Origin of the sequence: Kluyvera sp. STS39-E, from assembly GCF_040932435.1 — a bacterium.
Taxonomy (GTDB): Bacteria; Pseudomonadota; Gammaproteobacteria; order Enterobacterales; family Enterobacteriaceae; genus Kluyvera.
The window spans coordinates 1-113,613 of the sequence record NZ_JBFQGA010000008.1 but is presented as its reverse complement, the minus strand read 5'-3'; the positions used below and the strand labels follow the sequence as shown (position 1 = coordinate 113,613).

Below are 113,613 nucleotides of genomic sequence, written 5' to 3'. Positions count from 1 at the left end.
GTCGTTACCCGGTGCGCGTGTTCGAGCTTGATGCGCCTGACGTTGACGCCGGACACGCACTGTTCCGCCGGGATATTAATACCTATCACCAGTGTCGCCAGTCCGATGAATGGGGCGGCATTGAAACAATTAAACGCCCTGAGTGGGCACGCAAACAGGATATGTACGTATGAGCAACGAAATTACAACCATGAATGCACCAGTAGATACATCTATCGCTGGAACCGCTGCCACCATTTTTAGCCCTGAAGGGTTAAACCAGTTGATGAAGTTTGCCGAGGTCATGGCTCAAAGCCGCGTTACCGTACCGGCTCACCTCGCCGGAAAACCAGCAGATTGTATGGCCGTTGCAATGCAGGCTGCTCAGTGGGGTATGAACCCATTCGCCGTCGCGCAGAAAACTCATGTCGTCAGCGGCACTCTCGGTTATGAGGCCCAGTTGGTAAATGCTGTTATCACCACGATGTCGCCAACGAAAGACCGCATCAACTATGAGTGGTTCGGACCGTGGGAAAATGTGATCGGCAAGTTTGTAGAGAAAACATCTCAGAAGGGAAATACCTACATTGCACCAGCATGGACACTGAAGGATGAAGCGGGATGCGGCGTACGTGTATGGGCGACGATGAAGGGTGAAGGTGAACCACGCATTCTGGAATTGCTCCTGTCTCAAGCCCAAGTACGCAACTCAACTCTTTGGGCGAGCGATCCTAAACAACAGCTTGCTTACCTGGCAACCAAGCGCTGGTCACGCCTGCACTGTCCTGACGTAATCATGGGCGTCTATACCCCTGACGAATTGCAGGAGATGGAGCCACGCGTAGAGCGTGACATCACACCTCAAAGCAGCACCGCAGCTGGGATGAATAACCTGATTAATGCAAAGCCAGAGCAGACGCAGGCGGAAAGACATCAGAAGGTTGATGACCGTGACCCTGAAGAAATTCTGACGGCATTCTCTGGCGCAGCGATGAACTACAACACCGTCGCTGATCTGGATAACGCATACAAATACGTGGCCAAAAAGCTATCAGCTGATGATGACCGTCTTTCTCGCGCCACCGACGTATACACCATCCGCCGCGAAGAACTGAACGAAGTACCCATGTAAACAACACCATCGCGGCGTTACGGCGCCGCACCACTAAGAGAGGTAACTATGAAAGGTGCATTAGGAAGGAAAAAGCTTTTAGCGGTGGTGCCGTTATCAATGAGCACTATCGATCGCATGGAGAAAAATGGGGATTTCCCCAAACGTTGGTACATCACTGATAAACGCTGTGTATGGACTCAGGAAGAAGTTGAAAAGTGGCTTGATGAACGCAGGGCTGCCAGCCCTGACGAGTTCGGCGGAAAAAAGCCACCGGTTGATCAACGCCAGTACCGACCAATGAACACAGCAGCATGACAGCGCTGAAACGATACTGGGAACAGTGGTCAGGATGGGTAGTTTACCTGGCCGCCATATCCGCCTGGCTAATGCTGCTGGCGATTATATTTCGGGAGGGTTGGATACGATGAACCGACTTTCAAAACTGCAGAAGTATCACGAAGACTATGTACCCCAGCGCAGGATTTCAAAAGTTGTTGCCGTTACGCCCGCGGCTCTGGAAATCGAGAAGCAAGCCATTAACCGCGAATTGAAAGGCCAATATAGACTCGCTACCCATCTCTGGCTTCAGTGTATGGATGTCGCGAAAGGTGAAATCGAACGCGCTCGCATAGCTGTTCGCCGTGGGCAATGCATTGATCGTAGCAAAGGGCTACGGTCTGGTGACTACGCTGGTATCTGCTGCCGTGGGGTGGTTTATGACTAACCCACACAGCGACATAACAGTTGGGTTAATCACACTTCGGTATTCAGAGAAACACGGTGGTTGGTTAACACCGGCCAAATTGATTATCAAAAATCCGATTGCCGCACAGAGAGTCGCTGAAAAGCTGAATGATAAAGGGAGTAAATAATGGCCGAGAAGTACACACTTATTTATGCAGACCCCCCTTGGTCATATAGGGATAAGGCAGCTGATGGTGATCGCGGAGCTGGATTTAAGTACCCAGTAATGAGCGTTCTTGATATCTGTCGCCTCCCTGTTTGGGAGCTAGCTGCAGAGGATTGCTTGCTGGCCATGTGGTGGGTGCCTACTCAGCCAGTTGAAGCCCTTAAAGTTGTCGAAGCGTGGGGTTTCCGGCTAATGACCATGAAGGGATTCACCTGGCACAAGACCAACAAGCACAAAGGAAACAGTGCGATTGGCATGGGCCACATGACCAGAGCGAACAGCGAAGACTGCCTGTTTGCGGTGCGCGGAAAACTGCCGGCACGAATGGACGCCTCGATCTGCCAGCATGTCACTGCATCGCGCCTAGAGAACTCACGCAAACCTGACGTAATCCGGGAAAAGCTAGTGCAGTTACTTGGAGACATACCGCGCATCGAGTTATTCGCCCGCCAGTCATCGCATGGCTTCGACGTCTGGGGTAACCAGTGCGAAGGGCCGGCGGTTCAGTTGCTTCCTGGCTTCGTAGTCCCGGCGGTAAGAACGGAGGCTGCGTGAAGCGCGAAGATGCAGAGCAGTACGAAAGAGAGAGCATTGTGCGTGCTGGCACATACCCATCACTAATAGAAATGCTATCTGCAACGATGCGAAACGCACCGCTTGCACCAACTGACAATCAGGGTAAGAAAAAGAATGAGCCTGAAACACAAACTGCCTGAACTACAGAAACGAATTGGTGACGCAGAGCTGGCTGTGTCTGCCGACGAGTATGCTGATCTGCTGATTACACTTTGCCTCTGCATGAAAATGGCTGGCCCGACTCGCTCTAATATACGGGCCTGCTCATTAGCATTGAAGCAACGCCTTGTGACATGTCACAGCCAGAACGCTTTGGATTCAATCCTTAGTAGTTGGGATCCGGTTGGGCAATTTCTTAGCCTTCGCCGGGAGGCTAACCAGGCCGCTGCCGCCCACGGCGATCCGGCTGACGTATTCATTTAACCACAAAGAAACGACATCAACCTTTTTGCATCCATATTTCAAACTTCGACGGGGAGAACGGCACCAGGTCTGTATGCTCCCCGTTAATCCAGGCATCAACCATATCAGCCCACTGCTGCAACATGTATTCACGCTGACGGGCGTACTCAGCTTTGTTATATACCGCACGAACCCCCTTCTGTTCGTGAGCAATAGCCTTCTCTATCCAGTCAGACGGATAACCCGCTTCATGCAGGAGCGTGCTGCCAGTGCGGCGCATGTCATGTACAGTGAAAGGCTGTATTTTTTCTCCGTCCTTGTTGATCGCTTCGACAGTCCTATCGATGAGAGAGTTAAGTGCGGCGTTTGATAATGGTTTTCTGAAGTTATATCGACCAGGTACAAGATATTCACTACCACCTGCACACATCTGCAAGCCAACTAAAAGATCCTGCGCCTGCTTAGACAGGTAAATAACATGCGCACGGCCAGCCTTCATTCTGTCGGCCGGTATAGTCCAGGTCAATTTTTTGAAATCCACCTCATCCCATGTCGCATTGGTGAATTCGCCTTTTCGTACCAGGGTAAGCATAACCAGCTTGAGCGCCATTTTCATAGTGCCCATGGCCCCGACATCATCCAGCGAACGGAAGAACAAGCTGATCTCTTCTGCTCCCAGTGTCCGTTCTCTTGGCTTGAATGTGGCGATCGACGATGGCTTGATGTCAGCAGCCGGATTAAACAGCCCGTGGCCACGGTCATTTGCATACCGGTATACACTGCTAATTATTTCGCGAGCCTGCACCGCAGTAGCGCGCCCACCACGATCAACTATTCTGTCGCACAGGTCACGAACCATCCCCGTGGTTATCTCAGCCATCATCTTGTTGCCAAGTACCGGCATGATGTCGCGTTCAATAACAGCCTGTTTCATTGACCTGGTGCTTTCAGCAAGAACGACGTGTTTCATATAACTGTCGGTATGTACCGCAAATGTCTCAGCGCCACGGATCTTTTTGATACCGTCACGTTTTGCTGCAGCTGGCGACTGGCATGACTTGAGCAGCTTTTTAGCTGCATTGAGTTCTTCACGTGCTTCTGCCAGAGTGATACCGTCACGCCCATACTGACCAATAACCAGGGTCTCGCGGCGTCCGTTGATACGGTAGTCATAGCGGAATGAAACAGATCCTGACGTGAGGACAGCAACGTATAGCCCGTCACGGTCAGAAACCTTATAGAGTTTTTCCTGCGGCTTGAGATTTTTTAGTTTTGTATCGGTAAGCACTTTTCACCCGTATGACATCCATGGTTCGACGGTATGAGAGTATACCTTACAGGTAATACCGTCACATATACCGGCGTAAAAAGTGAGATAGAGTGAATAGATTTGATGTGATATAAAGAAAAACCCTCTGTATTTACAGAGGGTTATGTACTAAATTGAGTAGATATGATGAGCTATGAGGTAGCTGTATATCATTCCCACTCAATCGTCGCCGGTGGCTTACCGCTGATGTCATACACCACGCGGGAAATACCGTTCACTTCGTTGATGATACGGTTGGAGACACGGCCTAAGAAATCATACGGCAGGTGTGCCCAGTGCGCGGTCATAAAGTCGATGGTTTCTACAGCACGCAGGGAAACAACCCAGTCGTACTTGCGGCCATCGCCCATTACGCCCACGGAACGAACCGGCAGGAACACGGTGAATGCCTGGCTTACTTTGTTGTACAGGTCAGCTTTGTGCAGCTCTTCGATGAAGATAGCGTCCGCACGACGCAGCAGGTCGCAGTACTCTTTCTTCACTTCACCCAGCACACGCACGCCCAGACCTGGACCTGGGAACGGGTGACGATAGAGCATGTCGTACGGCAGACCCAGTTCCAGACCGATTTTACGCACTTCGTCTTTGAACAGTTCGCGCAGCGGTTCAACCAGACCCATCTTCATCTCTTTCGGCAGGCCGCCCACGTTGTGGTGAGATTTGATGACGTGTGCTTTACCGGTTGCAGAAGCCGCAGATTCGATAACGTCAGGGTAGATGGTACCCTGCGCCAGCCATTTCACATCTTCCAGCTTCAGCGCTTCTTCGTCGAATACTTCAACGAACACGCGACCGATGATTTTACGTTTCGCTTCCGGATCGTTCTCGCCTTTCAGCGCATCAAGGAAACGCTTCTCGCCTTCGACGTGAACGATGTTCAGGCCAAAGTGGTCACCGAACATGTCCATCACCTGCTCTGCCTCATTCAGGCGCAGCAGGCCGTTGTCGACAAAGACGCAGGTCAGGTTTTTACCAATCGCGCGGTGCAGCAGCATCGCGGTGACGGAAGAGTCAACGCCGCCGGACAGACCAAGGATAACTTTGTCATCGCCAACCTGTTCGCGGATACGCACGATAGCGTCTTCGATGATTTTATCCGCAGTCCACAGCGCTTCGCACTGGCAGATATCGCGGACAAAACGTTCCAGCATACGCAGACCCTGACGAGTGTGGGTCACTTCCGGGTGGAACTGCACGCCGTAGAAGCGTTTTTCTTCGTTCGCCATAATCGCAAACGGGCAGGTTTCAGTGCTGGCAACGGTCACGAAGTCAGACGGGATCGCCGTGACTTTATCGCCGTGGCTCATCCACACGTCCAGCAGCGGTTTGCCGTCGGCGGTCAGAGAATCTTCAATACCGCGGATCAGAGCACTATCGGTTTTCACTTCAACCTGAGCGTAACCAAACTCGCGCTCGCTGGAGCTTTCAACGTGGCCACCCAGCTGCATCGCCATGGTCTGCATGCCATAACAAACGCCGAATACCGGTACGCCTGCTTCAAACACGTATTGCGGTGCGCGCGGGCTGTTGGCTTCGGTGGTGCTTTCCGGGCCGCCGGAGAGAATGATGCCGCTCGGATTGAACTCACGGATTTGTGCTTCAGTAACATCCCAAGCCCACAGCTCACAGTAGACGCCCAGTTCACGTACGCGACGTGCCACCAGCTGCGTGTACTGCGATCCGAAATCAAGGATGAGAATGCGATGTTTATGAATATTATCAGTCATTTGACGTTAATTCCGAGGCAAGTGAAACAATAACAAAACGCCCGGTGAAAACCGGGCGCGGAAACTTATCAGGAGCCCATGCGGTAGTTCGGGGACTCTTTGGTGATGGTCACATCGTGGACGTGGCTTTCCTGGATACCCGCACCGCTGATGCGTACAAATTCAGCCTTCGTACGCAGCTCGTCAATAGTACCACAGCCGGTCAGACCCATACAGGAGCGCAGGCCGCCCATCTGCTGGTGAATGATCTCTTTCAGACGACCTTTGTAAGCCACGCGACCTTCGATACCTTCCGGTACCAGTTTGTCAGCGGCGTTATCGCTCTGGAAGTAACGGTCAGAAGAACCTTTGGACATCGCGCCCAGAGAACCCATCCCACGGTAGGATTTGTAAGAACGGCCCTGGAACAGTTCGATTTCGCCCGGAGATTCTTCGGTACCTGCCAGCATGGAGCCAACCATAACAACAGCGGCGCCCGCGGCGATAGCCTTAGCGATGTCGCCGGAGAAGCGGATACCGCCATCGGCGATAACCGGAATACCGGTACCTTCCAGCGCTTCAACCGCATCGGAGACGGCAGTAATCTGCGGTACACCTACGCCGGTGACGATACGGGTAGTACAGATGGAGCCAGGGCCGATACCGACTTTGACCGCGCTGCAACCTGCTTCAGCCAGTGCGCGAGCACCTGCACCGGTCGCCACGTTGCCACCGATGATTTGCAGATCAGGATATTTAGCGCGGGTTTCGCGAATACGCTGCAGAACGCCTTCAGAGTGACCGTGAGAGGAGTCAATCAGCAGCACGTCAACGCCTGCGGCAACCAGCGCATCAACACGCTCTTCGTTACCAGCGCCCGCGCCAACCGCTGCACCAACGCGCAGACGCCCCTGCTCATCTTTACAAGCGTTAGGTTTACGCTCGGCTTTTTTGAAGTCTTTAACGGTGATCATGCCCAGCAGGTGGAAACTTGGATCAACCACCAGCGCTTTTTCCACGCGGCGTTCGTGCATCTTCGCAAAGACCACGTCACGCGCTTCACCTTCGCGTACGGTTACCAGGCGATCTTTCGGGGTCATGTAAACGCTAACCGGTTGGTTCAGGTCGGTCACGAAACGAACGTCACGACCGGTAATGATACCGACCAGTTCGTTATCTTCGGTCACTACCGGATAACCCGCGAAGCCGTTACGCTCGGTCAGCGCTTTGACTTCGTGCAGTGTAGTGGTTGGCAGAACGGTCTGCGGGTCGGTCACGACGCCGGATTCGTGTTTCTTCACGCGGCGAACTTCTTCCGCCTGGCGCTCAATGGACATGTTTTTGTGGATAAAACCGATGCCGCCTTCCTGTGCCAGTGCAATTGCAAGGCGCGCTTCAGTCACGGTATCCATTGCCGCAGAGAGCATAGGAATGTTCAGGCGAATCGTTTTGGTCAGCTGAGTGCCAAGATCGGCTGTGTTCGGCAGAACGGTAGAATGAGCGGGAACGAGGAGGACGTCGTCAAACGTCAGGGCTTCTTTTGCGATACGTAGCATGGGCAATATCTCACCTGGGAGGTTAATAAATATTGCCGCGGCATTATACAGAGCGTAAGCGATTGCATCTACACTTTTTTGCAAAAAATGCTTGCGATCGTATGCGGGCAGGTTACTATCGACTGAATAACCTGCTGATTTAGAATTTGATCTCGCTCACATGTTACCCTCAAAAAGCCCCTCAATTTTTACCGTTAGCCGCCTGAATCAGACGGTACGTCTGCTGCTCGAGCAAGAGATGGGGCAAGTGTGGATAAGCGGCGAGATTTCCAACTTTACCCAGCCCTCCTCCGGCCATTGGTATTTCACCTTAAAAGACGATAACGCCCAGGTGCGCTGCGCGATGTTCCGCAACAGCAACCGCCGCGTCACGTTCCGGCCGCAGCATGGGCAGCAAGTGCTGGTACGCGCCAACATTACGCTGTATGAGCCGCGCGGCGACTACCAGATTATTGTCGAGAGCATGCAGCCGGCGGGCGAAGGCCTGCTACAGCAAAAATATGAACTGCTAAAAGCTAAGCTGCAGGCTGAAGGGCTTTTCGATCAACAGTTTAAACAACCGCTTCCTTCCCCAGCCCACTGCATTGGGATCATCACCTCGAAAACCGGGGCCGCGCTGCACGATATTCTCCACGTACTCAAACGCCGCGATCCTTCTTTGCCGGTAGTGATTTACCCTACCGCTGTTCAGGGCGATGATGCGCCGGGCCAGATCGTTCGCGCCATTGAATTGGCAAACGCCCGCAATGAATGTGATGTGCTGATAGTCGGGCGCGGCGGCGGTTCACTAGAAGATCTTTGGAGCTTCAACGACGAACGCGTGGCGCGAGCCATTTTTGCCAGCCGCATTCCCGTCGTCAGCGCCGTCGGTCATGAAACCGACGTGACTATTGCTGATTTTGTTGGCGACCTACGCGCACCGACGCCGTCTGCCGCCGCAGAAATTGTCAGCCGTAACCAGCAAGAACTGTTGCGCCAGATCCAATCCGTACAGCAACGCTTGGGTATGGCGATGGATTACTATCTCGCCAACCGCAGCCGCCGTTTCACGCAAATGTTCCACCGTCTCCAACAACAGCATCCTCAGCTACGTCTGGCGCGCCAGCAAACGACGCTAGAGCGCTTACGTCAACGCATGAGCTTTGCGCTGGAAAACCAAATCAAGCAGGCCAACCAGCGCCAGCAGCGTGTGCTACAGCGGCTGAATCAACAAAATCCACAGCCGCGTATTCATCGTGGGCAGTCGCGCATTCAGCAGTTGGAATATCGTCTGACGGAAAATATCCGCACCCGCCTTAGTGAACAGCGCGAACGTTTCGGTATGGCCGTTACGCATCTGGAGGCCGTCAGTCCATTGGCGACATTGGCGCGCGGCTACAGCGTCACCACCGCCAGCGATGGCAAAGTGCTGAAACAGACGAAACAGGTGAAAGCGGGTGAGCTATTAACAACCCGCCTAGCGGATGGCTGGGTGGAGAGTGAAATCAAAACCATAACGGCTGAAAAGAAAACCCGCGCGCGGAAAAAAACGGCCTAATTTTGCAATAAAAAACCAAGCCGTTACTTCCGGTCGTGATTATTCACCGACCGGCACCCATTCCACCCGTTTTTTCGACACCAGCCCGTGTCCGTTTTGGCACAGATAATCTACCGCGCCACAGGCCTTTAATACTTCCAGCGGTTTGTGGCACTCCGGACAGCGCGCTTCAAGAGTGAATTCTTTCTCGCAGCTCTCACAACGAGCGTGATTTCCCTGCACTTCCAGCGACGCCTGACAAGTTGGGCAGATGAATTCCATAGCGACTCCTTACCTTCAGTTTTGGTGCCGATATTTTACCACGCCTCACACCTCAGTGTGCGCCGCGCAGCTGTTGTTGAAGCTGTAATAGCAGCTCAACTTCTGCCATTCGCCGCTGGGTCAGTTTCGCCACCTCGTCCGGCGCACGGGCAAAAAGGCTCTGCGCACCAAAGATATGTTCACCGAGACAATGGGCGTAAATCGCGCCCTCTCGCGTCCAACTGACGGTGCTATCACCGGTGAGCAACTCAACCCGTTCGCCGCCGGAGAAGCGACTCTGGCTTATGATCCGTCCATCACGCAGAAAGATGCGTATCCCCTTGCGCTCGACGCCCGGCCCGGCATATTTATTGAGCCACAGATTAACCGGCAGCCCAGCAAGCGTTCCCTGTAGGTGCGCCTCACCTTCTGCCGTTTGCACATCGCCGGTGACGATAGACCTTCCCAAGCGATCTTTTGCCTGCCGCACGCAAAGGCTAAGCTCATCGCTACCGCCAAGATAACGCACCGTTTCACGCATCATCGCCAATACATGGGTGCCGACATCAAGGATCACGCCGTCCGGATGACGTAGCTGCCGGGTATCGGGTTCACCGGTAGCAAAATTGAGGGCCATCGGTTCACCCGCGGCGTTAAATCCGCTCGGTTCTAACAAGAAGCCATCAATGCCGACAATATCGTCAAAACTCGCGACCGGCGGTGTAGCCAGTTGCACCTGATTTTCTGCCCGCCAGCGAGCATCCATGTTGCCCTGTGCAAGGCATCGTGCGCCATCTCGCGCCATCCAGTGGTCCAGCGCCAGCACGCGTCGCGCATTTTCAGGCAGCGAGAGAAGTTCACGCAGGCGGCTAATTTGGGCTGTTGTGGCAACGATAGGTTTTTCCACGACGATACGCGGTATTGAGGAAGCCAGCACAGCTTCCAACACCGACAAATGCTGAAGAGATGCCGTGGTAATACATAGCGTATCGATGGGCTGCGCCAGCAGCGCGGCGAGTGATTCACAGCGGGTCACCCCGGGCAGCATACGATCCCGATTCAGGTCATAGCCCCATAGGCCGGATACCGGTAAGGACAGCCGCTGTAGCGCGGGAAGCCAAGCCGTTTCAACCACGGCGCCCAGCCCAACAAAACCAATATTCATAATCTCTGACTCACAATTAAAAAGTGGTATCACAGATTATTATGCGTTACGCGCCATCGCGCCGTCTTGCGCACGATGGCCTATTGCATCACAACAGCGAACGCAGTCGGTCAAATCCCTGAGCCAGGTCAGCTTTCAGATCATCTAAATCTTCCAGACCGATTTGCACACGCAGCGTTAGTCCACCAGGCTGCCAGTTCGTTGCCGTGCGGTAGTCGGCGCAGTTAAACGGGATAATCAGGCTTTCGAAGCCGCCCCATGAATACCCCATGCCAAAGATGCCCATATTATCAAGCATCTTCGCGACCCCCGCTTTGGTGAACTCCGGCTTAAGCACAAACGAGAACAGCCCAGAAGAACCGCTAAAATCACGCTTCCAAATCTCATGCCCTGGACACTCCGGCAGCGCGGGATGCAGAACTTTCAGCACCTCCGGGCGCGACTTCAGCCAGTGAGCTATTTCTAGACCGCGTTTTTCTGCCTCTTTGAGTCTGATATGCAGGGTTCGCAGACCGCGCAGCGCGAGAAAGCAGTCTTCAGCCCCCGGTAGCATCGCCATGAGATCATAGGTTTTTCGTAGCGCGGGCCACCACGCTTCATTGGCCGATACCAGCCCCATGAGCAGATCAGAATGACCGCCAAGATATTTAGTGCCAGCTTCAAGCGAAAGATCGCAGCCGTGTTCATGGGCGCGGAAGAAAATAGGGGTCGCCCAAGTGTTATCAATAATCGTGGTCACCGCATGTGCTTTAGCCACCCGGGTCATCGCTGGGACATCCTGAATCTCAAAGCTTTGCGAACCCGGAGACTCAAGAAACAGCGTGGTGGTATTGGGCCGGAATAGTGACTCAATTCCCGCGCCAATACGCGGATCGTAGTAGGTGGTCTCAATCCCCATTTTCGCCAGCATACCAGCACAAAAATTACGCGTTGGCCGGTAGACGCTATCCGGCATCAGCAGGTGATCGCCGGATTTAAGCGTCGTCAGCAGCGAAAGTGCTATCGCCCCGAGCCCGGATGGTGAAAGCACCGTTCCTGCGGCCCCTGCTAAGGCGCTCCAAGCATTTTCTAGGCTGGCAATGGTCGGCGTGCCCATGGTGCCGTAATTAAATTCGGCGCGATTGTGCTCGAGATCGTCAACCGTTGGGAAAATGACCGTCGAACCACGATAAACCGGGGCGTTCACAAACCCCGACTGCTTTGATACATCCCGGCCTAGCTGGGTGATTTGCGTGCTGATGTTAAAATCGGAGGTGGAGCGGTGACCCATAAATTACCTCTTAAATTTCAGCGAGATTTTATAGTCGTCCCCGTCATCTGGGGCACTTCGCGGCAAAAGGATAACTATCCTGCGTTAGGTGTAGCGAAGTCAACGTGCGTTTGCATTGGCGATGGTGCTATCGGGATAACGCGGCTGTGGTAGGCAGATAAGAAGCCCGGCGACGTACAAAAGGCCGCAGGGGCTTTTGGGTAAAAACGCGAGGGATAACGTTATTCGTTGCCCCATTGATTTAGGAAGTTCGCAATCTCATCGATACGCTGTTCTTCGATGCCCGCTTCACGGGCCATCTCTTGCTGCGCTTCTTCACTGATTTCTTCGTTGTTCATTAAACGGGTCAGCAGCAGTTCGAAATAGTGCGCTAACGCATCGCGTTCTGAATCGTTCACCGGTTTCGCGCATTCCGTCGCGTACTCGTCGGCGATATCATAATATTTGATAGGTGCTACATGACTCATAAATTTCTCCCCTGATTCATATCTACGTCAATTGCCGACAACGGTGCCACCATCAACAAAAGAGCCGGCACCGGATCGGTCCGAATGATTTCAGACCTTCAGCATTTTTATCGTGGCATCAATATCGATTTCATCTTCCGTGAAGATTAACGTTGCGCCTTGGAAGGTGGTAATCGCCAACTTTTTCAGCGAGCGCATTTCGCCCGGCTTTGCCGCCGATTTTGGTCGGATGCTGCTCATCAGCGCCCCAACGGACAGCACTGCGTTTTCTTTATCGATTCGGGTATCCGCAGGGACTTCTTCGCTGTAAACCAGATACGATTTAATCGCCGTGAGTTTAAGACGCTCGCCCGCGATATAGATATATTTGCTTTCCGGTATCACTTTCACCGCATATGCCGACAGACCTTTATTGTTGGTCGTCGGTTCGAAAGTGACCAGTGCATCTTTTTTAATCAATTCAGGGTTGGCAACCTTAATCACATGAAAATAGCGGTTATCACCGTTTTCATCTTTGATAAATCCAAAACCTTTATCTTCAAACCAGGTTGTGATCGTTCCGTTCATCGCCGTTACCGCCTACTTAATCGTTAATCTACTCAGTTTTTGCAGCGCGCAGTGTAAAGCACAATGCCCGTACAGACCATGTCTTTGGTATAAGTCTGGACGATAAATTTCAGCTATGCGAGAGGCCGCGTTATGCAGCGTGGAAAAATGCCTGACCACGTTACGCATTCTGATAGAGATCCCAGCGGTTACCGTAGAGATCCTCAAAAACGACAACGGTGCCATATTCCTCCTCACGCGGTTCTTCGCAGAAATGGACGCCTTTTGATTTCATCTCGCCGTAATCGCGCCAGAAGTCATCGGTTTGCAGGAATAAAAACACCCTACCGCCGCACTGGTTACCAATAAAATCCGTTTGTCGGTCATTTGACGCGCGGGCCAGCAAAAGACGGCAGTCGCTATCCGGATTTGGCGTTACCACCACCCAGCGCTTCCCCGGCTGCGGCGTATCTTCCACGAGGGTAAAGCCTAGTTTGTCGGTGTAATACGCAATGGCGCGGTCGTAATCATCAACCACAATGGCGATATGCCCCAAGCATCGTTTCTGCGTTCTCATGTTCTGCTCCGTTAGGATTTAGATTGCTGATTATGCCCCATTTGCCAATAAAAAAGCCCGCATAGCGGGCTTCTTGTTCAGCGCTAGACCTACGGCCTATTACTTGCTCTTCTTGATGTGTTTCATCAAGCGCTGGCGCTTACGCATCTGAGTTGGCGTCAACGTATTGCGTTTGTTCGCATACGGGTTCTCCCCTTCCTTGAACTGGATACGGATAGGCGTGCCCATGACGTCCAGAGACTTACGGAAGTAGTTCATCAGATAGCGCTTGTAGGAATCCGGCAGGTCTTTCACCTGGTTGCCATGGATAACCACAATTGGTGGATTATAACCACCGGCGTGGGCATATTTCAGTTTCACGCGACGACCACGAACCAGAGGCGGCTGGTGATCTTCTGACGCCATCGTCATGATACGAGTCAGCATCGCCGTGCCTACGCGACGGGTCGAGCTGTCATATGCTTCACGAATAGATTCGAACAGGTTACCTACGCCGCTACCGTGCAGAGCAGAGATAAAGTGCACGCGCGCAAAGTCGATAAAGCCCAGACGGTAATCCAGGGTCTCTTTCACCTGCTCTTTCACTTCCATGCTCAGGCCGTCCCACTTGTTGACGACAATAACAAGTGAGCGCCCACTATTGAGGATAAAGCCCAACAGTGACAGGTCTTGGTCGGAGATACCTTCACGGGCATCAATAACCAGCAGGCAGACGTTAGCATCTTCAATGGCTTGCAGCGTTTTGATAACCGAGAATTTTTCGACTGTTTCCGTAATTTTGCCGCGTTTACGTACACCCGCGGTGTCGATAAGAACGTATTCACGCTCATCGCGTTCCATCGGGATGTAGATACTGTCACGGGTCGTACCCGGCATATCGTAAACCACCACACGGTCTTCGCCGAGGATACGGTTAGTCAGCGTTGACTTACCGACATTAGGGCGACCTACGATAGCGATTTTGATCGGCAGATCCTGCGGGTTGAAGTCATCTTCTGGCTCTTCAACTTCACCGCCGTTCTGCTCGGCTTCAAATTTCGCCCAGTACTCGGCGTCTTCGTCCACTTCTTCCGGTGGGTTGACATCGTCAACGAACGGCAGCAGAACGGTCTCCAGCAGCGTGGTCACGCCGCGCCCGTGAGAGGCCGCAATGGCGTGGATCTCACCGAGGCCCAGTGACCAGAAGTCAGCCACTGCCTGATCAGGGTCAATCCCGTCCGTTTTGTTCGCCACCAGGAAGGTTGGCTTTTCACGCGAACGCAGATGCTTGGCGATACCTTCGTCCGCCGGCATCAGCCCCGCACGTGCATCAACCATAAACAGTACGACGTCAGCTTCTTCAATCGCCAGCAGCGACTGTTCCGCCATGCGCGTTTCCACGCCTTCTTCCGTACCATCGATACCGCCGGTATCGATACAGATAAACTCACGCCCTTCAACTTCAGCACGACCGTATTTACGGTCACGAGTCAGACCCGGGAAATCCGCAACCAGCGCGTCACGAGTGCGCGTCAGGCGGTTAAAGAGCGTGGATTTTCCGACATTAGGGCGCCCGACAAGCGCGACCACAGGAACCATGTTAAAGCCTCATATACTCAAAATTTGTGACAATTTGCTTTGCCGGGTGGCACTTCATTTATCCCAGCCTACAGAGATATTGTAGGTCCGATAAACGCCGCCAGCGGGCAAAAAATTGGTGCTAATACAAATAGCAAACGGCCCCTGACTAAACAGGAGCCGTCCATCGCTGAAAAACTACAGACGTTAACGCGTAATCGCGTAAACCGTACCGTCTTTCGCCTGAATCAGCAGTTTACCATCAGCAACAACCGGTTCCGTCAGGAAGCCAGAGCTGTCAACTTTCTGCTGAGCAACAAAGCGCCCATCTTCTGGATTGATCCAGTGCATGTAGCCTTCGCTATCGCCCACCACAAGGCTACCGTTATACAGCGCCGGGGCCGTCAGCAGACGGTGCAGCAGATCGCTTTGCGTCCACAGCGTTACGCCACCGTCGGTGGTCAACGCCAGAATGCGGTCGTTCTGATCAGCAATGTAGATACGGTTGCCGTCAACGATGAAATCATTCACCGAACCCAGCTCGCGTTTCCACAGAATCTGACCGCTGCGTAGATCCAACGCGGTCAGGTTACCATTGTAGGCTAATGCGTAAACAACGCCATTCACGATAACCGGCGTGGTATCAACATCACTCAGACGGTCAATTTCGGTGGTGCCGGTCGCCTGGGAAATACGCTGCTGCCAGATAAGCTGGCCCTGCTGCATCAATACCGCGCTAACACGACCGTTATCGCCGCCCACAATGGCTGCGCCAAAGGCAACGGCAGGTGCAGATTCACCGCGCAAGGAAAGCGCAGGCATATCCAAGTTCACCGTCCATTTCACGACGCCGCTGTTTTCATCCAATGCCTGCAGCTGGCCGTTGCTGGTATGTACCAGAACCAGACCATCGCTTGCGGTTGGACGAGACAGCACTTCGCCAGCAGCAGTTGTCTGCCAGACGATAGAACCGTCACCGGCATCCAGCGCATAAACCTGTGCTTTTTCACTGCCGACATAAACGTGACCGCCCGCGACGGTCAGGCCGCCTGACAGCAGTGCCGGTTTACGGCTGAACCAACCGTCTTTTTCCGCCAGGTTCACGGACCATACTTCTTTGCCATCGTCAGCGTTGACCGCTTTCACGGTGCCTTTACGATCGGCTGCATAGACGACGCTGTCGGCATAAGCAGGATGCAGGTTCGAGTAGAAGTCACCGATACCGCCACCGACGGAAACATTCCACGCGGTAGAAGGCGTGAACTGATTTTCTACGGTTGGCAGAGGAGACATTTTAACCACATCTTCTTCGCCACTGAATAACGAACAACCACTCAACAGAGTGACAGAAAGCAGTCCTGGCAAAAGTAATTTACGCAATTGCATCGGGTCCCTCTCAAACGGACAAATTATTAATTTTCATGCGCATCATTTCGCTCAGCGCTGGCGAAACATCGCTCTTAGCGCCAGCTTCCCACGCCGTACGAGCACCCTGTTTGTCACCTTTACTAAGCAGGATTTCTCCGCGTAAATCAGCAACAATCGCCGTCCAACCTTCACCTTTTACGCCTTCCAGCGTTTTCAGCGCCACGTCAGCCTGCTTCATCTGCAGTTGAACACGTGCCAGGCGTAGATTAATGACGGACTTCAGGTTCTCATCAGATGCAGCGGCTAGCCCCTGCTGCAGCTGTTTTTCCGCCTGAGCCAGATCGTTTTTATCAACAAAAGCCTGCGCCAGTTCCAGAGAAGCAAATGCACCGTAGGTGTTTTTAGTCTCAGCGGCAAACTTCTGCGCGGAGGCCAATGCTTCTGGTTTCCCTGAGGCCAGAGAAGAAACGGCATTTTCATAAGCCATGGATGATTCCCTGGCCGAGTCTACCTGATGAGAATTCCAGTAGCGCCAGCCAACCAGCGCCCCGATCCCCAAAATCACCCCAACGACCAGCGCTTTGCCATTTTCAGCAAAGAAGCGTTTGATCGCATCAACCTGGTCATTTTCGTTATTGTAAATTTCCACGCAGCCCTTCTCCTGATAATGATGTTCTGGAGATCAACCCAGAATAGTGCGCAAATGCGCGGCAACGCCTTCCTGCGTTACGGTTGTCTGCTCACCGGAGCGCAAATCTTTCACGACCACGGTGGCTTGCTCAACCTCAGATTCACCCAACACCAGAGCGACGCGAGCGCCCCATTTATCAGCACGTGCAAACTGTTTCTTAAAGTTGCCGCCGCCGTGGTTGGTCATCAGCTTCACGTCTGGTAACGCATCACGAACCTGCTCGGCCAGACGCATTGCAGCTGACTGAGTATCGGTGCCTGAAGCGACCAGGTATATATCGACAACAGGTGCGGCAATAAATTCCGGATTAACTGCCTGAACTAACAAAACAAGACGTTCCAGCCCCATGGCAAAGCCGACCGCCGGAGTCGCACGACCGCCGAGCTGTTCAACCAAACCATCATAACGACCGCCCGCACAAACGGTACCCTGCGAGCCGAGGCTGTTAGTCACCCATTCGAAAACGGTACGGTTGTAGTAATCGAGGCCGCGAACCAGACGCTGGTTAACGGTATAGGCGATGCCTGCGGCATCCAGCTGCGCGCACAGGCCAGCAAAGTGCTCGCGGGACTCTTCGTCCAAGTATTCACCCAGTTTAGGTGCGTCGTTCAACAACGCCTGAACGTCTTGGTTTTTGGAATCCAGTACGCGCAATGGGTTGCTATACATGCGACGCTTGCAGTCTTCGTCCAGCACTTCAACGTGCTGTTCGAGGAACGCCACCAGCGCATCGCGGTAGTTAGCACGGGCTTCCAGAGAACCGATGGAGTTCAACTCCAGACTTACGTGTTCAGAAATACCCAGCGCACGCCACCAACGGGCGGACAACATAATCAGCTCGGCGTCGATATCCGGCCCCTGCAGGCCAAACACTTCGCAACCCAACTGATGGAACTGGCGGTAGCGTCCTTTCTGCGGACGTTCGTGGCGGAACATCGGCCCGATGTACCACAGACGCTGCTCCTGATTGTACAGAAGACCATGCTCGATGCCGGCGCGTACACAGCCCGCAGTACCTTCCGGACGCAGCGTCAGGCTATCGCCGTTGCGGTCTTCAAAGGTATACATCTCTTTTTCAACCACGTCGGTGACTTCACCGATAGCGCGTTTGAATAACGGGGTCTGCTCTACAATCGGCAAACGGATTTCGCTATAACCGTAGCTGCCGAGCACCTGCTTGAGTGTGCCTTCAATGCGCTGCCAGATGGCGGTGTCGCCAGGCAGATAATCGTTCATGCCGCGAATGGCTTGAATGTTTTTTGCCACGTTAATTCTCTTTATATATAAAAATGAACCCTCGACACCACGGTGCCAGCGGGTTCAATCATACACGGGAAGCAGGCCGCTTCCCATCTCGTTATTTTTCAATCTGCTGAACATCAATACGATTAGCTTCATCCAGAATGGTCGCTTTCGCACGAATGCGCGCTTCAAGCTGGCTAATCATATCGTTATTGTCCAAGCGGTCTTTACGCACGCCGTCTTCATACAGGCCGCTTTTCTTATTGCCGCCGGTGACACCGAGCGTCGATACCAGCGCTTCGCCAGGACCGTTCACCACGCAGCCGATGATGGAAACATCCATCGGGGTGATAATGTCTTCCAGACGCTGCTCCAGCGCATTGACCGTACCGATGACATCAAATTCCTGACGCGAACAGGTTGGGCAAGCGATGAAGTTGATGCCACGTGAGCGAATGCGTAGCGATTTCAGAATGTCGAAACCGACTTTAATTTCTTCAACCGGATCGGCCGCCAGCGAAATACGCAGCGTGTCACCAATCCCTTCGGAAAGCAGCAATCCAAGACCGATGGCTGATTTTACCGAACCAGCACGTGCGCCGCCCGCCTCGGTGATCCCGAGATGCAGTGGTTGATCGATTTGGCGCGCCAAAAGACGATACGATTCTACCGCGAGGAAAACATCGGACGCCTTAACGCTGACTTTAAACTGATCGAAGTTCAGACGCTCGAGGTGATCCACGTGACGCATTGCTGATTCCAGCAGCGCCTGCGGTGTAGGTTCACCGTACTTTTCCTGAAGATCTTTTTCCAGCGACCCGGCATTAACGCCGATACGGATAGGAATGTTTTTGTCGCGCGCGCAGTCAACCACCATGCGAATACGCTCTTCGCTACCGATGTTGCCTGGGTTGATACGCAGACAATCGACACCGTACTCCGCCACTTTCAGCGCGATACGATAGTCAAAATGGATATCTGCGACCAGCGGGACATTCACCTGCTGTTTGATAAGTTTGAACGCTTCTGCAGCATCCATTGTTGGAACGGATACACGTACGATATCCGCACCAACGCGCTCTAACGCTTTGATCTGATTGACCGTCGCTTCGACATCCGTCGTACGCGTATTGGTCATCGACTGGACGGCGATAGGAGCCCCATCGCCGATCGGCACGTTACCAACGTAAATGCGTGTGGATTTTCTACGTTGAATAGGAGCCTGATTGTGCATGAAAAATCTCCCGCATTACGCGTCTGTTATTGTGCCGGTGATTGTTCAGCATTCACCGTCAGGCGCGCAACCTGGTTAGTTCTGATAAAACGACTCAGATCGACAGGTTTACCCTGGAATTCGATCTGTACTGCAGCCGGTGCACCAATTTTCAATTTATATGGCGCTTGGCCTGCGAGATTCAGATTACCACCTTTACGCTGCAGGCCGCTGAACAGTTTTTTACCGGTCGCATCGGTCACTTCCAGCCAGCAGTCGGCGGAGAAGTTCATCACCAACGCGTTAGCGTCGGCGACGGGAGCCGCGGCCTGTGCAGGGTCGGTAGGCAGCGCTGTTGCCGGTGCAGTGGTCGCTGGTGCGGCCGTTGCGTCAACGTTCGCCTGAGACGGCGCCACTATGGCATTATTCTGCGCGGTGTCCGTTGGTGCAGCGGTAGCCACCGGTGCGGTTTCCACCGGCGTTGTCGCGTTGGAGTCGGTGGTTGCAGTCGTATCAGTCATCGCCGGAGTAGAGGCAGCGTCTGTATTCAGCGGAATATTCTGTGAGTCGCTGCCGCTGGCCTTCAGCTCAACGGAGGATTGATCGGCCATGGTGGTGATCTCTTCCTGCTGGGCTTTATGGTTTTGCCACCACCAGGCAACGGTTAAACCGATAACCACGAACAGCACGAGCCAAGTAAAGCTCATCAGCCAGCCATCGCGTTTTTTACGGCGTTTGCCTAAAGAGAAGGTCTGCATCGGCGCGACTTTCGCCGCCCTGATCGGTGCCTGCTTTTCCATCATCGGCAGCAGTTCTTCTTCAGGAATATGCACGAGGCGAGCATAGGAACGGATATAACCACGCAAGAATGTTGAAGCAAGTTCAGCCGGTGCCTTATCTTCTTCAATATCACGAACGGTGGAAACCTTCAGGCACAAGCGTTCTGCAACGGCTTGCTGACTGAGTCCGAGTTGTTCACGGGCATTACGCAAACGGACACCCGTAGTTTGTGCTTCTGTTTGATCGTGGTTGGTTTCAGTATTCATTCGCTACAGCTGCTGATTCGTGAATTTAAGATTCTGGTGCAAACTGCGTTCACACCGCGAGATAACCGGTCGTATCATGATAAGGCAGACAGACCGTCAGCGCTTACCCGATGGCAAAACAGCGTCAAAGGCCCTATTTCCGCTGTGAATGCAAGGCTACATACTGCCTCAATACTTGAGGAAACGCACCGTAATTATTAACCAGATCAGTACGTTTCGCCTAATCCTTAAGCACTTAGCTTTGTGTGCGCCAATCCTGACGCACACGATACCGCATTACAGCTCTTTGACCGAGATAGATTCGCCCTGCATACGCTTACGCATTGTACGCTTGGTGCGGTCAATCACATCCCCAGCCAACTGGCCGCAGGCGGCATCAATATCGTCACCGCGCGTTTTACGAACGATGGTGGTGAAACCATAGCCCATCAACACTTTGCTGAAGCGATCGATACGACTGTTGGAACTACGGCCATACGGCGCGCCCGGGAACGGGTTCCATGGGATCAGGTTGATCTTGCACGGCGTATCTTTCAGCAGTTCGGCCAATTCATGCGCATGCTCGGTGCCGTCGTTGACGTGATCCAGCATGACGTATTCGATAGTGACGCGACCTTGGTTGGCATTAGACTTCGAAATGTAGCCACGCACCGACTCTAGGAAGGTCTCGATATTGTATTTCTTGTTAATCGGTACGATTTCGTCACGAATGGTGTCGTTTGGCGCGTGCAGAGAGATTGCCAGCGCAACGTCAATCATATCGCCCAGCTTATCCAGTGCAGGAACCACGCCGGAAGTCGACAGGGTTACACGACGTTTGGACAGGCCAAAACCAAAGTCATCCAGCATGATTTCCATCGCTGGAACCACATTGGTGAGGTTCAGCAAAGGTTCACCCATGCCCATCATCACCACGTTGGTGATAGGACGTACGCCCGTCGCTTTCACTGCGCCGACAATTTTTGCCGCACGCCATACCTGACCGATGATTTCAGAAACGCGCAGGTTACGGTTAAAGCCCTGCTGTGCCGTAGAACAGAATTTACACTCTAACGCACAACCGACCTGTGAAGAGACGCACAGGGTGGCGCGATCGTCTTCCGGAATATAAACGGTTTCAACGCGCTGATCGCCTACGGCAATCGCCCATTTGATGGTGCCATCGGAGGAACGCTGCTCTTCCACTACTTCTGGAGCGCGGATTTCGGCAACTTGTTTAAGCTTATTGCGCAGCACTTTGTTGATGTCAGTCATGTCATCAAAGTCGTTGCTGCAATAGTGGTACATCCATTTCATAACCTGGTCGGCACGAAACGGTTTCTCACCCATATCTTTGAAGAACTCGCGCATTTGCTGACGGTTCAGATCCAGCAGGTTGATTTTTCCATTTTTATTTGGAACCGCAGGAATGACGACTTCGGAGGTATTCACTAATTCAGACATAATTTTTTCCGGCCTCGTTGTTACACGTTATGGCCCGTGGAGGGTTGAAAAGAAACGCCCCGGAAAGCGGTCCGCTCATCCGGGGCGTTGCATTGTACAAAGTCTGGCGCAGGGATGCCACGTTTGCACGTGGCATTTACGAAATTATTAGCGCGTACGGGCGCACACTTCGCCTTCAGCGAAGAAGAACGCGATTTCACGGGCAGCAGACTCAACGGAGTCAGAACCGTGGGTACCGTTCTCGGTGAAGCTGTCGGCGTAATCAGCGCGCAGGGTGCCTGCCAGCGCGTTGTCTGGGTTAGTTGCACCCAGCAGATCGCGATGACGCTGAACGGCGTTTTCGCCTTCCAGTACGGAAACCACGATTGGGCCAGAGGTCATGAACTCAACCAAACCGTCGAAGAATGGACGGCCGTCGTGCTCTGCGTAGAAACCGCGAGCCTGTTCAACGGTCAGGTGCAGCATTTTGGTGCCGACGATTTTGAACCCTGCTGCTTCAAAGCGAGCAAAGATGCTACCAATAACGTTTTTTGCCACCGCGTTTGGCTTGATGATGGAAAAAGTACGTTCAATTGCCATGATTACCTCTAATAATAAAATTTGTTCTGTTGTCGTGCATACAGGTAGAACGGATGTATGACCTGGCGCGGATTATAATGACCCGTTGCGCTGTTGCCTATGGATGAAGGTAACATTTTTTTAAAATAAAATACTTTTAAGCAACACATGTGCTAACAAATTCGATTCAGCTATGGCGCCCGCATTTTTGCCGGGTACCGCTTAGCTTGCCCGGCCTACGGGTCGCGTTACGTGTAGGCCCGATAAGCGCAGCGCCATCGGGCGGCACGGGGCTACTGCAGCGTAAAGTTTACCACCGCGTTCTGCCCCATATCATCCATCACCACCAGCTGATACGCTCCGCTGTTATGCAACATTAGCGTCAAACTATCCCCCGCGCCGTCCTGCGGCTCACCGTTCAAGAACCACCAGCGATGCCCTTCACCGCCGCTGGCCTGTAGGACCATCTTCACGCCAGCCTCGCCTGGCAAGCGCCGCACCACCGCCCCTTCGCGCACGCCGATGAGCATCAGCGGTGCCGCGTTATGCATAAGGCGAGGCGGGCAAACCGCCGAAGCCACCGGTAGCCGCGCGCTTCGGCGCTCACTGGCCGGAAGCCACGGCTCCAGTGGCAATGGCCAGACGTTAATTGTTGCTTCCCGAGCATTCGGGCAATCTGCCGCAACCCGTTTTCCGCTTTCATCAAGCCAAATTGGAAAACGGATTCCCCGTATTCCCTCCTGTTCCGGGAGAAGTAGCGTGGGCGGCAGAGTATCATCCAGCACCCAGGTCGACAGGCGACGGCGACAGTTGCTGTCGCCGTCGGCTAAAGGCTGGCCGCCGGGCCAGCAAATCTCTGCCCGGCTGACCGACGCGGGGCGAGGATCGGTCTCCTCCTGGCGCCGAGAGGCCCCAGAAAGCAGCACGTTATTGACCTGATTGAGCAGCGGTATCGCGCTGGCAAAACCAAACTGACCGGCCACCGGCGTACCGTCTGGCCGCCCGGTCCAAATGCCGATGCTAAAACGGGCGTTAACGCCAATTGCCCACGCATCGCGATAGCCGTAACTGGTGCCGGTTTTCCATGCTAGCGGCACCACCAGAGGTAAAGAATCATCCGGCAGCGGCTGTGCCTCACCGGCCAAAATTCGGCGGATGATCCAAGCGGAACCGGGAGAAAGTAGCGGACGTTCAACCAACGGATCGCTTGCTAGCATCCTGAGTTTGCCCACTTTACCGTGGCGGGCAAGCGCGCTATATGCGGCGGTAATATCCGCCAGACGTGCGCCTGAACCGCCAAGAATCAACGATAAATTCGGCTCCGCCCCAGCGGGCAAAATCAGCGGCAGCCCAGCGTTACGCAGACGAGCGGCAAACTGTTTTGGCCCGTAGGCATCTAAAACCTGCACCGCCGGAAGATTGAGCGATCGCACCAGTGCTTCGCTCATGCTCACCGGACCGTGGAATCCGCTATCAAAGTTGCCAGGGCGATAATCACCGACCCGACGCGGCACATCCTGCAGCAGTGATGCTGGGTGTATCAGCGCGCTATCGAGCGCCATGCCATATAAAAATGGTTTCAACACCGAACCGGGCGAACGGACTGCGGTGACCATGTCCACATGACCAAATCGGCTATCGTCAGTGATATCTGCCGAGCCCACCCAGCCGCGAACACTCATATCACGATTATCAACCACCACGATGGCCAACGAACTGCGCGGTGGCAGGCGCGATTTCCAATTCATCGCCAGCTCTTCCAACTGACGCTGAAGTCCAGCATTGAGCGTGGTAGTGACTTTTTCATCCCCGCTGCGTGCCAGCATCTGTCGAGAAAACAACGGTGCCAGCTGCGGCATCTGACGGGGGAACAGCCACACCGCCTCTTCTTTCGCTTCTCTAACCACGTTTGCCGGCCACACCTGCTGAGTCAGCATACGGTCGAGCACCTTGTTGCGCGCTACCTGCGCGCGTTGCGGCCAGCGATCCGGACGCAGTCGGCTTGGCGCCTGTGGCAGCACCGCTAATAGCGCAGCGTCGGCGTAACTCAGCTGAGCCGGCGGTTTACCCAGATAGGCCCAGCTTGCTGCGCCAATGCCCTGCAGGGTGCCGCCAAACGGCGCACGGTTGAGATAGAGGGTGAGAATATCGCGTTTAGAGAGATGCCATTCCAACTGAGAAGCGCGCCAAAGCTGGCGCACTTTGCCGCCGAAAGTGCGGGGATGGGGATCAAGAAGCCGCGCCACCTGCATGGTCAGTGTACTGCCGCCCGACACCACGCGCCCCGCGGTCAAATCCTGCCAGCCGGCGCGGACGATAGAAAACGGATTCACGCCGGGATGATCCCAAAACCAGCGATCTTCATACTGGATCAAGGCTTCAAGATAGCGCGGAGAGACCTCTTCAATAGTGACCGGATAACGCCAAACGCCCTCGGCATCCGCAAAGCGCCATAAAGGCGTGCCATCTTGCGCCACCACCACCCGGGCAGGCGTGACATCTTTTAGCGGCAACGGCCAAAGCCTATCCGCTAGCACAATACCGGCGCAAACAATGACTATCGCGGCAGCCAGCCAGCGCCAGCCGCGATAGTTGATCCCACTAAAACGCATCCTATGGTACGACGATCAACATATCATCAGCCGCACCCGTTGCACGCCAGCTAGGGACATACATCGACTCAACCTGCGACGGCGGCACATGATAAGTGCCTGGCGTTACCGCGCGCGCCAGATATACCAGCGTCACCGGCTGGTTGGCATTCACCGCCACCGCAGCGACGAAACGGTCATCGCGGAATTCCATATGCTGAATATCTGCCTGCTGCATTTGGTTAAGCCATTCCTGTACCGCAGTGCCGTTTTCCTGCAAATTGGCGCTGCTATTAGCGAGGTTTTGATTCTCCAGCTCCAGACCGGCTGGCAGCATATCGACCACCAGCGCGTCCGGCACATTCTGACTGGCTTTTACATCCAACTTCACCAGCACCAGATCGCCGCTATGCAGGAAAGCCAGTGATTTGCTTTGCCCATCGGTGCCAAAGAACTGACGTTCAATCTGCAGGACTTGGCTTGTTGCCGCCGGCGCACTGTTCGGATAACCGGTGCTGTCGAGACGCAGCCATAGCGACTGTTCACCGGTATTGGTCACCTGCAGCGTTGAAAGTTGCTCACCGTCAAGATTGCGCGTCAGCGCTTTGTCGCCCTGCAACGGCTGGCCTTCAAGCGTCGTCTGCGCCTGCCAATTGCCCGGCAGGCTCGCCAACCCTTTAGCCGCGAGGAACAGTGCATTATTTTCCTGCGTTGACAGCCAGCGTTCGCCAAACGCCTCTTCAGACAGCGTTTGCAGCAGCGTGTTTTGCGCATCCGGCAGCAGTGAGTTTTCCTCCAGCAGGGAGAGCATCAGCGCATTATCACGCAGGTTACTACCGTAGTCTGCCAGCCAGCGTGACGAATCGATGCGTTTGGCGGCCAGCGCCAGCTGTATCGCCTGCTGACTGCGCGGCGCATCCCCCATCGCTTTAAAGGCAATCCCCAATTGCATCAGTGGCAGGCCAGAACGCGCCTGCTCGCGACGTTCCCACAGCTCGCGCAGCGCGCCAAGCGGCGCCTTTTGCTGACGTGCTAATACAAGGCCTGCGTATGACTGAATCGCAAAACGGCTGGCCGCGGTGTCATCGGTGTAGCGCACACTCATCAGCCCCGGCTCCTGCAAATAGCGCAGCATCCGGTTGTTGCCGTTATTGATCGCCGCAGCCGGAACGCTGTAGCCCTGCTCGCTCGCCCGTACCAGGAAGTCCATGACGTAGGCGGTCAACCAGTATTCTTCCGGGCCGTCTTTATCCCATAGGCCAAAACCGCCGTTATCTTTCTGCATTTGCAGCAAACGCGAAATGCCGACATCAATCGCTGCCCGGCGTTTGTCATCGGTATCACCGGCAATGCCCAGCGTTTTAAGCTGTGCGGCATTGGTATAAAGCTGTGGGAAGAGTCCACTGGCGGTCTGTTCCAGACAGCCGTAGGGATAGGCCTTCAGCTCGCGGATATAGCGCGCCAAATTCAGCGGTGGCTTGCCGCTCAGAAGCAGTTGCCCCTGCAGCGTCGCCGGCGAGAAGGCGGCATTCTGATTTGGCGGAACGCTCCAGCTCTCACCCGGTTTCAGCACCGCGCCGTTATTCACCGTTTGCGCAGGGAACGCAGGACGCACGCCAATTTTCCACTGCTTGTGCAAATCAGCCAGCGTTTCACCCGGCAGGTTCACGCCGGAAACGGTGACGTTAATCTCGCCATCGCCAAAGCCTTCACCCGCGCTCACCGGCACAAATAGCGTGCTGCGCATGCCGGGTTCCAGTTTTAGTGGTTCCGGCTGCGCGCTTTTCAGCTGCAGCAGGCCGCTGGATGCAATCTGCACGTTCAGGGTTTGCGGCTGATCGGTGAGGTTTGTAACATCCAGCGTCAGACGGGCGCTGTCGCCACCGGCCATAAAGCGTGGCATGTTCAGTTCCGCCACCACCGGCGCGGCGACCACCACTTTGTCTTCACTGCTGCCGAAATCTTCCGTCGTCCACGCCTGCGCCATTACCCGCAGTTCACCGTTGAAATCGCCGATAGGCATTGTGATTGTCCCTTCGCCGTTATCATCCAACTGCACCGGCTGTGCCTGCTGGGCGATAATGGTGACGTGATTGACCGGCGGCTTGCCGCCGCGATTAAGCTCATCGCCATCACCGCCAAAACGTAGGCTGGCAAGACGTCCCTGCCCTTCAATCACTTGGCCATAAATATCGTAAATATCGGCACCGTAGCGTTTCTGGCCGAAGAAGGCTTCCCATGGATCTGGCGTCGTATAATCGGTGATATTGAGCACCCCGCTATCCACCGCCGACAGCAGAACGTTAACCTGTTTTGGTGCCGCCCCTTCTTTGCGATTGACCTTCACTTTGACGGTCAGGGGCTGATTCGGACGCATTTTTTGCGGCGCATCCAGCGCGACGTTCAGTCGGCGCTGTTCATCGCCCAGCGGCAGATGGAGCACCCCCACCGCCCGTTTTGGTGTAGCCGAGCGCGATTTATCGCCCGGGCGAACCACCAGCGTACTCAGGTAGAGATCGTGTCGATTCCAGCTTTTATCCACCGGGATAGAGAGATCCAGCCCCTGCGCCGGAACATCAATTTCCTGCCACCACAGCGGCCCGTCACTTGACTCAACCATCGCATAGCCTTTGCCCGCCGCCGGTGCGGCAACGTGCAACTTAATGGTGTCGCCAGGCTGATAGTTCGGTTTATCCAGCTTCAGGGTGACGCGGTCCGGCCGTGCGGCACCGCTACCATCGCTATTATCCTGCCAACTGTAACCGGCCCAGAAACGTACGCTGCTGACCGCATCGTTCGGCGCTTTGACCTCCAGACGGTACGCGCCCCATTCCACCGGGAAGCTCACTTTGCCGGTTTCATCCACCTTGAGATCCAGCGACTCTTCGCCTTCCACCAGATCTTTTTGATCAAATCGGGACTGCCAGCCATCGCTTTCCGACCAGTTCCAGTAGTAGTCGCGACGTTCGCGAATCAATCGGACCTGTAGGCCGGAAACCGCTTTTTTGTCACCCAGAACGTTGCTGTAAACAATGTCGAACGCAGCCTGAGAATTTTCCTCAACGATCGGCTGGTTAACGGTGGTGTCGGTGCGATAGTCGTACACCGCCTTGCTGGCGAACTGCGGACGGATCCCCGGCAGCTCAGCAGCAGGCCAAATAGCCTGGGTGGCGCGGCGGGTAACCGGACGACCGCCTGATTCGAGCAGGCTGGCCTGAAGAATGACCTGTAACGGCGAATGTGTTTCCTGCCATTGGCTGGCAGTCGTCACCTCTCCACGTCCTTTATCATCGAGCGTCAGGTTCATTTCATCGAGACTGCGGGCGGTATTTTCCTCGGCGATATCACCAAACTGGAAGCCCGGCAGCGAGGCGACGGCGTCGCGCAACGGGCGTAAGAACAGCTTGCCCTGCAGACTGTTTCCGTTAGCCGGTGCGCCGTAGAGATAGTAGCCGGTAACGCCAAATTTCACGTCATCAGCCGGCGCCAGCGGCGTCGTCTGCGGCGTCAGATTCAGCGCCATGCGCTCTGGCATAAAATCTTCAACATGGAAATCCCATTCCTGGGACTGGTTATCGCCGGTGTTGGCGCGAACGTGCCACATGCCTGTCTCGGCACCGCTATCCAGCGCCCAGGTCAGTTGATACAGACCGTTTACGGCCTGGCTGACCACGCTTCGGATGACCGTGCCATCCGGTTTCACAATCTCAAGTTTAACCGGCTGGTCTGGCAGCGGTTTACCATCGCCGTCGCGCAGCAGGCCGTTTAGGATAACCGTTTCGCCGGGACGATAGAGATCGCGCGGGCCAAACATAAAGAACTGTTTGCGGTAACCCGGCGCGCCTGCGATATCGAATTCCGCCAAATCCAACGCCGGCTGTTTCAGATCGAGAAGCGTAGTTTGCCCCTCTTTACGCGCTAACAACAGCGCCGCTTCTTTGTCGGTTTTCAGGCTGGCATGACCCTTCGCATCGGTGGTCGCCTGCACCAGGGTTTGTCCTTTATCGTTCAATAGGGTTAGCTCAACCGCCGACTGGGCCGCGCCGTTTTCTAGGCTCTGGGTGAACACATCCATCTGGTCGTGATAACGATGAAGCGAGACGCCAACATCGCTGAGGGTAAACAGCGTAGCCGCATTGCTATAGCTGTACTGCCCCGCCGGGTTCATCACCGCAATATAAACGCCAGACTGTTGCAAAGGCGCAATATCCTTAAGCGGCAGCAGCAGTTTTTCTCGGGTATTGCGGGCTGGGTTGAGATCGAAGCGTCCGGTATAAACCAGGTCCGCCATTTTTAGCAATTCATCAGATTCCCAGTTGCTCAGCGAACTGCGGTATTCCCACTGGCTGACCAACGCCGCCAGTGCTTCAGGTTTGACGCGGAAAAAGTTCACGTCGACATGCGGCACGTTCAGTGCCATCACCGGGAGCCCTTCGATCACTTTGCCCGGCAGCAGCGAGCCCCGACTAGCAAAACCTACGCTCGGCGCAATATCGCGAGTGGTCAGCGTTTTTTCAACGCTGGTGCCAAAGGTGGCTTTATTCAGCGCAGCAAGCTGCGGATCGACCGTCACAATAAGGTCACGCTTTGGTTCAAGATGACGCAGACGCAGCTCTTTCAGATTTGGCGACAACTCCCAGGCACCATCAACCTTGCCGCTCTTTTTATCCACCACATGCACACTTTTGCTGAAATCCTGTTCGGGATTAAGCGGAATAGAGAAAGTCAGCACCAGCGTCGCGGCACCGTCCAACTGGACTTCAGAAGCATCGAGCAATGAGAGTGTTTTACCGAGACTTTGCTGGGCGAGCTTTTCTAACTCGGCGGCATCGCGCTGCGGCGTGGAGCCGTCTTTTTGGGTCGATGTTGCAGATACAGCGGGCTTATCGTCACTGCTATTGTCGCATCCCGCCAACGTAAACGTCATTGTCAGCGCGAGGGCTAGCGTGGCCAAACGAAAGGGTTTCATCCTGTAACCTCTGACTGGTGAAGTCTGATTGTGTCGTCAACACAGTATTATGCCCAAGATTGCAAATCGCCAGTAGCGTACGGACTCTCAAAAAAGCTTTTATCCTCAGCCCCACTCTACATGTTACGGCGATCACAACGCGCAACGTCACATGTAACGTTATGCGTACTTTGTTTTTAAAACAACAAGATAGCTAGATTACTTCACCATACTGCTGTTACCTTCTGCGGGTCGTTTTACCTTATCTACGCGGTTCAAAAATTGGAGATCAGAATGAAAAGAGCCGTCAACGCCCTACAAAATTTTGGTAAATCCCTCTATGGCCCGGTGCTGATTCTGCCCATCGTGGGTTTGTTTATCGCTTTCGGTAACGTGCTGGGTAACGGCAGCCTAGCCGAATACATTCATATATTGGGCTATCCCGCAGTACAAAACCTGGGCCAGCTAATTGCTAAATCGGCGGTATCGCTGCTGGTCAACCTCGCGATGATTTTCGCCGTCGGTATTCCCATCGGCCTTGCCGCGCGCGACAAAGGCTATGCCGCACTTCTGGGGCTGGTGACCTTTATCGTGTTTATCAACGCCATGAACGTCACTCTCCAGTTGCAGGGCGAACTGGCTCCAGCCGACCAAATGCGCACCGCAGGGCAAAGTATGGTGCTGGGGGTACAGGTGCTGGAGATGGGCGTTTTCGCGGGGATCTTAACCGGCGCGCTCACCGGCTATCTGTACAACCGCTATTCCGGGGTGCAGTTTTCGGGGGCAATGGCGATTTACTCCGGTCACTGTTTTGTCACCATTATCATTCTGCCGGTAGCCATTACGCTCGGCGTGGTGATGAGTGAACTGTGGCCGTGGGCACAGCGCGGTATCAGTACATTGGCGCTAGTGATTAAAGACTCAGGCTCGTTTGGCGTCGCCATTTACGGTTTTCTGGAACGCATTCTCGTGCCAACTGGGCTGCATCATTTGGTCTATACCCCGTTCTTATACACCGAACTTGGCGGTTCGCAGGAAGTGTGCGGCACGCTGTATCAAGGCGCCCGCAATATCTATTTCGCCGAAATGGCCTGCCACAATGTCACGCAGCTAAGCAGCACCGTGGTATGGGACGCGCGCGGTATCAGCAAAATGTTCGGCCTTCCGGCTGCCGCACTGGCCATGTACATGACGGCGAAACCGGAGCGTAAAGCCGCAGCGAAAGCCATTTTGATTCCAGCGGCGCTGACGTCCATGCTGGTTGGCGTCACCGAACCTATCGAGTTCTCATTCCTGTTTGTCGCTCCACTGCTATTTGTCGTGCACGCGGTGCTGACCGGCATCGGCATGATGCTGTTTTCTATATTCGACGTCCACGCCATCGGCGCGAACGGCATCATCGACTTCATTCTCTACAACCTGCCGTTGGGCACCGCCAAATCCAACTGGCCGATGTACATCGTGGTCGGACTCATCATGTTCGCGCTGTACTTCGTTATCTTCCGCTTCTTGATCCTGCGCTTTGACATGAAAACGCCGGGGCGTGAAGACGATGATCAGCAGACCAAGCTCTTTAGCAAGCAGGAGTATCAAGCAAAGGGCAATAACGATGGGCTGGGAGCCAGCATTATTGAAGGGCTGGGCGGACGCAGCAACATTGAGGTGGTGGACAACTGCTACACCCGTCTGCGCGTCACCGTGAAGGACGTGGCGCAGATTAACGAACCACAGCTTAAAGCGACCGGTGCCAAAGGCATCATCAAGCAGGGTAATAACGTTCAGGTGGTCTACGGGCTGCATGTCAAAAAAATGCGAGAAGCCGTGGAAGCGGTTCTCTAAAAGGAGATGATAACATGTTGAAATCCCCATTCATTCTGGCTATCGCTGGCGGCGGAAGCACCTATACGCCGGGTATCGTCAAGAGCCTGATGGTGCGCCTTGCCGACTTCCCGCTGGCGGAAATTCGCCTCTATGACATTGATGAAGCGCGGCAAAATACCATTGCGCCAGTGGTGGAAAAGGTGATTCGCGACCATAGCCAGAGCATCAAATTTACCGTCACCACCTGCCCGGAGACCGCGTTTAGCGGCGCACACTTCGTATTTGCCCAAATGCGCGTCGGCCAGTACAAAATGCGCGAGCAGGATGAAAAGATCCCGCTGCGCCACGGTGTTGTCGGCCAGGAAACCTGCGGCCCCGGCGGTCTGGCCTATGGCCTGCGCACCATTTTACCTATGGCTGAACTTATCGATTTTGTCGAACGTTATGCCGATCCGAAAGCGTGGATCGTCAACTACTCAAATCCGGCAGCTATCGTCGCCGAAGGGATCCGCCGTCTGCGCCCAAACGCACGAGTGCTGAATATCTGCGATATGCCGGTGGCGGCGATGCGCAATATGGGTGCCATCCTCGGTGTGGATAGGCACAAGCTGGACGTTGACTACTTTGGCCTCAATCACTTTGGCTGGTTTACCCAAGTGCGCGTTGACGGCGAAGACAAAATGCCTGAGCTGCGTCGCCACGTGGCGAAGTTTGGGCTGCTGACCGAAGATGCTGCGCAAACCGACCCACAGCACGCCGATCCTTCATGGGTGAAAACCTGGCGTAATATTCAGCCGATGATGGACTGCTTCCCGGAATATCTGCCTAATCCCTATTTGCAGTACTACCTGATGCCAAACCAGATAGTTGAGCATCAAAATCCGAACTATACCCGCGCCAATGAAGTCATGGACGGACGCGAGAAAAAACTCTTTGCGGCGGCAGTTGAATACCAGAACACCGGTATTCTGCCCGATGCGTTTCACGTCGGCGTTCACGGAGCCTTTATTGTCGACGTCGCCTGCTCACTGGCCTTTGATTTACGCCAGCGCCATCTGGTGATAGTGGAAAATCAAGGCGCCATCGCCAACCTACCGGATGATGCGATGGTCGAGGTTCCTGCTTATATCACTGCTAACGGCCCGGAGCCGGTGCGCATGGGCAAGGTGCCGCTGTTTTACCAAACTCTGCTGATGCAGCAATTGGCTTCAGAGCAGTTATTGGTTGAAGCCACGTTGGAAGGCAGCTATGAAAAAGCGTTGCAGGCTTTCACGCTTAATCGCACGGTACCGACGATGGCGCATGCCAAAGCCATCCTTGATGAGATGATTGCCGCCAATCAGGAATACTGGCCGCATTTGCAGCGCGCTTGGCAAAATGGTGAAGCAATGCGCTAATAAACCGTTGGTCGCTTGTCGGTGTGACGAAAAACACCGACAATCCCTTTATGATTGATTGATGGAGGGTAATATGACCACTTCGTTTTTTGTTGCCGCCGACTGGCTAGCTGAGCACGTTGATGACCCGGAAGTACAAATCATCGACGCCCGTATGGCGCCACCGGGGCAAGAACACCGCGACCTGAATGCTGAATACCGCGCCGGACATCTGCCGGGCGCGGTATTTTTTGATATTGAAGCCCTTTCTGACCATACCTCTCCCTTGCCGCATATGATGCCGCGCCCGGAGGCCTTTGCCGTCGCCATGCGCGAGCTCGGCGTGAGCCGCGATAAGCATCTGGTTATCTACGACGAAGGTAATCTGTTCTCCGCACCGCGTGCATGGTGGATGTTGCGCACCTTTGGCGCGCTACGCGTGTCGATTCTGGCAGGTGGGTTAGCCGGCTGGCAGCGTGACGATCTGCTACTTGAACAGGGTGAATCCCAAGCAAGTGACGGAGAGTTTGATGCGACATTCGCCCCCGAAGCCGTTAAGCGTCTGACCGAAGTCCTGTTGGCAAGCCATGAAGGCACGGCGCAAATCGTCGATGCCCGTCCTGCCCCGCGTTTTAACGCACTCGTTGATGAACCTCGTCCGGGTTTGCGCCGCGGTCATATCCCAGGTGCGCGAAACGTGCCTTGGGGAGATCTGGTCATCGACGGTGAACTACGAACCACCGATGAACTGGCGGCGATTTTTGCAAAACAGGACGTTGATTTGTCTCAGCCGATTATCGTCAGCTGTGGTTCAGGTGTGACGGCGGCGGTAGTTGCGCTGGCGCTGGCTACCCTTGAAGCCCCTGACGTCACCCTGTATGACGGTTCCTGGAGTGAATGGGGCGCGCGTGCCGACCTGCCGATTGAGCCCACTGCGTAATGGACAATCGCCTGACGCCGCTGCTTGCGCGAGGAGAAACATTAACCCGCGCGGAGTACCGGGTATTAGCCCATCTGACGGAGCATCCGTTACTGGTGGGCAATATCACCGTTCGCCGGTTGGCTCAGGCAACCTTTGTCTCTACCGCAACTATCATGCGACTTTGCCAGAAGCTGGGCTTTAGCGGCTACAGTGAGTTTATCTGGCACTGCAAAAATCTGCTGGCAGAAACCCCACACATTGCCGTGCAGTACAGTGGCGAAAGTGGCGAAAACTCAGTCTTATTTAACCACTTCCTGGCCAATTACCAGCGCAGCTTCCAATGGGCAACGGAGGAGAAACGCAAGCAATTCACCGACCTGCTGCGCGAACAGGAGCGTTTTTTTCTCTATGGCGCCGGTTTTTCTTATCTGTTCGCCGAGTATCTGACCAAAAAGCTGCAGGTGCTGGGGAAGACCGCGTTCATTTCCGGTCCGGGCGATAGCCGTAATATTTTTCTCAGCAATGCCGCACGTTATCAGGTGTTTATTGCGGTATCCCGCAGCGGTGAGACCGAACAGGTACTCGACAAAGCGCGCATCGCCCGCAACGTCGGCATGACGGTCGTCGCCTTCACCCGAGCATCCGCGAATACACTAGCGGGTCTAGCCGACCTGCATTTTGCACTCTATGACGAAGCCGTGCACTTTGCCGCCGAAGCCGCGGGGGTGACGTCGTTCGAGTCTAATCTGGTGCTATTAATGGATTTATTGCTGCTGGAAGCGACGGGATAAAACGGGCTGCCGTTAAACACACTCTGATTTTCATGCCTGCGCCCTGCGGGTTATTAGGCGAATTGGCAATGTTGATTCCTTAGTTTTTGCCCACAAAAAAACCGCCTATCACAGCGGTTTTTTTGTGCTGGTCCGGTTCGCGGCCTTTCCAGCTAACTTCGTTGCCAAAGCAACGCAAGCGTGTCTCAACGGACCAATACTCCTTTTTGCGGGAGTTAAAGTCAAGTTAATAACTAAAGAAACTATTCAATCTTTATCGTATTATTGTTAACGGCCCTTTCCGCCGTCTCGCAAACGGGCGCTGGTTTCGGGAAAGGATGTCCCATGGCCGTAAATGCAAGCGTGTCTCAGCACTTGCTATCGCGGCATTATCGCCAGCGGTGCTGTCGTGATGCGGTCTTCGCATGGACCGCGCAATGAAGAGACGATACTTCTGTATCGTGCTAATTGTTTCTGCTGCATGGGTGCTTCACGCAGACAGCGACCGGAATGACGCCGGTAACGCCGTTATCGTGACACTTAACGCTCAGGGCAAGTAAGCCTGGATGCCGCCCTTCGGGGCGGCTTTCCTTTTATCAGATAATCCGGTTCTGTTTGAAATCACGCAGGAAGCTGCCCCAGCGTTTTTCATAGAATGGCGTGATATGGGCCAGCATAAAATGGCTGATCCCCTTCTCACCTTCTACAACCTGGCAAATATCAATCGGTTCGTCACCCGGCAGCGTGTCAGTAGCCACACTGCCAGCGGCGTGAATTATCTCTTCGATATCCCCTTCCGCTTCGATACCAATTAATAGATTTGGCTGCTCATCCGCATGCTCTTTGATAGAGCACAAGAACGCACGCCTCACCGTTTTCAGAGTTTTAAACAGCGTAGTCAGCGATTCCACCATTTGTGCCGGTGGTTCAGCCACTTCGGAAAGCAGCAGCGCGCTGCCGCCTTCCAACACTTCCTGAGTGCTCAGCGGGTTGCCCTCTTCACCAACCAAATGGCTGATTTCACGAGGCGTAAACTCTTTACCGGTCGGCAGTTTGGCGTTGAGGAACAGTGTCTCGCCCAGCGTCATTTCAAACAGCGTACGCACCGGCATGACCACAAACGCCTGCTCGGTGCTTACCGCCTGTTGCAGCGCTTCAAGCGAGGTGAAGAACGGGACAACTGAGGTGCCGTCGTCTTTTTCCCAGTGCTGCAAATCCAATGCGCTATCATCAACAACCTGCTTATCATCCGCAGCGGTACCGGGAACCCAGACGGTGGATTCTAGTAAAGTGCGGAAAAATGCCGGACGATGAGCAGGCTCGATAGCGGCTTGTTCCAGCAGGGTTTCTAGTTCGTTTTTGGTTTCAGACATAAGACCACAAATTCAACGGTTACTGTAGGGCGGGCAAGCGAAGCGCCCCCGCCAGTATTTTGCCGGATGGCGCTACGCTTATCCGGCCTACGCGGTCAACAGATTAGCGATTGTCCGCACGCCCAGCCCGGTTGCGCCCGCGGCCCACTGCTCAACGCCAGATTTACGGTAGGTTGCCGAACAGTCGATATGCAGCCAGCCCTGATGATAATTTTTCACAAAGTGGGACAGGAAGCCCGCCGCCGTGCTTGCGCCTGCCGGATAGGCAGCGCTGCCGGTGTTGTTCAGTTCGGCAAAGTTAGACGGCAATTGATGACGGTGGAATTCAGCCAGCGGCAGACGCCAGAAGGCTTCATTTTCCGCTTGTGCACTTGCCAGCAAACGATTCGCCAACTGGTCATCAAAGCTGAACAACGCGTGATAATCGTTGCCCAGCGCCGTTTTCGCAGCCCCGGTCAGCGTCGCCGCGTCAATAATCAGCTCAGGATTCTGCGCGCTAGCATCAATCAGGCCATCGGCCAGCACCAAACGCCCTTCCGCATCGGTGTTCATCACTTCCACGTTTTTACCATTACGGTAGTGGATGATGTCGCCCAGCTTGAAGGCGTTACCACTGATCAGGTTGTCCGCGCAGCACAGATACAGCTTCACGCGTTTGTTCAGACCACGGGTAATCGCCAGTGCCAGTGCGCCTGTCACGGTAGCCGCGCCGCCCATATCAGACTTCATCGAGTCCATGAACGCGCTCTGTTTAATGCTGTAGCCACCGGAATCGAAAGTGATTCCTTTACCAACCAAACAGGCGTAAACCGGCGCGCTTTTGTCACCGGTAGGATTATAGTCCAGCGCCAACAATACCGGTGGACGCTCAGAACCGCGGCCCACAGTGTGCAGCCCCATGTAATTCTGCTCACGCAGATCTTCGCCCTTGGTGATGCGATAAGAGACGTTGTCGCACGCCACCCCGCACAGCAGATCAACGGCGCGCTGCGCCAGCTGTTCAGGGCCCAACTCTTCCGCCGGGGCGTTGATGGTGTCGCGAACCCAATCGATATAGGTCAGACGATTGTCCAGCTCTTGGCGATTTGCATCGTCCAGTTCAGGCCATTCAACCTGACGGGTGCCTTTCGGCCCTTTATAACCGGCCCAGAAAGCCCAAGCGCGTTCTACATCCCAGCCTTCGCCGCTTAATGCAACATGCTTAATGCCCATGCCGTCAATTTTACGCGCCGCGCGCTGAATCAGCGCCAGGTCATCGCGATCGGTCAGATGCAGGACAATGCCTTCATCATTCATACTGTGAGTGGCTTTATCACCCCAACGCGCATCGGCTGGCTGGGTTGAAAGGGTAATGTTCATGGCTTGTGTCATTTTTTTATCCTTATTAGCAAACGGGCCGCCGATTGGCAGCCCGTTATGTGACTTACTCTGCTTCATCCAACCAGACTAGCAGAATTGCCTCAAGGATTTTTTCATTTGATGCCTGAGGGTCATCATCAAAATCTTCAAGGTCGCAAATCCATTGGTGCAGATCGGTGAAGCGTACGGTCTTCGGATCGGTATCCGGGAAGGTGTCGTACAGCGCTTCGCCGATTTCACGGCTATCAGTCCACTTCAGTCCCATACTATCCCCTGTTAGTGCTCGCGCGCGTGGTTAATAGTGTAACGCGGAATTTCGACCACTAGGTCTTCATCCGCCACGCGAGCCTGACAGCTCAGGCGACTATCCGGCTCCAGACCCCATGCTTTATCCAGCATGTCGTCTTCGTCTTCAGTGCTTTCCGCGAGCGAGTCAAAACCCTCGCGTACGATGCAGTGGCAGGTGGTGCATGCACAGGATTTTTCACAGGCATGTTCAATCTCGATGCCGCTACGCAGAGCAACGTCGAGAATAGTTTCACCGCTTTTTGCTTCCAGAACCGCGCCATCCGGACACAGGTCCTGATGAGGCAAAATTACAATCTTTGGCATATTAAACCTCGTCCACGGATTGGCCTTTCAGCGCCTGACGGACAGATTGGTCCATACGGCGAGCGGCAAATTCCTGGGTTTGTTTGTCAACGTTTTTAATGGCTTGTTCTATGGCGTCAGCATCATCGCCCACAGCTGCTGCGCTCAATTGCGCGGCGGCGGCGTCGATGTCCTGACGCTCTGCGGCGCTTAACAGCGCGGCATCTGCGGCAAGCGCGCCGTGCAGGCTTTCCAGCACGCGCGCCGCTTCCACTTTCTGCTCTGCCAGCATACGTGCTTTCACGTCTTGCTCGGCGTAGCTCATGGAATCTTTAATCATGGTGGCGATTTCGCCATCGGTCAGCCCGTAGGACGGTTTCACCTGAATTGAGGATTCAACGCCAGTGGATTTTTCCATCGCCGTAACGCTCAGCAGACCATCAGCATCCACCTGGAAAGTGACGCGAATATGCGCGCCGCCCGCCGGTAATGCCGGAATACCGCGCAGCGCAAAGCGCGCCAGCGAGCGACAGTCCTGAACCAGCTCGCGTTCACCCTGCATGACGTGGATAGACATTGCCGTTTGGCCGTCTTTAAAGGTGGTGAACTCCTGTGCACGCGCCACTGGAATGGTGGTATTACGCGGGATCACCTTCTCCACGAGGCCGCCCATGGTTTCAAGCCCCAGGGACAGCGGGATAACGTCAAGCAGCAGCATTTCGCTATCCGGTTTATTACCGACCAGAATATCGGCCTGCACCGCCGCGCCAATGGCGACAACTTTATCCGGATCGATGGAGGTCAGTGGCGTACGACCAAAGAACTCGCCCACGCGCTCACGCACCAGCGGCACACGGGTTGAACCGCCGACCATCACCACTTCCAGCACCTCTTCGGCTTCTACACCCGCGTCTTTCAACGCGCGGCGGCAGGCCAGCAGAGTCCGCTTCACCAGCGCGGAGATGAGATCGTTAAACTGTTCGCGGGTCACTTCGCCTTTCCAGCCAGCAACCTCAACGGTGACGCTGTCAGCATTGCTCAGGGCGATTTTGGCGGCGATGGCGGCGTCCAGCAGTTCGCGCTGTACACGGTTATCACTGCGATCGGCAATGCCCGCTTGTTCGCGGATATGGTCTGCCAACAGGTGGTCAAAGTCGTCACCGCCCAGCGCAGAATCGCCGCCGGTAGCCAGCACTTCAAACACGCCGCGACTCAGACGCAAAATGGAGATATCAAAGGTGCCGCCGCCCAGATCGTAAACGGCAATCACGCCTTCCTGACCAGAGTCGAGGCCGTAGGCAATTGCCGCCGCGGTCGGTTCATTGAGCAGACGCAGCACGTGCAGACCCGCAAGACGCGCGGCGTCTTTGGTGCCCTGGCGCTGAGCGTCGTCAAAATAGGCCGGAACGGTGATAACAACGCCGTCGAGTTCACCCGCAAGGGATTGCGTTGCCCGCACGGCAAGCGCTTTGAGGATATCGGCGGAGACACGAATAGGGTTCAACACACCCGCCTCAGTGACCAGCATTGGCAGGCCATTTTCGCTCGCCTGGAACTGGTAAGGCAGGTGCGGATAACGCGTTTGAATGTCCGCCAGCGAGCGGCCCACCATGCGCTTCACCGAACTGATGGTGTTGGCAGGATCCTGCGCGGCGTTGGCTCGCGCGTCGTAGCCGACGGTGTGACCCTGTGCTTGATAATGAACGACGGACGGCAGCAGGTGACGGCCCTGATCATCGGGCAGCGTCTCAGCTTGGCCGCTTCGCACGGTCGCAACCAGAGAGTTGGTGGTACCTAAGTCAATGCCCACCGCCAGACGGCGCTGGTGCGGTGCAGCACTCAGCCCCGGCTCACTAATTTGTAATAAGGCCATGTTAAGCTTCCAAAATCAGAAATCGAGCAGCTTTTCTTCGAGTAATTCAGCGCTGCTTTGGAGTTTATCGAGAAAACGCAGTTTGCGTACGGTATCCGCCGCCACGTCCCACGTCTTAGCGTCTAATTCCGCCACCATCTGTTGTTGGCGTTGGGTGTACATTGTTTTAATGCGTTTGAGCAGGTTTTCAAGACGGTCGGTGTCTTTCGCCTGTTCAATCTCGTCCAGCTCTTCGCGAAGCTCCAGTTGTTCCATCAGGAACGCGGTATCACGGACGGTGTGCTGTTCGCTGGAAAGATCAAAACCGTGCAGAGAGAGCAGGTATTCCGCGCGAGTCAGCGGATGACGCAGGGTTTGCCACGCCTGATTGATGTTTGCTGAGCGCTGAACTGCAACAAGCTGTTCGGCGTCGCTGGCGTTGGCAAATTTGTCGGGGTGATTTTGACGCTGCAGATCCTGAAAACGTGCCGCGAGGGCCTGAGTGTCTACGTGATAACCGACTGGTAATCCAAAGAGAGTGAAGTAATCCATGACGATCTCAGGGTTAACTATTTAAAACAAACCCCACGCACAGCTGTCGCTGCGGTGGGGTTAGTAGGACTAAAAACTAAACGTGGAAACTTTCGCCGCAGCCACACTCATCTTTCACGTTAGGGTTGGTAAACTTAAACCCTTCGTTCAGACCTTCTTTTACGAAGTCCAACTGCGTACCATCAAGAAATTGCAGGCTCTTACCGTCGATGACAACCTTCACGCCTTTGTCTTCGAATACGGTGTCTTCTGCCGCCGGCTCGTCAACAAATTCCAGTACATAAGCCATACCCGAACAACCAGACGTTCTGACGCCCAGACGCAGGCCAAACCCTTTACCACGGTTTGACAAGAAGGTATTGACTCGCTCTGCTGCACTGTCGCTTAAAGAAATCGACATAATGACCTCAACTCTTTATTTATTTTGCTTCACGTTTGCTTTTGTAATCCGCAATCGCGGCTTTAATCGCGTCTTCTGCCAGAATAGAACAGTGAATTTTCACCGGTGGCAGTTCAAGTTCATCGGCGATATCGGTGTTTTTAATCGCCTGTGCTTCGTCCAGAGATTTCCCTTTCACCCATTCGGTGACCAGAGAGCTGGAGGCGATGGCGGAACCGCAGCCGTAGGTCTTGAAACGCGCGTCTTCAATGATACCTTCATTGTTGACTTTAATCTGCAACTTCATCACGTCGCCGCAGGCCGGTGCACCGACCATGCCGCTGCCGACGCTCTCGTCGCTGTTGTCGAAAGAACCGACGTTACGTGGGTTCTCGTAGTGATCAATTACTTTTTCGCTGTAAGCCATGATGAATTCTCCTTATCTACCGATTAATGATGTGACCATTCAATGCTGTTCAGATCCACGCCCTGCTTGAACATTTCCCACAGTGGAGAAAGGTCGCGCAGACGGCCAATGGAGTTGCGAACCAGATTGATGGCGTAGTCAATCTCTTCTTCGGTAGTAAAGCGACCTAAAGAGAAACGAATAGAGCTATGCGCCAGCTCGTCGGTCATGCCCAGTGCACGAAGCACGTAGGATGGCTCAAGGCTTGCGGACGTACAGGCAGAACCGGAGGAAACCGCCAGGTCTTTCAGCGCCATAATCAACGACTCACCTTCAACAAAGTTGAAGCTGACGTTTAAGATGTTTGGTGCGCCCTGCTCGAGGTCACCATTGAGGTATACCTCTTCCATATCTTTCACGCCGTTCCACAGACGGTTACGCAGACCGCGCAGACGCGCCATCTCGGTTTCCATCTCTTCTTTCGCGATACGGTAAGCTTCACCCATACCGACGATCTGGTGGACAGGCAGAGTGCCAGAACGCATGCCGCGCTCGTGACCGCCACCGTGCATTTGCGCTTCGATACGGATACGTGGTTTACGACGAACATACAGCGCGCCGATACCTTTTGGACCGTAGATTTTGTGACCGGAGAAGGACATCAGGTCAACTTTCAGCTGGCTCAGGTCGATAGGCAATTTGCCCACGCTCTGCGTCGCATCAACGTGATAGATGATGCCGCGCGCACGGCACAGTTCGCCGATAGTCGCGATATCCTGAACCACGCCGATTTCATTGTTCACGTGCATGATAGAAACGAGGATGGTGTCATCACGCATCGCCGCTTCAAGTTCTTTCAGGTCGATAATACCGTTGCGCTGAGGCGCCAGATAGGTGATTTCAAAACCTTCACGCTCGAGCTGACGACAGGTATCCAGCACAGCTTTGTGTTCGGTTTTGCTGGTGATGATGTGCTTGCCTTTTTTCTGATAAAAGTTAGCAGCACCTTTAATCGCCAGGTTGTCGGATTCAGTCGCACCGGAAGTAAATACGATTTCGCGCGGGTCAGCACCCACCAGCTCGGCAATTTGGTTACGGGCGATATCAACCGCCTCTTCAGCATGCCAGCCGAAACGGTGTGAACGGGAAGCGGGGTTACCAAAGTTTCCGTCCAGGGTCAGACACTGCATCATTTTCTCGGCAACACGCGGGTCCACCGGCGTGGTTGCGGAGTAGTCGAGATAGATCGGTAATTTCATTGCTCTTTAACTCCGTACATCACTCAATGCAAGGAATCAGGCAACCGGCTGGATGTACGACCGTGTTGACGGGACCTAAGTCCCGGCCTGACTCTGAAATCTTTTTTTTATAACCTGTCCTGCCTGATGTACCTAAACGGCACACCGCAGGACCGGTGGATTATGCACGTAACTTAACGTCGATTGCGTCTTGTACGCGATTATTGCGGGAGGTGTCATGCGTATGCTGGCGGTCAGACACGTCCAGAACTTCCTGGTTGTTTACCAGTTCACCTAAGGTGATGTTGTTCAGGAAACCGGTCAGACGGTCGCTCAGGTCGCGCCACAGTGCGTGGGTTAAACATTTATCGCCGCCCTGGCAGCCACCTTTCCCTTGACAGCGGGTTGCGTCAACGGATTCGTCGACTGCGCTGATCACTTCACCCACAGCGATGTGGATGGCTTCTTTCCCCAGCAAATAACCGCCGCCTGGTCCGCGTACGCTGGACACTAAACCATTTTTACGCAGACGGGAAAACAGCTGCTCCAGATAGGAGAGTGAAATTCCCTGACGTTCAGAAATATCGGCCAACGGTACCGGGCCCGATTCGGAGTTGAGTGCAACGTCCAGCATCGCGGTCACGGCGTAACGCCCTTTAGATGTCAGTCTCATGTCTTACTTAACCTCAAACTCGCCCCTGCCCGGGCTTTTTAATATAATAATGTGGGTATTGCATAGCAGGGCCAAGTCTGACATTCCCGACTAAAACAGTCAACTATTTACTTGAGTAATTTAGTCAGGTATTTGGCGTTCCGTGCTGTCTTGGTTTGCCGGATGGCGCTTCGCTTATCCGGCCTACAGGCCACGCGATGTGTAGGCCGGATAAACCGGCATCAACGCGACGACTTACCTTTATTCTGCTGCTCAATAGAAGCAAGGATCCCACGCAGAATGTTCAGCTCCTGGCTTTCCGGACGAGCGCGAGTGAACATGCGGCGCAGCTTGCTCATCACCTGCCCTGGATGGTTTTCACGAATAAAGCCGGTAGACAACAGGGTCTGTTCCAGGTGTCCGTAAAAACGTTCTAGGTCATCAACCAGCGGATACGGTGTTTCATCTGCTTCAACAACCGGCGCATCGCTTTCTTGCGTCGCTAGCCAAGCCATACGCACTTCGTACGCAATAACCTGTACTGCCATCGCCAGATTCAGCGAGCTGTACTCTGGGTTCGCGGCAATCGCGACGTGATAATGACATTTCTGCAGTTCGTCGTTGGTCAGGCCAACACGCTCACGGCCAAACACCAGCGCCACTGGCGCATGTGTGCCTTCAGCAACACTTTTCAGTCCGCATTCACGCGGGTCTAGCATTGGCCACGGCAGCGTACGGGAGCGCGCGCTGGTGCCAACAACCAGACTACATCCTGCAAGCGCTTCGTCGAGGGTGTCGACGATCTGGGCATTACCGATAACGTCACTGGCGCCTGCCGCAAGGGCGATAGCCTGCGAGTCCGGTTTGACCAGCGGATTAACCAGCCACAGATTCGTTAAACCCATGGTTTTCATAGCGCGGGCCACGGAGCCCATGTTGCCGGTGTGAGAAGTTTCAACCAGCACGATTCGGATATTTTGCAGCATTGTCATTCTTCGTCTAAAGATTATTCGGCCATATTATCATAAAACGAAGACATGTTCTGTTCTCGCTGCTATACTCTGCGCCGTTTTCCCGTTCTTTAACATCCAGTGAGAGAGACCGATGCATCCGATGCTGACCATCGCCGTGCGCGCAGCGCGCAAGGCGGGTAATGTAATTGCCAAACACTATGAAACGCCTGACTCTGTTGAAACGAGCCAGAAAGGCAGTAACGATTTCGTGACTAACGTCGATAAAGCCGCAGAAGCGATTATTATCGAAACAATCCGCAAATCTTACCCGCAACACACCATTATCACCGAAGAAAGCGGTGAACATGTTGGCGAAGATCAGGATGTTCAATGGGTTATCGATCCACTGGATGGCACCACCAACTTTATCAAACGTCTGCCGCACTTCGCGGTATCTATCGCAGTACGCATCAAAGGCCGTACTGAAGTCGCCGTAGTTTACGATCCAATGCGTAACGAACTGTTCACCGCGACTCGCGGTCAGGGCGCACAGCTTAACGGCTACCGTCTGCGCGGCAGCATTGCTCGCGATCTCGATGGCACCATTATCGCTACCGGCTTCCCATTCAAAGCTAAGCAACACGCTCCAGCTTATATGAAGATCCTCGGCAAAATGTTTACCGAATGTGCAGACTTCCGTCGCTCCGGTTCCGCTGCGCTGGATCTGGCCTACGTTGCCGCAGCACGCGTTGACGGCTACTTTGAGATTGGCCTGAAGCCGTGGGATTTCGCTGCAGGTGAGCTGATTGCTCGTGAAGCAGGCGCACTGGTATGCGACTTCACCGGCGGTCACAACTACATGATGACCGGCAACATCGTTGCAGGTAATCCACGCGTCGTGAAATCCATGTTGGCTAACATGCGTGACGAACTGAGCGAAGCGCTGAAGCGCTAAGTCCAGACGTTGCGTCAATTAAGAAGCCCCTTAGCGGGCTTCTTTTTTTTACCCCCACCCTGCCCGCAGAATTATCTCTCTTCCCGTTACCGTCAAATCCGTCGTCTATACTTAGCCTTTTGGTAGCCAAAAGGAGAACGAGAATGACAATTCACAAGCACGGTTCGGCCCACTGGTCTGGCGACATTAAACGCGGGAAAGGCACGGTTTCTACCGAAAGCGGTGTGCTTAACCAGCAACCTTACGGCTTTAATACCCGTTTTGAAGGCGCAAAAGGCACCAATCCGGAAGAACTGATTGCCGCCGCTCACGCCGCGTGTTTTTCGATGGCGTTATCATTAATGCTTGGCGAAGCAGGTTATACCGCAGATTCAATTGATACCTCGGCGGACGTGTCGCTTGATAAAACCGATGGTGGCTTTGCCATTACCCGAATTGCGCTGCAAAGTAAGGTGGTGGTGCCCGGTATCGAACAACAGCAGTTTGATGGCATCATCCAGAAAGCTAAGGCTGGCTGTCCGGTATCACAGCTAGTGAAGGCAGAAATCACGCTAGATTATACGTTGAACTAACGCTAAAGCTGACGCCTCGGCTAAGGGGCGTCGATAAGCCCCACCATCTTCGGACTTGGCAAAGCTAGAACGGCCTTAGCCCTCGGCCTACCGGCACCGCGCTCACCCACATGACCACCGCCGCCGCCAACAGAATCACACCTCCGGCTAACGCCAGCGTCGTCCAGCCCACCTGTCGCCACAGCACCGGAGTTTTATTACCGCTCAGCTTTACCGCCAGCGTCCGGAAACCATGCACCAACAGCGCGAGCGAAGAGATGGTTAATGACGTTCCCGCCGCCATCGCCAGCGCCGACGCCACGCCCCAGGCAAACACGCCTATCACTTTACTAAACAGCAGCACCATAATGGCACCGGAGCAGGGACGCATTCCCATTGAGAGAATAATCATCAGTCGGGCGCGCCAGTCGTCGCCCTGGGAAAGTTGATCGGGATTGGGCAAATGTTGATGCCCGCAGCCGCAGCCCTCATGGTGAACATGATGCGGCGTAAACGCGGTGAAGGTTGGTTTGCGCAGTAGCGCACGCAGTTTTTTCAACGCCCGCCAGCACAGCAGGAGCCCAAGCACGCCCACCAGCGCGTAGCTAGCTTTTTCCAGCCAGAAGCTGCTCAGATGAAGTTGCCGCGCGGGTAACTGCAAAATCGTCAGCACAATTACCACGAGGCCGATGGCCACCAGCCCCTGTAATAAAGAAGCAGCCAGCGTCAGGCCAATGCTCGATTTCAGTTTTGATGGATGGGTCGCAAGCCAGGTCGTAATTACGATTTTGCCGTGCCCCGGCCCTAGCGCATGCAGCACACCATAAACAAAACTAAACAGCAGCAACGTCATTCCTGCCTGCCCCGGATTGGCGGCAACCGCTTTTAGCAAACCGCTCATTTGCTGGTTAACATCACGCTGCCAGATAACGCTTTTTAGCATCACCTGCGGCCAGAACTGCCATAACCACAGCAGTCCAACAACAGCTACAACCGCAAATAGCAACAGCGGCCACAGCTGTAACCAGCGGCTTGAAGGCTGACGGCGCGTGGAAATCACTGACATTTGATGGTGACCTTCTGCGCAAACTGTTTACCTAGCTCCATGTCTTCCGCCGGTGCGTCTTCTTTGTCGAGAGACTGAGCGTACATGAGCATATCTTCATTGGGTTTTGGCGTGTGCACATTCACTTTGCATGCGCCTTTAAAGTCGGGAGCAAAAGCGACATCGGCCTCGTGTTCGTAGCTCATATCGACATAGTAAGTTGGGTCAAAGGTTGAAAAGGTATAGGTTTGCCCCGCCAAAGGCTGCGGCTTCGCCAGCGGCAAAGTAAATGTCAGTATCGCCTGATGCCCTTCACGTGCCAGGCCATAGGCCGTAGGAAGATTTTCAAACTTCACTTTCTTGCCGCCATGCCAGAATTCGGTGAAATAATGTTGCCCCAGCACATTTGCCATCACTTCTGCGGCCAGTTTTTTCCATACTTCATCACCCGGTTTGGCGTTACCGGCGTCATATAACAGATCGGCGGAAGTCAGCTCATCCATCGTCCAGCGCATTTTCATCCCCGTCAGTTGGCCGTCACTGACCACCAATTGATTGGTGATGGTGATAAAACTGTGCGGGTGCGCGCGGGCGGATAACGATAAAACCGCAAGAAACACCAGAACCACGCATTGTTTCACTCTCTTCATCCGTTCCTCAGTGAAAAATTCTGTGACCGCCGCCAGCATTCCTTAGCGAAAGCCCGTTAACTACCGTTATCTTTTGTCTACGCTTATTCCTACTACCTGCAGCTGGATGCCAACAGATGATGACCGTACCCGAACCGCCATCTGTGCTTTCCAGTCCGCAGCGCCGCTGCCAGGCGCTGCTGATGCTCTATCTCCCAGGACACGTCATTACGCCAGAAGACATTGGCAAAGTGAATAATGTCGATGTTTCAACAAGCCGGCAAGATATCGTTGAGGCTGGACTGGAGATCGCGCGTTACCATCGTCTGGCTATCGCCACTCTGGCGGATGGCAGCTATCGGATTGAAGGCACAAATCTCGACCAGCGCCTGTGCTTACTGCACTGGCTGCGCCGCGCATTGCGCCTATGTCCGCATTTTGTTATTCACCATTTTACACCGGCGCTCAAAACGCGGCTTAAACAGCTAAAGATCGCCCGTAATCTCTATGATGAAACGAATCTGCAGGCGCTCGTCAACCGCTGTGGACGCAGCCTGCAACGGCAGTTTGAGTCCCGCGACGGGCATTTTTTGCGCCTCTATTTGCAGTACTGTTTATTACAGCATCATCAAGGCGAAAGCCCGCAGTTTAGCCCGCTGCAAAATACGTGGACCCGAGCAACCGTCGAATTCCAGACCGCGGCGGAGATCGTGCGTCATTGGCAGCGCCGCGTACAGCGAACGCCTAACCACAACGAACAGCAGTTTCTGGCGCTGTTATTTATGCTGCTCAAAGTCCCTGACCCGCAAAATGACGCATGTGAGCAAGACCAGCAGCTGCAGCTTGCCGTGACGCAATTGGTTGATCATTTTCAACGCATCGCCAACTGCCGATTCACCGACGAGGGCGGCGTCATCAATCACCTTTATATCCATCTGGCGCAGGCGCTCAACCGCTGCGTCTTTGACATCGGTATCGACAATCATTTATCCGAAGAGATTAATCGCCTCTACCCGCGACTCATCCGCACAACGCGGACGGCGCTGCTAGAGTTTGAAGCGCGGTACGCCCTGTGCTTCAGTGATGATGAAGCGGCACTGATTGCGGTCATCTTTGGCGCAGGATTAATGCAGGAAAGCGAATTGCACGAGAAACAAGTTGTGTTGTTAACGGGCGATAATCCTTCGCTTGAACAGGAGATTGAGCAGCAGCTGCGGGAATTAACCTTACTGCCGCTCAATGTGAAATATCTGGCGGTGCCAATCTTCCAGAAAGAAGGGGCACCGAAAGACAGCACGCTGGTGATTTCGCCCTACGCCATCGTCCTGCCGCTGTTCTCACCGCCGCTGATTCACGCAGAACAACCTCTCAGCGAGCATCAGCAGCAGCACATCTGCAAAATGCTCGAGACCTAGGGCGTTACCGCTTTAGGTCGTAGCACCAGTGCCGGTAGCACTACCAGCGCCATCACCCAGAACAACCCCTGGTGCAAATGCTGATAAAGGAAGCCAGCAAACATGGTCATTACGGCGATGCTGCCGCCCATGGCAACAGCGGAATAAACCGCTTGTAGACGAATAACCTCACCGCCCTGCCGCGCCGCAATGTAGCGCATCGCCGCCAAATGGCAGACCGTGAAGGTGCCGCAGTGCAGGATCTGAATCAAAATCAACCATGGCAGGCTGGTCGTCCAGCCCATCAGCCCCCAACGGATGACGCCGCAAATGGCTGAAAGCAGCAGCAGATCGCGCGCGCTAAAGCGACGGAACAGTTTTTTACTCAGCGCGAAGATCACCACTTCAGCGACCACGCCCAACGACCATAAATAGCCAATCGCCGAGGCCGAATAACCGGCGCCCTCCCAGTAGATCGCACTGAAGCCATAGTAAGCGGCATGTGCCCCTTGTAGCATGCTGACGCAGGCTAGGAAGCGCCAGTTTTGCACGACCAGTGCACGCCAAGTCGACCAGCCGACATGTTCCTGATGGCGTGACTCCCCAAGCGGCATAACCGAAGGTTTCAGCAGCATCCCGAGCAGCATAGAAGCGGCCCCAAGACTGAGCATCAATAAGATCACCTGGTAGCCATACAGACTCACCAGCTTGCCGGTCAGTGCAGAACCAATAACAAACGCAATAGACCCCCACAGGCGTACTCGCCCATAGTCCATGGTTATTTGTTTTTGCCAAGTATTCGCCAGCGCGTCGGTTAACGGCACCAGCGGCGAGAAGAACAGGTTAAAGCCAACCATCACCACCATCAGCCAGGCGACGTGGGTTCCCGCCCAGAACATCAGCACAAACAGCAGCGTTATCAAGCTCAGAATGCGCATGACGCGGATCAATCGCGACGGATCGTTAACACGTGGAGCGATCAGCAAGCTTCCCAAAAAACGAGCGACTAGGCCCGCGCCCAGCAAGAGACCGATAGTTTCAGGCGACAGCCCGGCCCCTTTGAGCCAGACGCTCCAGAAAGGAAGAAAAATACCGTAACTAAAAAAGTAGGTGAAATAACTGAGCGCTAACCAGCGTGTGGAGTGCAAGACCATGGTTCCTCCCGTTTGGAGGCGATAGTCTAATGACTTACCACACAAACAAGAGAGTACTAACGCTCATGCTTACGAGATAATTGTGACAAAGATCACCTTCTGTTTTTTTCCTTTTTGCTGTCTGTACAATTAATTATGACCCGCATGAAAAACGCCGCCTTAGCGTTCCACCATCATCAGCGGCCGCTGTGCCAGCTCAATAAAATCCCTTAAGGCAGGCTTTTGCTCGCCCTTTTTCCACGCCATAAGCAGAGCCAGCGTTGGCGCTTCGCCATCAATTGGCCGAAAAACCACCTGGCCGGTATTAAAATTATTCATATAACCGGGTATCAAAGTCACGCCCAGCCCCATGCCGACCAGGTTCATGGTCACCAGAATATTGGTTGCCACCTGCACAATATTTGGCTGACTGCGCTCTTTCTCAAACCACGCTTTCACCACCGCTGAAAGCTCGCCGGAATAGTCGGGATCGGTGGTGACAAAGTTCACGCCGTGCAGTTGCTGCGCGGAGATACGCGCTTCCTTTGCCAGCGGATGATTCACCGGCAGCACGACCACCAGCGGCTCATGAAACAGTTCGATGGCCTCAATATCCTGACCATGAATGGGGTAGCGCATCAGGCCGACATCCAGCTCGCCGCTGCGCAGCTTCTCCTCTTGCTGCGTGGTGATTAGGCTCGCCAGCTCAATGTGCGTGTCCGGCTGACGCATGCGGAGCATAGGTAGCACTTTTGGCAGCAGGTTCACCTCAGCGGAAGGAACAAAACCGATGGCCAGATGATCGTTATTTAACGCAGCCTTTCGGGCGCGCAGTTTAGCCTGTTCTGCATTGTCCAGAATGGCCTGCGCATCCTGAAAAAAACACACGCCCGCCGCCGTTAGCGTGACCTTACGTTTATCGCGCTCCAGCAAAGGCGTGCCCACGCACTGCTCCAGATCGCGAATTTGACTACTCAGGGACGGCTGTGAGGTATGCAGTTTCTCCGCGGCGCGCGTGAAGTTCAACTCCCGCGCCACCGCGACAAAATAGCGTAAGTGCCTCAATTCCATTCCCTTCTCCTTGTTATCGATAAAACGTATCAAGTAGTAGAAATTATCTATTTCACATACCGATAACCCACAAGCAACATAAGGATGACACAAAAAAGAAAAGGTCAATACCTCTTACCCCGCAGGATTAAAAAAATATGACCACAAAAGCGAAAACTGACATCTACCATCTGGTGGATACCCAAAACGGTCGGGTTACTCCGCGAATTTACACCGACCCCGATATCTATCAGCTCGAGCTGGAGCGGATCTTTGGTCGCTGCTGGCTATTTCTGGCCCATGAAAGCCAGATCCCGAAAGCGGGCGACTTCTTTAACACCTACATGGGCGAAGATGCCGTGGTTGTAGTGCGCCAGAAAGATGGCAGCATTAAGGCATTTTTAAACCAGTGTCGTCACCGCGCCATGCGCGTGAGCTACGCTGATTGCGGAAACACCCGCGCCTTTACCTGCCCATATCACGGCTGGTCTTACGGCATCAACGGCGAGCTGATTGATGTGCCGCTGGAGCCGCGTGCCTATCCGCAAGGGCTGTGTAAATCACACTGGGGTCTTAACGAAGTGCCGTGCGTGGAAAGCTACAAGGGGCTGATTTTCGGCAACTGGGACACCAGCGCCCCTAATCTTCTCGATTACCTCGGCGATATGGCTTGGTATCTCGACGGTGTGCTGGACAGACGCGAAGGCGGCACCGAGATCGTCGGCGGCGTCCAGAAATGGGTTATCGACTGTAACTGGAAATTCCCCGCCGAGCAGTTCGCCAGCGACCAGTATCACGCGCTGTTCAGCCACGCTTCCGCCGTGCAGGTGCTGGGCGCGAAAGATGACGACAGTTCCAAACGCCTCGGCGATGGTCAGACTGCGCGCCCGGTCTGGGAAACGGCGAAAGACGCATTACAGTTTGGTCAGGATGGACACGGCAGCGGCTTCTTCTTCACCGAAAAACCCGATGCTAACGTCTGGGTTGATGGTGCAGTTTCCAGCTACTACCGCGAAACCTATGAGGAAGCCGAGCAGCGGTTGGGCAAAGTACGTGCTCTGCGTCTGGCCGGTCACAACAACATATTTCCGACCCTTTCGTGGCTCAACGGCACCGCCACATTGCGTATCTGGCACCCGCGCGGACCGGATCAGGTGGAGGTTTGGGCGTTCTGCATTACCGACAAAGCCGCCTCTGACGAAGTGAAAGCGGCGTTTGAAAACAGCGCCACCCGCGCCTTCGGCCCTGCCGGTTTCCTCGAGCAGGACGATTCAGAAAACTGGTGTGAGATTCAAAAGCTGCTGAAAGGACACCGGGCGCGGAACACCAATCTGTGTCTGGAAATGGGCTTAGGCCAGGAAAAACGTCGTGACGACGGCATTCCGGGGATCACCAACTACATCTTCTCGGAAACCGCCGCCCGCGGCATGTACCAGCGCTGGGCCGACCTGCTCAGCAGCGAAAGCTGGCAGGAAGTGCAGGAAAAAACCGCCGCTTACCAGCAGGAGGTGATGAAATGAGCGCATTAGTCTCTCTGGAACTGCATCACCGCATCGGCCAGTTTCTTTATGAGGAGGCACGGTTGCTCGACGACTGGCAGTTCCGCGACTGGCTGGCGCAGTTGGACGAAGAGATTCGTTACACCATGCGAACCACCGTCAACGCCCAGACCCGCGACCGTCGTAAAGGTATACAGCCGCCAACCACCTGGATTTTCAACGACAACAAAGACCAGCTTGAACGCCGCATCGCGCGGCTGGAAACCGGCATGGCGTGGGCGGAAGAGCCGCCTTCGCGCACCCGCCATATGATAAGCAACCTGCAGGTAAGTGAAACCGACCAGCCGGACGTCTTCGCCGTCCGCCTCAACTACCTGCTGTACCGTGCCCAAAAGGAACGTGACGAAACGTTTTATGTGGGCACCCGCGTGGATAAAGTCCGTCGGCTGTCCGACGGTACGTGGCGTCTGCTGGCACGTGAGATCGTGCTCGATCAGGCGGTGATCACCTCCCACAACCTGAGTATCCTTTTCTGATGAATCGCGTATTTGCCTGCGCCACCGAGGCGCTGCCGGAGGGAGAAGCCCTCCGCTTGGAAACCTCACCCGTTATCGCCCTGTTCCACGTCGGCGGTGAATTTTTTGCCATTAACGATCGCTGTAGCCACGGTAACGCGTCGATGTCCGAAGGCTATCTGGAAGACGATGCCACCGTCGAATGCCCGCTACACGCCGCCAGCTTCTGCCTGAAAACCGGCAAGGCGCTGTGCCTACCCGCAACCGACCCGCTCACCACCTACGCCGTTCATGTGGAAGGTGGCGAGGTATTTATCGATATTCCTGAGGAGGCCTGATGAGCGATTTACACGACAACGTGGTGTTTATCACCGGCGGCGGCTCCGGGCTCGGGCTGGCGCTGGTCGAACGCTTTATCGAAGAAGGCGCGAAGGTCGCCACCCTAGAACTGTCGGCGGCGAAGGTCGCCAGCCTGCGTCAGCGTTTTGGCGAACACGTGCTGGCCGTCGAAGGCAATGTGACCTGCTACGCCGACTACCAGCGCGCGGTCGATCAGATCCTCACCGTCTTCGGCAAGCTGGACTGCTTTATCGGCAATGCTGGCATCTGGGATCACAACGCTTCACTGGTGAATACTCCGGCGGATGCGTTGGAAAGCGGTTTTCATGAGCTGTTCAACGTTAACGTGCTGGGCTACCTACTGGGCGCAAAAGCCTGCGCTCCGGCGCTGATTGCCAGCGAAGGCAGCATCATTTTCACCCTTTCTAATGCGGCTTGGTATCCAGGTGGTGGCGGCCCGCTGTACACCGCCAGCAAACACGCAGCTACCGGGCTGATTCGTCAGTTGGCCTACGAGCTGGCGCCGAAAGTCCGCGTTAACGGCGTCGGCCCCTGCGGCATGGCGACCGACCTGCGCGGCCCGCAGGCGCTGGGGCAAAATAACACCTCAATCATGCAGTCGCTGACGCCGGAGAAAATTGCCGCCATTCTGCCCCTGCAATTCTTCCCCGATCCGGCTGACTTTACCGGGCCGTACGTGATGCTGGCCTCGCGCCGCAACAACCGCACGCTGAGCGGCGTGATGATCAACGCCGATGCCGGCCTGGGGATCCGTGGGATCCGCCACGTCGCGGCGGGTCTGGATCTTTAAGGAGCGCTATGAACGAACAGATTATTGCTATTATTGGCGGCGGCCAGGCGGGGGCAATGGCCGCCGCCGCCCTTCGCCAGCAAGGGTTTAGCGGGCAACTGCATCTTTTTTCTGACGAAACGCATCCCCCTTACGAGCGCCCGCCGCTGTCAAAGGCGATGTTGCTGGACGACAACCCGCAATTGCAGCCGGTGCTCCCCGCCAAGTGGTGGCAGGAAAACAATGTCCAGCTCCATCTGGGCGTGACGATTCGCCAGCTTGACCGGTCGTCGCATACCCTGACGCTGGCAGACGGCCAAACCTACCGCTGGACGCAGCTTCTGTTGGCGACCGGCGCGGCAGCACGTCCGCTACCGCTGATTGACGCTCTTGGCTCGCGGAGCTTCACCCTGCGCCACGCCGGTGACGCCGCGCGGCTGCGCGACATCCTGCAGCCGGGAAAATCGGTGGTGATTGTTGGCGCAGGCACCATCGGGCTTGAGCTCGCGGCCAGCGCAACCCAGCGCGGCTGCCGGGTCACGGTCGTGGAACAGGCGTCGACGGTGATGGGCCGCAACGCCCCACAGCCGGTGCGCGACTACCTGCTGGCGCGTCATCAGTTGGCGGGCGTGCGCATGCTGCTCAACAGCGCCATTGAACACGTGGAAAACGGCGAGTTTGTGACCCTGACGCTGCAAAACGGCGACACGTTAACAGCCGACGCGGTGGTGTACGGTATCGGCATTATCGCTAACGACGCCCTGGCTCGCGACGCCGGGCTTGAAACGGCCAATGGGATAATCGTTGATGCCACCTGCGTCACCGCCGATCCGGCCATTTTTGCCGCCGGAGACGTCACGTTAACGCGCCATCCCGACGGTTCGCTGTCGCGGATAGAGAGCTGGGAAAACGCCAACGTGCAGGCGCAAACCGCCGCCGCCGCGATGCTGAATCAGCCACTGCCAGCCACGGCACCGGGCTGGTTCTGGACCGATCAGTACAGCGATAACCTGCAGTTTGTCGGTGAAATGCGGGGCGAAAGCTGGCTGTGCCGTGGAGACCCGAAGAGCGGCAAGGCTATCTGGCTGAAGCTGCGAGGCGGTGCTTTGCTGGGGGCGGTAACGCTGAATAACGGGCGAGAAGTGCGGGTACTGCGTAAACTGATACAGTCAGGGCGCGTGGTCAGTGAGACACAGCTGTGCGATGAAAGTGTGCCGCTGAAGTCGCTTTAAATGTCCTTCCCTGCCTTCGCGCGAGCATAGCGACGGCAGGGAACGCGCTAGCCAAAATACTGATTTTACTCCCCTGTGTGGCAGGTCACAGAATTGTGTATTACGTTTAAATCATACGTACTGACACAAGGAACGGCCATGAACTCGCTTCGCTATCTCGATTTTGGCGCATCGCGCGATCTGCTACTGCTGATTGCTCGTATCGCCGTGGTACTGCTGTTTATTCTCTTCGGCTATCCCAAAATGCTCCACTTCGACGGCACGGTACAATATATGGCGTCATCCGGCGCACCGATGCCTTCGCTGGCCGCCATTATCGCGATTGTGATGGAAGTACCGGCGGCGATTCTAATTATCCTCGGCTTCTTTACCCGTCCACTGGCGGTGCTCTTTATTTTCTATACGCTGGGTACAGCGGTAATTGGTCACCACTACTGGGATATGACCGGCGATGCGGTGATGCCGAATATGATTAACTTCTATAAGAACATCAGTATTGCGGGAGCATTCCTGCTGCTGGCGATTGTCGGGCCGGGGAAAATTTCGTTAGATAGGCGTTGATGGTTTGCCTGATGGCGGCTTCGCCTTATCAGGCCTACGAAAGCGTTGTAGGCCCGATAAGCGTAGCGCCATCGGGCATTAAAAAAGGCCGCATGCGCGGCCTTTTTTTGCATCTTACGATTAGCGCTTACGCGTAAACCGGGAAGCGTGCACAGATTTCCAAGACTTTACCTTTGATGCGCTCGATAACGGCTTCATCATTGATGTTGTCCAGAACGTCACACATCCAGCCAGCCAGCTCTTTCACTTCGGCTTCTTTGAAGCCACGGCGAGTAACAGCCGGAGAACCGATGCGGATACCGGAGGTCACAAACGGGCTCTTCGGATCGTTTGGTACGCTGTTTTTGTTCACGGTGATGTTCGCACGGCCCAGTGCTGCATCCGCTTCTTTACCGGTCAGGTTTTTATCAACCAGATCCAGCAGGAACAGGTGGTTTTCAGTCCCGCCGGAAACCACTTTGTAACCACGGTTCAGGAATACTTCCACCATCGCTTTGGCGTTTTTCGCAACTTGCTGCTGATAAACTTTGAACTCAGGTTCCATCGCTTCTTTCAGCGCAACCGCTTTACCTGCGATAACGTGCATCAGAGGGCCACCCTGCGCGCTTGGGAACACGGCGGAGTTCAGTTTCTTGTACAGATCTTCGTCGCCGCCCTTCGCAAGGATCAGGCCACCGCGTGGACCCGCCAGAGTTTTATGGGTGGTCGTGGTAACAACGTGCGCGTGTGGAACCGGGTTCGGGTAAACGCCAGCTGCAATCAGACCCGCAACGTGCGCCATATCAACGAACAGGTATGCGCCAATGCTGTCAGCGATTTCACGCATTTTTGCCCAGTCAACGATACCGGAGTAAGCAGAGAAACCACCGATGATCATTTTCGGTTTGTGTTCCTGCGCCTGCTTCGCCATGTCTTCGTAGTCAATTTTACCGGACTCATCAATACCGTAAGGGATGATGTTGTACAGTTTACCGGAGAAGTTTACCGGGGAACCGTGAGTCAGGTGACCACCTTGAGCCAAGTTCATGCCTAGTACGGTGTCGCCTGGCTGCAGCAGCGCGGTGTAGACCGCGAAGTTAGCCTGAGAACCGGAGTGCGGTTGCACGTTAGCGTAGTCGGCGCCGAACAGCTCTTTTGCACGGTCGATAGCCAGTTGCTCAACGATATCAACGTATTCACAGCCACCGTAGTAACGCTTGCCCGGATAACCTTCAGCATATTTGTTGGTCAGCTGAGATCCCTGTGCCTGCATGACGCGCGGGCTGGTATAGTTTTCGGAGGCGATCAGTTCAATGTGCTCTTCCTGACGTACTTTTTCTTGCTCCATAGCCTGCCACAGTTCGGCATCATAATCGGCAATGTTCATTTCACGCTTTAACATCCGCATCTCCTGACTCAGCTAACAATAGAATTTTGCCCTGAAAAAGGCAGTCCTGTTGGACAACGGGCAACAGTATAACTGAATCGTTCTGTGATAACAGGTCTTGACAAACGAAATTACGCAAACGTTTACCTTCAGGCTACACAAGGGGTTGAGGAATAAAGGCCTTACGTTAGAAAGTGGATTTCTTTTCAGGTTTGTGATGCGAATAATTCATCTTGTAACCGAGATTATGCAATCTCACAAAGAACCATTTACAAAGCAGGGGTATTTTTATAAGATGCATTTAATATGCAACATTAAGTGATAATCATAGGAAAACCTGCCATGCTTGATGCACAAACCATCGCCACCGTTAAAGCCACTATCCCTCTGCTGGTTGAAACCGGCCCTAAGCTCACGGCCCATTTTTACGACCGGATGTTTGCCCATAACCCGGAACTGAAAGAGATTTTCAATATGAGCAATCAGCGTAACGGCGACCAGCGTGAAGCGCTGTTCAACGCAATTGCCGCCTACGCCAGCAATATTGAAAACCTGGCAGCGCTGCTGCCTGCGGTTGAGAAAATTGCCCAGAAGCACACCAGCTTTCAGATTAAACCAGAGCAGTATGACATCGTAGGCGGCCATCTTCTGGCGACGCTGGATGAAATGTTCAGCCCAGGTCAAGAAGTACTGGATGCTTGGGGCAAAGCCTACGGTGTGCTAGCTGGAGTGTTTATTAACCGAGAAGCCGAGATCTACCAAGAGAGCGCCAGTAAAAACGGCGGCTGGGAAGGCACTCGTCCGTTCCGTCTCGTCGGCAAAACGCCGCGCAGCGCACTCATTACCAGCTTTGAATTTGCCCCGGTCGATGGCGGAACCGTCGCGGATTACCTGCCGGGCCAGTATCTGGCCGTGTGGTTGAAACCGGAAGATTTCGAATTTCAGGAAATCCGCCAGTACTCCCTGACGCGTAAAGCAGACGGTAAAGGCTACCGTATTGCGGTGAAACGTGAAGACGGCGGGCAGGTTTCAAGCTGGTTGCACAACCATGCAAGCGTCGGTGACGTCGTGCATCTGGCAGCACCTGCCGGTGATTTCTTTATGTCGGTGGAAAAGACAACGCCCGTCACCCTGCTTTCCGCAGGCGTCGGTCAAACGCCGATGCTGGCAATGCTCGACACGCTGGCCAAATCTCAGCATAACGCCCAGGTTAACTGGTTCCATGCGGCAGAAAACGGCGAAGTGCACGCGTTTGCCGATGAAGTGAAAGCACTGGGTGCCAGCTTGCCACACTTTAGCGCACACACTTGGTACCGCCAGCCGACGGATAGCGACCGCAGCGCCGTGCGCTTTGACAGCGAAGGCGCGATGGATTTAAGCCCGATGGCAGACGCGATCGGCTCTCCGGCGATGCAGTTCTATCTGTGTGGCCCGGTAGGATTTATGCAGTTCGCGGCGAAACAGTTGGTTGAGCTGGGCGTATCACAAGAAAACATTCACTACGAATGTTTTGGCCCGCATAAGGTCTTGTAAAACAGTTGGCGCGTAGGCCGGATAAGGCGACAGCCGCCATCCGGCATTTATGCCTGATGGCGCTATGCTTATCAGGCCTACGAAGATAAGAGTGGGATTAGATTGCGGCGTCGTCTTCTTCGCCAGTACGAATACGCACCACGCGCGCGACGTCAAAGACGAAAATTTTACCGTCGCCGATTTTACCGGTCTGGGCGGTACGAATAATGGTATCCACGCAGGTATCGACGATATCGTCGGTGACAACGATTTCAATTTTAACCTTCGGCAGAAAGTCCACCATGTACTCCGCGCCACGATACAGCTCGGTGTGGCCCTTCTGACGACCAAAGCCTTTCACTTCTGTAACCGTCATCCCGGTGATGCCCACTTCCGCCAGCGCTTCACGTACGTCATCGAGTTTGAAGGGTTTAATAATCGCATCAATTTTTTTCATGGTGTTCCTGTCGTTTTTATCGCGTAACCGGTTGCTCACCGTATCATAAATCAGACGTATGTCCGGTGCTACTCTTTAAAATCGTTGGCATCGAGTTCATGACGGGAGAGCAATTTATAGAATTCGGTGCGGTTTCGCCCTGCCATTCTGGCGGCATGGGTGACGTTACCTTTGGTGATTTGCAGCAGCTTACGCAGGTAGTTCAGTTCAAACTGATTACGCGCCTCAACGAAGGTTGGCAGCGCGGTATTTTCCCCTTCCAGCGCCTGCTCCACCAGCGCATCGCTTATCACCGGCGAAGAAGTTAATGCCACACACTGTTCGATAACGTTGACCAATTGGCGCACATTGCCCGGCCAGTTTGCCGCCATCAGCCGCTTCATCGCATCGGTCGAAAAGGCACGTACAAAGGGTTTATGGCGATCGGCGGCCTGGCGCAGCAGGTAGTTCGCAAGCAGCGGAATATCCTCGGTACGCTCGGCTAGCATAGGGATCTTCAGATTGACGACGTTCAGGCGGTAGAAAAGATCCTCACGGAACTCGCCGCGCGCCATCGCTTTGGGCAGATCCCGGTGAGTTGCCGAGACAATACGGACGTTGATATCCAGATCGCGGTTGCTGCCCAGCGGACGGACTTTACGCTCCTGCAGCACGCGCAGTAACTTGACCTGCAACGGTGCTGGCATATCGCCAATTTCATCCAGAAACAACGTACCGCCTTCTGCGGCCTGAAATAGCCCTTCCCGATTGCTCACCGCACCGGTAAACGCGCCGCGCGCATGACCAAACAGCTCGGACTCGAGCAACTGTTCCGGCAGCGCGCCGCAGTTGATCGCCACAAAAGGCTTCGCGTGACGCGGGCTGGCGTTGTGGATAGCCTGCGCCAAAATCTCTTTGCCGGTACCGCTTTGACCGTTTATCAGCACGCTGACATCAGACTGCGCCACCATTTGCGCCTGCTCTAATAGCCGGAGCATCAGCGGGCTGCGGGTGACAATCGCTTCCCGCCACCGTTCATCCATGGCAGGCGACGAGCGTTCCAACGCTTCATCAATCGCCTTGTACAGCGCGTCTTTATCGACCGGCTTGGTCAAGAAGCTAAAGACCCCCTTCTGGGTGGCGGCGACCGCATCAGGGATAGAGCCGTGCGCGGTGAGGATGATCACCGGCATACTCGGCTGCACTTTCTGAATTTCGCTAAACAACTGTAAGCCGTCCATCTCGTCCATTCGCAAGTCGCTAATGACCAGATCGATGCGTTCCTTAGCCAGCACCCGTAGCCCCTGTTGGCCGCTTTCAGCGGTCACGACACGATACCCTTCGCTGGTCAAACGCATTCCCAGCAGTTTTAGCAGGCCGGGGTCGTCATCCACCAGTAGCAGGTGTGCGGGTTTACGGTTACTCATGTTTATCCTCATCAGATGCGCCGTGGGTCATATCGGCCCCCGGCTTGCGGCTGGAGAGCTGGCGTTCAATATCCGTCAGGTTTTGCAGCTTACGGGTGGTTAAATCCAGCTCCGCCTGCAGCTGCTGTTGTTGCAAACGCAGCGCATCCAGCTGAGCATCGCTGGTTTCCTGCAGTTTGCCATAGCGCTGGCGTTCTTCGGCAAGCGTTAGCTGCAACGACTGGTTTTCTCGCCAGACCTGATAAAGCGGGCGAATGCGTGAGGGAATAGCCGAGCTAAGGGCATCAATATCGGCAACCACCTGCCGACGCTCAGCTGGCGTGATTTTAGCATTCGCGAGCAAGATTCCCCGCTTGAAAGCGCCCTGCCAGTTGCCTACCGGCTGCGCATTGGCATCGGCTCGCGCACGTGCCGCCGCAAGCCGGTCGGCGCAGTCCATGCCGCGCAGCCAATAAAGAGGGTTGTTTTCCGCGGCATCGCCGCCGAGCGTCCAGATATCATCACAGTCGGTCGACAGGTAATCGGCGACCTGCTGGCGTGGCTCATTAGCATCGGTGCTGGAGTCGCCATTATGCGGCGTCAGCGAAGTATTACACCCGGACAACGCCAAGCAAGCGAGGCCAAATAACCCGCCACGCCACGACGGCTGTCGCCGAATCATACGCGTTAAAAATTGGGGCATAGTCACTCGATATCGATTCATGTGATTGTTTTTTCGAGCCCAGGGAGTGGAAGTTCAATCCGAAAACAGACGTTGCCGTCTTCGGTATCTACAAGATGTAGCTCGCCGTGCATTTTGCGCACTGAGTCACGCGCCAGACTTAAGCCAAGACCACTGCCTTTCACCGCGCCTTTGCGTTGGTGGCTGCCCTGATAAAAAGGCTCAAAAATCATAATTTTTTCAGCATCCGGGATAGGCGTTCCTGCGTTGATGACATCAATGATGACTCTGGTTCCTTCCCGACGGCTTTGCAGATAAATGTTACCGGATTCAGTGCCATAGTGCACCGCATTCGAGTAGAGATTATCCAGCGCATTCATCAGTAGCGTCGGTTCTGCCAAACAGGACGGTGTCTGTAGGTCAATCTGCGTGTGCATCATTTTAGCCCGTGCTGGCAAGCTGTGCGCGGCAATCACCATATCGACCAACGGCGCCAGAACTACCGGCTCCATGCGGATTGCGGTTTCGTTAAGCTTGCGATTATAGTCCAGCAACTGCTCTATCAGCGTTTGCAGGTTACGGCTGCTGCTGTCGAGAATAGCGACCACCTCTTTTTGCTCCGCGTTAAGCGGCCCAACAACCTGATCGGCCAGCAATTCGGTGCCCTCGCGCATGCTGGCGAGCGGTGTTTTTAATTCGTGGGAGAGATGGCGCAAAAACTGATGGCGCTGGGACTCCAGCCAAGATAAGCGTTCGCTCAACCAAACAATGCGCTGCCCGACGGAACGCAGTTCACGCGGCCCACGGAACATCACTTCGCCATCCAGCGACTGCCCTTCCCCCAGTTGGTTGATCATACTTTCAATCCCCTTCACCGGGCCGATGATCATACGGGTAAACAGCAGCACCATCGCTAGGCTGACCAAAAATAGCACCAGAGCCTGCCAGCCGAAGAACTGACCTCGTTCGGCAATCGCCTGCTGTAGCTGCTGCCCTCGTGAGAAAACCACAGTACGCGTCGCCTGTACCAATTCACCGTTGGCGCTGGAAAACGCCGCAAGATGATCTGCTGCTTGCTTTTGCGGCCCGCTGTTGGTGCATTGTAGCTGCGCCAAATCTTGCAGGTTCTGGCGCAGTTGCTGGTAAAGGGCGATATCAGGCAGCACGCCGGCATGTGCCTCCAGCATCTCGCCATAGCGCTTACGCTGATTTTGGTACACCTTTGCAAGCGTTGGGTCATCCAATACGCAGTACTGACGGTAGCTACGCTCCATATCCAGCGCGATATTGGCCATCGCTTCACTGCGTCGCGAATCGATAAGCGTGGTGCGGTTGGTCTGTTCGGCCTGTGCACTAAGCATATTCAGACTCTGCCAAGCCTGCCAAGCCAGCACTAACAGCGGCAGAAGGATCAGCAAGAAGGACAGCGTCACCAATTGACGCAGCGAGCGTGGAGAAAGAGAGAGGCGTTTCAAAAGCGGTGTCTCAATAAAGCAACATACAGGAATGCTAACTGAGGTTACCGGAGAGGGAAAGGCCAGAAACAACAAAGCCGGGCATAAGCCCGGCTTTGTTTTGGAATAAGGCGGTGCCTAACTCAACGTTTCGCCCGATGTTTGATAAAGCAGCGCTATTATCAGTTGCTGGACGGCAGGCACCTTGTTGTGCGTCATTCGAAGTTTATGTAGCACGTCCCGAAGGGGCTGACATAAGAAGGTGAATGAGCCACTGGTTAATATTATGCACGATACGTGCCACATTTCAAAACAATTAATTAACATGATGATAGTTATAGAGAATATAGCTTAACGAGGCGTGTGTGGGCTTGACCGTTTTTTGCTCACAGTGTCGCCGATTGACGACAACGCTATCATTAAAACTGAAAGGCCATACAAATCAATTAATTAAGTGTCACCTTTTGGCGACATTGCGATGCCGCTAATGTCGGGCTTTGCCGACATCTGAGACGCCTCGGCGACCTTCGCTAATGCCGTTGGCCTGATAAGCGCAGCGCCATCAGGCATTGAAGCTCGGTGTCATGCCGGATGGCGACGCTGACGCGCTTTATCCGGCCTACGGTTGGTGCAGATATGTAGGCCTGATAAGCGTAGCGCCATCAGGCACCGAGGCTCGGAGTCACGCCGGATGGCGACGCTGACGCGCCTTATCCAGCCTACGGTTGGTGCGGATAGGTAGGCCTGATAAGCGCAGCGCCATCAGGCATTGAAGCTCAGTGTCATGCCGGATGGCGACGCTGACGCGCTTTATCCGGCCTACGGGAGTACGTTGCCATAAAAAAGCCCCTCACGAAGAGGGGCTTGATGTGTTATGCGGCAGTCTTAACCGAGTTGCTTACGCGCATTGCGGAAAATTCGCATCCACGGGCTGTCCTCGCCCCAGTTCTCCGGGTGCCAAGAGTTGGCGACCGTACGGAACACACGCTCAGGGTGCGGCATCATGATAGTGACTCGCCCGCTTTCGCTGGTGACCGCGGTGATCCCGTTCGGTGAACCATTTGGGTTAGCCGGATAGGTTTCCGTTACTTTGCCAAAGTTGTCGACAAAGCGCAGCGCCACCAACCCTTTGCTTTCCAGCGCAGCCAGATGCGCGCCGTCACGAACTTCTACATGACCTTCACCGTGAGAAACCGCGATTGGCATGCGTGAACCTTCCATACCCGCTAACAGCAACGAAGGGCTGCTGGCAACTTCCACCAAGCTGAAGCGTGCTTCAAAGCGGTCGGAGTGGTTACGCACAAAACGTGGCCACAGGTCGCTGCCTGGGATCAGCTCGCGCAGGTTAGACATCATCTGGCAACCGTTGCACACGCCCAGCGCCAGCGTTTGCGGACGATGGAAGAAGGTCGCAAATTCATCGCGAACGCGGTTGTTGAACAGGATGGATTTCGCCCAACCCTCGCCCGCGCCTAATACGTCACCGTAAGAGAAGCCGCCGCAGGCGACCAGTGCATCAAAGGCGTCAAGGCCAAGACGACCTGCCAGCAAATCGCTCATGTGCACGTCGATAGCATCAAAGCCCGCACGGTGGAAGGCGGCAGCCATCTCAACGTGGGAGTTCACGCCCTGCTCACGCAGCACAGCGACTTTCGGGCGCGCGCCGGTGGCAATGTACGGTGCAGCCACATCGGCGTTGATATCGAAGGAGAGCTTCACGTTGAGGCCCGGATCGTTATCGTTGGCTTTCGCGTTATGTTCCTGGTCAGCGCTTTCTGGGTTATCGCGCAGACGCTGCATCTGCCAAGTGGTCTCAGCCCACCACATACGCAGCGTAGTACGGCTTTCGCTAAATACCGGCTGACCGTTGGCGGTCAGGGTGAAACGGTCACCCGCTACAGCTTGGCCGAGATAATGTACGCAGTCTGCAAGACCGTGAGCGGCCAGAATCGCCTCTACCGCTTCACGGTCAGCGGCGCGTACCTGAATCACCACACCGAGTTCTTCGGTAAACAGCGCAGCCAGACGATCGTCACCCAGCGTAGCAATATCCGCTTCCACGCCGCAGTGACCGGCAAATGCCATTTCTGCCAGCGTAACCAACAGACCACCGTCAGAACGGTCGTGATAGGCCAGCAGCTTACGCTGAGCCACCAGCGCCTGAATGGCATCGTAGAAGCCTTTGAGCTGCGCGACATCACGCACGTCCGCAGGTTTATCACCAAGTTGGCGGTAGACCTGTGCCAACGCGGTGGCGCCCAGCGTATTGTGGCCTTTACCCAGGTCAATCAGCAGCAGGGCGTTATCTTCCGTAACCAGCTGCGGAGTGATGGTATGACGCACATCTTCCACACGGGCAAAGGCGGTGATAACCAGCGACAGCGGTGAAGTCATCTCGCGCTGCTCGTTGCCTTCCTGCCAGCGGGTTTTCATCGACATGGAGTCTTTGCCCACCGGAATAGTCAGACCCAGCTCAGGACACAGTTCTTCACCGATGGCTTTAACCGCCTCATAAAGACCGGCATCTTCGCCCGGGTGACCGGCGGCAGACATCCAGTTCGCCGAGAGTTTGATTTGTTTGATGTCGCCAATGTGCGTGGCGGCAATATTGGTCAGCGCTTCACCCACCGCCAAACGCGCGGAGGCAGCAAAGTCCAACAGCGCCACTGGCGCACGTTCGCCAATCGCCATGGCTTCACCGTAGTAGCTGTCGAGGCTAGCGGTGGTTACAGCGCAGTTGGCAACCGGGATCTGCCACGGCCCTACCATCTGGTCACGTGCTACCATACCGGTCACCGTACGGTCACCGATGGTAACAAGGAAGGTTTTCTCCGCCACGGTTGGCAGGTGCAGTACGCGATTCACCGCATCGGCCAAGGAAATGCTTTCACGCGCCAACTGCTCGCCTTTGGCTTTCAGCGTTTGGACGTCACGGGTCATTTTCGGTGTTTTACCGAGCAGCACGTCTAACGGCAGGTCGATGGGTTGATTGTCGAAATGACGGTCATTCATCGAAAGATGCAGCTCTTCGGTCGCTTCACCAATCACCGCGTAAGGCGCACGTTCGCGTTTGCACAGCTCTTCAAACAGCGGCAGTTGGTCTGCGGAAACCGCCAGCACGTAGCGCTCTTGGGATTCGTTACACCAAATTTCCAGCGGGCTCATGCCGGGTTCATCACTGAGAATGTCGCGCAACTCGAATTTACCGCCGCGCCCACCGTCGCTTACCAGCTCCGGCATGGCGTTAGATAAGCCACCTGCGCCAACGTCGTGAATAAACAGAATCGGGTTCGCATCGCCCAGTTGCCAGCAGCGGTCAATGACTTCCTGGCAACGACGTTCCATTTCTGGGTTATCGCGCTGCACGGAGGCAAAGTCGAGGTCAGCATCAGACTGGCCGGACGCCATTGACGATGCCGCGCCGCCGCCCAGACCGATATTCATAGCCGGACCACCGAGCACGATCAATTTCGCGCCTACGTTGATCTCGCCTTTCTGCACGTGATCGGCGCGAATGTTGCCGATCCCGCCTGCCAGCATGACCGGCTTGTGATAACCGCGCAGCTCTTCGCCGTTGTGGCTATTCACTTTTTCTTCATAGGTACGGAAGTAACCAGTCAGCGCCGGGCGACCAAATTCGTTGTTAAACGCCGCGCCGCCCAACGGGCCGTCGGTCATGATGTCGAGAGCGGTAACAATACGATCCGGTTTGCCAAAATCTTCTTCCCACGGCTGTTCAAAACCAGGGATACGCAGGTTAGAGACGGAGAAGCCCACCAGCCCAGCTTTTGGCTTCGCGCCACGTCCGGTTGCGCCTTCATCACGGATTTCGCCGCCAGAACCGGTTGCTGCGCCCGGCCACGGGGAGATGGCGGTTGGGTGGTTATGAGTTTCCACTTTCATCAGGATATGTGCAGGTTCCTGATGGAAATCGTAGCGGCCGGTTGCGTAGTCGGCAAAGTAGCGCCCCACTTCAGAACCTTCCATCACTGCGGCGTTATCTTTGTAAGCCGACAGCACATGTTCCGGCGTGGTTTCGAAGGTGTTTTTTATCATTTTGAACAGCGACTTAGGCTGTTTTTGACCATCGATAATCCAGTCGGCGTTGAAGATTTTGTGGCGGCAATGTTCGGAGTTTGCCTGCGCGAACATGTACAGCTCGATGTCGTTCGGGTTACGTCCCAGCTTTTTAAATGCATCCTGCAGGTAGTCGATTTCATCCTCGGCCAGCGCAAGGCCAAGACGGATGTTAGCGTCAATCAGCGCCTGACGCCCCTGCCCCAGCAGATCGACACTCGCAACGGGTGCCGGCTGGTGATGAGCAAACAGTTTTTCCGCGTCCTGCAGCGAGGCAAATACGCTCTCCATCATGCGGTCGTGCAGTTCAGCGGCGACGGCATCAACCTGTTCAGCGGTCAGACTAGCGGCATCAATATAGTACGCCACACCACGTTCCAGACGCAGTACCTGCTGCAGGCCGCAGTTGTGGGCGATGTCGGTAGCTTTCGAAGACCAAGGGGAGATAGTGCCAGGGCGAGGAGTGACGAGCAGCAGCTTACCAGTCGGTGTATGGCTATTGAGGCTTGGGCCATACTGTAACAGTCGTTCAAGTCGGGCCCGCTCTTCGTCAGTCAGCGGCGCGTCCAAATTGGCAAAATGGACATACTCGGCGTATAGATTGCTTACCGGGATGTTGGCTGCCTGAAAACGCGTCAGCAGTTTGTTAATACGAAATGCAGACAGTGCAGGCGAACCACGCAGAATTTCCATTATAAGTCTCTCGTCTTTGAAGCGTTAAGTGTGCGCAATGGGGGAGAACGGGCGCTATTATAGTGAATCCTGCGCGCTGACGAAACCGTTTGCGTCGAAATAAAATCATTGCCGCACTTTACCAATAGATGTGACACACCTCGCGAATCAGTTGCCAACTGGCGCAATCTTAAGCAAAATGCCGCTCAATCTGTAGCTAACTAGAATATCGTCAGGGATTTCAACTTACATCTCAGCGAATTAACTATTTGAAAAAACTAAAGATTAATTATCTGCTCATCGGCGTTGTAACGCTGTTGCTGGCAGCGGCCCTGTGGCCATCTATTCCCTGGTTTGGCAAACCAGAAAACCGAATCGCCGCGATCAAAGAGCGGGGGGAGCTGCGCGTCAGTACCGTGCTCTCGCCGCTGACCTATAGCAACTTTAATAATAAAGAGATTGGGCTCGACTCCGAGCTCGCCCAGCAGTTTGCGGATTACCTCGGGGTGAAGTTGAAAATTACCGTTCGGCAGAACATCAGCCAGCTTTTCGACGATCTCGACCACGGCAACGCCGATATGCTGGCTGCCGGGCTGGTCTATAACAGCGAACGCAGTAAAAACTATCAGCCCGGCCCGACCTACTACTCCGTTTCGCAGCAGATGGTCTATCGCGTGGGCAATACGCGCCCGCGCAATCTGAGCAACATCACCGCCGATAAGCTCACCGTTGCACCGGGGCAAGTGGTGATTAGCGATCTGCAAAGCTTAAAAGAGACCAAGTACCCTAACCTTTCGTGGACCGTTGATGAAAAACGCGGCTCGGTCGATCTCATGCAGGCGGTTATCGACGGCAAACTGGACTACACCATTGCCGACTCGGTCGCCATTGGTCTGTTCCAACGCGTTCACCCGGAACTTGCCGTGGCACTGGATATTACCGACGAGCAGCCGGTGACCTGGTTTAGCCTGCAGGATGACGACAACACGCTGTCTGCGGCAATGCTCGACTTCTTCAATAATATTAATGAAGACGGCACCCTCGCGCGTTTGGAAGAAAAATACCTCGGCCATGGTGATGACTTCGACTACGTCGATACCCGAGCTTTCCTGCGTGCGGTGGATAGCGTGCTGCCCGATCTGCAGCCACTGTTTGAAAAATACGCCAGCGAAATAGACTGGAAGCTGCTGGCCGCCATTTCTTATCAGGAGTCCCATTGGGACCCGCTGGCCACTTCCCCCACCGGGGTACGTGGTTTGATGATGCTGACCAGAAATACCGCCCAGAGTCTGGGGCTGACCGACCGTACCGATGCCGAGCAAAGCATTAGCGGCGGCATGCGTTATATCGAAGATATGATGACGAAAGTGCCGGAAAGCGTGCCACAGGAAGAGCGGATTTGGTTTGCGCTGGCAGCCTATAACATGGGCTACGCCCATATGCTCGATGCTCGGGCACTCACCGCCAAGCAAAAAGGCAATCCGGATAGTTGGGCCGACGTCAAACAGCGCCTGCCGCTTCTGAGTCAAAAGCCGTGGTACAGCAAGCTGACCTACGGCTATGCGCGTGGGCATGAAGCCTATGCCTATGTTGAAAACATCCGTAAGTATCAGATTAGCTTGGTTGGCTATTTGCAGGAAAAACAGAAGAAGGCAACGGATGAGATGGCGATAGCGCAAGCTTATCCGGCGGTATCATCGGATGAGCTGAATCAGAATCACTATGGCCTATTCTCATTTATGCCGTCGCCGAATCAAAACGATGCAGTTTCGTTTTTGATGTCACGGCGTAAATAAGCTACTTGTTGGCCGCGGGAGGCGTTGCTTTTGCGGCTAACTTCAGCGTCTTTTGCTGCTGACGACGATGGCGGAAGAAATCGCTCAGCATGCCGGAGCATTCATCCGCCAAAACCCCTTCGGTAAACTCGACCCGGTGGTTCATGCCCGGATGATGCAGCACATCGATTAACGATCCCGCCGCGCCGGTTTTGGCATCGCGCGCACCAAACACCAGATGACCAATGCGACTATGCACCATCGCGCCAGCACACATTACGCAGGGTTCTAGGGTGACATAAAGAGTGGTGTCAATCAGGCGGTAGTTTTGCAGTACCAGACCACCCTGCCGCAGAGCCATGATTTCCGCATGCGCCGTGGGATCGTGGCGACCAATAGGACGGTTCCAGCCTTCACCAATCACTTGGTTGTTATGCACCAATACCGCACCGACGGGCACTTCGCCCTCATCCCAAGCGCGTTTCGCAAGCATTAGCGCATGGCGCATCCAGTATTCATGGTTCAGTTCAGTATCGGACAACGTGAAAACTCCAGATGAGAAAACGCCGCGCATTATACACAAAATCTGTTAAAGCGCAGCGCCCGCTTATTCCAGTTGCTCAAGCTCGCCGCGCGGCGTAACCCGCCAGCGATGCTCACAGAAAAAGAGTAGCGGATTATCCTGCTTGCTGTCGCTATAGCCGCTGTATAAACGTAAAGGCGCGCCAAGACGTTGTTCGAGTTGCACTACTTTCTCATGCCCCAAACAGCGTACTGATAACACGCGACCACCAAAGCCACGGTGCATTTGGCTGCCGATCAAATTCACCTGCGACATCCACGGCGCATCGGCGTAAGCACGCGCCACCAGCGTCTGCGGCGAACCAGTAATCAACCAGACATCGGCATCTTGGCGACTAAGATAACTATCCAAACGCTCCTGCACCACGGGAAACGGTGTCACCGTGGCGCGGAACCAGACGATGAAACTCACCTCCAGCGCATTTAATGTGGCTTCTCGGCGGCCAAAGGTGCAGCCCCAAAGCAGCACACTCATCGGCCAGCGCGCCGCGCGTCCTTTTATCAACATGACCGCGCCGATAATGGGCAACAGCGGCAGAACCAGCAGCGTGTTAAGCGGAAGTTGGCGTAGTAGATAGCGAATGAATGCACCAAACAAATCCTGCTGATGCAGCGTGCCATCGAGATCAAAAAACACCACGCGACGGGAATAGCTGGTCAAATGAAACTCCTGTAATCCGATATCAGGTCAATCAATAGATTAACAGATAGTGTGCCGGCTTTGGTCGAACGAACCCTCAACAAAGCACCGCGTGAAAAGAGTTGTTTTTTGCCGACGTATGGAATATTTAATTCGACAGATCTGGTTATAATAGAATACATAATTCTTTAAAACGAGCAGAATGGTATCCGGTACATTGTGGTCATTGTGCCCGTGAGGTTCTTATGAATTGTTTAATCAGTATTCGTCAGCGTTATCTTCAACTGGCCCAAAGTGATAGAAAGCTGGCGGATTTTATCCTCGCGCAGCCGGATCAGGCACGCCATCTGAGCTCCCAAGAACTGGCAAGCCAGGCCGGTGTGAGCCAGTCTAGCGTGGTAAAATTTGCTCAAAAGCTCGGATTTAAAGGTTTTCCCGCCTTGAAACTGGCGCTCAGTGAAGCCTTGGCCAGCAGCGTTAATCCGCATTCGGTGCCGGTGCATAATCAGATTTGTGGTGATGATCCGCTGCGTCTGGTCGGTGAAAAGCTGATTAAGGATAATGTCGCGGCCATGCACGCATCTCTCGACGTGAACAGCGAAGATAAGCTGCTGGAAACGGTGGCGCTGCTGCGTAACGCGCGGCGTATCATTCTGACGGGGATCGGCGCATCGGGGTTGGTGGCACGTAACTTTAGCTGGAAGCTGATGAAGATCGGCGTCAACGCCGTTTCAGAACTGGATATGCACGCCCTGTTGGCGACAGTACAGGCCATGACCAAAGATGATTTGTTGCTGGCTATCTCCTATTCTGGCGCGCGTCGGGAAATAAACCTAGCCGCAGATGAAACCCTGCGCGTCGGCGGTAAAGTTCTCGCTATCACGGGGTTCTCACCCAATGCGCTCCAACAGCGCGCGTCGCACTGCCTTTATACCATTGCCGAAGAACAGGCCACGCGCAGCGCGGCGATTTCATCGACCAGCGCACAGATGATGCTGACGGATTTACTGTTTATGGGGCTGGTGCAGCAGGATTTGGAGAACGCGCCGGAGCGTATTCGCCACAGCGAAGCGCTGGTGAAAAAACTGGTTTGATCGACGGTGCTATTACCACAGAAAAGGTATGGCCTGTGCGGGAAATGAGCGTATAATGCGCGCCCTGTTTATTGAGTTTTCCGAGAATTTCCTGATGGCGCTGTTAATCACCAAAAAATGTATCAATTGCGATATGTGCGAGCCGGAATGTCCAAACGAGGCCATTTCGATGGGTGATAGCATCTATGAGATCAATAGCGATCGCTGTACCGAATGCATCGGCCATTACGAAACGCCGACCTGTCAGAAAGTGTGCCCGATCCCGAATACGATTTTAAAGGACCCGGCACATTTAGAAAACGAAGAACAGCTGTGGGACAAGTTTGTTCAAATGCACCACGCCGACAAAATCTAACTTTCGATAATCACCGTCGCGCAGGCGTAGTGGCGCTCATCAGCGAGCGTCACGTGCATGTGGTTCACGCCCATTCGCTCCGCCAGCAGTTTCGCCTCACCCCATAACCGCAGCTTGGGCTTGCCCATCTCGTCGTTGTAAACCTCAAACTGATTGAACGCCAGACCGTTGCGAATGCCGGTGCCTAAAGCCTTTGATGCTGCCTCTTTGACCGCAAAACGCTTCGCCAGAAAACGCACCGGCTGCTGATGCGTTTCCCAAATAGCCCATTCGTTATCACTGAGAACGCGACGGGCAAGGCGATCGCCACTACGGGCGATCACCCCTTCAATACGGGCGATTTCGACGATGTCGGTACCTAACCCTAAAATCGCCATTAGCCACGCGCTTCCAGCATCAGGCGCTTCATCTCGGCGACCGCGTCTTTCAGACCCGTCATTACCGCACGACCAATAATAGCGTGGCCGATATTCAGCTCATGCATTTCTGGCAGCGCAGCAATGGCTTTGACGTTGTGGTAGGTCAGACCATGCCCGGCATTGACCTTCAGGCCGAGACTCGCCGCATAGGTGGCGGCTTTCGCAATGCGTTCTAGCTCTTTGGCTTGCTCAGCGTCCGTGGAGGCATCCGCGTAGCAGCCGGTGTGAATTTCGATATACGGCGCACCAACGTCAGCGGCTGCTTTGATCTGCGCGTTATCGGCGTCGATAAACAGCGATACCAAGATGCCCGCATCTGCCAAGCGTTTGCATGCGTCACGCATTTTATCAAGCTGGCCCGCAACATCGAGACCGCCTTCGGTGGTGACTTCCTGACGCTTTTCCGGCACCAAGCAGCAGAAATGCGGACGCGTTTCACAGGCGATAGCCAGCATCTCTTCGGTCACCGCCATTTCCAGATTCATGCGGGTATCTAGCGTCTGACGCAGAATACGCACGTCACGATCGGTGATGTGGCGACGATCTTCACGTAAGTGCACGGTGATGCCATCGGCACCGGCCTGTTCGGCAATAAACGCCGCCTGCACCGGGTCCGGGTATGCGGTGCCGCGTGCGTTACGCAGGGTGGCAATGTGGTCAATATTGACGCCTAACAGTAATTCAGCCATGACAATCCTCGTGATTTTATTTTTAACTTTCTTTCATCTCGCCCAGGCTTTCTCCCGAGCAGGCAGGAAGAAAAATGGGGTGAGCAAAATGTTGTTTATCGTTTTGGAACAAACTGGCGAAACAATTCGCGGCTCTTCAACGGTTTGCCACCAAGATACGGCTTTAAGGCCATACGGGTAAAGCGTTTCGCAGCGCGCAGTACGTCGGCATCGGGAAATTCCCGGCTAGCTAATGCTCGCAGATGACGGCCGGTAAAGGTGTAGTTATCAATCACCACGCTGGCGATGAAACCCTTCTCCTCGCGATAGCGATAGGTCATCGTATCGTCGACCTCATCGCCGCTGCCAGCGCAGTGCAGGAAATCAACGCCGTACCCCAAATGCCCCAACAGCGCCAGTTCAAAACGGCGCAGCGCCGGTTCCGGCGTACCAGTGGCACCAGCCAGCGCTTGGATACAGTACAAATAATCGAAGAAGAGTTCGGAGAAGCGGGTTTCATGCTCAAGCACGCGGGAGATAAGTTCGTTGACGTACAGGCCGCTGTAGAGCGTGATGCCGCTTAACGGTAATGCCAATGAGACAGCTTCCGCGCTGCGCAGCGTTTTGACTTCACCACGCCCGCCAAAGCGAACTAAAAGAGGAGTAAAGGGCTGAAGAGCACCTTTAAGGTTGGAACGTTTGGAACGTGCGCCTTTAGCCACAAGGCGCACGCGACCCGATTCTTCCGTGAAGACGTCCAGCATGAGGCTGGTTTCGCTCCAGGGACGACTATGCAGGACAAAAGCGCGCTGCCAGCCCTCCATCGGGGTTATTCTCAGAGATCGTCAGTGTAACCGAGACTGCGCAGCGCGCGTTCGTCATCGGCCCAGCCTGATTTCACTTTCACCCACAGTTCAAGGTGAACAGGCGCTTCGAACATATCCTGCATATCTTTACGCGCTTCGATACCGATGGTTTTGATTTTGGAACCCTTGTTCCCAATAACCATCTTCTTCTGCCCTTCTCGCTCAACCAAGATCAGGCCGTTGACGTCATAACCGCCGCGTTCGTTTGTCACGAAGCGTTCGATTTCAACGGTTACCGAATACGGCAGCTCTGCGCCAAGGAAACGCATCAGTTTTTCACGGATGATTTCAGAGGCCATAAAGCGCTGTGAACGGTCGGTGATGTAGTCTTCCGGGAAGTGGTGGATAGCTTCCGGCAGATGCTTACGCACAATCCCGGCAACGGTATCCACGTTGAACCCGCTCTCAGCAGAGATAGGGACGATATCGAGGAAATCCATTTGGCTGCCGAGGAACTGCAGGTGCGGCAACAGATCCGCTTTTTCCTGAACGTTATCGACTTTATTCACCGCCAGAATCACCGGCGCTTTACCGCCGCGCAGCTTATTCAGCACCATTTCATCGTCAGGCGTCCAGCGAGTGCCTTCGACCACGAAAATGATCAGCTCAACATCACCGATAGAGCTGCTTGCCGCCTTATTCATCAGGCGGTTGATGGCGCGTTTTTCTTCCATATGCAGACCCGGGGTATCGACATAAATCGCCTGATAAGCCCCTTCGGTATGGATACCGACGATACGGTGACGCGTGGTCTGCGCTTTACGGGAAGTAATCGAAATTTTCTGCCCGAGCAGGTTGTTCAATAGGGTTGATTTGCCAACGTTCGGTCGACCGACGATGGCAATAAATCCGCAGTACGTTTTTTCTTCGCTCATTCCAGCTCCAGCTTTTTCAGCGCCTCTTCGGCGGCAGCCTGTTCCGCCTTGCGACGGCTAGAACCTGTGCCGACCACCGGTTCACTCAGGCCGCTAACCTGGCAGTGGATAGTAAATTCTTGATCGTGTGCTTCACCACGCACCTGCACGACGATATACGACGGCAGCGGCAGATGGCGGCCTTGCAGATATTCCTGCAGGCGTGTTTTTGGATCTTTTTGTTTATCGCCCGGACTGATTTCGTCCAGACGCGTCTGATACCAAGAGAGGATCAGTCGCTCAACGTTTTGAATATCGCTGTCGAGGAACACCCCGCCGATCAGGGCTTCAACGGTGTCCGCCAGAATTGATTCACGACGGAAACCGCCGCTTTTCAATTCTCCTGGCCCTAAGCGTAGGCATTCGCCCAGCTCGAATTCACGGGCAATTTCCGCCAACGTGTTTCCGCGAACCAGCGTCGCACGCATCCGGCTCATATCGCCTTCATCCACGCGAGGGAAGCGGTGATAGAGCGCGTTGGCGATCACGTAGCTTAAAATTGAATCACCCAGAAACTCTAAACGCTCGTTGTGTTTGCTGCTAGCGCTACGATGCGTTAACGCTTGTTGCAACAGCTCCTGATGAATAAAAGTGTAGCCCAGCTTCCGTTGAAGCCGATTAATTACGATGGGGTTCATGCGATACCAAATAAATGAATGCGTCAACAATGCAGCACACGAAACAGACCTGAAAAAGACCAATGCGGTTTCGTGTGCCGTGTCTCCCGGTCAGAGACATTCGAAACTTCGGGGGGATATTCTATACGCAACGACAATCGATGTCGTTAGTTTGAATAGATTTAAATATTAAATAATTCACGCGGCCGCAATTTAGCAGCCGCGTGAAGTCAAACGGAGAATTAATGGATCCCACCGATACGGCTTAAACGCACGCCGGTTGGCCATTGACCCTCTTGTTTTTCGAAGCTCATCCAGATGGCGGTGGCTTTGCCCACTAGGTTTGCTTCCGGTACAAAGCCCCAGTAACGGCTATCCGCGCTGTTGTCGCGATTATCGCCCATCATGAAGTAATGTCCCGGCGGCACAATCCAAGTCGCCAGAGGCAGCCCAGACTGGTGGTAATACATGCCGGCCTGATCCTGTGCAATTGGCACGGTCAGAATACGGTGGTTGACTTCACCCAGCGTCTCCTGACGCTGTGCCAGACGCACGCCGTTCTCTTTGCTTTCGCCCTGAGGCACTTCAAAGAAGCCGCTGGTCGCCTCGCCGCCGTTACTGCGGGAGAAGGTCTGCACGAAATCGCTCGGCTCAACGTTGGAATAGGTAACCGGCAACGCGTTGCCACACGCCTGACCGGAACTGCATCCTGGCTGAATCGTGACCTGTTTGCTGATTGGATCGTAGGTCACTTTGTCACCCGGCAGACCCACAGTACGCTTGATGTAATCAAGACGTGGGTCTTCGGGATATTTGAATACCACGATATCGCCACGCTTAGGATGACCCGTTTCAATAATCGTTTTCTGATAGATAGGATCTTTAATCCCGTAGGCGAATTTCTCCACCAGGATAAAGTCACCAATCAGCAGAGTTGGCATCATCGAACCAGATGGGATCTGGAACGGCTCATAAATAAATGAGCGCACGATTAGCACGATAGCCAGCACCGGGAAAACCGATGCCCCTGTTTCCAGCCAGCCCGGTTTCGGGCCAACATTTTTCAATGTTTTTTTATCCAGCGAGCCATCGGTTGCCGCTTGCGCAGCAGCCTGACGTTCCCGTCGTTTTGGCGCGAAGATAAACTTATCGACGCACCACAACAAGCCCGTGACCAGTGTGGCAATCACCAGAATCAGGGCAAACATGTTCGCCATGCCAACTCCTTAAGATTATTTGCTGTCTTTACCAACATGCAGAATGGCGAGGAAAGCTTCCTGCGGCAGTTCGACGTTACCGATCTGCTTCATACGCTTCTTACCATCTTTCTGTTTTTGCAGCAGCTTTTTCTTACGGCTGATATCACCACCGTAGCATTTTGCCAGAACGTTTTTACGCAACTGTTTCACCGTTGAACGCGCAATGATGTGCGTACCAATGGCTGCCTGAATCGCGATATCAAACTGCTGACGTGGGATGAGTTCTTTCATCTTCTCAACCAAATCGCGACCACGGCTCTGTGAGTTGTCACGGTGGGTGATCAGCGCCAGCGCATCGACGCGGTCGTTGTTGATAAGCACATCAACACGAACCATGTCAGACGTCTGGAAGCGTTTGAAGTTGTAGTCCAGCGACGCGTAGCCACGAGAAGTCGACTTCAGGCGGTCGAAGAAGTCGAGCACCACTTCTGCCATCGGGATTTCATAGGTCAGCGCAACCTGGTTACCGTGGTAAACCATGTTGGTCTGCACGCCACGTTTCTCGATACACAGCGTGATGACGTTGCCCAGATACGCCTGCGGCAGCAGCATGTGACACTCAGCAATCGGCTCGCGCAGTTCGTAGATATTATTCAGCGGCGGCAGCTTAGATGGGCTATCCACGTAGATAGTCTCTTTGCTGGTTGTTTCCACTTCATACACTACGGTTGGCGCGGTGGTGATCAGATCCAGATCGTATTCACGTTCCAGACGTTCCTGAATGATCTCCATATGCAGCAGACCGAGGAAGCCACAGCGGAAACCGAAGCCCAGCGCGGTGGAGCTTTCTGGCTCATAGAACAGCGAGGCATCGTTCAGGCTCAGTTTACCCAGCGCATCACGGAAACCTTCGTAGTCATCAGAGCTTACCGGGAACAAACCCGCGTAAACCTGTGGTTTCACTTTCTTAAAGCCAGGCAGCGCTTTATCTGCCGGGTTACGTGCCTGCGTCAGCGTATCGCCAACCGGCGCGCCCAGGATGTCTTTAATGGCACAAACCAGCCAGCCTACTTCGCCGCAATTCAGCTCGGTACGGTCAACCTGTTTTGGCGTGAAGATACCCAGACGGTCTGCGTTGTAGACCTGACCGGTACTCATCACTTTAATTTTGTCGCCCTTGCGCATGGTGCCGTTTTTAATACGCACCAAGGAAACCACGCCAAGATAGTTATCGAACCAAGAGTCGATAATCAGCGCCTGCAGAGGGCCTTCCGGATCGCCTTCCGGCGGCGGAATATCGCGCACGAGGCGTTCCAGTACATCGGTCACGCCGACGCCGGTTTTCGCCGAGCAGCGCACCGCATCGGTGGCATCGATGCCAACGATATCTTCAATTTCTTCCGCCACGCGCTCAGGATCGGCGGCCGGCAGGTCGATTTTGTTCAGAACCGGCACCACTTCCAGATCCATTTCCAGTGCGGTATAGCAGTTCGCCAGCGTCTGCGCTTCTACGCCCTGCCCGGCGTCTACAACCAGCAGTGCGCCTTCACAGGCAGCCAGAGAACGCGATACTTCGTAGGAGAAGTCAACGTGGCCTGGGGTGTCGATAAAGTTCAGCTGATAGGTTTCCCCATCGGACGCTTTAAAGTCCAGCGTCACGCTTTGTGCTTTGATGGTGATGCCACGTTCACGTTCCAGATCCATTGAATCCAGAACCTGCGCTTCCATTTCACGATCGGAAAGGCCACCGCAAATCTGAATAATACGGTCAGACAGCGTTGATTTACCGTGGTCGATATGTGCAATGATTGAAAAGTTACGTATGTTCTTCATAAATAAGGATTTTTTAACCCTGTTGCGTCTCGTTTTTTATTTAATGGACACATCGGTGGACACATTGGAAAACCTACCTGTCCGTGCATTGGCGTGCATCTTACACTGTAGCGCGTCAATCGTCAGCATGCGATCCGATGATTAACAGATGCCGTTACACCTATTACCTTCGTTTACATTGGAGGGGATTTTAAAGCGGATATTCTCAGGCTGTTTGCTGAAATGGATATTTACCCTATACACTCTTTCCAGTGCCATGGCATGAACACCTGGCCCGCAGCAACCTGCGCTTGCATACCACAGGTTGCTGCAACTTACCCCCGAGCACATTTGCTGGTCACTACCACATCCGTTACGCCTTTTGCTGCTACTTTCAACGCCCGGTTGAACGCAATAACGGTTACAGGCTTACCCTGAAACTTGACCCTGTTAGAGTGGCTCTAAAAAATATAAATATCATCGGGATATTTTTCTCTGCGTCTCTGTATGAGCTCGCAAATCAGAGGGGGAGCCTCTACCTGAACACTCTTAAATCTCGCCCCCTTTTCGAGATTCAGATATTTTCCGTCAAAGTTTCTATGCTTGAGATTGATAACCTGGCCAACACTAAGTGGCACCAGGCAAAGAAAAACCCATAAATCTGACCATGTATCACTGATATCTTTTAGCTTATGGGATATTAGCGCTATTTCTTTGATGGTGAATTGGCTCATTTTCCAGGCTGCTACTTTTTTGTTCTAAATCCGCAATGACTTATAACATATATTACATCGATTAGTTACATTTCACCCCTATGTCAAATGGTGGGTCGCTTTCAGATATACGTTCCACCATTGCCTCAAAAATTACTTTTCGACTATGACCGATTCAGCATATTGGCGTTTATCAACTCGCGGTGGATATCACCTGGTTTCCCTCAGTGCGAAAGCATGGGTAAAGCCATTATGATGGCGGTTCGGCAGAGTAAAGCGCTGTGGCGTTAATTTTCCGGACGCGGCGGCCACTCAATTTCCGGTGCCGCGTCCAGAACAAGGGCATCCAGCGCTTTCACATACAACCGCCAGGCAATTAGCTTTTGTTTGTCCTCATCGCTAATCAAACCAAGCGTCAGATCCAGAACCCAGCCAGACATGATGCTGTTCGCTTCCTGGATAAGCTGGTCACGTTTAATCGTGGCATCATGAACGTCGTCAGCATGGGTGCGCACATAAACCGGATCGGGAACCCACTCCCCGGTAAGGCAGTTGTAAGTCATCGCGCCCCCCATAAATTCCTTTGGAACAACGACGGGATATGTCTCTCCATCGAACGCATCCGGGGATGTACTCCAACTGCGATTATCTTTCTGGCTTACATAAATGGTTTTCATGCTATCACCTTGGTGATTAGAACTCTTACTGGACATGCAGAGGTAACAGAAGCAATAACCGTCGTTGGATCGGGTAGTAGCCCTGCGACCTGGTTTGTATCGAAAATTCGCTGCTGCCCTGCGCGGATTATGATCCCCTCACCCTCTGAGTAAAATGCTCTACCACCATAAATATTTGTGGTTGAGACCGACATCCACTCTACGGATATCCATTTCAGCAATACCGGATGATATGCCTGGAACTCACACGATACAGGGGTGCTATTACCGAATGGATTATCCAATAATTTCCCTGTATTTATTGCCATTGTTCCAGCGTCAAGCATTGCAAAATCAATACGAGCATTGGTCGCAATAATCTTAGTCAGTAATTCTGCATCACCAGCGGCGATAGCCGACGCCAATGCCAGCGCATCAATACTTCCACCGTTAGTGGCCTTAGCTGCAAAACGAACGGTCCAGCAACCCTGCATGCGGTTTACGCGAACTTCGGTAACGCCGTCTTTGTAAATGTCGTTATATCGAGATGCGTCTATATCCACCAAATCCATAACTACAGTGCCAGAGCCAACGGATGTTGGACTAATACCTGGAAGGCTAGATCCTCTGTTTGTTACCTCAACGCCAAGACCATCACCAGCATAAACGGTACCATTACCTCCTGCTGTAGAGAGAGTTCGCGTATTCATCTGAAATTTAAGGTTAGGCAAAGCCGACGCACCCATCCTGCCGTTAACCGAAGAATCGCCACCGTCGCCTACATGCACCGGAATTTTTAGCGAGCCAAGCTGCACGCCGTTGTCGTCCGGCAGGCGCATTTTCCCCGGTGAGGACTCCAGCACATAACAGCCGCGGTTTAGTGGGTCGGCCTGCCATTCTGCTTCGGTACAGGTTGGCAGCTTACCGGCCAGCGCTTTCGCGTACAGGTCGGCAAAGATGCCTGTCTGGTCGACTTCCTGCCCGTCGCGTGGCGCCGTTCCTGGCTCCAGCGCGGTACGCATTTCCTGCCAGTCAATCTGGCCCAGAAAACCCGGCAGCATGTCGGCAATTTCTTCCTTCGAGAACACGTCCAGATTATGACGCGCTGCCGGCTTGTTGGTCAGGTCGTCGAGGTTGTTGGCGTTCTGCAGCAGGTTTTCAGGTTGTACCGTGGCGGCGGCCTGTTCTGCTGCGGCTTTCGCCGTCTGCGCATCTTCGGCGGCGTTCCTGGACTCGGTCGCTTTATCGGTCGCAGTACCGGCGGCTGTTTCAGCATCCGCCTTGGCCGTCTGCGCGCTGCTGTTAGCCGACTCTGCTGCGCTGCGGTCGGTGCTGGCAGATTCAGCTGCGGATTGTGCCGCCTGCTTATCGGTTTCCACCTGCAGCGCATCTGCGCGTACCTGATTCGCCAGCTGCTGAACGGCATCAATATCGATGTTGTTCAGAATGTCGATAAGGCTCTTCCAGCTCGGACCGGTAAACGTCGAGCCATCCGGCAGCATAACCGTGATATCACCACTGGCACTGAATACCGCCTGCCAGTTCTGTTTGTCGTAGTTGAGCCCACGTAAAGCTGAGGTTGTCTGCGTGACCAGCTCTGCGGTGACCATATTCTGGGACTCGCGTGGAATAGCTCGCCATGCAGCTCCTGCCTGCGTCGGCCCCGAATATTTACTGATTAAGGTAACCTGTGTGTCACTGCCGACACTTTTCACCGGCAGCGTGTAGGTGATGCCCCCGACAGAGACAACGATAAAATCACCGGCAACCAGTTCAGACGTGAACGTCGTGCCAGCACCTGTTACAGCATCGGAATTATTCGTCAGGGTTAATGTGCCTGCTGACATAGTGGCTCCTGAATTTTGACAATAAAAAACCCCGCCGAAGCGAGGTTTGTGATTTGAGTGGGCAACAAATTTATGTGCAGGTGGTTCGGATAAAATTATTCTTACCAACCCATTGCCAGTTAAACGGATATCCCGCTTTATACTGTGTCTGACCTGCAACCTTTCGGACATTATAAATATTTACAGCAGACTCCTGCCCACCAATAAGAGCGTTCCCTGTGCATACTGGCTGCTCTTTTTTGAATGAACCTGAACAAGCTGAAATTAAAATAATAGAAAGAAGCAATGCCACATATTTCATATTAATCACCTGTGATGGTTAATTAACGTAAAAATAGCAATGAACAATGCAAATAGATAATTGATTTAATAGATCGTTTTAACGTAATTGATCGTTTAAAACGATCGTTTAATCGTACATATCGACTTGAGTTACCACTACATTACCATGACCATTGGTAAAGCTTACGTTAGACACGCCTGTAGAAGACCCCGCATCACTGTACGCTATAATGCGGGTGCCAGTCCCTTCCCTGCGAGCAATGACACGAATGTTGGATTGCCATGGCCGGGGATACGGGTCATTGATGACGCCGACTGCAATCCCAAGGTATTCCGGTATGCAGCCCCATTTACCGGCTTTAAGAGTGTTTGTATTAATACCATTATCAGAAGCGGTGCCACTTCCCCCCACTTTGACTAAATCCGCTAATGTTTTAGTCTCGTTGGTTAAAATGCATACCTCGTTAGCATCCCAGATAGCCAGGCCATATTCTGGTAATGGCTGAGGAAATATTGAGAAGAAATAGACATCCATCCGTGTGCCAGCGACTGCATGAGTTAAAGAAACAGTGCATACCCCATTCGAGATATTCGCCCACAGCGCCCCTTCGGCAGTTGTGTAAACAAAGGGGATTATTGGCTGGTTAACATCATAACTTTGTGTCACTGAGGTAACGGCTGATGGGTTAGAAATAGTGACGCTCTTTTTCGCAAGCAGAGCTAAAGGAATACTTTCCGGACTAACCCAGACCTCACCTGATGAAGTCGCTAATAATATCCCGTAAGACATATCACCCCTTTTCGATGGTTATCACCAGGAAAGCACGAGCAGCCTGATATGTATTCGCGGCATACTCAGTGTCTCCTGCCGAACTCACCGTTATTGTGTTACCTGATACCGTCACTCGTCGCCGACCAGAACCAAGACCACCGGAGCTTGTCTCGGAAGCGTTCGCGACATGGTAATAATTCAGCTTCAACCCTTCTGGTACAGGAATTGTCCATGAGCCCGATTTCTGACCATTAGCTAATAGTTGTGTACCATATACGGAAACTGGCTTTATTCCGTAGTTATTCGGGTTTCCATTTTCGTCCCACGTCTGCACCCCCCATGTCATCAGAAAATCCCCGTTATTTTTCCAATCTGCACGCGAAGAATACCGTTTTCATCTTTCACGCTTTGAGTGGCATTGGTTATTTTCATCGCTCCTTCACCTTCTGCCCCACCGTTAATTTCGAACGTGCCATCGGCCTTCATGATTGTGCCAGTTTTACCCTCAACATAATTTGACGAACGAAGCTCGCCAATTTTAGCCAGTGTAATTTCTCCGTACTGAATAAACCCTTCACTGACAAACATTTGCCCATTAATTACGGCAAATGGAGAATGCTGTTGATCGTCTTCACCGCTCAACAGAACAAGCTGGTTCGCGGTGAACCCTATACGCGTCACCACCGGCTGCCCAGCGTCTGCAACCACCGCAATAGACATCCCTGCGCCGTAGTACACGCCGTTGATCCGAACGCCTGCCTTCAGGGTATGAATCGCCGAAGCTCCATCAGCGTCAACCACGGCCGTCAGCTTGTCTTCCAGCGAGGCAGTAATATCGCCAACTTCAGCCTGTACCTGTGTTTTCAGCTCGGCCATTGCCTTATTGACTTCAACGACCGTTGATTTAACGATCATGATATTGGCGCGAACTTCACCGTATTGCGCCCACTGATGCTCAACAGTCGCATTCTGCGCCAGCGCCAGTTGCATCTGTCCTTCCAGGTTCTGGTCAATCTGGCCGGTCAACGCATCACCGTCTTTCGAGGTCATGAAATCGCCGGTAATGTCGCCCAGATAATCATCGGCGTTATCGTTCGCCATTCCCCTGATCCAACTCGTCCAGTCGCTTTGATTGCCAATGCGGTCAACTAATCGCGCCCGGAACCAGAATTCTTGTCCTGCTTTCAGCCCTAACTGGGTATATGTGTGTTGAGGGTAAGGAACACCTGCAAGCAGCAGCGGGTTATCGCCATTGCTATTCACTGAATACTGCAGTTCAGTTTGAAGAGTATCGCCACTATCTGCGGGGAAAGACCAGTCAAGCTGAATGCCCCAATTGATAGCGGTGGTACGCAGCCCAACAGGGATCGGTACATCACCAGTTCGCCCATTAAGGTGCGTTAATGCTGAAGTTGCCCATAGGCTGGATGCACCCCCTGAGTTAATGGCCCGAACACGTACGAGATAATCACCTTCAAAAACATCTGGCACTTCAATATTTCTAAGGCCAGTATCGGGAAGGTTAATCCACTCATTATCTCCGCGACGCCACTGCACACGATATGAAACAACATCAGGCTGAGGTTTACCGTTTTCATCAAGGGGGGCATCCCATGTCGCAACCAGAGTAGCGGCGCGCTGCCCTTGACGCACTGAATCGTAACTCGACACACCAACATTACCTGGTTGACCAACAACACCAGTCGGTATCAGGCTGATAGGCGGCGTGTCCAGACGCGCATTGTTATCGACGGCATCATATTTCGAAGAGTTGTACTCTGCGCCGGTGATGCTGAAGGTGTTTTCCTCGTCGTTGAACGCCAGATTGGTCACACGGAAATACTGCAAACGCAACTGCCCCGCATCGATAACGAACACGGCGTTAGGCTGGGGTTGTGCAGTGAATGGCATACTCACTACAAGTTGTGCGCCGTTGACTGTCTGGATAACTCGGCTTTCAACGATGCCACCCAGAGTGCGGATCATTAGCGTATCCCCAGCCACCGCACTGGTACCGCGGTCAGTCGTTACCGACCTCAGCGCAGCATCGTAGGCAACAACGCGTCCACCGTAAACTCTGCCAGACAGGCGCTCATCAGCAAAGGCAAACACAGTGCCAGGTACGTATATGTACCCGTCCAGGCCGGTCTGAAGCGTGATTATTCTGTCTAGAGAGTTCGAATATACCGCCCATCCACCACGCCGCTGAGCTTCGCTCTCTCGAGTGCAGCCGATAGCTGTCAACTGCGTCTGTTTAAACTTGAACTGCTTCACCAGTTCAGGGAACATGACCGCCGTTGTTCGATCCTGGTAGTGGTTATCCGGGTCGCTGAAATTAATCAGTGCGCTTGAATAGCGGTTTTTCTCGCTGCCGCTGGAATACGTAGGTTTCCCAACAACAGAGGCGCGAGTAAGGATTTGCAACTTTGACGTATCTGCTGGCATATCTGATATGACGTTGAACATGTTGCTGCCCCAAAACGTCATACCATTAAATCCTGCCGCTATATCCTTGATCACCTGCCAGGCGTCAGCCTGGGCCTGGATATAAACGTCGAACATAAAGCGAGGCTCTGTACCATCGCCGCCTTTGCCGTCCGGTATTTTCTGATCGCAGCGCTGGGCGATACGGTAAAGCTCCCATTTATCCAGCATATCAATGGTTACACGACGCCCCAGCCCAAACCGCGGCTCAGTGAGAACATCAAACCAAATCCATGCAGGATTATTCGTCCATCCCCATTTGAATGTGCCATCCCAGGTCCCGGCATATGTGCGCGCGACCGGATCGTAGTTCTGCGGTATTCGAATGATTCGCCCTTTGGGCTTGCACGAAATTTTGGGGATATTGCTGAATGATTTGGCGTTAAACGACACATACAGCAGCGCAGTATGCGGATAACGCAGGCGGGCATCGATGACCTCGGTGATAGCCTGCACCTGGGTTTTGTTCTGCAGCATCGCGCTAGTGCTGTCGGCTGTGTCGCGAACAACGCGAATCTGCCAGCCGGTTGTGGCTTTAGGTAAATTGATACGGTGCGTTAGCTCATAAAGCGAACTCAGCTTCTCCGTGACCGTTTTGGTCATTACGGTGCTGTACGCACCACCATCAACGGCTAGGTCGATATGGTACCTGACTGTCGTCCCAACAATATCGCCGTCATTCTCCTGCTGCTGCAGCCCGGTAATACCGACACGCACCAGTACTGCATCAATCTGCGTGTTGCTGATTGCTCGCGTCCATGGTGCAGCATTCGTCAACGGAACCCCAATGCTGGTTTCATTTTCGACAGCTGGAAAGCCAGGGATTGGCTCCTGGACCTGAGTACCAGGGCGGAAATCCCATGACACACTCTCAAAATTCATAGAACCATCAGCATTGCCCAATGGTGTGCCGTCCAGGAAGATGCGAGTGGCATCCAGTCCGCCAGCAAACTCCCCCTCACCCAGCGCCAGAAGCATGCGACAGCGCGCCATAGACTGCGCTGAGTCTGGCTGTTCTACGGGCGTGTGTTGCTTCTGGCTGCCGCCCTTTGCACCAGTAATCGTTGCCATATTGCATCCATAAAAAAAGCACCCGAATGGGTGCTAAGTGATGAGTGGGAAACTGTTAAATATCCTCTGCCACGATCCCTGCGCTGATAATGGCGCCGCCGATTTCTCTTTCTCCGTAAAGAATGGCGACGGGGTTGCCCATTGCCAGGGTATTTACCGAACCGCCAAACGCATAAGAGGGTTTGTTATCAGGATCATCGCGGCCCTGAAGGCCCTTGGGTTGCGGGGAAAGCATCTGGTATATGCCACCCGCCATCATTGATCCACCAGCGACCATCAGACTGGCCGCCAATGGAGAAGCCGTTCCACCAGATATAACAGTCATTACCACCCCAGCAACCAGCATCACAGCACCAAGGATTGTCTGGAATATTCCTGCCTTTTTTGCACCTTCCATAATTGGTGCAATACGGATATCACTATTACCGGCAAGCTCTTTAAAATCATCCACGCCAATGTTGCGCTTACCGCGGAACACTGCAAACGTCATGCCGTTCTTTTTGGCGTTCATCAGATAGCTTTCAAGCCCATCCAGGTTGATGCAGAGCGCCTTCACGGCCTCCGCTGAGGTCTGCACCGCCAGCTTATGCACACGTCCAAAACGTGCACCCAGTGCGCCGTAAAGGCGAATAGTGGTTAGACGCGCCATGGCTGAATCTCCTGTGGTAAATCTTTATGGCGAACGCAGATCATCGTCCGGTCTGTGAAGTAGCCGCGCGCATACGGCGTAACGCAGGATGGCTGGCCGTAAAGGTGGTGGAGCAGTTCGCCTTCTTCGGTGATGACTCCAGCGTGATTCCACTTACCTGATTCGACCTGCATGATGACCATGCAGCCTGGCGCGGGGTCACATTCGATAAACCCTTCCCGCTCCCAGTTATCGAAATAGAGGTTGTCCGGGTACTGGCTTTCCCACCACGGGTAATCGACCCGGAAATCAGTCAGCGTTACACCCTGGGTGGCATGCCAGTCCATGACCAGCCCCCAGCAGTCGTGAGAGCCCAGAATGAACGGGCGCCCGATAAGCGGGATGGCATCCGGCGTGATTTCGGCATACTCATCGCCATCGGGCGCGTAGATACCCCATACCACTCCTGACTGGTTGCATTGCTGGCGATCGAGGTCTGATGGAATAGCCCTAGCGCCATCACCAGGATGAGAGTGAATGACTCGAATAATGGTTCCTGCATCCTCAGCATTCGCCCAATGCTCACCATCAATACGGAAATGCTCAGTCGGGTTTTCGTGGCTGTTTGGCATCGGCATATAACGCTGACGTCGCCCTGACTGAATGACGAAGCCGCAGCACTCATGCGGTGACTCCTCCAGCGCATGCGCCCGGATGGCAGCCATTATTGTTTTATTCATATTGATGTCCGGTTATCGGGAAAAAAGCACGGTTGCGGGGAAGCCGCCAAAATCGAGAACGGCGGTATTCGGCTCCGCCAGGCCAGCGCCAAATCGCTTACGACAGTCGCTAAGGCAACCACCGCATACGTCCAGTGCAGGGTCTGCGACTGCATTACCTTTCGCATCGAAATACGCCGTGCCGTTGTAGGTGCAGCCATCGCCGCTGCGATATTGCCCGCGCAATGCCCACTCACAGAGTGATGTGATCTGCCGGGTCGGAATAACCAGGTTTTGCAAATCCGCCGGGCTGCTGAGCGACCACGTAACCACCTCATCATCCTCTGAGGTTTTGGTGTCCAGCCAGAAGGTCTGGAGGGTGAACATCGTCGAATCTGCTGTCGGGTTCGCGCCGCCCGGGAAGTTCACCGCGTCCAGATAAATGGCGTAGGTGTCGATGATGCTTACCTTCGCGTTAACCATATCTTTAAACTGTAAGCACAGCGCCGTGATATGTCCGTCAAGGTTAGATACGCTCAACTTTGGTTCTGCGGCCTGGTCGGTAGATAATGCGAGGTCTGAAATCTGGAACGGCCAGAAGTCGAAGGTTTTACTATCCCAGATAATGGGTTTTGGGCCGAGTTTACCCTCATCGCCGGCGGACGCATCAATCTCCGCTGGAGTATGGGGGAAAGGCGAATAGTGGAAGCGATGAACGCCACCGCTAAACTCAGAGGCATCAACCTCGACCAGGCGGACCCTGCCGCCAGGAGCCAGCATTGCAGCTGTATCAATCAGTGCTGTCATGCTCCACCTCAGGCATAGACGCCATAGGCGCGCTTAATCGTGAATGTCAGCTCAGAGAATTTGCTGCTGAGTTGGTTTTTACGCACAGAGTCTGGCACCACCCGATACAGCCCAATCTCCTCGCCAGGCGGCGTGATGATGAATGCCTTAACGGTATGCGCCAACAGGAAGTCGCGGACCGCGTTAACTTCAGCCTCCGTTCCTGTGTGCTTCATCGGGACCTGAATGGCGGTAGAGTTAATGCCATTCTCAGCAACTTGCTCGTAGCCGTCGCCAAACTGCGCCGCCCGCACCGTCTGGCTATACTCGACAGCCCCCGCTCCGAGCTGCGAGTGCCAGTTGTAGGTTTCTACTGCCATATTTACTCCATAAAAAAGCCCCGCATTCGCGAGGCTTCGTGTTTGGTTAGGGCTAAGTGTGATTTAGGGAGTTGGTATCAGTTTCTTCACATATTTTTGTAATAGCCGACTTTGGAATTAAAGTCCTGCTTTGCGAGAGGTGTTTGACTTGTCACATATGCCTCCCAAGAACTGAATGCCTCGACGAGCGCTCTTTTTTCATCTGCATTATTGGTGCTTTCCTTCATGATATCGAAAGCGCCTGATGCTATTTCCTTCCGCTTATCCTTTCTATTTGCCCCACACGATGCAATTGCGTCAGCGACAGAAGAATTCCACCCAACAAGCTGAAGGATATCCAGCCTTTTTTGAGTTACGAACTGATCAGCTGAGGCATTGCGAGCCTGCACAGAGAGAAACTCTGCGAAGTCTTTTTTGTTTGTCGGCAAATGAGAAGGTCCTTCGATAGCAACATCGCATTTTGAAAGCTCATCATACTTTGCTTGCTTTTGAGTGTTGCTGCTTGATCCACTCCCATTACACGCAGAAAGCGCCAAGGCTAGCACAGCAGTTATAAAGACCTTTTTCACTATCATCCCCTTGATTATCGTGGTTTTGAACATGATAACCAGGGGGGGATAGAGATGTAACCAAAATTGTAAGGCACTACTTCTTAGCAAACCGTTGCCCAATAGCACCATCATCCTTGATAGCCATTCTGATTCCATCGGAAACATAAAACTTAATGCGATCGGCCAGCGCCCTAGCAGCCGTGTCACCATCTCCGCTTGTATTTGTGGTGGCATTGCCTTTGTTATCGACATAAATATCAACGTTAATTTGATGCCCAGAACCACCACCGCCCTGAGCCCTGACCCCAAGTCGTCCGGCAGAATCACGCGTCAGCGGCATGATCGCCTCTTCGCCTGCCTCGGCAAACACACCGCCCTTGGCAAACTTCGACGCGCCCTGGAAGGTGAAATACTGGGGAGAATCGTAGACGCCATTTACATACTTACTAAGACCCGGAGAATCATAGACGCCGCCTTTAGCATTAGGGGTGTAAGACGGAACAGCAAATGATTGCCCTCCTCCGGAGGATGGTGATGCACCACCATTTATCCAGCCCATAGCTGCTTGCACTGCATATGCAACCATCAACTGGTTTACGACCTGCGCGATCATCTTCAGCATCGACATCCCAAACGACTTAATCGATGCTTTACCAGTGGTCATAAGATCGGTAAGCATGTCGGATAGTCCGGTAAGAGCAGAACTAGCAACACCCTTCACTGCGCTGTAGGTATCGGTCGCAGCCTCCAGATATTCATTCCATCCGCTCAATGCACCTGCTTTCCAGTCTCCCCGCAGCTTATCCTCTTCGGCGTAGTAGTTACGAAGGGCAGCTAGCTCTTTCTCATAGCCTGTATCTTCGAGCTTACCGCCTCCGTTTAGCCACCCCTGACGGAGTTGCGCTTCTTCCATCATGCGCTGCGTTTGGCGACCACTGAGACCTGCACTGTCACGCAAAGCATCGGTCTTTTCCGACATCTGCGTGACGTACTTATTAGCCTGCTGCGCCAGGCCGTTAATCTTCTGCTGTGCCTCTACTTCCTTGTTCTTTTGGTCAACAATCTTGGCAGCGTTAAGAATGGCTTCACGGCTCGACAGGAGTGATTTTTCCTGCGTGGTTAGGGCTCGGGTTTTGGCTGCCTCGTCCAGTTCCGCAAAGCGTGACTGCTGTTTGCTGAGTTCGGTATTTCTGACCTGAGTATCACCAGTTTGACGTAGCGTTTCGAGGGTCTGAGTCAGTGTCCTCGATTGAGCCTGGTAGTTCTCGATGGTGCGATCACCAGCATCAACCTTTACGGTGGGTGATTTGGGGTTATTCTTTTTGTCACGCTGCTTTATTGCATCCTCGACCTCACGCTGGCGCAACGCAATGAGTTGCTGAGCGTTTGCAATTGCCTCTTTATCTCCAGAGAAAGCAATTTTCCTTGACTGCTCTCGAGCCTCTTTAAGCCTTGCCTCTGCTCCTGCAACGCGATCGGTTGATTCCCACGTTTTATTGATCCAGTCAACTGAGTCTGCGACTGCTTTATTGCCATCGATTGTCAGCTGGTTCATCGTTTTTTGCAGGTCAATTCCCTGCTCAATGAATTTCAGCCCATAATCAATACCACCGCCAAGCGCGACGTTCTGCTTGCCGAGATTTGAACCAGTATACTTGTTCTTCTCCTTTATAGCGGCTTCTGACCACGCGTCACCGATCTTAAGAATCTCTCGTCGATGAGCGTCAATGTCAGCATTCAGTGCAGTGAAATTGCCCGTGCTTTTGTATTTTTCAACCTCTTTCCTCGCTTCATCATAGCTATAGCCGACATCAATCAGTTTTTTAATTGATTCGCTGGCTCCATCATTGGTGGTAATGAACATCTTGCTAACTTCATCAATCGCCTTACCTGTTTTGTCAGATATGGCGACCATGTTAAGCGCGAGCCGTTCAGCAGCATCACCACTAGCACCAAGAGAAGATGTCGTTATTTTTGATGCTTCATCAATCTGCTGCCGCGCCTTGTACACAGCAACAGCCAACACGCCAAATGCTAGCGCTGACAAACTAAGTGCAGCATTTATTGGATTCAGGAAGGACAAAAACACTTTGAGGGTATTACCAACACCACCAAATGAATCTTTAATCTGCCCACCCTGCTGCAGCAGGATCAGGAATGGAGACTGCCCACCAGCTAACTGCGTTGCAATATCAGTGAACTGCGCAGGAAGCATCCGCAGCGCCTGGTTATATTGCCCAACAGATAAGCCAGCGCGGCGTGCTGCGGCTTCCTGCCGCGATAACGCCTCAGGCAGAACATCAGCCACGCCGGTGAGTCGCTCACGTGTCTGGTTCAGGATGGTGTTGAAGTGCTCGAATTGAGCGCTATTGATGCGCCCTGACTCAAAGTGCGCCACCAGCTGAGCATGCTGCTCATCCAGCGAGTTAAATGCCCGAATCGTCGGGTCGATTGAGCCCAGCAGGTTTTTCAGTGCTGTGGACTGCTTCTCTGCCGCTTGGGTGGCGGCTAATTCAGCCTGAGCACGCGCTGCTGCCTCGCCGGTGTCGGTCAGCTTGAGGCGGGTGTCGTCCAGAATTTTGCTATACGCCTGGAACGAATCAGTATCAAGAAACCCCTTCGCCTGGAAGTTGCGCAGTGCCGCCTGCTGCTCATCAAGGCGGTTAAGCGCCTTGTTTACCGGGTCAATATTCTCCAGCAGCCCCCTGAGCGCGTTCTGCTGTTCCTTAATTCCTTCACTGCCCTGTTTCGCAGATTCAGCGCCAGCACGGAATACACTATTCAGGTCATCGGCTTTTTCTACTGCTCCGGCAGCTGCCTGACCTAATTTATCCAATTCATTGCTGGCTGTTTTCAGGTCGGCAACATCAGCCCTCAAAGTAATCGAGGCGATTTGGTCTGACATTATTTCGTCTCCTTATGCATTACCTTAAGTGCCTCGCTTTCCATGATTTGAAGGTCAGCCATACAGGCCGCCGCATCCTCAACCCCGTGTAACTCAAACATCCAGGGGAGTACGTTGTAATCAAGGCCGGTCGCCCCGCTAGCGCCAACGCGCCATTGGGTCGCCAGCGTGGAGAAAATGGTGAAAGCTTTCCATACCGACGGCAGGATCCCCACCTCCTCTTCCACGTCCTCAGGCGTTAAACCAAAAGCGCTCAACTCCGCAAGAGTCGGCCCCGGCGTATACATCGCTGCGGCGACCTGCCTTAGTTTTTTTCGCGGATGCCCATGAGTTCCTTGGTGTAAGCCAGGCCGATGCTGTCGAACGCGCGAGGGTAGTTCTTCAGCAGGACGATCACGTTATCGCGGGTGAATTTATCCGGCAGTGCCCAGCCATCGACGATTTCCATCAGGTAATCGGCCTGCGGCTCAATAGCAGCTTTCTTGCTTGCTGCATCCTTTTGCAGTTTCTCGTCCATCGCGCGCAGCTCTTCCAGCGTCTTATGGCGGAAGGTGAATGTAAGCTTGCCGTCTTCGGTACCGGCGCGCGGGATGCTGGCAGTTGCGGAGAAGGTTGGGTTTGGGATCAGGGAGAATTGGGTCATTTCGGTTCCTTAGAAAAAAAGAAACCCGCCGGAGCGGGTATTAGTTAATGCCGGGCAGATACATCTGGACTTCGTCAGCAGCACGCTCCCGGACTGAATGCAGGAGTTGTTTGCGCCCACCAATACCCCACTTAGCCATCTGACTGGCACACTGGCTAATTGCTTTGGTTTCAGTGTTGATGATGTGGTCGATTTTGTTCAGGCGGGACATCGCATCAAAGCCTTTGCGAATCACCATCTGAAACGTTTGGTAGACTTTGATTTCAAACTCTACGTTAAGCCATGCGGCATAGCGAATGGCCACCAACTCAAGCCCCCAAATACCAGGTTGAGTACCGCCCTTAATGACTTTGACCGAAGCTATTTTCGTAGCTTTGGTCAGTTCGCTCACGAATCGCTTAATCTGGACACTTTTGAGAAAGTTACTGGGACGCTGAGATTCAGTGGCTTTTCCTTCAGCCACCGCTGCGGCATGGAGATCATTAAGGTTGTACCGGCCTTCATCATCAACACGGACGGAGACCCCATTCACTGAAACGGTTGGGTGATTCATGGTGTGTACCTTTTAAAAAGCGAACCTGTTCACACAGAAAAGCCGCCCCAAGAGGCCCACCGGCACTAACGGCAGTTCTCAGGAACGCTTTCTGAAAGGTTCTTGGTTAGAGAGCGCGTGTGAAGGCGCAGTTTGAAAAGATGGGCAATGCGAATACAGAAAATTCGCCAGCGGTACTCATTGCGAAATAAAGCCCGGCGAACCGGGCCTGATTGGTTAGCTGACAGCGACGGCGCATGCCGCCGAGGTAAGGGTCTTGCCTGCGGCATCGGTAACTTCGCAGGTATAGGAACCTGCGTCGCCGGATGCGACTGAAGCAATGTTGAAAGTTGAGGCCGTTTTGCCCGGGATTGCTGTGCTGCCTTTCTTCCACACGTAAGTGTAAGGCGCAGATCCGCCCTGCATAACAACGGCCAGATCCAGTGCATCGCCAGTCGCAAGTGTTTTCGTCGTTGGCAGGTCAGTCAGGAATGCCAGCGGCACAGCGGAGGAATCAGCGATCGGGTAAATCTGCATATCCGATTCAAAGTTCATACGCGCTTCGTTGCTTTCTACGGCGTTGATTTCGGTCTTTGGTACCTTCTGGAATGAGACTTTCGCAGAATAGTAGCGGTCTGCCTTGCCGCGTTGGTTGTGGAACCAGATTGCGGTGGTATCACTGGACTCATCCAGTTCAATCAGTCGCTTGTAGATGGCCAGCAGCGGGTCGTGGGCGAACGTATAGACCTGTACCACGGCGTTTTTAAACGTCGGGATAGTGCGGGCCTTATCATCCTCCAGGAACTGGATACTGATGGTCTGCTGGTCGCCACCTTCGGTAGATAACGTCATGACCTGTGGCATGGTAATCCACGAGTCAATTTTGCGTAGCGTCCCCGCGCCAGTGCCAGCCGGGAATTTGTTGGTATCGGTGGTATCGAACGCTTCCAGTACGATTTTGGTACCGGTGACCGACTTCACGCGAAGCACCATGTTATCGAGCTTCAGCCAGCCAGAGTTAACCTGGACAACATCACCCGCCAGAATGCCGGCAGCCGAGGCAACGGTCAGTTCGCATTCCGTCGCATTGGATGCCGCAGTAAAAGTAATTGCGGCCAGATAGGCCTTGGCCACGTTTACACGCGACCCGTTAGGGATTGCGAATGCCATTGCATTCTCCTGAATTTAGGTAATAAAAAACCCGCCGAGCGGCGGGTCAGTAATCAGCGCGGTATTGCATGCTGACGGGAGTTGTGTAAGTGATGGAGCCACTACTGCCATTTGGTGCGGATGTCGGACGATCCTGTATCGGCTGGCGCACCTGAGGAGGCCCGTTGATAAATACAGCCAGGTCGCCATCCACCAGCGCAAGCCCTTCAGGAAACGCATCAGCGACAGATTTAGCCAGCCCTCTGGCCTGCGTCACGCCGCTGCCTGCTGGCGCAATGATGTTGAGCTGCAGGATGCCCTGATAGGTTCGCAATTGACCTTCCAGGTCTTGCCCCACCGTCTGTGCCGGCAGAACATAAACACGCCCGTATGGTGAGCTATCCGGGGGAGTAAACGGTATGTTCGGCCAGGCTACGGGCAGCCCAAGCGATGAGCAGATAACCGCGACCCGACTCTCCAGCAACCCAGCAATCCGCATTGACTGATCAGCGGCCATTGCGCACCTCGCTCATTGCCTCACGGAACAGCTGCGCGGCATCCAGCGCAGTGATGCCCACCATGCCGCCTGGCGCCTGGCCGGAATGCCCGCTCTCCAGTGCTGCCGCATATGGCAGGTTATTGGTGAAGAAAATCGAGCTGACCTGGCCTACCCTGAATACCTCGAGCACTGCCAGGCCGCGGGAGTTGGAACCCTGACCGGAAGCGTCCGGTGTATCGTTCGATTCGGTTGGCTGACTATCAAAGCCGACATACCAGTTGTTCTTGAAACGCCCACCGACATACCCCTCAGGCTTTTTGATGTCCATCGAATCGTTAACCGCTCTACCACGCTTCAGATATCCTGCCTTTGTGACGTTGGCCGGGTCATTGCGAAGCGCAGCATTGTGGTCACGCACCGCCGCGTTATAGGCCACTGCGGTCTGGTTTACCTCCCATTTTTCCGGCTGCCCAATTGGAGACATCTCCACCAACTGAGCGAGGATTTTAATGCCCGTCCGGCGCACCACCTCGTCCATCTCCTGTTTAGAGCTATCAACGAACAACTGAATGGCTGCCAGGAATGGCTGGTTTTCAGAGCTAGCCATAGTTATGCCCTCAACTGGACGTTGTAGGAGATAAGCACATCAGCAGGCTTAACCGGATTCGGCTGCACTACCCGCCACTTTTTGCCGTCAATCTCGATGCGGTCATCGATACACACTTCCGTTTCGAACGTGGCCGCCAGTTTCTTATCGCCGGTGGCGATCAGGGAACCATCAATTTCGCGGGAGGAGTATTCGGTGATAACGCCAGTGACGGTTGCGGTAATTGCCGGGGTGGTGACCTCTTTGCCGAACTGATCGCGTATGGTGCCGCCGCCGCGAGTCAACTGGTATGTTTTCCCGTTCTCGGTCAGCAGCCGTGTCGCGGTCGCGCGCATGCGGCGGTAGTCGATTGCCATATCATCCCCTTTCTATGCGGATTTGATTGCCGCCCACCACCAGCCCGCGCAGCGAGGAATAAAACCAGGGGAACGACGGTGCAGCCTTGTTCGTGCCAGGTTCGTACTGGACGGTAACAGCACCCTCAACGCTCTCCATTGTCACGGCGCCACCACCAGCTACCGACGGCGTGAGGTCAATCTCCTGCGATTCGATAGCCAGCCGGCATTGAGCATCAACCAGGCGCTGCGGGATAGCGTCATCCGACAGGTCAACACCGTCGAAGCGCACGCCAGAGCGAGGCCAGGATAGTGGCTGTGAAACAACGCTGCGCTGCCCGCGCCATGACTTACCTTCCAGATAATCCATTGCCTGCATCAGCATCTGGCCGCACTCACCGTCATCGGCAGGCACGGTATATCCGCGCCCCGCCGCGAACGCGCGCAGGTCAATGACGCTGGCGTAGCTGTTAAAGTCTGGCGAATGAGGATCGGCCACCAGCATGGTTATTCCTCCAGACGCCAGTCCAGCGCCAGCCAGTTATCGACTTCGTCAGGATGAACATCAGCGCTCAACGGGCCGCCGGAGAACTCCGGGGTATCACGCACCATGACCACCAGCTCAATACCAGGCTGTTCCTGCTGCTGTTCCTGCTGCTGTTCCTGCTGCTGTTCCTGCTGCTGTTCCTGCTGCTGTTCCTGCTGCTGTTCCTGCTGCTGTTCCTGCTGGGCAGGATTTTTATCAGCGGCCTGCTGAGCTGCAAGCTTTTCCGCTTCACGCTGAGAGCGCTGCTCTTTGGTTAATCCGGCCATTGGGCCTCCTGAAAAACAAAGGGGCCGAAGCCCCCTGGGTTAACCCATGATGATGGCGGAATGACGTGGCGCCACAGCAGCCACACCCCATGCCAGCCCCACTTCATAACGCACCTGACGATACTGACGGTACAGAGCGACCTGGAAGGTGATGCCGGATGCCGGGTCGGTCACGTTCATAACGTCGTCTGCGGTATCGCCACCTTCAGGCATCGCAGGGGTGCGGCTGGCCAGCAGGAATGCCCCGCGGTCAAACGCCATGTTCGGCGTAAACTCGCTAAGTACCGTGACGTCCGCCTGGTCAGCCAGATCCTGACGGAGGCCCGGTGCGCTGATGGTAATACTGGAAGACGTTGCCGCCACAACCAGGTACTGGTTGTCATCACCATCAAACTTCACCGCAGTGCCCGCAGCAATACCGCCGGTGCCCGCCGAGATAGCAACGATGATATCGCCCTCTTTTTTCGCACCGTTAACCTTGTAACCAGCCGCAGTGCTTTTCGCGGTGCGCTTGATGCTGAAAGACTCATGGAGGTTGAAGCCCATGATGCGACCGATAACGCCTTCACGCAGCAGCTGGTCGGTCCCCGCCTCGTTCGCTTTAAACAGTACAGACTGCTTACCGCGAATGGAGGCCATCGCCTCGCCGCCAAGCACCATGCGCAGGTCGGTGGTTGGCGTGCCGTTATCGGTCAGAATTTGTCGCGCCAGCGCCGCATCTGACAGATCGTCCTTGATGCTAAACGGCGTATCTTTAGGTGCACCAACCGCGCGTGAGGAGTTGAGGTACAGTGCAGCAAGGTCGGCATCAACTTCGTTCGACAGGGCGCGGAACGCCTGTTTGAACTGGTCCGCCAGAATGATGTTGTAGGTACCGGCCGGGCCAAGTGCCAACTGCTCTTCACCGTTCCATTTGACCGGTGCCATTTTGGACTTGGTGATTTTTACATCCACACCACCAATGGTCTGGTCGCCGGTATTAGGGGCTGACGGCCCCGGCGTAATATCTTCAGTTGTGGCCGCAGGTGCGACTGGTGCGCGCACGGTCTGGTCTTTCGCGGCTGCATCTGCCTTTGCATCACGCGCAACAGCAGGAATGAAGCCAGTTTGTTCACGGGATACAACGTCCAGTGCGGTATAGATGGTCGGGATCAGACCAGTGAGAGTATTGCCTGCCATTTATGGCTCCTTTCGATTAATCAACGATGCTGACGCTGTCTTTGAGTGCCGCTTGCTTTCCGGCACCATCCAGAGCGTCAAAAGCAGCGCGTTTCATGGTTTTTTGCCCGGCCTGATGCTGCGATTGGTGAGAACCACCGCCGCTATTACCGGACGCTTTGAGGATGTAGTCTTTCTGCGGATGCAACTCGACCAGAGATTCCAGCGCTTCGTCAAAGCCAGCCAATTCGCCGGGCTTAGTACGGGAGAACACTTTGTTGCCCTGCCCGTCGTACGCCACGACCTTGCCGTCTTCGATTTTGAAGTTCTTCCCAAAGTGGGAACGCACGAATTCAGACGGGATAGCCATCTTTTCGGAGATGAACTTCGAGCCACCGAAACGGCCGCCAATCATCTCGTTATAAAGCTGAGTCTCCAGTGTCTGGCTCTTGCCGTTCGCTTCGTCTAACTGCTGCTGGAATGCCTTGGTGATTTCGGCTTTCACCTGGTCAACGGCACCAGCGTCGATCAGCTTCTTCTGGTCGATTTTGGTCATCATTTCCAGGGCTTCAAGCGCCTTGGTCGGGTCGGTGATGCCAGCGAATTTGGCGAGACCGGCTTCCGCCGCTTCCTTCGCCTCACGGTGAGTTTTCGCTTCACCATTCAGTGAGGTGATTTTGGTCATCGCTGCGACCGCGTCGAACGGAATTTCTTTGCCGTCGTCATGGACGTACACAGGCATACCGTTTTCAACGACCACATTGCCGTTAGCATCAAGTTTGAGTTTCATTGTTTTGCTCCAGCCTTCCGGCCATTGGTAATAGGTCATCCGACCCGGTCACCGCGTCGCATCCGCTCAGCGGCAGGCATAAAAAAGGCCGCCCGGAGGCAGCCTTGATTTCAATGTTGCAATGCTCAGAGCTTATTGATTATTTGCTCTGCGGTTTTAGCATCTTCTTCTGATGGCTCACCAGATAAGGCATAGGCAATCATCGCCATCATGATGAATTTGCGCTCAGCCTCAGTCAGGGTGACAGTTTTGTCTTTTTCGATTTGCATGGTTAACCCTCGAACGCCGACGCATCCACGCGACGCAGTTCGTCCAGGGTGAGAAACTCCCCGGCATCGTTAAACATCTCCGGCACGGTGATTTTTCCGTCCCGAAGCATCATGGCGCGGGTAACGCCCAGCACCTGCTCCTGTCGCGCGTACGGCTGCCGGGTTAGCCAGTCGGCATAACTGGTATGCGCTGGTACTTGGCCATCCATTGATGCGCGTGTGGCGCTGCTCAGCTCGCCTGACGCTATCTGCAATTCTTCCCACGATTTCGTGAGCAGGATTTCACCGGAGCGGCAGCAGAAGTGGATTTTGCCGGGCCCGCGCAGATACGGAACAACATGCCCCAGCGGTTTGCCATCCAGCGAGTAGAGTTTGCGGTCGCGAATGATGCACCACTGACTGGTATGCGTGTCGAGCGTGGATGACCACTGTTTGGCTTTCACGATATCGCTGTTTGCCATGGCGAAGTCCTGACGCGCCGAGGCGGCCATATGGTTCACCGCCGTGCGCGTCACTACAGCCAGGTCACGGCGAGAGGTATTGATTACCCCATCCTCGCGATTACGCTGCGGTGTGCCGGCAACGCGCCGGACAATCTGCTCTACCGTTTCGCCCTGTAAGAACCCTGAGCGCACAGCGTTGGTGATTTTGTCCAGCCGATCCGACTCGAGTTTCTGGCCCCACTCTTTTAACAATCGCCCCTGGAAAGGCTGCGCCACTGCTGCGGCATAAACCTGCTCGGGTGCGATGCTTTGAAGCGGAACGTGTTTCAGTATCTGCTCAGGGATGATGCTGTTGAACAGGTCCAACTGATACCCGGCCTCATACTCAACGTAGCGCGTCAGTTCCCGTGCCAGCGCATCATTGACCGGTTCGTAGGCCTGTTGGTTCAGGTCGCGTACGCCAGCCAGCAGCGAAGCGAGGCGGCGGGCGCTGTAGGTGTCGGCACGCTTGCCGTCCAGCAGCACTAGCAACTTTGCGGCCAGGTCGGCGTCCAGCTTGTTCAGCAGCGACAACATGCGCCGGGCAACGCCATTACCATAGCGGGTCACATAAAGCCCGTGGGCTATGGTCTCGTCCTGCAGGCGATCGTTAACGGACCGGGCCATATCACACCTCGCCAGTCGGCGGTTCGCTCAGCGTGGCCGATTCAGCCAGCAGTTCGCTCAGCACCACATCGGGATCTGCGTCAGCGTCAATCAGGTTGAGCTTCTGCAGCGCCTTAATCGCGTCGACACGGCGGAGGTCACCACCCTGGCGCAACGACTGAATAGCCAGCGCCGCCGGCGGGTTGAACTCCTTCGATTCGACATCCAGTTCAGTGCGGACATCGACGCTGCCGCCATCCTTCTCACCGATGTACTCAGCCATAATTTGCAGGATGTTGTCGATTGCATCCTCGAGGCTGGTTGCCATGGTGTAGAGCGGCGACTGCTCCTGCATCTTCTCTTCCGATGTCTGGTCAACAGACTTGGTCGAGGTGTTGTCAGTGCGCAGCAGCTTCGCGCCCGCCTGGCGCATCTGTTCCACCAGGTCAGTCAGCGAATCTTTGCCAGCACCAATGGATGAGCCAGTATGCTCGACGTATTCGAGCCCTTGTTTCTGCCTGTCGGAGAACTGAGTTGCAGAGGAAGAGCCGATAACCAACTCCTCACCATCCCCAAGGCCAAATACCGTCAGCAGAGGCACCCGTGCGACATGCAGAATGTTGTCCTGCTCGCTCTGGCTCTGCCAGTGCTTAACGTTCAGCAGCGCCATGTTGAGCAGCGGCGGTGAACCACACATAAACCCGGTACGTTTGGTGTAGAGCGTGACCAGGGTGATATCTCGGCGGGAGGTCTGCCACTCTTCATGCAGCGCCCAGTTCACCTGACCATCGGCACCAGTGGCCTTGCGGTAAATCTGCACCTTCCCGGGCGTCAGCAGTCGAATCTGCTCAACCTTGGTCTGCCCAAAGTCGTCACCATCTTCGACCACCACCTCTTTGATGCGCAACGCAGTGAGCTGCACCTTGCCGCCGGTCATCGTCGACTTCCAGCCGATCACCTGGCGGGGATTCAGCATCGTCACATAGGGACGCGCTCCGGTGGCCTTTTCATCAGCCTTGGTCTTTACCTGCTCGGCATCGACCCGGGGGTAGTCCACCAGCGCGTGGGACAGACCGTACTGCATCGCCAGGCTGAAGAACGCCTGTGCCCATACATCGAGGCGACTGCCTTCAAGATCCACGTTCCTCGCAAATTCGCGCAGCGCATCCGGGACGTTCTCGCCCAGTTGGATCGGCTCAGCGAATACGCGGCCAACGTTCTGGTTGATGGTCTCTTCGTAGGCAGGAAGAAGCGTGGCCACAGCCAGGCGCTTTTTGTAATCCTCTTTGTCCTCTTTTGGCCAGCGCGGCAGATAAGCCTCACCAAGCTGGCGCATATACAGCGTGCCGCCCATCAAGGCGTCGTTGATATCCCACGCCTGCACCATGTTCCCATAGTCCAGATTGGGTGTAGAAATGTCAGGCATGGTTTTAAATCCGTAGGTTGGTGACTTTGCCGACTTTCTTCGGCGGTGAATGCAGCACGGCGTAGCGGGTACCATCCCAGTCGTGGTCTTCCTGCTGCGTGTCTACGTCGTCAGGGTTCTTACTGTCGCGAACGAGCACCGGAACACGGCTTATCCAACCCCGGCAGTAGTCAAACACGTAGAACGCAGGTTTCTCAGGCGTGCCTGACTCCAGTTTCTTACCTTCAATGACAGCCTCGAGCATGTCAGCAAAAAGGGCAGCACCGTTCACGCGCGATCCCGGCTTCTTATTGGATGGGACCCATTTAACGCCCTGCGATTCCATCTTCTGTGCAATGGAGAGCTCATCATCGCCGGTGTTGTAAATAGCGCCATCTGCAGGGCCTGGAACAATTTTCTTGCAGATGCCGGGCATGATATTCAGCTGCCCCTGCGTAACCCCGTTGAGCTTTATTTCTTCGGGTTCCGCCAGTTCTTCTCCCACCAGCCGTTTATCGACCCACGCCACGCCTTTGGCGACGTTGGTGGATGACATATTCAGGCCTTTGTTCAGTTCGTCCGGCGGACAGCCGTACCACTCGCCAATCAGAATCAGCGAACCGGCAGGCGGGCAGAACTGGCGGCCGTCAGGCAGTTCTGCGGCGGTGCCGTCGGCGCGTGCCCACCAGAGGTTTGAGAAGGGTTTCGACTCGCCCCAGTCATGGGAGCGGTCAACCGTCCAGCTATCCGGGATACGGAAAGGCTTAATAACGTGTAGCGATGCATTCCACAGGTGGTCAAAGCGTCCGCCGCTGGTGACGTCCCACGAGCCCTCTACCCACGCTTTGCGGCGATTAGGGTCTTTGATGGCCATCAGCGTTGCGATGTACTGGGGATCGAGATACGGGTTCTCTTTGAACGAGCCGTGAATCGCAACGCGGGTAAGCGTCACGTCCTCTTCTCGTTCGGTCTGCGGGTTAAACACCTTCTGCGTTTCGCGAATGATGGTGCCGCGTGGTGCTGGCTCAATGAAGCGCTTCTTCACCCAAGTATGGCCAATACCAAACGGGTTAGTGGTGCTGAACGTCTCCAGGGGGATCGGTTTAAGCAGGCTACCATCCGCCAGCGGATAGTTCTCTGGCCGGAACGACGAACGTCGGCAGGAGAACATCATTTCGTAAAACTCTGCAGATTGCTGCTTGGTAAGCTCGTTGAAGCCGATGAACGGGAATTCCTGACCGTGGTAGTCCCAGTAATCGCCCTCTTCTTTCCCGAATCGGAACAGCAGCTCTTCGCCGGTAGGCCACACCCATCGTAGCTCAGATGCTGACGCCAGATAGCGTGCACCGTCGTTAAACAGGCGGTACATACGCTTTGACTGGGTAATGATATCGGTGAGGTTCTTATACTCGGTATCGAAAATGACACCGCGCCAGAACGAACCATAGCCCAGACCAACCAGACGACGAAAGCGCGCCAGCTGCGCGGCAGTTTTACCCGGCCCGCGCGTGCCCTCGTAGAGAATTTCGTTACATGGACAGCTCAGGGAGAGCGATTGCGATCCCGGCAAGGGTTTCCAGACGGCTTTGTAATTCATCCACCAAGAACCTCGCTCTGCTGCTTCTGCGCTGCTGCTTCCCACTCATTCACGTTATCGCAGGATGGGACCGGCATAACGTTATGAGTGGCAACCACTATTTGCTCTACTTTTTGTTTGTTCGTGTAAGCATCGCCAACTTCCTTGGCCGCCTGCTCCATCAGGGCGGCAGTAAGGGCCATGTTTTTCATTCCCTCTGCTTTCGTAGCCATCCTGTCGAGTACACGCAGCCGATATGCCTTATTGGCGATCGGGATGTCACCGATCTCATTCTGGAATCGTTTACGGGTAGCGTTGAAAAGTTCGACCCACTTTTTTGCGAGCGTCTTACCGCTGGCCTTCGTAGGGTCGTGAGATTCGGCCTGTTGTCGGGTTATATTGATCCCGAATTCTTTTTGGACAGCCTCGACCACCTGCGATGGCGTGTCATAACACGCAAGCGACTGAATGATGAAGGCTTTCACATCAGGTTTTAATGCAGCCATAAATCACCATTCGTCTTATACAGTCCAGTATTTAAGCCAGTTTCAGCATGCACGTCCCGCATGCTCTGGCGATGTTAAGTTTTGCCACCTCTGCAGGTTGATTGGCTGCGTCCACCAGCTCTTGCACGTCAGTGCTCGCCCCGTATCGACGTACTACACCGACAAACTCTTCGACATCGTGGCCGCGCAATGTGAGAACTGGCTGCCCGGTCTCTTTGTTGAACTTAGGTGCGCCGAAATCATCGGTGGCCTTGGCAATGTGGTAAAGCTCATGCTCTACCAGGGCGCAGAATTCAAGGTCGCTGCATTGCGTACAGTAATCCGCTGCCAGCGTGATGATGAACTTCGGAATGCGCCCGAACCATTCGTACATCTGCTGTTCCATTCTGGCTTTCTGCCATCCACCAGCGCGGAGCATTACCTGTTCGGCCTGTCCGAGAACGTAGCGCCCTTTCTTCGCGAATGAGTCAGAAGCCCACATAAAACACAAATCAGCTTCCATTAAATGGGCGTGGTCTGGGTTATGGATGCTTCCGCTATCGCTGAGGATTTGATGGCTTATCCAGTCATGCACTTCATTGGCGGGGATCAATCTGGTGTAGGGCTGCCAGTTATCAGGGCCAATGAAATTAACTGGTGGAAGTGGCCTGCGCTCGTCTTCGTTCACCATGAGTTAATCCTGTTTTATATACGGCAAAAATGCCGAAAACATTCTGTCGAGCAGATAGCAGTAGGTTTCGTTTGCCGTTCCAGTGTCGATTGTCACACCAACATCATTGCAGCAGTAAAACGTTGCATGAGCGCATTCGTGAACAAGGGTACTAACGCTGTTATCGAAAACACCAATCAGATAAACGTTTTCACCTGTTACATCATCGAAAAAATGGCGGCACGCGCCGTTGAACATGCTTACGTCAGCCAGGGAGACACCAAGCGCTTTTTCTGCCTGCTGCCATTCCTCTTTTGACCGACACAGATACACATTCGCACAGTGAAACAACGGAACGAAAAAGCGCGGTAACTTAGGCCATTTTGTTTTTGCCATTTTTATTACCTCAGGATTTCATTATCGAAGCCCCTCAGTGAAGAGCTTCTGTAATGCTATTTCTGCACCTCACTAGCCAGAACGACCAAATCCTTGAAGTCCTGGCACATATCCAGTCGATGACCATGATCATCGACAAAGTTATACCCTTTGAATAGCTCTACGATTTCCTCGGGACTTTTCCCATTCAAACGAGGAAACTGCTTTGATTCGTCAACCTGTTTCATCTTCAAATCTCCAATCAGTAGGTTATGACCAGGCCACTTCAACGCTGGAAATTGCATTCCATAGCAGTGGCATTTATCAATACTCTCGGGTTCCTTCTGCCGTGCACACGGCGCTAATGAATGCACCGTCAAAAGGTCAGTATTTTGATGCCCACATCAAAAAAGCTGGCTACCCTTATCGCAAAGTTGGCTAACAGCTAGCGGGGATTCGTCCCCGCTTTTTGCCACTTCCTGTTATTCGACTGTCTCACCGAATCGTAAATGCGTTCACATGTCATCCCGGCGGCATAGCGTTCGTCAGCGATTCCAGCATATCGTTTAGCTTCTGCTGCAATATCTCCGAGCATGTTGGCGAGCATTCCGGCGTCGGCTCCGGCTGTTTTGCTTCTGACGGTAGCGGCAAGATCTGCGGTGTGCTTTGCGGCGTCCAGGCGGGTAGAGAGTTTTTTTGCTTCAGTGCGCAACTGGTTAACAGTGGCAGACAGACCAGTAGCAGTAGCAGCAGATTTAGCGGCTTGTACTTGTGCATCTTTTACAGCCTCATCACGGGCAATAATTCGCCCTTGTTCAATCATGCGGGCGGCGGTTTGGGCATTCGCGGTCTGCGAAGACTCGGAGCTATCACGCTCCGCCCATTTCTGTTCCCAGCCGCGATTGCTCCATACGTTTCCGGCAATGAATGCAACGGCCACCAGCAGAATCGCGACAACAATCTGGTATTTCGGAACCATCAAAATACCCCCGGAACTGATACTGGAATGCCAGGGTTAAGCGGCCCGTATCCATCACTCAGATATTGAGGTTTCTCACCCCACAGGCAAACTTCCCGCTCAATCTCACGCCTGGTTATTAATCCCTTCCACTTTTTGCCACCAGCATAGGTCCAGCGCCGCAACTGCTCGCATGCGCCTTTAATATCGCCCTGGTTGATTGTTCTTAGCAGCGTGGAGGTTTTGAAGTTACCGGCCCCGACGTTGTAAACGAACGAATAAAGCGCACCGCGTGTGGTTTCCGGGATGGGAACCTTTATGTAGGGGTTAATCTGACGCGCTACGGTTGCAAGATCTTTGTTGAGCAACGCCCTACACTCAGCTTCCGTGTAGGTTTTCCCCAACATGATGTCGCTGCCAGTATGGCCGTAACAGATTGTCCACTTATCGACCACGTCCTGATATGGAACATATCGAACACCTTCCAGCCCATCATCTCCTGTCGGGCCGGTGATAAGCGATGCGGCAATAGCGATAGCGCCAGCCGGCACCGCTGCGATAACGCTATTCCTCAGCTTTAGTGACATAGCCATTAAGCCGATCCTCCCGCTCTTTGCGTCGGTAATACCAGTTCACTCCACAGGTAATAACGGTGCATGCGATACCGACAATAATTGCCCAGTCACTTAAACCGAGCCCTGCAACTTTGTCGGCAAGCATCCACGATACCTCTTTAGTTGTTTCGGCATACGCCTTTGCAGAGACACCGCAGCCAGTCAACGCGGTTCCCGTCCCATATGAAAGTCTGCTGTAAATTGTGCTCATTCGGGTCATAGCCTCACCTCCGATTTTTCGGATGGCGCTGTGTGTTTTAAAAGGGGTTCAGGCTCTCGGGCTGATTTAACAACAACACACGTCGGGGAGTTTTCCCGGAGCCTGAAATAAAAAAGGCCCACTCAGAGGAGCAGGCCTGATATGTTATGGATGATGTTGATGCAGCGGTGTTGCTAATCGATATTAAAAAATAGTGCGCCTGCCATCAGAATCACAACTGCGATGAAAATTAGAATTATCATTATCATTTTTCGTTGCAACCCGTAAGCAATCATAGCTAAAGCTAAGACAAGGACTGATAAAATAGGCCATGTGCTTTCAAAAAAGAATAGCATCCTAGTTACTCATATAAATCGCTATTAACTTTTAGACTACGGCATACCAATAATTATATCAAACCACACTGACGTAGTGGCCACGCTCATGCCCTTGAGGTGCTGTCGCTCTATCGCCGCTGATAACCGGTGCGCGTCTGGCTTTCGCGCTGCTCTACCGGAGCTAGTTTTGATCTATGAACCCTTACCCATCGCTACACAGGCTCGCTCAATGGCGACTCGGGGCAGCATCATGACTGCTGCTTTGCCTTTCGGCTGCGGTCTATCCGTTTACTGATGCATTTTCTTACCCTTCAGAAACGCAAAAGCCCCACGGTGTTAACCGCAGGGCTTGAAACGAAGGCATTAACCCATCGTTGGGATAAAATTAACACAGATTCGGGAAAAGTAAATAGCGCGAATTAATTTCCACAATCCTTATCGCGTTATCTGTTTCAGTTGCGCTTCAGCCCAGGCTTCTTCGATATCAAATTTCGTGATCAGTTGATCGTAGAACGGCTTAACAGACTTCTTCCACGTATCCAGGCTGATGGCATCCGTAATTTGGCAAACAGCTGCGTGGGCCTCAGTTGATGGGATACGTTCATATCCGCGACCGCCGCAGCGCTTACAATCCGCCAGGACAGGAATGCCCTGCTTTTCCGTCAGGTCTTGGTTTACAGCCTTTCCTCGCCCGTGGCAATCACTGCATGCCGCGCTAACGGTTCCGGCACCATTGCACTTTTTGCAGAGCACCTTCACAGACTCTTTGACCTTCACCATTCCGGACACTGTCATTTTGCCTTCTGGCTTGCGGAATTTATTGGTGAATACATCAGCCTGAATGAATCCAACGCCAGAGCAACAATCGCACTGCTTCACGCTGGCGGCACTGCGGGAATAGTCCTCAAAAGCGAAGGTAGCAAGCTGATGTATAACCAACGGCCTAACCCCGTCGGCGAGCTTGCGCAGCGAGGCCACTTTGTCGCATTTGGTCAGCGCGTACTCTGCCAGCAGCGCAATGGCCCTTTCCCGATCGTTCTGGCTGATGCCCATTTTTCCCAGGAACGCGCTGTAGCCCATAGCTGCTCTTTCTTGCGTCATACCCATGGCAGCCATGATGTCGGTGCCGGTCAATGAATCGGAAGCTGTAGCGCGTGGAGAGTCGCTAATCAGCGTAGATTTTGCGAAGTGGTATTTCACTGTATTTTCAAGGTTCACGCTGCGGCCCTCTTTGGATGTTTGGTTTTATTCTGGTTCTGACTGTGCTTTGCTACTGGCGGCAGTTTGGCGCGCATGACGCTTTCGGCCTGGTACTGAATAATCTGTTCTCTCGTCATGCGGCCTCCCTGCCCTTAATCAGTTTCCGGCGCAGTGCGCTGTAGTGCTTTCTGATGGCTTCGAGTTCTTCAATCGTGTAACGATGCGGGGCGTTGTTGTTTTCGAGCGCTTCGACGCGCTCAACGCCGATTTTTTCGATAAGACCGAGGCGGTATTGCTGCTGATTTGCAGATAGAGCAACGTTGCAGTGGTGACACTGCTTGTGAATATTGTCTTCGTTGTAGCGGAGATGTGACGCCTTCCCGCGTGAGCGGTAGTGGCCAGCCTCCCACTGGACGGTGTCGAACGTACCGCAGCTGATACATGGCAGATCGACATCACGCTCGCGGATGTAGTCGTTGACGACGCGCTGGGTTAAATCTTCCCAGTGCTTTAGCGGCTTAACTGCGGCTTTGCGCTGGCGCCATGCAGCACGCGCCTTTTTCTCAGCTGCGCGCTGTTTGGCTGATTCCTTACGCTGCGCATCCTCCCGGGCTTTTCTGGTCTGCTCCTTGCTATATGCGCTGGCGCACTCGTAACCGCATACAGTCTGCGTGTCGCGTGTCGGGTGGAACCACTGGCGGCATTCTTTATTGGCGCACTTGCGGCGCGGTAGCTTAGCCATGATCAACCCCACGCCTTGTTTTGCCATACACGGCTCGGGCGCGGCGCTTTATCGCCTTCCGGCAGCTGCGCACTGATAGTCCAGGTGATGTTGTCACGGTTCAGGCTGCGCTCAACTTTCACGCCGCGGCGCCGGTAGTTGGCTACCAGCTCGTCGGCCTGTTCGGTGGTGCAGTCGGTATGTTGGAACCAGGAAAATTTCATCGGCATCATCCCCCGAAGCTCATCAGCTGGGCGGCGGCGTTCTCGGCCTCCTGCTGCGTACGGAAAGTCCGGGACAATATCCAGCGCCAGAGAACATCGAGCACAGCCTTGTACAGCTGCTGGAATTCGATTTCGTCCATGTTTGAGAAGGAAATGCTGCGGGGATGTTTACGCAGGGTGTCGTCAGGCAGCCGGATAGCATCGTAATGCCCGGCTTCGACAGTTACCCAGGCACGGTAAGCATCAAAGGATTTACACAGGCTGATGCCATTGGTAACGCGACGGCTAGCAATCTGCTCCAGATACTGTTCAGCAGCATCCAGCAGCGTGCTTTCGTTGCCGCCATAAGAAGACAGGAACTTTGCATACCCGGTCACCAGCTTGCGCTCGTTCGATGAAATGGCGCCGCCGGTTGGTTCCCAGTATTCAAAGCCGAGATTAAGCAGCGCAAAGAATCGGCGATGAAATGCCGGATTACGCACACGTTTGAATTCAGCGACCAGCACGTCGCCGAGCTTGATTTTTGATTGCAGGATTTCGCTGGTCTCGGGCGTCGCCGGGATCAGTATTCCTGAGTGGTGCTTGATTAGTTGTAGTTCGTGCGCCATGGTTTTTACTCCGTGGCGCATAGTCGTCAGGTTCTGGTTGTTCAGGCCAGTTTGCTGATTATGCTAGATGCTACACAAGGCGGTCAATTTTTTGAGGTCATTTCTCTTACGACTTCTCTTAGGGTATCTCGGGACCAGTAATGATCATCCATCCCGAGTTTTCGGCTCACTATCTTCCCTCTGTCTGAAGATAGAATGAATCGGTCACTATCTGCCAAATCAATCGTTAATACTTCGCGGCCACTGGCATCTGTGATGGTCGCTCTAAAGCCTCCAGTTGGAGTTGAGTCAATTGCACTCACAACATTTCCCCCTGAGCGACATCCAGACGCAAAAAGAAATTCCTGGTAGCCGCGCAGGAAGAAATCGCGCATAAGAAATGATGCAGCTACCACGCAAACCAATTAATAAAACCAGTCTTCTGCACTTTCCCACGTTTCTTGCAGGATCTCTTCGATGCGCTGTTTATCGCTGTTTTCACCGCCGACTACGTTCAGCCCATCAGTGCTTGCCCGGCGAACGGTCAGCTTACAGCCTTCATAATTCTGACCTATGCGGCGTGACAGTTCGGCTTCCAGTGCCGGTACTGCGCCATCGGGTAGCTTTTTCTTTTTATCGATTGTGACTTCGACTCTCATACGTCCTCCGCTCGAAATACTGTATAAATAAACAGTACACCCATACGGCACATTTATCAATCCTATAAAGGCATTTTTTGCGAAGGTTACTATGTTGTTTCTAATGAGTTTTTATGATGCCAACAAAAAACCCGCCGGGGCGGGTTCTGGTGTTTTCTGGGCTGTTTTCGGGCTCAAATTATTGGTAGTTCGTCAACTTCGGCGCGTCGTATTACGTTGATCTCGTATGTCATCACGCCAGATACGGTTACATCGTCCAGCACATCACCTTCCAGCGCTTCGCCCTCTTCCGTGATGAGCGACGAGCCCATCAGCTTTGCAAACTGGGTCCGGCCGCAATGAGTGATGAGCACGATATTACCCTGCTCTGCCCTCAGCGACCGATTAATGACCGCATAGCCGGTTGTCGTTTGAATGACTGTGCAGTTAGCATCCATCTGACAAAGGGAATCGACTGTAAGACGTTTTTCTGTGTAGTCGTTTGCTGGGGATGGGAAGGCCATGCGTACACCTCATCGATAAAATTACTGTATATATAAACAGTATTCTTTTATCAAGAAAGCGTCAAGCGGCTTACTTCTTCTCGTTCTGCGATGCCATGTCGAGGTAGCGCGGGTCAGACGCTCTCGGCAAACTAATGCTCTTTTCGCGGTAATATTTAACGCGCTCCATGAAGTATTCGCGCAAGTGCTCTGGCTGCTCACGCGCTACCTGCTCGGCAATAACTGGCTGATTCAGCCGCTCTTTGTAGGCAACACCAGACGCAGCCAGGTCAACGTTAACCTTGTCCTGCTCATCTTTAGTTTTTGCTGCAATGTTGTGCTTCGACATGAAAAAATCCCCTCGGTATTTGAGGGGATTATAGGTCAGGCTGCAATTTGTTTCGACTGGCACAACTCCGGCAGATTAGCCCTCACCAGCGCCTCAGCGAACGGCGGCGGCACCGCATTACCGCATCGCGCAACCTGCTTGTCCTTTGCGTACTTCTTGCCGCTGTAGTCCTGGTCGATGATGTACCACTCCGGGAAGCCCTGCGCCCGGTACAGTTCATGCGGTTGCAGCATACGCATTCCGATATCAACGATGCGGTAAGTGATACCGTCAACCGTGACCAGACCGTCGCAATCCTCTCCGCAGTATTCCCTCAAGAACGCCAGCGTTTGCTGCGCGCGGTGCTCGTCATACCCATCAGCTGCCAGCGTGGTTTTCACCTCGCCTACGTGCTGGCCACCAGCGGTGACCGTCGGCATAGGTTCATTTGTGCGCTGCCCGTCTCGGCATGTTCCGCGTAGCTTCACCAGATGCGAGGCTACAACAGCATGGTGATCGACGGTAGTGACCGAGTGTGCCGGTTCGTCCAGGCTGACGCCCGGCCCGGTATAATTCCCGCCGTAATGCTTCGCCAAAAACGCGCTCACCGTTGCAAACTTATTGCCCCCGGCTGTAACAGTGCCCAGCGGGTTGTCCAGTTGCAGCACTCGCGGCTCCTGTCCTGGGCGTTCGCCATACCCCATCTGAATCAGCGTCGGCGTCACCAGCTGCGATTTACCGCCACCACCTGCTGTGATAGTTGCGCTTGGCTCGTCAGCCCGGTGGCCGATACTGGCGCCGAACTGCCGGGCAATAACCGGCGTGACCAGACAGGCGCGGGATTGCTTGAGAATGGTATGCGCAGGTTTATTCAGTGGGCGCGGTTTCGCCTGGTACTCACTACCGCCGTTGCCAGCCATGAACGGTGTTAGCGCCGCCTCCACCACGCCGAGTGCATGCCCATTCCCGCCAGGGCGTTTCGATGTGCCAGCGGTCACCGTTGGTACAGGCTCGGTAACTGGCTGCCCTGTTGCGCCAGTGCGGAATTTCGTCAGGTGCGGAACAGCAACCGCATAGCCGTGTGTTTTGGTTATTGTCTGCAGCGGCTCCGCCAGCGCCTGCCCACGGAAACAGTCGTAGCTCGTTTTAGTGCTGGTGTGGTTGCACTTCACGATAAACGGCGTCGGACAATCGATGACAAAGCGCTGGATGCCGCGCGCGATGCGCTTCAGCGTATTCTCTGCCAGAGACTTTTTGCGGTCGAATATGCTCGGGGCCGGAATTGACCAGTCGATGCATTCTGCCGCGGTGCGCCACGGAGCCAGCTTGCCTGTAAGAACTGCCGCCGACTTTGGATCTCCGTGTGTAGCTTCAGGCCAAACAATCGGCCTCCCGTCCCGGCGCATGACCATGAAGAACCGTTTACGGATGGTCGGTGCGCCATAGTCACACGCCCGCAGTTCATGGTGATCAACGGCATATCCCAGCCCGTCAACCAGCTGCTGCGCCAGCTCGCCATCGGCGGCAATACCCAGGAACTCGCAGCACTCCACCAGCGCCGGATGCCCAGCGGGGATCCCGCCGGACAGCATACCGCAGAACGCCTCGAAGGTTTCACCAGCGCGCTCCGGGTCCGGTCGCATTTCAGCCGCCAGCAGCGGCCCCCACGTTTTGAACTCCTCCACGTTCTCCAGCATCATGACGCGTGGACGCACAGCCAGCGCCCAGCGAATAACGATCCACGCCAGACCGCGAATCTCTTTCTCCACTGGCTTCGAGCCTTTGGCCTTCGAGAAGTGGCGGCAGTCCGGGGAGAACCACGCCAGCCCCACCGGGCGGCCAGCGGTCGCGACGGTAGGATTGACGTCAAACACTGATTCGCAGTAGTGCAGCGTATCAGGGTGATTTGTGGTGTGCATCGCTATAGCGTTCGGGTCGTGGTTGATCGCAATATCCACGCTTCGCCCGGTTGCCATTTCAATGCCAGTGGATGCCCCGCCGCCACCTGCAAAATTATCAACAATGATTTCAGAATGAATCACGCGTATTTCTCCATAGCAGTGGCCAGCGAACGCGCCGCGGCGATGATTGACGGTACCGGCATTTTTTCCAGCCACATACGATTGATATGGTGCTGCAGGCGGCGCTGGTGATGCGCCCGGAGTTCCCCGGCGACTTCAACCTGAGATAAGACCATGCCCACTTCGGCAGGCCAGACGGTTTCAGGCACTTCTACCAGCAGCAGACCTTCCAGCTCAATGACGCGTTTACAGGCGTACTCGAGTAATGGATCCACTATTTCACCTCAGACGATTTATCAGCATCGGCTTTACGGCGCTCCAGAAGCTCGTCTAACGCTTTAATCGCATCGGCGGTGACATAGTCCTGGGTGCTGCCGTTTTTGTACGTGAGGGTGCGCTGTAGCTCGTCACGTACACGGATAAGCCGCTCATCTGTCAGTCGGTCATTTGCAGGGTGGTTAGCTGGGGCTGTTAAGTTGGTTGTCATGGCCTAATCTCCGTTCTTTCGCCCAGAATCCGAATCGCAATTCTTTCCCGCACGGTTAGCTGCCGGCGCTTACCGCGGGCGTTTACGATTTC

118 protein-coding genes and 1 pseudogene (1 of these 119 only partly in view) are annotated in these 113,613 nt (G+C 54.1%); 27 read left to right on the top strand and 92 right to left on the bottom strand.

What is annotated here, in order from left to right; genetic code table 11:
* From AB4K05_RS18345 to AB4K05_RS18315, 7 genes are all read left to right on the top strand, one after another.
* Positions 1–173, top strand: partial view of a PD-(D/E)XK nuclease-like domain-containing protein gene (locus tag AB4K05_RS18345; RefSeq protein WP_368481367.1) — the 3' end only. Its footprint begins 649 nt before the window's first position; only the last 173 of its 822 coding nucleotides appear in the window; the start codon falls outside the window, past its left edge; its stop codon occupies positions 171–173.
* Positions 170–1,111 (top strand): RecT family recombinase, encoded by a 942-nt coding sequence (locus tag AB4K05_RS18340; protein ID WP_368481366.1) that lies wholly within the window; start codon positions 170–172, stop codon positions 1,109–1,111. Before AB4K05_RS18345 ends, AB4K05_RS18340 begins: the two co-directional genes overlap by 4 nt.
* Positions 1,112–1,159: 48 nt before the next feature.
* Positions 1,160–1,408: a helix-turn-helix transcriptional regulator gene (locus AB4K05_RS18335; protein WP_368481365.1), complete on the top strand. Its 249-nt coding sequence runs from the start codon at positions 1,160–1,162 to the stop codon at positions 1,406–1,408.
* Positions 1,409–1,517: 109 nt separating this feature from the next.
* Positions 1,518–1,817, top strand: a complete 300-nt coding sequence (locus AB4K05_RS18330) for a PerC family transcriptional regulator (RefSeq protein ID WP_368481442.1) — start codon at positions 1,518–1,520, stop codon at positions 1,815–1,817.
* On the top strand, positions 1,810–1,965 hold the full coding sequence (locus tag AB4K05_RS18325; protein ID WP_368481364.1) for a DUF1317 family protein: 156 nt from the start codon (positions 1,810–1,812) through the stop codon (positions 1,963–1,965). The genes AB4K05_RS18330 and AB4K05_RS18325 overlap by 8 nt, the downstream gene beginning before the upstream one ends.
* Positions 1,965–2,558 carry an MT-A70 family methyltransferase gene (locus AB4K05_RS18320; protein WP_368481363.1) on the top strand — a complete coding sequence of 198 codons (594 nt, stop codon included), beginning with the start codon at positions 1,965–1,967 and terminating at the stop codon, positions 2,556–2,558. The genes AB4K05_RS18325 and AB4K05_RS18320 overlap by 1 nt, the downstream gene beginning before the upstream one ends.
* On the top strand, positions 2,555–2,719 hold the full coding sequence (locus tag AB4K05_RS18315) for a hypothetical protein (protein ID WP_368481362.1): 165 nt from the start codon (positions 2,555–2,557) through the stop codon (positions 2,717–2,719). Before AB4K05_RS18320 ends, AB4K05_RS18315 begins: the two co-directional genes overlap by 4 nt.
* A 299-nt stretch (positions 2,720–3,018) precedes the next feature.
* Here AB4K05_RS18315 and AB4K05_RS18310 read toward each other — a convergent pair whose 3' ends face one another.
* From AB4K05_RS18310 to guaB, 3 genes are all read right to left on the bottom strand, one after another.
* Positions 3,019–4,269 (bottom strand): tyrosine-type recombinase/integrase, encoded by a 1,251-nt coding sequence (locus tag AB4K05_RS18310; RefSeq protein ID WP_368481361.1) that lies wholly within the window; start codon positions 4,267–4,269, stop codon positions 3,019–3,021.
* Between the two features lie 191 nt (positions 4,270–4,460).
* The gene (gene guaA / locus AB4K05_RS18305; RefSeq protein ID WP_368481360.1) at positions 4,461–6,038 is read right to left on the bottom strand and encodes a glutamine-hydrolyzing GMP synthase; all 1,578 of its coding nucleotides are present in this window, start codon (positions 6,036–6,038) and stop codon (positions 4,461–4,463) included.
* A 68-nt stretch (positions 6,039–6,106) separates the two neighbouring features.
* A complete protein-coding gene (gene guaB, locus AB4K05_RS18300) occupies positions 6,107–7,573 on the bottom strand; it encodes an IMP dehydrogenase (protein ID WP_368481359.1) in 1,467 nt (488 codons plus the stop codon).
* A 160-nt stretch (positions 7,574–7,733) separates the two neighbouring features.
* On the opposite strand from guaB, the gene xseA reads away from it, so the two are divergent.
* A complete protein-coding gene (gene xseA / locus AB4K05_RS18295) occupies positions 7,734–9,110 on the top strand; it encodes an exodeoxyribonuclease VII large subunit (RefSeq protein WP_368481358.1) in 1,377 nt (458 codons plus the stop codon).
* A 39-nt stretch (positions 9,111–9,149) separates the two neighbouring features.
* On the opposite strand, the gene AB4K05_RS18290 is transcribed toward xseA, so the two are convergent.
* The 16 genes from AB4K05_RS18290 to AB4K05_RS18215 form a co-directional block, all read right to left on the bottom strand.
* A complete protein-coding gene (locus AB4K05_RS18290; RefSeq protein ID WP_368481357.1) occupies positions 9,150–9,371 on the bottom strand; it encodes a zinc ribbon domain-containing protein in 222 nt (73 codons plus the stop codon).
* Positions 9,372–9,423: 52 nt separating this feature from the next.
* The gene (locus AB4K05_RS18285) at positions 9,424–10,515 is read right to left on the bottom strand and encodes a Gfo/Idh/MocA family oxidoreductase (RefSeq protein ID WP_368481356.1); all 1,092 of its coding nucleotides are present in this window, start codon (positions 10,513–10,515) and stop codon (positions 9,424–9,426) included.
* A gap of 88 nt (positions 10,516–10,603) precedes the next feature.
* A complete protein-coding gene (gene metC / locus AB4K05_RS18280) occupies positions 10,604–11,785 on the bottom strand; it encodes a cystathionine beta-lyase (RefSeq protein WP_368481355.1) in 1,182 nt (393 codons plus the stop codon).
* 221 nt (positions 11,786–12,006) lie between these two features.
* Positions 12,007–12,252, bottom strand: a complete 246-nt coding sequence (locus AB4K05_RS18275; RefSeq protein ID WP_368481354.1) for a YmjA family protein — start codon at positions 12,250–12,252, stop codon at positions 12,007–12,009.
* A 90-nt stretch (positions 12,253–12,342) separates the two neighbouring features.
* Entirely contained in the window at positions 12,343–12,819 is a 477-nt protein-coding gene (locus tag AB4K05_RS18270) for a cold-shock protein (RefSeq protein WP_368481353.1), read from the bottom strand.
* A gap of 160 nt (positions 12,820–12,979) precedes the next feature.
* Positions 12,980–13,375, bottom strand: coding sequence for a VOC family protein (locus AB4K05_RS18265; protein ID WP_368481352.1), 396 nt, complete (start codon positions 13,373–13,375; stop codon positions 12,980–12,982).
* 99 nt (positions 13,376–13,474) lie between these two features.
* Complete coding sequence (gene der, locus AB4K05_RS18260; RefSeq protein ID WP_368481351.1) at positions 13,475–14,953, bottom strand: ribosome biogenesis GTPase Der; 1,479 nt, start codon at positions 14,951–14,953, stop codon at positions 13,475–13,477.
* A gap of 186 nt (positions 14,954–15,139) precedes the next feature.
* A complete protein-coding gene (gene bamB / locus AB4K05_RS18255; protein ID WP_368481350.1) occupies positions 15,140–16,318 on the bottom strand; it encodes an outer membrane protein assembly factor BamB in 1,179 nt (392 codons plus the stop codon).
* 10 nt (positions 16,319–16,328) lie between these two features.
* Positions 16,329–16,949 (bottom strand): YfgM family protein, encoded by a 621-nt coding sequence (locus AB4K05_RS18250; RefSeq protein ID WP_368481349.1) that lies wholly within the window; start codon positions 16,947–16,949, stop codon positions 16,329–16,331.
* A gap of 33 nt (positions 16,950–16,982) precedes the next feature.
* Positions 16,983–18,257, bottom strand: coding sequence for a histidine--tRNA ligase (hisS, locus tag AB4K05_RS18245; RefSeq protein ID WP_368481348.1), 1,275 nt, complete (start codon positions 18,255–18,257; stop codon positions 16,983–16,985).
* 91 nt (positions 18,258–18,348) lie between these two features.
* A complete protein-coding gene (gene ispG, locus AB4K05_RS18240) occupies positions 18,349–19,467 on the bottom strand; it encodes a flavodoxin-dependent (E)-4-hydroxy-3-methylbut-2-enyl-diphosphate synthase (protein WP_368481347.1) in 1,119 nt (372 codons plus the stop codon).
* Between the two features lie 26 nt (positions 19,468–19,493).
* Positions 19,494–20,492, bottom strand: a complete 999-nt coding sequence (gene rodZ, locus AB4K05_RS18235) for a cytoskeleton protein RodZ (protein ID WP_368481346.1) — start codon at positions 20,490–20,492, stop codon at positions 19,494–19,496.
* A 276-nt stretch (positions 20,493–20,768) separates the two neighbouring features.
* On the bottom strand, positions 20,769–21,935 hold the full coding sequence (locus AB4K05_RS18230) for a bifunctional tRNA (adenosine(37)-C2)-methyltransferase TrmG/ribosomal RNA large subunit methyltransferase RlmN (protein WP_368481345.1): 1,167 nt from the start codon (positions 21,933–21,935) through the stop codon (positions 20,769–20,771).
* A gap of 147 nt (positions 21,936–22,082) precedes the next feature.
* The gene (gene ndk / locus AB4K05_RS18225) at positions 22,083–22,514 is read right to left on the bottom strand and encodes a nucleoside-diphosphate kinase (protein WP_368481344.1); all 432 of its coding nucleotides are present in this window, start codon (positions 22,512–22,514) and stop codon (positions 22,083–22,085) included.
* Positions 22,515–22,786: 272 nt separating this feature from the next.
* Positions 22,787–25,105, bottom strand: a complete 2,319-nt coding sequence (gene pbpC, locus AB4K05_RS18220) for a peptidoglycan glycosyltransferase PbpC (protein WP_368481343.1) — start codon at positions 25,103–25,105, stop codon at positions 22,787–22,789.
* A gap of 1 nt (position 25,106) precedes the next feature.
* The gene (locus AB4K05_RS18215; protein WP_368481342.1) at positions 25,107–30,053 is read right to left on the bottom strand and encodes an alpha-2-macroglobulin; all 4,947 of its coding nucleotides are present in this window, start codon (positions 30,051–30,053) and stop codon (positions 25,107–25,109) included.
* Positions 30,054–30,326: 273 nt separating this feature from the next.
* On the opposite strand from AB4K05_RS18215, the gene AB4K05_RS18210 reads away from it, so the two are divergent.
* The 5 genes from AB4K05_RS18210 (at position 30,327) to timP (ending at position 35,481) form a co-directional block, all read left to right on the top strand.
* Positions 30,327–31,871 carry a PTS transporter subunit EIIC gene (locus AB4K05_RS18210; protein WP_368481341.1) on the top strand — a complete coding sequence of 515 codons (1,545 nt, stop codon included), beginning with the start codon at positions 30,327–30,329 and terminating at the stop codon, positions 31,869–31,871.
* A 14-nt stretch (positions 31,872–31,885) separates the two neighbouring features.
* Entirely contained in the window at positions 31,886–33,250 is a 1,365-nt protein-coding gene (locus AB4K05_RS18205) for a 6-phospho-alpha-glucosidase (protein ID WP_368481340.1), read from the top strand.
* Positions 33,251–33,323: 73 nt separating this feature from the next.
* Entirely contained in the window at positions 33,324–34,169 is an 846-nt protein-coding gene (sseA, locus tag AB4K05_RS18200) for a 3-mercaptopyruvate sulfurtransferase (RefSeq protein ID WP_368481339.1), read from the top strand.
* The gene (locus AB4K05_RS18195; protein WP_368481338.1) at positions 34,169–34,942 is read left to right on the top strand and encodes a MurR/RpiR family transcriptional regulator; all 774 of its coding nucleotides are present in this window, start codon (positions 34,169–34,171) and stop codon (positions 34,940–34,942) included. Before sseA ends, AB4K05_RS18195 begins: the two co-directional genes overlap by 1 nt.
* A 416-nt stretch (positions 34,943–35,358) precedes the next feature.
* Positions 35,359–35,481 (top strand): small toxic inner membrane protein TimP, encoded by a 123-nt coding sequence (gene timP, locus AB4K05_RS18190; protein ID WP_368481337.1) that lies wholly within the window; start codon positions 35,359–35,361, stop codon positions 35,479–35,481.
* A 36-nt stretch (positions 35,482–35,517) separates the two neighbouring features.
* On the opposite strand, the gene sseB is transcribed toward timP, so the two are convergent.
* The 11 genes from sseB to trmJ form a co-directional block, all read right to left on the bottom strand.
* Positions 35,518–36,294, bottom strand: coding sequence for an enhanced serine sensitivity protein SseB (gene sseB / locus AB4K05_RS18185; RefSeq protein WP_368481336.1), 777 nt, complete (start codon positions 36,292–36,294; stop codon positions 35,518–35,520).
* Positions 36,295–36,381: 87 nt separating this feature from the next.
* On the bottom strand, positions 36,382–37,665 hold the full coding sequence (pepB, locus tag AB4K05_RS18180) for an aminopeptidase PepB (protein ID WP_368481335.1): 1,284 nt from the start codon (positions 37,663–37,665) through the stop codon (positions 36,382–36,384).
* A gap of 52 nt (positions 37,666–37,717) precedes the next feature.
* Positions 37,718–37,918, bottom strand: coding sequence for a Fe-S cluster assembly protein IscX (gene iscX / locus AB4K05_RS18175; RefSeq protein WP_015963428.1), 201 nt, complete (start codon positions 37,916–37,918; stop codon positions 37,718–37,720).
* An 11-nt stretch (positions 37,919–37,929) separates the two neighbouring features.
* On the bottom strand, positions 37,930–38,265 hold the full coding sequence (gene fdx, locus AB4K05_RS18170; protein WP_368481334.1) for an ISC system 2Fe-2S type ferredoxin: 336 nt from the start codon (positions 38,263–38,265) through the stop codon (positions 37,930–37,932).
* A 1-nt stretch (position 38,266) separates the two neighbouring features.
* Positions 38,267–40,117 (bottom strand): Fe-S protein assembly chaperone HscA, encoded by a 1,851-nt coding sequence (gene hscA, locus AB4K05_RS18165; protein ID WP_368481333.1) that lies wholly within the window; start codon positions 40,115–40,117, stop codon positions 38,267–38,269.
* A gap of 15 nt (positions 40,118–40,132) precedes the next feature.
* Positions 40,133–40,648: a co-chaperone HscB gene (hscB, locus tag AB4K05_RS18160; protein WP_368481332.1), complete on the bottom strand. Its 516-nt coding sequence runs from the start codon at positions 40,646–40,648 to the stop codon at positions 40,133–40,135.
* Positions 40,649–40,724: 76 nt separating this feature from the next.
* The gene (iscA, locus tag AB4K05_RS18155) at positions 40,725–41,048 is read right to left on the bottom strand and encodes an iron-sulfur cluster assembly protein IscA (protein WP_234502402.1); all 324 of its coding nucleotides are present in this window, start codon (positions 41,046–41,048) and stop codon (positions 40,725–40,727) included.
* A gap of 19 nt (positions 41,049–41,067) precedes the next feature.
* Complete coding sequence (gene iscU / locus AB4K05_RS18150) at positions 41,068–41,454, bottom strand: Fe-S cluster assembly scaffold IscU (RefSeq protein WP_005120408.1); 387 nt, start codon at positions 41,452–41,454, stop codon at positions 41,068–41,070.
* A gap of 23 nt (positions 41,455–41,477) precedes the next feature.
* Positions 41,478–42,692, bottom strand: a complete 1,215-nt coding sequence (gene iscS / locus AB4K05_RS18145) for a cysteine desulfurase (protein ID WP_368481331.1) — start codon at positions 42,690–42,692, stop codon at positions 41,478–41,480.
* A 160-nt stretch (positions 42,693–42,852) separates the two neighbouring features.
* Positions 42,853–43,344, bottom strand: a complete 492-nt coding sequence (gene iscR, locus AB4K05_RS18140) for a Fe-S cluster assembly transcriptional regulator IscR (RefSeq protein WP_368481330.1) — start codon at positions 43,342–43,344, stop codon at positions 42,853–42,855.
* Positions 43,345–43,565: 221 nt separating this feature from the next.
* Positions 43,566–44,309: a tRNA (cytosine(32)/uridine(32)-2'-O)-methyltransferase TrmJ gene (gene trmJ / locus AB4K05_RS18135; RefSeq protein WP_368481329.1), complete on the bottom strand. Its 744-nt coding sequence runs from the start codon at positions 44,307–44,309 to the stop codon at positions 43,566–43,568.
* A gap of 118 nt (positions 44,310–44,427) precedes the next feature.
* Here trmJ and suhB point away from each other — a divergent pair, with 118 nt between their 5' ends.
* Together suhB and AB4K05_RS18125 are read left to right on the top strand one after the other, a co-directional pair.
* Complete coding sequence (gene suhB / locus AB4K05_RS18130) at positions 44,428–45,231, top strand: inositol-1-monophosphatase (RefSeq protein WP_368481328.1); 804 nt, start codon at positions 44,428–44,430, stop codon at positions 45,229–45,231.
* Positions 45,232–45,374: 143 nt separating this feature from the next.
* Complete coding sequence (locus AB4K05_RS18125) at positions 45,375–45,803, top strand: OsmC family protein (RefSeq protein ID WP_368481327.1); 429 nt, start codon at positions 45,375–45,377, stop codon at positions 45,801–45,803.
* Between the two features lie 64 nt (positions 45,804–45,867).
* On the opposite strand, the gene AB4K05_RS18120 is transcribed toward AB4K05_RS18125, so the two are convergent.
* Both AB4K05_RS18120 and AB4K05_RS18115 read right to left on the bottom strand, forming a co-directional pair.
* Entirely contained in the window at positions 45,868–46,848 is a 981-nt protein-coding gene (locus AB4K05_RS18120) for a nickel/cobalt transporter (RefSeq protein ID WP_368481326.1), read from the bottom strand.
* On the bottom strand, positions 46,839–47,477 hold the full coding sequence (locus tag AB4K05_RS18115; protein ID WP_368481325.1) for a DUF1007 family protein: 639 nt from the start codon (positions 47,475–47,477) through the stop codon (positions 46,839–46,841). The genes AB4K05_RS18120 and AB4K05_RS18115 overlap by 10 nt, the downstream gene beginning before the upstream one ends.
* A 116-nt stretch (positions 47,478–47,593) precedes the next feature.
* Here AB4K05_RS18115 and csiE point away from each other — a divergent pair, with 116 nt between their 5' ends.
* Positions 47,594–48,871 (top strand): stationary phase inducible protein CsiE, encoded by a 1,278-nt coding sequence (gene csiE / locus AB4K05_RS18110; RefSeq protein ID WP_368481324.1) that lies wholly within the window; start codon positions 47,594–47,596, stop codon positions 48,869–48,871.
* Here csiE and AB4K05_RS18105 read toward each other — a convergent pair.
* Together AB4K05_RS18105 and hcaR are read right to left on the bottom strand one after the other, a co-directional pair.
* Positions 48,868–50,004, bottom strand: a complete 1,137-nt coding sequence (locus tag AB4K05_RS18105; protein WP_368481323.1) for a 3-phenylpropionate MFS transporter — start codon at positions 50,002–50,004, stop codon at positions 48,868–48,870. The genes csiE and AB4K05_RS18105 overlap by 4 nt on opposite strands.
* Positions 50,005–50,163: 159 nt before the next feature.
* Positions 50,164–51,054: a DNA-binding transcriptional regulator HcaR gene (gene hcaR / locus AB4K05_RS18100; RefSeq protein ID WP_368481322.1), complete on the bottom strand. Its 891-nt coding sequence runs from the start codon at positions 51,052–51,054 to the stop codon at positions 50,164–50,166.
* A 137-nt stretch (positions 51,055–51,191) separates the two neighbouring features.
* Between hcaR and hcaE the strand changes: the two genes are divergently transcribed.
* From hcaE to AB4K05_RS18070, 6 genes are all read left to right on the top strand, one after another.
* Positions 51,192–52,553, top strand: coding sequence for a 3-phenylpropionate/cinnamic acid dioxygenase subunit alpha (hcaE, locus tag AB4K05_RS18095; protein ID WP_368481321.1), 1,362 nt, complete (start codon positions 51,192–51,194; stop codon positions 52,551–52,553).
* Positions 52,550–53,068 (top strand): 3-phenylpropionate/cinnamic acid dioxygenase subunit beta, encoded by a 519-nt coding sequence (hcaF, locus tag AB4K05_RS18090; protein ID WP_368481320.1) that lies wholly within the window; start codon positions 52,550–52,552, stop codon positions 53,066–53,068. Before hcaE ends, hcaF begins: the two co-directional genes overlap by 4 nt.
* The gene (gene hcaC, locus AB4K05_RS18085) at positions 53,068–53,385 is read left to right on the top strand and encodes a 3-phenylpropionate/cinnamic acid dioxygenase ferredoxin subunit (protein WP_368481319.1); all 318 of its coding nucleotides are present in this window, start codon (positions 53,068–53,070) and stop codon (positions 53,383–53,385) included. Before hcaF ends, hcaC begins: the two co-directional genes overlap by 1 nt.
* Positions 53,385–54,197 (top strand): 3-phenylpropionate-dihydrodiol/cinnamic acid-dihydrodiol dehydrogenase, encoded by an 813-nt coding sequence (gene hcaB / locus AB4K05_RS18080; protein WP_368481318.1) that lies wholly within the window; start codon positions 53,385–53,387, stop codon positions 54,195–54,197. The genes hcaC and hcaB overlap by 1 nt, the downstream gene beginning before the upstream one ends.
* A gap of 8 nt (positions 54,198–54,205) precedes the next feature.
* A complete protein-coding gene (hcaD, locus tag AB4K05_RS18075) occupies positions 54,206–55,408 on the top strand; it encodes a phenylpropionate dioxygenase ferredoxin reductase subunit (RefSeq protein ID WP_368481317.1) in 1,203 nt (400 codons plus the stop codon).
* A gap of 138 nt (positions 55,409–55,546) precedes the next feature.
* Positions 55,547–55,969 carry a DoxX family protein gene (locus tag AB4K05_RS18070; RefSeq protein WP_368481316.1) on the top strand — a complete coding sequence of 141 codons (423 nt, stop codon included), beginning with the start codon at positions 55,547–55,549 and terminating at the stop codon, positions 55,967–55,969.
* Positions 55,970–56,096: 127 nt separating this feature from the next.
* Here the strand turns inward: AB4K05_RS18070 and glyA are convergent, their stop codons facing one another.
* The gene (gene glyA / locus AB4K05_RS18065) at positions 56,097–57,350 is read right to left on the bottom strand and encodes a serine hydroxymethyltransferase (RefSeq protein WP_368481315.1); all 1,254 of its coding nucleotides are present in this window, start codon (positions 57,348–57,350) and stop codon (positions 56,097–56,099) included.
* A gap of 327 nt (positions 57,351–57,677) precedes the next feature.
* On the opposite strand from glyA, the gene hmpA reads away from it, so the two are divergent.
* Positions 57,678–58,868: an NO-inducible flavohemoprotein gene (gene hmpA, locus AB4K05_RS18060; protein WP_368481314.1), complete on the top strand. Its 1,191-nt coding sequence runs from the start codon at positions 57,678–57,680 to the stop codon at positions 58,866–58,868.
* Positions 58,869–58,965: 97 nt separating this feature from the next.
* Here hmpA and glnB read toward each other — a convergent pair whose 3' ends face one another.
* The 5 genes from glnB to purL form a co-directional block, all read right to left on the bottom strand.
* A complete protein-coding gene (gene glnB, locus AB4K05_RS18055) occupies positions 58,966–59,304 on the bottom strand; it encodes a nitrogen regulatory protein P-II (RefSeq protein WP_002438074.1) in 339 nt (112 codons plus the stop codon).
* A 68-nt stretch (positions 59,305–59,372) separates the two neighbouring features.
* Positions 59,373–60,710 carry a two-component system response regulator GlrR gene (gene glrR / locus AB4K05_RS18050; protein ID WP_368481313.1) on the bottom strand — a complete coding sequence of 446 codons (1,338 nt, stop codon included), beginning with the start codon at positions 60,708–60,710 and terminating at the stop codon, positions 59,373–59,375.
* Positions 60,703–61,392: a two-component system QseEF-associated lipoprotein QseG gene (gene qseG / locus AB4K05_RS18045; RefSeq protein WP_368481312.1), complete on the bottom strand. Its 690-nt coding sequence runs from the start codon at positions 61,390–61,392 to the stop codon at positions 60,703–60,705. The genes glrR and qseG overlap by 8 nt, the downstream gene beginning before the upstream one ends.
* A 17-nt stretch (positions 61,393–61,409) precedes the next feature.
* The gene (locus AB4K05_RS18040) at positions 61,410–62,846 is read right to left on the bottom strand and encodes a sensor histidine kinase (protein WP_368481311.1); all 1,437 of its coding nucleotides are present in this window, start codon (positions 62,844–62,846) and stop codon (positions 61,410–61,412) included.
* 864 nt (positions 62,847–63,710) lie between these two features.
* Positions 63,711–67,598 (bottom strand): phosphoribosylformylglycinamidine synthase, encoded by a 3,888-nt coding sequence (purL, locus tag AB4K05_RS18035; RefSeq protein WP_368481441.1) that lies wholly within the window; start codon positions 67,596–67,598, stop codon positions 63,711–63,713.
* Between the two features lie 245 nt (positions 67,599–67,843).
* On the opposite strand from purL, the gene mltF reads away from it, so the two are divergent.
* Positions 67,844–69,370, top strand: a complete 1,527-nt coding sequence (mltF, locus tag AB4K05_RS18030; protein WP_368481310.1) for a membrane-bound lytic murein transglycosylase MltF — start codon at positions 67,844–67,846, stop codon at positions 69,368–69,370.
* Between the two features lies 1 nt (position 69,371).
* Here mltF and tadA read toward each other — a convergent pair whose 3' ends face one another.
* Together tadA and yfhb are read right to left on the bottom strand one after the other, a co-directional pair.
* Positions 69,372–69,923, bottom strand: coding sequence for a tRNA adenosine(34) deaminase TadA (gene tadA / locus AB4K05_RS18025; protein WP_368481309.1), 552 nt, complete (start codon positions 69,921–69,923; stop codon positions 69,372–69,374).
* Between the two features lie 33 nt (positions 69,924–69,956).
* Complete coding sequence (gene yfhb, locus AB4K05_RS18020; RefSeq protein WP_368481308.1) at positions 69,957–70,592, bottom strand: phosphatidylglycerophosphatase C; 636 nt, start codon at positions 70,590–70,592, stop codon at positions 69,957–69,959.
* Between the two features lie 224 nt (positions 70,593–70,816).
* Between yfhb and AB4K05_RS18015 the strand changes: the two genes are divergently transcribed.
* Both AB4K05_RS18015 and AB4K05_RS18010 read left to right on the top strand, forming a co-directional pair.
* Positions 70,817–71,665 (top strand): MurR/RpiR family transcriptional regulator, encoded by an 849-nt coding sequence (locus tag AB4K05_RS18015; protein WP_368481307.1) that lies wholly within the window; start codon positions 70,817–70,819, stop codon positions 71,663–71,665.
* Positions 71,666–71,759: 94 nt separating this feature from the next.
* Positions 71,760–72,020: a YfhL family 4Fe-4S dicluster ferredoxin gene (locus AB4K05_RS18010; RefSeq protein ID WP_280557948.1), complete on the top strand. Its 261-nt coding sequence runs from the start codon at positions 71,760–71,762 to the stop codon at positions 72,018–72,020.
* Here AB4K05_RS18010 and acpS read toward each other — a convergent pair.
* The 36 genes and pseudogenes from acpS to AB4K05_RS17830 form a co-directional block, all read right to left on the bottom strand.
* Positions 72,017–72,397, bottom strand: coding sequence for a holo-ACP synthase (gene acpS / locus AB4K05_RS18005; RefSeq protein ID WP_368481306.1), 381 nt, complete (start codon positions 72,395–72,397; stop codon positions 72,017–72,019). The two genes, AB4K05_RS18010 and acpS, sit on opposite strands and share 4 nt — an antisense overlap.
* The gene (gene pdxJ, locus AB4K05_RS18000; RefSeq protein WP_368481305.1) at positions 72,397–73,128 is read right to left on the bottom strand and encodes a pyridoxine 5'-phosphate synthase; all 732 of its coding nucleotides are present in this window, start codon (positions 73,126–73,128) and stop codon (positions 72,397–72,399) included. Before pdxJ ends, acpS begins: the two co-directional genes overlap by 1 nt.
* A gap of 95 nt (positions 73,129–73,223) precedes the next feature.
* Entirely contained in the window at positions 73,224–73,931 is a 708-nt protein-coding gene (gene recO, locus AB4K05_RS17995; RefSeq protein WP_368481304.1) for a DNA repair protein RecO, read from the bottom strand.
* A gap of 11 nt (positions 73,932–73,942) precedes the next feature.
* The gene (gene era / locus AB4K05_RS17990) at positions 73,943–74,848 is read right to left on the bottom strand and encodes a GTPase Era (protein WP_368481303.1); all 906 of its coding nucleotides are present in this window, start codon (positions 74,846–74,848) and stop codon (positions 73,943–73,945) included.
* Positions 74,845–75,525: a ribonuclease III gene (gene rnc / locus AB4K05_RS17985; protein ID WP_368481302.1), complete on the bottom strand. Its 681-nt coding sequence runs from the start codon at positions 75,523–75,525 to the stop codon at positions 74,845–74,847. Before rnc ends, era begins: the two co-directional genes overlap by 4 nt.
* A 221-nt stretch (positions 75,526–75,746) precedes the next feature.
* On the bottom strand, positions 75,747–76,721 hold the full coding sequence (gene lepB / locus AB4K05_RS17980) for a signal peptidase I (RefSeq protein WP_368481301.1): 975 nt from the start codon (positions 76,719–76,721) through the stop codon (positions 75,747–75,749).
* 15 nt (positions 76,722–76,736) lie between these two features.
* Positions 76,737–78,536, bottom strand: coding sequence for a translation elongation factor 4 (gene lepA / locus AB4K05_RS17975; protein WP_368481300.1), 1,800 nt, complete (start codon positions 78,534–78,536; stop codon positions 76,737–76,739).
* A gap of 979 nt (positions 78,537–79,515) precedes the next feature.
* Positions 79,516–79,905 (bottom strand): tail fiber assembly protein, encoded by a 390-nt coding sequence (locus tag AB4K05_RS17970; protein WP_368481299.1) that lies wholly within the window; start codon positions 79,903–79,905, stop codon positions 79,516–79,518.
* Positions 79,906–81,347: 1,442 nt separating this feature from the next.
* A pseudogene (locus AB4K05_RS17965) lies at positions 81,348–81,731 on the bottom strand (phage tail protein); the annotation flags it as partial.
* Positions 81,732–81,801: 70 nt separating this feature from the next.
* Complete coding sequence (locus AB4K05_RS17960; RefSeq protein WP_368481298.1) at positions 81,802–82,032, bottom strand: cor protein; 231 nt, start codon at positions 82,030–82,032, stop codon at positions 81,802–81,804.
* 108 nt (positions 82,033–82,140) lie between these two features.
* Positions 82,141–82,803, bottom strand: a complete 663-nt coding sequence (locus AB4K05_RS17955) for a hypothetical protein (protein WP_368481297.1) — start codon at positions 82,801–82,803, stop codon at positions 82,141–82,143.
* Positions 82,804–83,130: 327 nt separating this feature from the next.
* Entirely contained in the window at positions 83,131–86,340 is a 3,210-nt protein-coding gene (locus tag AB4K05_RS17950) for a host specificity protein J (protein ID WP_368481296.1), read from the bottom strand.
* Between the two features lie 55 nt (positions 86,341–86,395).
* The gene (locus tag AB4K05_RS17945) at positions 86,396–86,989 is read right to left on the bottom strand and encodes a tail assembly protein (protein WP_035895683.1); all 594 of its coding nucleotides are present in this window, start codon (positions 86,987–86,989) and stop codon (positions 86,396–86,398) included.
* Positions 86,977–87,708 carry a C40 family peptidase gene (locus AB4K05_RS17940; RefSeq protein WP_368481295.1) on the bottom strand — a complete coding sequence of 244 codons (732 nt, stop codon included), beginning with the start codon at positions 87,706–87,708 and terminating at the stop codon, positions 86,977–86,979. Before AB4K05_RS17940 ends, AB4K05_RS17945 begins: the two co-directional genes overlap by 13 nt.
* Before the next feature lie 12 nt (positions 87,709–87,720).
* The gene (locus AB4K05_RS17935; protein WP_368481294.1) at positions 87,721–88,494 is read right to left on the bottom strand and encodes a phage minor tail protein L; all 774 of its coding nucleotides are present in this window, start codon (positions 88,492–88,494) and stop codon (positions 87,721–87,723) included.
* Positions 88,495–88,502: 8 nt separating this feature from the next.
* Positions 88,503–88,853, bottom strand: a complete 351-nt coding sequence (locus tag AB4K05_RS17930; RefSeq protein WP_368481293.1) for a phage tail protein — start codon at positions 88,851–88,853, stop codon at positions 88,503–88,505.
* An 86-nt stretch (positions 88,854–88,939) separates the two neighbouring features.
* Positions 88,940–89,422: a membrane lipoprotein lipid attachment site-containing protein gene (locus tag AB4K05_RS17925; RefSeq protein ID WP_368481292.1), complete on the bottom strand. Its 483-nt coding sequence runs from the start codon at positions 89,420–89,422 to the stop codon at positions 88,940–88,942.
* Positions 89,423–89,498: 76 nt separating this feature from the next.
* Positions 89,499–92,309 carry a phage tail tape measure protein gene (locus AB4K05_RS17920; protein ID WP_368481291.1) on the bottom strand — a complete coding sequence of 937 codons (2,811 nt, stop codon included), beginning with the start codon at positions 92,307–92,309 and terminating at the stop codon, positions 89,499–89,501.
* A complete protein-coding gene (locus AB4K05_RS17915) occupies positions 92,309–92,596 on the bottom strand; it encodes a DUF1799 domain-containing protein (protein WP_035895695.1) in 288 nt (95 codons plus the stop codon). Before AB4K05_RS17915 ends, AB4K05_RS17920 begins: the two co-directional genes overlap by 1 nt.
* Positions 92,597–92,613: 17 nt before the next feature.
* Positions 92,614–92,952 carry a phage tail assembly chaperone gene (locus AB4K05_RS17910; RefSeq protein WP_368481290.1) on the bottom strand — a complete coding sequence of 113 codons (339 nt, stop codon included), beginning with the start codon at positions 92,950–92,952 and terminating at the stop codon, positions 92,614–92,616.
* Between the two features lie 40 nt (positions 92,953–92,992).
* Positions 92,993–93,505, bottom strand: coding sequence for a KilA-N domain-containing protein (locus AB4K05_RS17905; RefSeq protein ID WP_149330471.1), 513 nt, complete (start codon positions 93,503–93,505; stop codon positions 92,993–92,995).
* A gap of 216 nt (positions 93,506–93,721) precedes the next feature.
* A complete protein-coding gene (locus AB4K05_RS17900) occupies positions 93,722–94,654 on the bottom strand; it encodes a phage tail tube protein (protein WP_368481289.1) in 933 nt (310 codons plus the stop codon).
* Between the two features lie 46 nt (positions 94,655–94,700).
* Positions 94,701–95,150, bottom strand: a complete 450-nt coding sequence (locus tag AB4K05_RS17895; protein ID WP_313859775.1) for a phage tail terminator-like protein — start codon at positions 95,148–95,150, stop codon at positions 94,701–94,703.
* A complete protein-coding gene (locus tag AB4K05_RS17890) occupies positions 95,140–95,739 on the bottom strand; it encodes a hypothetical protein (protein WP_368481288.1) in 600 nt (199 codons plus the stop codon). The genes AB4K05_RS17895 and AB4K05_RS17890 overlap by 11 nt, the downstream gene beginning before the upstream one ends.
* 2 nt (positions 95,740–95,741) lie before the next feature.
* Entirely contained in the window at positions 95,742–96,095 is a 354-nt protein-coding gene (locus tag AB4K05_RS17885; RefSeq protein WP_368481287.1) for a hypothetical protein, read from the bottom strand.
* 1 nt (position 96,096) lies between these two features.
* Positions 96,097–96,579: a DnaT-like ssDNA-binding protein gene (locus tag AB4K05_RS17880; RefSeq protein ID WP_368481286.1), complete on the bottom strand. Its 483-nt coding sequence runs from the start codon at positions 96,577–96,579 to the stop codon at positions 96,097–96,099.
* A 2-nt stretch (positions 96,580–96,581) separates the two neighbouring features.
* Entirely contained in the window at positions 96,582–96,887 is a 306-nt protein-coding gene (locus tag AB4K05_RS17875) for a hypothetical protein (RefSeq protein WP_368481285.1), read from the bottom strand.
* Positions 96,888–96,926: 39 nt separating this feature from the next.
* Positions 96,927–98,066, bottom strand: a complete 1,140-nt coding sequence (locus tag AB4K05_RS17870; RefSeq protein ID WP_368481284.1) for a P22 phage major capsid protein family protein — start codon at positions 98,064–98,066, stop codon at positions 96,927–96,929.
* Positions 98,067–98,082: 16 nt separating this feature from the next.
* The gene (locus tag AB4K05_RS17865) at positions 98,083–98,835 is read right to left on the bottom strand and encodes a DUF6651 domain-containing protein (protein WP_368481283.1); all 753 of its coding nucleotides are present in this window, start codon (positions 98,833–98,835) and stop codon (positions 98,083–98,085) included.
* Positions 98,836–98,960: 125 nt separating this feature from the next.
* The gene (locus AB4K05_RS17860) at positions 98,961–99,104 is read right to left on the bottom strand and encodes a hypothetical protein (protein ID WP_153879484.1); all 144 of its coding nucleotides are present in this window, start codon (positions 99,102–99,104) and stop codon (positions 98,961–98,963) included.
* Positions 99,105–99,106: 2 nt separating this feature from the next.
* A complete protein-coding gene (locus AB4K05_RS17855; RefSeq protein ID WP_368481282.1) occupies positions 99,107–100,213 on the bottom strand; it encodes a hypothetical protein in 1,107 nt (368 codons plus the stop codon).
* Between the two features lies 1 nt (position 100,214).
* Positions 100,215–101,618: a DUF4055 domain-containing protein gene (locus tag AB4K05_RS17850; RefSeq protein ID WP_019076563.1), complete on the bottom strand. Its 1,404-nt coding sequence runs from the start codon at positions 101,616–101,618 to the stop codon at positions 100,215–100,217.
* A 4-nt stretch (positions 101,619–101,622) separates the two neighbouring features.
* Positions 101,623–103,194, bottom strand: a complete 1,572-nt coding sequence (locus AB4K05_RS17845; RefSeq protein ID WP_368481281.1) for a terminase — start codon at positions 103,192–103,194, stop codon at positions 101,623–101,625.
* A complete protein-coding gene (locus AB4K05_RS17840; protein WP_368481280.1) occupies positions 103,191–103,679 on the bottom strand; it encodes a DUF2280 domain-containing protein in 489 nt (162 codons plus the stop codon). The genes AB4K05_RS17845 and AB4K05_RS17840 overlap by 4 nt, the downstream gene beginning before the upstream one ends.
* A gap of 31 nt (positions 103,680–103,710) precedes the next feature.
* Positions 103,711–104,349: a putative metallopeptidase gene (locus tag AB4K05_RS17835; RefSeq protein ID WP_088902551.1), complete on the bottom strand. Its 639-nt coding sequence runs from the start codon at positions 104,347–104,349 to the stop codon at positions 103,711–103,713.
* 3 nt (positions 104,350–104,352) lie between these two features.
* Positions 104,353–104,724, bottom strand: coding sequence for a hypothetical protein (locus tag AB4K05_RS17830; RefSeq protein ID WP_019076559.1), 372 nt, complete (start codon positions 104,722–104,724; stop codon positions 104,353–104,355).
* A gap of 205 nt (positions 104,725–104,929) precedes the next feature.
* On the opposite strand from AB4K05_RS17830, the gene AB4K05_RS17825 reads away from it, so the two are divergent.
* Positions 104,930–105,145: a KTSC domain-containing protein gene (locus AB4K05_RS17825; RefSeq protein WP_071891841.1), complete on the top strand. Its 216-nt coding sequence runs from the start codon at positions 104,930–104,932 to the stop codon at positions 105,143–105,145.
* Between the two features lie 3 nt (positions 105,146–105,148).
* Here AB4K05_RS17825 and AB4K05_RS17820 read toward each other — a convergent pair whose 3' ends face one another.
* The 14 genes from AB4K05_RS17820 to AB4K05_RS17755 all read right to left on the bottom strand — a co-directional run bounded on the left by AB4K05_RS17820 (position 105,149) and on the right by AB4K05_RS17755 (position 113,521).
* Positions 105,149–105,682 (bottom strand): DUF2514 domain-containing protein, encoded by a 534-nt coding sequence (locus tag AB4K05_RS17820; RefSeq protein WP_368481279.1) that lies wholly within the window; start codon positions 105,680–105,682, stop codon positions 105,149–105,151.
* A complete protein-coding gene (locus AB4K05_RS17815; RefSeq protein WP_146751523.1) occupies positions 105,682–106,254 on the bottom strand; it encodes a lysozyme in 573 nt (190 codons plus the stop codon). Before AB4K05_RS17815 ends, AB4K05_RS17820 begins: the two co-directional genes overlap by 1 nt.
* Positions 106,226–106,495, bottom strand: coding sequence for an HP1 family phage holin (locus tag AB4K05_RS17810; RefSeq protein WP_182928619.1), 270 nt, complete (start codon positions 106,493–106,495; stop codon positions 106,226–106,228). The genes AB4K05_RS17815 and AB4K05_RS17810 overlap by 29 nt, the downstream gene beginning before the upstream one ends.
* A gap of 752 nt (positions 106,496–107,247) precedes the next feature.
* Positions 107,248–108,030: an antitermination protein gene (locus tag AB4K05_RS17805; RefSeq protein WP_368481278.1), complete on the bottom strand. Its 783-nt coding sequence runs from the start codon at positions 108,028–108,030 to the stop codon at positions 107,248–107,250.
* Entirely contained in the window at positions 108,027–108,149 is a 123-nt protein-coding gene (locus AB4K05_RS17800; protein ID WP_368481277.1) for a hypothetical protein, read from the bottom strand. The genes AB4K05_RS17805 and AB4K05_RS17800 overlap by 4 nt, the downstream gene beginning before the upstream one ends.
* The gene (locus AB4K05_RS17795; RefSeq protein WP_368481276.1) at positions 108,146–108,754 is read right to left on the bottom strand and encodes a recombination protein NinG; all 609 of its coding nucleotides are present in this window, start codon (positions 108,752–108,754) and stop codon (positions 108,146–108,148) included. The genes AB4K05_RS17800 and AB4K05_RS17795 overlap by 4 nt, the downstream gene beginning before the upstream one ends.
* A gap of 2 nt (positions 108,755–108,756) precedes the next feature.
* On the bottom strand, positions 108,757–108,963 hold the full coding sequence (locus AB4K05_RS17790; protein ID WP_368481440.1) for a hypothetical protein: 207 nt from the start codon (positions 108,961–108,963) through the stop codon (positions 108,757–108,759).
* Complete coding sequence (locus AB4K05_RS17785) at positions 108,963–109,565, bottom strand: DUF1367 family protein (protein ID WP_368481275.1); 603 nt, start codon at positions 109,563–109,565, stop codon at positions 108,963–108,965. The genes AB4K05_RS17790 and AB4K05_RS17785 overlap by 1 nt, the downstream gene beginning before the upstream one ends.
* A 404-nt stretch (positions 109,566–109,969) precedes the next feature.
* Complete coding sequence (locus AB4K05_RS17780) at positions 109,970–110,203, bottom strand: DinI-like family protein (protein ID WP_368481274.1); 234 nt, start codon at positions 110,201–110,203, stop codon at positions 109,970–109,972.
* A gap of 173 nt (positions 110,204–110,376) precedes the next feature.
* Positions 110,377–110,706, bottom strand: coding sequence for a hypothetical protein (locus AB4K05_RS17775; RefSeq protein WP_368481273.1), 330 nt, complete (start codon positions 110,704–110,706; stop codon positions 110,377–110,379).
* A gap of 70 nt (positions 110,707–110,776) precedes the next feature.
* Positions 110,777–111,034, bottom strand: coding sequence for a DNA polymerase III subunit theta (locus AB4K05_RS17770; RefSeq protein ID WP_368481272.1), 258 nt, complete (start codon positions 111,032–111,034; stop codon positions 110,777–110,779).
* A gap of 35 nt (positions 111,035–111,069) precedes the next feature.
* On the bottom strand, positions 111,070–113,055 hold the full coding sequence (locus AB4K05_RS17765) for a DNA cytosine methyltransferase (RefSeq protein ID WP_368481271.1): 1,986 nt from the start codon (positions 113,053–113,055) through the stop codon (positions 111,070–111,072).
* Positions 113,052–113,309 (bottom strand): hypothetical protein, encoded by a 258-nt coding sequence (locus AB4K05_RS17760; RefSeq protein WP_368481270.1) that lies wholly within the window; start codon positions 113,307–113,309, stop codon positions 113,052–113,054. Before AB4K05_RS17760 ends, AB4K05_RS17765 begins: the two co-directional genes overlap by 4 nt.
* Entirely contained in the window at positions 113,309–113,521 is a 213-nt protein-coding gene (locus AB4K05_RS17755) for a hypothetical protein (RefSeq protein WP_368481269.1), read from the bottom strand. The genes AB4K05_RS17760 and AB4K05_RS17755 overlap by 1 nt, the downstream gene beginning before the upstream one ends.
* Positions 113,522–113,613: the final 92 nt, after the last annotated feature.

Bases quoted from the DNA above. Each gene is read 5' to 3' on its own strand.
- AB4K05_RS18340 (WP_368481366.1), top strand. From the start codon at position 170: ATGAGCAACGAAATTACAACCATGAATGCACCAGTAGATACATCTATC.
- AB4K05_RS18335 (WP_368481365.1), top strand. From the start codon at position 1,160: ATGAAAGGTGCATTAGGAAGGAAAAAGCTTTTAGCGGTGGTGCCGTTA.
- AB4K05_RS18330 (WP_368481442.1), top strand. From the start codon at position 1,518: ATGAACCGACTTTCAAAACTGCAGAAGTATCACGAAGACTATGTACCC.
- AB4K05_RS18325 (WP_368481364.1), top strand. From the start codon at position 1,810: ATGACTAACCCACACAGCGACATAACAGTTGGGTTAATCACACTTCGG.
- AB4K05_RS18320 (WP_368481363.1), top strand. From the start codon at position 1,965: ATGGCCGAGAAGTACACACTTATTTATGCAGACCCCCCTTGGTCATAT.
- guaA (WP_368481360.1), bottom strand. From the start codon at position 6,038: ATGACTGATAATATTCATAAACATCGCATTCTCATCCTTGATTTCGGA.
- guaB (WP_368481359.1), bottom strand. From the start codon at position 7,573: ATGCTACGTATCGCAAAAGAAGCCCTGACGTTTGACGACGTCCTCCTC.
- xseA (WP_368481358.1), top strand. From the start codon at position 7,734: ATGTTACCCTCAAAAAGCCCCTCAATTTTTACCGTTAGCCGCCTGAAT.
- AB4K05_RS18290 (WP_368481357.1), bottom strand. From the start codon at position 9,371: ATGGAATTCATCTGCCCAACTTGTCAGGCGTCGCTGGAAGTGCAGGGA.
- AB4K05_RS18285 (WP_368481356.1), bottom strand. From the start codon at position 10,515: ATGAATATTGGTTTTGTTGGGCTGGGCGCCGTGGTTGAAACGGCTTGG.
- metC (WP_368481355.1), bottom strand. From the start codon at position 11,785: ATGGGTCACCGCTCCACCTCCGATTTTAACATCAGCACGCAAATCACC.
- AB4K05_RS18275 (WP_368481354.1), bottom strand. From the start codon at position 12,252: ATGAGTCATGTAGCACCTATCAAATATTATGATATCGCCGACGAGTAC.
- AB4K05_RS18270 (WP_368481353.1), bottom strand. From the start codon at position 12,819: ATGAACGGAACGATCACAACCTGGTTTGAAGATAAAGGTTTTGGATTT.
- AB4K05_RS18265 (WP_368481352.1), bottom strand. From the start codon at position 13,375: ATGAGAACGCAGAAACGATGCTTGGGGCATATCGCCATTGTGGTTGAT.
- der (WP_368481351.1), bottom strand. From the start codon at position 14,953: ATGGTTCCTGTGGTCGCGCTTGTCGGGCGCCCTAATGTCGGAAAATCC.
- bamB (WP_368481350.1), bottom strand. From the start codon at position 16,318: ATGCAATTGCGTAAATTACTTTTGCCAGGACTGCTTTCTGTCACTCTG.
- ispG (WP_368481347.1), bottom strand. From the start codon at position 19,467: ATGCACAATCAGGCTCCTATTCAACGTAGAAAATCCACACGCATTTAC.
- rodZ (WP_368481346.1), bottom strand. From the start codon at position 20,492: ATGAATACTGAAACCAACCACGATCAAACAGAAGCACAAACTACGGGT.
- AB4K05_RS18230 (WP_368481345.1), bottom strand. From the start codon at position 21,935: ATGTCTGAATTAGTGAATACCTCCGAAGTCGTCATTCCTGCGGTTCCA.
- ndk (WP_368481344.1), bottom strand. From the start codon at position 22,514: ATGGCAATTGAACGTACTTTTTCCATCATCAAGCCAAACGCGGTGGCA.
- pbpC (WP_368481343.1), bottom strand. From the start codon at position 25,105: ATGCGTTTTAGTGGGATCAACTATCGCGGCTGGCGCTGGCTGGCTGCC.
- AB4K05_RS18215 (WP_368481342.1), bottom strand. From the start codon at position 30,053: ATGAAACCCTTTCGTTTGGCCACGCTAGCCCTCGCGCTGACAATGACG.
- AB4K05_RS18210 (WP_368481341.1), top strand. From the start codon at position 30,327: ATGAAAAGAGCCGTCAACGCCCTACAAAATTTTGGTAAATCCCTCTAT.
- AB4K05_RS18205 (WP_368481340.1), top strand. From the start codon at position 31,886: ATGTTGAAATCCCCATTCATTCTGGCTATCGCTGGCGGCGGAAGCACC.
- sseA (WP_368481339.1), top strand. From the start codon at position 33,324: ATGACCACTTCGTTTTTTGTTGCCGCCGACTGGCTAGCTGAGCACGTT.
- AB4K05_RS18195 (WP_368481338.1), top strand. From the start codon at position 34,169: ATGGACAATCGCCTGACGCCGCTGCTTGCGCGAGGAGAAACATTAACC.
- timP (WP_368481337.1), top strand. From the start codon at position 35,359: ATGAAGAGACGATACTTCTGTATCGTGCTAATTGTTTCTGCTGCATGG.
- sseB (WP_368481336.1), bottom strand. From the start codon at position 36,294: ATGTCTGAAACCAAAAACGAACTAGAAACCCTGCTGGAACAAGCCGCT.
- pepB (WP_368481335.1), bottom strand. From the start codon at position 37,665: ATGACACAAGCCATGAACATTACCCTTTCAACCCAGCCAGCCGATGCG.
- iscX (WP_015963428.1), bottom strand. From the start codon at position 37,918: ATGGGACTGAAGTGGACTGATAGCCGTGAAATCGGCGAAGCGCTGTAC.
- fdx (WP_368481334.1), bottom strand. From the start codon at position 38,265: ATGCCAAAGATTGTAATTTTGCCTCATCAGGACCTGTGTCCGGATGGC.
- hscA (WP_368481333.1), bottom strand. From the start codon at position 40,117: ATGGCCTTATTACAAATTAGTGAGCCGGGGCTGAGTGCTGCACCGCAC.
- hscB (WP_368481332.1), bottom strand. From the start codon at position 40,648: ATGGATTACTTCACTCTCTTTGGATTACCAGTCGGTTATCACGTAGAC.
- iscA (WP_234502402.1), bottom strand. From the start codon at position 41,048: ATGTCGATTTCTTTAAGCGACAGTGCAGCAGAGCGAGTCAATACCTTC.
- iscU (WP_005120408.1), bottom strand. From the start codon at position 41,454: ATGGCTTACAGCGAAAAAGTAATTGATCACTACGAGAACCCACGTAAC.
- iscS (WP_368481331.1), bottom strand. From the start codon at position 42,692: ATGAAATTACCGATCTATCTCGACTACTCCGCAACCACGCCGGTGGAC.
- iscR (WP_368481330.1), bottom strand. From the start codon at position 43,344: ATGAGACTGACATCTAAAGGGCGTTACGCCGTGACCGCGATGCTGGAC.
- trmJ (WP_368481329.1), bottom strand. From the start codon at position 44,309: ATGCTGCAAAATATCCGAATCGTGCTGGTTGAAACTTCTCACACCGGC.
- suhB (WP_368481328.1), top strand. From the start codon at position 44,428: ATGCATCCGATGCTGACCATCGCCGTGCGCGCAGCGCGCAAGGCGGGT.
- AB4K05_RS18125 (WP_368481327.1), top strand. From the start codon at position 45,375: ATGACAATTCACAAGCACGGTTCGGCCCACTGGTCTGGCGACATTAAA.
- AB4K05_RS18120 (WP_368481326.1), bottom strand. From the start codon at position 46,848: ATGTCAGTGATTTCCACGCGCCGTCAGCCTTCAAGCCGCTGGTTACAG.
- AB4K05_RS18115 (WP_368481325.1), bottom strand. From the start codon at position 47,477: ATGAAGAGAGTGAAACAATGCGTGGTTCTGGTGTTTCTTGCGGTTTTA.
- csiE (WP_368481324.1), top strand. From the start codon at position 47,594: ATGATGACCGTACCCGAACCGCCATCTGTGCTTTCCAGTCCGCAGCGC.
- AB4K05_RS18105 (WP_368481323.1), bottom strand. From the start codon at position 50,004: ATGGTCTTGCACTCCACACGCTGGTTAGCGCTCAGTTATTTCACCTAC.
- hcaR (WP_368481322.1), bottom strand. From the start codon at position 51,054: ATGGAATTGAGGCACTTACGCTATTTTGTCGCGGTGGCGCGGGAGTTG.
- hcaE (WP_368481321.1), top strand. From the start codon at position 51,192: ATGACCACAAAAGCGAAAACTGACATCTACCATCTGGTGGATACCCAA.
- hcaF (WP_368481320.1), top strand. From the start codon at position 52,550: ATGAGCGCATTAGTCTCTCTGGAACTGCATCACCGCATCGGCCAGTTT.
- hcaC (WP_368481319.1), top strand. From the start codon at position 53,068: ATGAATCGCGTATTTGCCTGCGCCACCGAGGCGCTGCCGGAGGGAGAA.
- hcaB (WP_368481318.1), top strand. From the start codon at position 53,385: ATGAGCGATTTACACGACAACGTGGTGTTTATCACCGGCGGCGGCTCC.
- hcaD (WP_368481317.1), top strand. From the start codon at position 54,206: ATGAACGAACAGATTATTGCTATTATTGGCGGCGGCCAGGCGGGGGCA.
- AB4K05_RS18070 (WP_368481316.1), top strand. From the start codon at position 55,547: ATGAACTCGCTTCGCTATCTCGATTTTGGCGCATCGCGCGATCTGCTA.
- glyA (WP_368481315.1), bottom strand. From the start codon at position 57,350: ATGTTAAAGCGTGAAATGAACATTGCCGATTATGATGCCGAACTGTGG.
- hmpA (WP_368481314.1), top strand. From the start codon at position 57,678: ATGCTTGATGCACAAACCATCGCCACCGTTAAAGCCACTATCCCTCTG.
- glnB (WP_002438074.1), bottom strand. From the start codon at position 59,304: ATGAAAAAAATTGATGCGATTATTAAACCCTTCAAACTCGATGACGTA.
- glrR (WP_368481313.1), bottom strand. From the start codon at position 60,710: ATGAGTAACCGTAAACCCGCACACCTGCTACTGGTGGATGACGACCCC.
- qseG (WP_368481312.1), bottom strand. From the start codon at position 61,392: ATGCCCCAATTTTTAACGCGTATGATTCGGCGACAGCCGTCGTGGCGT.
- tadA (WP_368481309.1), bottom strand. From the start codon at position 69,923: ATGCGCGGCGTTTTCTCATCTGGAGTTTTCACGTTGTCCGATACTGAA.
- AB4K05_RS18015 (WP_368481307.1), top strand. From the start codon at position 70,817: ATGAATTGTTTAATCAGTATTCGTCAGCGTTATCTTCAACTGGCCCAA.
- AB4K05_RS18010 (WP_280557948.1), top strand. From the start codon at position 71,760: ATGGCGCTGTTAATCACCAAAAAATGTATCAATTGCGATATGTGCGAG.
- acpS (WP_368481306.1), bottom strand. From the start codon at position 72,397: ATGGCGATTTTAGGGTTAGGTACCGACATCGTCGAAATCGCCCGTATT.
- pdxJ (WP_368481305.1), bottom strand. From the start codon at position 73,128: ATGGCTGAATTACTGTTAGGCGTCAATATTGACCACATTGCCACCCTG.
- recO (WP_368481304.1), bottom strand. From the start codon at position 73,931: ATGGAGGGCTGGCAGCGCGCTTTTGTCCTGCATAGTCGTCCCTGGAGC.
- era (WP_368481303.1), bottom strand. From the start codon at position 74,848: ATGAGCGAAGAAAAAACGTACTGCGGATTTATTGCCATCGTCGGTCGA.
- rnc (WP_368481302.1), bottom strand. From the start codon at position 75,525: ATGAACCCCATCGTAATTAATCGGCTTCAACGGAAGCTGGGCTACACT.
- lepB (WP_368481301.1), bottom strand. From the start codon at position 76,721: ATGGCGAACATGTTTGCCCTGATTCTGGTGATTGCCACACTGGTCACG.
- lepA (WP_368481300.1), bottom strand. From the start codon at position 78,536: ATGAAGAACATACGTAACTTTTCAATCATTGCACATATCGACCACGGT.
- AB4K05_RS17970 (WP_368481299.1), bottom strand. From the start codon at position 79,905: ATGAAAACCATTTATGTAAGCCAGAAAGATAATCGCAGTTGGAGTACA.
- AB4K05_RS17960 (WP_368481298.1), bottom strand. From the start codon at position 82,032: ATGAAATATGTGGCATTGCTTCTTTCTATTATTTTAATTTCAGCTTGT.
- AB4K05_RS17955 (WP_368481297.1), bottom strand. From the start codon at position 82,803: ATGTCTTACGGGATATTATTAGCGACTTCATCAGGTGAGGTCTGGGTT.
- AB4K05_RS17950 (WP_368481296.1), bottom strand. From the start codon at position 86,340: ATGGCAACGATTACTGGTGCAAAGGGCGGCAGCCAGAAGCAACACACG.
- AB4K05_RS17945 (WP_035895683.1), bottom strand. From the start codon at position 86,989: ATGGCGCGTCTAACCACTATTCGCCTTTACGGCGCACTGGGTGCACGT.
- AB4K05_RS17940 (WP_368481295.1), bottom strand. From the start codon at position 87,708: ATGAATAAAACAATAATGGCTGCCATCCGGGCGCATGCGCTGGAGGAG.
- AB4K05_RS17935 (WP_368481294.1), bottom strand. From the start codon at position 88,494: ATGACAGCACTGATTGATACAGCTGCAATGCTGGCTCCTGGCGGCAGG.
- AB4K05_RS17930 (WP_368481293.1), bottom strand. From the start codon at position 88,853: ATGGCAGTAGAAACCTACAACTGGCACTCGCAGCTCGGAGCGGGGGCT.
- AB4K05_RS17920 (WP_368481291.1), bottom strand. From the start codon at position 92,309: ATGTCAGACCAAATCGCCTCGATTACTTTGAGGGCTGATGTTGCCGAC.
- AB4K05_RS17915 (WP_035895695.1), bottom strand. From the start codon at position 92,596: ATGTATACGCCGGGGCCGACTCTTGCGGAGTTGAGCGCTTTTGGTTTA.
- AB4K05_RS17910 (WP_368481290.1), bottom strand. From the start codon at position 92,952: ATGACCCAATTCTCCCTGATCCCAAACCCAACCTTCTCCGCAACTGCC.
- AB4K05_RS17905 (WP_149330471.1), bottom strand. From the start codon at position 93,505: ATGAATCACCCAACCGTTTCAGTGAATGGGGTCTCCGTCCGTGTTGAT.
- AB4K05_RS17900 (WP_368481289.1), bottom strand. From the start codon at position 94,654: ATGGCATTCGCAATCCCTAACGGGTCGCGTGTAAACGTGGCCAAGGCC.
- AB4K05_RS17895 (WP_313859775.1), bottom strand. From the start codon at position 95,150: ATGGCCGCTGATCAGTCAATGCGGATTGCTGGGTTGCTGGAGAGTCGG.
- AB4K05_RS17890 (WP_368481288.1), bottom strand. From the start codon at position 95,739: ATGGCTAGCTCTGAAAACCAGCCATTCCTGGCAGCCATTCAGTTGTTC.
- AB4K05_RS17885 (WP_368481287.1), bottom strand. From the start codon at position 96,095: ATGGCAATCGACTACCGCCGCATGCGCGCGACCGCGACACGGCTGCTG.
- AB4K05_RS17880 (WP_368481286.1), bottom strand. From the start codon at position 96,579: ATGCTGGTGGCCGATCCTCATTCGCCAGACTTTAACAGCTACGCCAGC.
- AB4K05_RS17875 (WP_368481285.1), bottom strand. From the start codon at position 96,887: ATGGCCGGATTAACCAAAGAGCAGCGCTCTCAGCGTGAAGCGGAAAAG.
- AB4K05_RS17870 (WP_368481284.1), bottom strand. From the start codon at position 98,066: ATGGCAGGCAATACTCTCACTGGTCTGATCCCGACCATCTATACCGCA.
- AB4K05_RS17865 (WP_368481283.1), bottom strand. From the start codon at position 98,835: ATGAAACTCAAACTTGATGCTAACGGCAATGTGGTCGTTGAAAACGGT.
- AB4K05_RS17860 (WP_153879484.1), bottom strand. From the start codon at position 99,104: ATGCAAATCGAAAAAGACAAAACTGTCACCCTGACTGAGGCTGAGCGC.
- AB4K05_RS17855 (WP_368481282.1), bottom strand. From the start codon at position 100,213: ATGGCCCGGTCCGTTAACGATCGCCTGCAGGACGAGACCATAGCCCAC.
- AB4K05_RS17850 (WP_019076563.1), bottom strand. From the start codon at position 101,618: ATGCCTGACATTTCTACACCCAATCTGGACTATGGGAACATGGTGCAG.
- AB4K05_RS17845 (WP_368481281.1), bottom strand. From the start codon at position 103,194: ATGAATTACAAAGCCGTCTGGAAACCCTTGCCGGGATCGCAATCGCTC.
- AB4K05_RS17840 (WP_368481280.1), bottom strand. From the start codon at position 103,679: ATGGCTGCATTAAAACCTGATGTGAAAGCCTTCATCATTCAGTCGCTT.
- AB4K05_RS17835 (WP_088902551.1), bottom strand. From the start codon at position 104,349: ATGGTGAACGAAGACGAGCGCAGGCCACTTCCACCAGTTAATTTCATT.
- AB4K05_RS17830 (WP_019076559.1), bottom strand. From the start codon at position 104,724: ATGGCAAAAACAAAATGGCCTAAGTTACCGCGCTTTTTCGTTCCGTTG.
- AB4K05_RS17820 (WP_368481279.1), bottom strand. From the start codon at position 105,682: ATGGTTCCGAAATACCAGATTGTTGTCGCGATTCTGCTGGTGGCCGTT.
- AB4K05_RS17815 (WP_146751523.1), bottom strand. From the start codon at position 106,254: ATGGCTATGTCACTAAAGCTGAGGAATAGCGTTATCGCAGCGGTGCCG.
- AB4K05_RS17810 (WP_182928619.1), bottom strand. From the start codon at position 106,495: ATGACCCGAATGAGCACAATTTACAGCAGACTTTCATATGGGACGGGA.
- AB4K05_RS17800 (WP_368481277.1), bottom strand. From the start codon at position 108,149: ATGACGAGAGAACAGATTATTCAGTACCAGGCCGAAAGCGTCATGCGC.
- AB4K05_RS17795 (WP_368481276.1), bottom strand. From the start codon at position 108,754: ATGGCTAAGCTACCGCGCCGCAAGTGCGCCAATAAAGAATGCCGCCAG.
- AB4K05_RS17790 (WP_368481440.1), bottom strand. From the start codon at position 108,963: ATGCCGATGAAATTTTCCTGGTTCCAACATACCGACTGCACCACCGAA.
- AB4K05_RS17785 (WP_368481275.1), bottom strand. From the start codon at position 109,565: ATGGCGCACGAACTACAACTAATCAAGCACCACTCAGGAATACTGATC.
- AB4K05_RS17780 (WP_368481274.1), bottom strand. From the start codon at position 110,203: ATGAGAGTCGAAGTCACAATCGATAAAAAGAAAAAGCTACCCGATGGC.
- AB4K05_RS17775 (WP_368481273.1), bottom strand. From the start codon at position 110,706: ATGGCCTTCCCATCCCCAGCAAACGACTACACAGAAAAACGTCTTACA.
- AB4K05_RS17770 (WP_368481272.1), bottom strand. From the start codon at position 111,034: ATGTCGAAGCACAACATTGCAGCAAAAACTAAAGATGAGCAGGACAAG.
- AB4K05_RS17755 (WP_368481269.1), bottom strand. From the start codon at position 113,521: ATGACAACCAACTTAACAGCCCCAGCTAACCACCCTGCAAATGACCGA.